Origin of the sequence: Microseira wollei NIES-4236 (assembly GCF_020521235.1) — a bacterium.
Taxonomy (GTDB): domain Bacteria; phylum Cyanobacteriota; class Cyanobacteriia; order Cyanobacteriales; family Aerosakkonemataceae; genus Microseira; species Microseira wollei.
This window is the reverse complement of sequence record NZ_BLAY01000006.1, coordinates 1-92,146: the sequence shown is the minus strand read 5'-3', so window position 1 is coordinate 92,146 and position 92,146 is coordinate 1. Positions and strand designations below refer to the sequence as shown.

At 46.1% G+C, this 92,146-nt stretch carries 79 protein-coding genes and 4 pseudogenes; 45 read left to right on the top strand and 38 right to left on the bottom strand.

Going from position 1 to position 92,146, the window contains the following annotated elements; translation table 11 throughout:
• The coding region (locus MiSe_RS03625; protein ID WP_226574901.1) for a hypothetical protein at positions 1–351 on the bottom strand (351 nt) is incomplete at its 3' end.
• A 28-nt stretch (positions 352–379) separates the two neighbouring features.
• Here MiSe_RS03625 and MiSe_RS03620 point away from each other — a divergent pair.
• From MiSe_RS03620 to MiSe_RS03575, 10 genes are all read left to right on the top strand, one after another.
• Positions 380–1,543, top strand: coding sequence for a hypothetical protein (locus tag MiSe_RS03620; RefSeq protein ID WP_226574899.1), 1,164 nt, complete (start codon positions 380–382; stop codon positions 1,541–1,543).
• A gap of 36 nt (positions 1,544–1,579) precedes the next feature.
• Complete coding sequence (locus MiSe_RS03615; protein ID WP_226574898.1) at positions 1,580–2,167, top strand: CIS tube protein; 588 nt, start codon at positions 1,580–1,582, stop codon at positions 2,165–2,167.
• Between the two features lie 27 nt (positions 2,168–2,194).
• On the top strand, positions 2,195–3,922 hold the full coding sequence (locus tag MiSe_RS03610) for a VgrG-related protein (protein WP_226574896.1): 1,728 nt from the start codon (positions 2,195–2,197) through the stop codon (positions 3,920–3,922).
• Positions 3,923–4,044: 122 nt separating this feature from the next.
• Complete coding sequence (locus MiSe_RS03605) at positions 4,045–4,542, top strand: PAAR domain-containing protein (protein ID WP_226574894.1); 498 nt, start codon at positions 4,045–4,047, stop codon at positions 4,540–4,542.
• A 184-nt stretch (positions 4,543–4,726) separates the two neighbouring features.
• Positions 4,727–10,420, top strand: a complete 5,694-nt coding sequence (locus tag MiSe_RS03600; protein ID WP_226574892.1) for an eCIS core domain-containing protein — start codon at positions 4,727–4,729, stop codon at positions 10,418–10,420.
• Between the two features lie 18 nt (positions 10,421–10,438).
• A complete protein-coding gene (locus tag MiSe_RS03595; RefSeq protein ID WP_226574885.1) occupies positions 10,439–10,822 on the top strand; it encodes a hypothetical protein in 384 nt (127 codons plus the stop codon).
• A 184-nt stretch (positions 10,823–11,006) separates the two neighbouring features.
• A complete protein-coding gene (locus MiSe_RS03590) occupies positions 11,007–12,170 on the top strand; it encodes a type III secretion system chaperone family protein (RefSeq protein ID WP_226574878.1) in 1,164 nt (387 codons plus the stop codon).
• Positions 12,171–12,323: 153 nt separating this feature from the next.
• On the top strand, positions 12,324–12,932 hold the full coding sequence (locus MiSe_RS03585; protein WP_226574876.1) for a hypothetical protein: 609 nt from the start codon (positions 12,324–12,326) through the stop codon (positions 12,930–12,932).
• A gap of 12 nt (positions 12,933–12,944) precedes the next feature.
• Positions 12,945–13,391 carry a hypothetical protein gene (locus tag MiSe_RS03580; protein WP_226574875.1) on the top strand — a complete coding sequence of 149 codons (447 nt, stop codon included), beginning with the start codon at positions 12,945–12,947 and terminating at the stop codon, positions 13,389–13,391.
• A gap of 198 nt (positions 13,392–13,589) precedes the next feature.
• The gene (locus MiSe_RS03575) at positions 13,590–14,045 is read left to right on the top strand and encodes a hypothetical protein (protein ID WP_226574873.1); all 456 of its coding nucleotides are present in this window, start codon (positions 13,590–13,592) and stop codon (positions 14,043–14,045) included.
• Between the two features lie 320 nt (positions 14,046–14,365).
• Here MiSe_RS03575 and MiSe_RS03570 read toward each other — a convergent pair whose 3' ends face one another.
• Positions 14,366–14,971 carry a Maf family protein gene (locus tag MiSe_RS03570; RefSeq protein ID WP_226574871.1) on the bottom strand — a complete coding sequence of 202 codons (606 nt, stop codon included), beginning with the start codon at positions 14,969–14,971 and terminating at the stop codon, positions 14,366–14,368.
• A 234-nt stretch (positions 14,972–15,205) separates the two neighbouring features.
• Positions 15,206–15,754: a photosystem II reaction center PsbP gene (psbP, locus tag MiSe_RS03565; RefSeq protein ID WP_226574869.1), complete on the bottom strand. Its 549-nt coding sequence runs from the start codon at positions 15,752–15,754 to the stop codon at positions 15,206–15,208.
• Positions 15,755–15,877: 123 nt separating this feature from the next.
• On the opposite strand from psbP, the gene MiSe_RS03560 reads away from it, so the two are divergent.
• Together MiSe_RS03560 and MiSe_RS03555 are read left to right on the top strand one after the other, a co-directional pair.
• Positions 15,878–16,444 carry a hypothetical protein gene (locus MiSe_RS03560; RefSeq protein WP_226574867.1) on the top strand — a complete coding sequence of 189 codons (567 nt, stop codon included), beginning with the start codon at positions 15,878–15,880 and terminating at the stop codon, positions 16,442–16,444.
• A gap of 436 nt (positions 16,445–16,880) precedes the next feature.
• Positions 16,881–17,717 (top strand): alpha/beta fold hydrolase, encoded by an 837-nt coding sequence (locus MiSe_RS03555; protein ID WP_373872741.1) that lies wholly within the window; start codon positions 16,881–16,883, stop codon positions 17,715–17,717.
• A 198-nt stretch (positions 17,718–17,915) separates the two neighbouring features.
• On the opposite strand, the gene MiSe_RS03550 is transcribed toward MiSe_RS03555, so the two are convergent.
• Entirely contained in the window at positions 17,916–20,150 is a 2,235-nt protein-coding gene (locus tag MiSe_RS03550; protein WP_226574866.1) for a cation:proton antiporter domain-containing protein, read from the bottom strand.
• Positions 20,151–20,256: 106 nt separating this feature from the next.
• Here MiSe_RS03550 and MiSe_RS03545 point away from each other — a divergent pair, with 106 nt between their 5' ends.
• A complete protein-coding gene (locus MiSe_RS03545; RefSeq protein WP_226574864.1) occupies positions 20,257–20,967 on the top strand; it encodes a response regulator in 711 nt (236 codons plus the stop codon).
• A gap of 16 nt (positions 20,968–20,983) precedes the next feature.
• Positions 20,984–22,075: a sensor histidine kinase gene (locus MiSe_RS03540; protein ID WP_226574862.1), complete on the top strand. Its 1,092-nt coding sequence runs from the start codon at positions 20,984–20,986 to the stop codon at positions 22,073–22,075.
• Between the two features lie 169 nt (positions 22,076–22,244).
• On the opposite strand, the gene MiSe_RS03535 is transcribed toward MiSe_RS03540, so the two are convergent.
• Complete coding sequence (locus MiSe_RS03535) at positions 22,245–22,802, bottom strand: hypothetical protein (protein ID WP_226574860.1); 558 nt, start codon at positions 22,800–22,802, stop codon at positions 22,245–22,247.
• Between the two features lie 447 nt (positions 22,803–23,249).
• Between MiSe_RS03535 and MiSe_RS03530 the strand changes: the two genes are divergently transcribed.
• Positions 23,250–23,783, top strand: coding sequence for an REP-associated tyrosine transposase (locus MiSe_RS03530; RefSeq protein WP_226574854.1), 534 nt, complete (start codon positions 23,250–23,252; stop codon positions 23,781–23,783).
• Between the two features lie 658 nt (positions 23,784–24,441).
• Here MiSe_RS03530 and glcD read toward each other — a convergent pair.
• The 7 genes from glcD to miaA all read right to left on the bottom strand — a co-directional run bounded on the left by glcD (position 24,442) and on the right by miaA (position 30,806).
• On the bottom strand, positions 24,442–25,917 hold the full coding sequence (gene glcD / locus MiSe_RS03525; protein WP_226574852.1) for a glycolate oxidase subunit GlcD: 1,476 nt from the start codon (positions 25,915–25,917) through the stop codon (positions 24,442–24,444).
• Between the two features lie 67 nt (positions 25,918–25,984).
• A complete protein-coding gene (locus MiSe_RS03520) occupies positions 25,985–27,988 on the bottom strand; it encodes a serine/threonine-protein kinase (protein ID WP_226574851.1) in 2,004 nt (667 codons plus the stop codon).
• 166 nt (positions 27,989–28,154) lie between these two features.
• The gene (locus MiSe_RS03515) at positions 28,155–28,412 is read right to left on the bottom strand and encodes an O-linked N-acetylglucosamine transferase family protein (RefSeq protein ID WP_226574849.1); all 258 of its coding nucleotides are present in this window, start codon (positions 28,410–28,412) and stop codon (positions 28,155–28,157) included.
• A gap of 117 nt (positions 28,413–28,529) precedes the next feature.
• Positions 28,530–28,751 (bottom strand): hypothetical protein, encoded by a 222-nt coding sequence (locus tag MiSe_RS03510; RefSeq protein ID WP_226574847.1) that lies wholly within the window; start codon positions 28,749–28,751, stop codon positions 28,530–28,532.
• A gap of 15 nt (positions 28,752–28,766) precedes the next feature.
• Positions 28,767–28,910: a hypothetical protein gene (locus tag MiSe_RS03505; protein ID WP_226574846.1), complete on the bottom strand. Its 144-nt coding sequence runs from the start codon at positions 28,908–28,910 to the stop codon at positions 28,767–28,769.
• 540 nt (positions 28,911–29,450) lie between these two features.
• Positions 29,451–29,630 carry a tetratricopeptide repeat protein gene (locus MiSe_RS03500; RefSeq protein ID WP_226574844.1) on the bottom strand — a complete coding sequence of 60 codons (180 nt, stop codon included), beginning with the start codon at positions 29,628–29,630 and terminating at the stop codon, positions 29,451–29,453.
• Positions 29,631–29,891: 261 nt separating this feature from the next.
• Complete coding sequence (miaA, locus tag MiSe_RS03495) at positions 29,892–30,806, bottom strand: tRNA (adenosine(37)-N6)-dimethylallyltransferase MiaA (RefSeq protein WP_226574842.1); 915 nt, start codon at positions 30,804–30,806, stop codon at positions 29,892–29,894.
• A 278-nt stretch (positions 30,807–31,084) separates the two neighbouring features.
• Here miaA and MiSe_RS53625 point away from each other — a divergent pair.
• The 4 genes and pseudogenes from MiSe_RS53625 to MiSe_RS03480 form a co-directional block, all read left to right on the top strand.
• Positions 31,085–32,266 (top strand): annotated as a pseudogene (locus tag MiSe_RS53625) (ATP-binding protein); the annotation flags it as partial.
• 99 nt (positions 32,267–32,365) lie between these two features.
• Positions 32,366–35,980: an LAGLIDADG family homing endonuclease gene (locus MiSe_RS03490; protein WP_444980455.1), complete on the top strand. Its 3,615-nt coding sequence runs from the start codon at positions 32,366–32,368 to the stop codon at positions 35,978–35,980.
• Between the two features lie 262 nt (positions 35,981–36,242).
• Positions 36,243–36,977, top strand: a complete 735-nt coding sequence (locus MiSe_RS03485; protein WP_226574838.1) for a biliverdin-producing heme oxygenase — start codon at positions 36,243–36,245, stop codon at positions 36,975–36,977.
• Between the two features lie 1,013 nt (positions 36,978–37,990).
• Positions 37,991–39,118 carry a DUF7453 family protein gene (locus MiSe_RS03480; RefSeq protein WP_226574836.1) on the top strand — a complete coding sequence of 376 codons (1,128 nt, stop codon included), beginning with the start codon at positions 37,991–37,993 and terminating at the stop codon, positions 39,116–39,118.
• A gap of 38 nt (positions 39,119–39,156) precedes the next feature.
• Here MiSe_RS03480 and MiSe_RS03475 read toward each other — a convergent pair whose 3' ends face one another.
• The 6 genes and pseudogenes from MiSe_RS03475 to MiSe_RS03450 all read right to left on the bottom strand — a co-directional run bounded on the left by MiSe_RS03475 (position 39,157) and on the right by MiSe_RS03450 (position 45,306).
• Positions 39,157–39,447 carry a cupin domain-containing protein gene (locus tag MiSe_RS03475; protein ID WP_226574833.1) on the bottom strand — a complete coding sequence of 97 codons (291 nt, stop codon included), beginning with the start codon at positions 39,445–39,447 and terminating at the stop codon, positions 39,157–39,159.
• A 95-nt stretch (positions 39,448–39,542) separates the two neighbouring features.
• Complete coding sequence (locus MiSe_RS52545) at positions 39,543–40,229, bottom strand: Mo-dependent nitrogenase C-terminal domain-containing protein (RefSeq protein WP_226574924.1); 687 nt, start codon at positions 40,227–40,229, stop codon at positions 39,543–39,545.
• Between the two features lie 39 nt (positions 40,230–40,268).
• Positions 40,269–40,607, bottom strand: a pseudogene (locus MiSe_RS52540) (cyclic nucleotide-binding domain-containing protein); the annotation flags it as partial.
• Between the two features lie 86 nt (positions 40,608–40,693).
• A complete protein-coding gene (locus MiSe_RS03460) occupies positions 40,694–41,197 on the bottom strand; it encodes a cyclic nucleotide-binding domain-containing protein (RefSeq protein WP_226574831.1) in 504 nt (167 codons plus the stop codon).
• A 133-nt stretch (positions 41,198–41,330) separates the two neighbouring features.
• Positions 41,331–44,834: a transcription-repair coupling factor gene (gene mfd, locus MiSe_RS03455; RefSeq protein ID WP_226574923.1), complete on the bottom strand. Its 3,504-nt coding sequence runs from the start codon at positions 44,832–44,834 to the stop codon at positions 41,331–41,333.
• A gap of 199 nt (positions 44,835–45,033) precedes the next feature.
• Entirely contained in the window at positions 45,034–45,306 is a 273-nt protein-coding gene (locus MiSe_RS03450; protein ID WP_226574829.1) for a hypothetical protein, read from the bottom strand.
• Here MiSe_RS03450 and MiSe_RS03445 point away from each other — a divergent pair.
• Positions 45,293–46,621, top strand: a complete 1,329-nt coding sequence (locus tag MiSe_RS03445; protein ID WP_226574827.1) for a hemolysin family protein — start codon at positions 45,293–45,295, stop codon at positions 46,619–46,621. The two genes, MiSe_RS03450 and MiSe_RS03445, sit on opposite strands and share 14 nt — an antisense overlap.
• Positions 46,622–47,918: 1,297 nt before the next feature.
• On the opposite strand, the gene MiSe_RS03435 is transcribed toward MiSe_RS03445, so the two are convergent.
• Positions 47,919–49,361, bottom strand: a complete 1,443-nt coding sequence (locus tag MiSe_RS03435) for a serine/threonine protein kinase (protein ID WP_226574826.1) — start codon at positions 49,359–49,361, stop codon at positions 47,919–47,921.
• 171 nt (positions 49,362–49,532) lie between these two features.
• On the opposite strand from MiSe_RS03435, the pseudogene MiSe_RS03430 reads away from it, so the two are divergent.
• Both MiSe_RS03430 and MiSe_RS03425 read left to right on the top strand, forming a co-directional pair.
• Positions 49,533–49,799: pseudogene (locus MiSe_RS03430) on the top strand (BrnT family toxin).
• Positions 49,800–49,802: 3 nt separating this feature from the next.
• On the top strand, positions 49,803–50,060 hold the full coding sequence (locus MiSe_RS03425) for a BrnA antitoxin family protein (protein ID WP_226574824.1): 258 nt from the start codon (positions 49,803–49,805) through the stop codon (positions 50,058–50,060).
• 36 nt (positions 50,061–50,096) lie between these two features.
• Here the strand turns inward: MiSe_RS03425 and kdpC are convergent, their stop codons facing one another.
• From kdpC to kdpB, 3 genes are all read right to left on the bottom strand, one after another.
• Entirely contained in the window at positions 50,097–50,708 is a 612-nt protein-coding gene (gene kdpC, locus MiSe_RS03420; protein WP_226574815.1) for a K(+)-transporting ATPase subunit C, read from the bottom strand.
• Between the two features lie 165 nt (positions 50,709–50,873).
• Complete coding sequence (gene kdpF, locus MiSe_RS53620) at positions 50,874–51,104, bottom strand: K(+)-transporting ATPase subunit F (protein ID WP_444980454.1); 231 nt, start codon at positions 51,102–51,104, stop codon at positions 50,874–50,876.
• 192 nt (positions 51,105–51,296) lie between these two features.
• Complete coding sequence (gene kdpB, locus MiSe_RS03410) at positions 51,297–53,300, bottom strand: potassium-transporting ATPase subunit KdpB (protein ID WP_226574921.1); 2,004 nt, start codon at positions 53,298–53,300, stop codon at positions 51,297–51,299.
• Between the two features lie 196 nt (positions 53,301–53,496).
• Between kdpB and MiSe_RS03405 the strand changes: the two genes are divergently transcribed.
• Positions 53,497–53,856 (top strand): four helix bundle protein, encoded by a 360-nt coding sequence (locus tag MiSe_RS03405; RefSeq protein ID WP_226574810.1) that lies wholly within the window; start codon positions 53,497–53,499, stop codon positions 53,854–53,856.
• 362 nt (positions 53,857–54,218) lie between these two features.
• On the opposite strand, the gene kdpA is transcribed toward MiSe_RS03405, so the two are convergent.
• Complete coding sequence (gene kdpA / locus MiSe_RS03400; RefSeq protein WP_226574808.1) at positions 54,219–55,925, bottom strand: potassium-transporting ATPase subunit KdpA; 1,707 nt, start codon at positions 55,923–55,925, stop codon at positions 54,219–54,221.
• 350 nt (positions 55,926–56,275) lie between these two features.
• Between kdpA and MiSe_RS03395 the strand changes: the two genes are divergently transcribed.
• From MiSe_RS03395 to MiSe_RS03380, 4 genes are all read left to right on the top strand, one after another.
• Positions 56,276–57,403, top strand: a complete 1,128-nt coding sequence (locus tag MiSe_RS03395; RefSeq protein WP_226574806.1) for a sensor histidine kinase — start codon at positions 56,276–56,278, stop codon at positions 57,401–57,403.
• A 1-nt stretch (position 57,404) separates the two neighbouring features.
• Positions 57,405–58,088: a response regulator gene (locus MiSe_RS03390; protein WP_226574804.1), complete on the top strand. Its 684-nt coding sequence runs from the start codon at positions 57,405–57,407 to the stop codon at positions 58,086–58,088.
• 57 nt (positions 58,089–58,145) lie between these two features.
• Complete coding sequence (locus tag MiSe_RS03385) at positions 58,146–59,288, top strand: universal stress protein (RefSeq protein WP_226574802.1); 1,143 nt, start codon at positions 58,146–58,148, stop codon at positions 59,286–59,288.
• Between the two features lie 346 nt (positions 59,289–59,634).
• Positions 59,635–60,633: a hypothetical protein gene (locus MiSe_RS03380; RefSeq protein ID WP_226574800.1), complete on the top strand. Its 999-nt coding sequence runs from the start codon at positions 59,635–59,637 to the stop codon at positions 60,631–60,633.
• Between the two features lie 14 nt (positions 60,634–60,647).
• Here the strand turns inward: MiSe_RS03380 and MiSe_RS03375 are convergent, their stop codons facing one another.
• The 4 genes from MiSe_RS03375 to MiSe_RS03360 form a co-directional block, all read right to left on the bottom strand.
• Complete coding sequence (locus tag MiSe_RS03375) at positions 60,648–61,400, bottom strand: DevA family ABC transporter ATP-binding protein (RefSeq protein ID WP_226574798.1); 753 nt, start codon at positions 61,398–61,400, stop codon at positions 60,648–60,650.
• A gap of 103 nt (positions 61,401–61,503) precedes the next feature.
• The gene (gene devC / locus MiSe_RS03370) at positions 61,504–62,664 is read right to left on the bottom strand and encodes an ABC transporter permease DevC (RefSeq protein ID WP_226574796.1); all 1,161 of its coding nucleotides are present in this window, start codon (positions 62,662–62,664) and stop codon (positions 61,504–61,506) included.
• A gap of 158 nt (positions 62,665–62,822) precedes the next feature.
• Complete coding sequence (locus tag MiSe_RS03365; RefSeq protein WP_226574779.1) at positions 62,823–64,463, bottom strand: HlyD family efflux transporter periplasmic adaptor subunit; 1,641 nt, start codon at positions 64,461–64,463, stop codon at positions 62,823–62,825.
• A gap of 199 nt (positions 64,464–64,662) precedes the next feature.
• Positions 64,663–65,295: a TetR/AcrR family transcriptional regulator gene (locus tag MiSe_RS03360; RefSeq protein ID WP_226574777.1), complete on the bottom strand. Its 633-nt coding sequence runs from the start codon at positions 65,293–65,295 to the stop codon at positions 64,663–64,665.
• A gap of 131 nt (positions 65,296–65,426) precedes the next feature.
• Here MiSe_RS03360 and MiSe_RS03355 point away from each other — a divergent pair, with 131 nt between their 5' ends.
• Positions 65,427–66,206, top strand: a complete 780-nt coding sequence (locus MiSe_RS03355) for an FkbM family methyltransferase (protein WP_226574774.1) — start codon at positions 65,427–65,429, stop codon at positions 66,204–66,206.
• 3 nt (positions 66,207–66,209) lie between these two features.
• Here the strand turns inward: MiSe_RS03355 and MiSe_RS03350 are convergent, their stop codons facing one another.
• A complete protein-coding gene (locus MiSe_RS03350; protein ID WP_226574772.1) occupies positions 66,210–66,944 on the bottom strand; it encodes a phycocyanobilin:ferredoxin oxidoreductase in 735 nt (244 codons plus the stop codon).
• Positions 66,945–67,080: 136 nt separating this feature from the next.
• On the opposite strand from MiSe_RS03350, the gene MiSe_RS03345 reads away from it, so the two are divergent.
• From MiSe_RS03345 to MiSe_RS03335, 3 genes are all read left to right on the top strand, one after another.
• Positions 67,081–67,536: a GIY-YIG nuclease family protein gene (locus MiSe_RS03345; RefSeq protein WP_226574770.1), complete on the top strand. Its 456-nt coding sequence runs from the start codon at positions 67,081–67,083 to the stop codon at positions 67,534–67,536.
• 173 nt (positions 67,537–67,709) lie between these two features.
• Entirely contained in the window at positions 67,710–69,050 is a 1,341-nt protein-coding gene (locus tag MiSe_RS03340; protein ID WP_226574768.1) for a serine/threonine protein kinase, read from the top strand.
• A 25-nt stretch (positions 69,051–69,075) separates the two neighbouring features.
• On the top strand, positions 69,076–69,270 hold the full coding sequence (locus MiSe_RS03335; RefSeq protein WP_226574766.1) for a TatA/E family twin arginine-targeting protein translocase: 195 nt from the start codon (positions 69,076–69,078) through the stop codon (positions 69,268–69,270).
• A gap of 712 nt (positions 69,271–69,982) precedes the next feature.
• On the opposite strand, the gene ltrA is transcribed toward MiSe_RS03335, so the two are convergent.
• On the bottom strand, positions 69,983–71,761 hold the full coding sequence (ltrA, locus tag MiSe_RS03330) for a group II intron reverse transcriptase/maturase (RefSeq protein ID WP_226574764.1): 1,779 nt from the start codon (positions 71,759–71,761) through the stop codon (positions 69,983–69,985).
• Positions 71,762–72,534: 773 nt separating this feature from the next.
• On the opposite strand from ltrA, the gene MiSe_RS03325 reads away from it, so the two are divergent.
• From MiSe_RS03325 to MiSe_RS52535, 3 genes and pseudogenes are all read left to right on the top strand, one after another.
• Positions 72,535–72,933 (top strand): DUF4347 domain-containing protein, encoded by a 399-nt coding sequence (locus tag MiSe_RS03325; protein ID WP_226574755.1) that lies wholly within the window; start codon positions 72,535–72,537, stop codon positions 72,931–72,933.
• A 5-nt stretch (positions 72,934–72,938) separates the two neighbouring features.
• Positions 72,939–74,099 (top strand): RNA-guided endonuclease TnpB family protein, encoded by a 1,161-nt coding sequence (locus MiSe_RS03320; RefSeq protein WP_226574753.1) that lies wholly within the window; start codon positions 72,939–72,941, stop codon positions 74,097–74,099.
• Positions 74,100–74,141: 42 nt separating this feature from the next.
• Positions 74,142–74,225, top strand: a pseudogene (locus MiSe_RS52535) (hypothetical protein); the annotation flags it as partial.
• A 26-nt stretch (positions 74,226–74,251) separates the two neighbouring features.
• Here MiSe_RS52535 and MiSe_RS03310 read toward each other — a convergent pair.
• Complete coding sequence (locus MiSe_RS03310) at positions 74,252–74,479, bottom strand: hypothetical protein (protein WP_226574751.1); 228 nt, start codon at positions 74,477–74,479, stop codon at positions 74,252–74,254.
• Between MiSe_RS03310 and MiSe_RS03305 the strand changes: the two genes are divergently transcribed.
• The 3 genes from MiSe_RS03305 to MiSe_RS03295 all read left to right on the top strand — a co-directional run bounded on the left by MiSe_RS03305 (position 74,469) and on the right by MiSe_RS03295 (position 76,912).
• Positions 74,469–75,383, top strand: a complete 915-nt coding sequence (locus MiSe_RS03305; RefSeq protein ID WP_226574749.1) for a calcium-binding protein — start codon at positions 74,469–74,471, stop codon at positions 75,381–75,383. The two genes, MiSe_RS03310 and MiSe_RS03305, sit on opposite strands and share 11 nt — an antisense overlap.
• Positions 75,384–75,506: 123 nt before the next feature.
• A complete protein-coding gene (locus MiSe_RS03300; RefSeq protein ID WP_226574747.1) occupies positions 75,507–75,692 on the top strand; it encodes a twin-arginine translocase TatA/TatE family subunit in 186 nt (61 codons plus the stop codon).
• Between the two features lie 551 nt (positions 75,693–76,243).
• Positions 76,244–76,912, top strand: coding sequence for a sulfotransferase family protein (locus MiSe_RS03295; protein WP_226574746.1), 669 nt, complete (start codon positions 76,244–76,246; stop codon positions 76,910–76,912).
• A 180-nt stretch (positions 76,913–77,092) separates the two neighbouring features.
• On the opposite strand, the gene cphA is transcribed toward MiSe_RS03295, so the two are convergent.
• Positions 77,093–79,777 carry a cyanophycin synthetase gene (cphA, locus tag MiSe_RS03290; protein WP_226574743.1) on the bottom strand — a complete coding sequence of 895 codons (2,685 nt, stop codon included), beginning with the start codon at positions 79,775–79,777 and terminating at the stop codon, positions 77,093–77,095.
• 250 nt (positions 79,778–80,027) lie between these two features.
• Positions 80,028–80,876, bottom strand: a complete 849-nt coding sequence (locus MiSe_RS03285) for a cyanophycinase (RefSeq protein WP_226574741.1) — start codon at positions 80,874–80,876, stop codon at positions 80,028–80,030.
• A gap of 463 nt (positions 80,877–81,339) precedes the next feature.
• Between MiSe_RS03285 and trmD the strand changes: the two genes are divergently transcribed.
• The 7 genes from trmD to MiSe_RS03250 all read left to right on the top strand — a co-directional run bounded on the left by trmD (position 81,340) and on the right by MiSe_RS03250 (position 87,809).
• The gene (gene trmD, locus MiSe_RS03280) at positions 81,340–82,038 is read left to right on the top strand and encodes a tRNA (guanosine(37)-N1)-methyltransferase TrmD (RefSeq protein ID WP_226574739.1); all 699 of its coding nucleotides are present in this window, start codon (positions 81,340–81,342) and stop codon (positions 82,036–82,038) included.
• 435 nt (positions 82,039–82,473) lie between these two features.
• On the top strand, positions 82,474–83,487 hold the full coding sequence (locus MiSe_RS03275; protein WP_226574737.1) for a DUF1517 domain-containing protein: 1,014 nt from the start codon (positions 82,474–82,476) through the stop codon (positions 83,485–83,487).
• 308 nt (positions 83,488–83,795) lie between these two features.
• Positions 83,796–84,278: a 2-C-methyl-D-erythritol 2,4-cyclodiphosphate synthase gene (gene ispF / locus MiSe_RS03270; RefSeq protein WP_226574735.1), complete on the top strand. Its 483-nt coding sequence runs from the start codon at positions 83,796–83,798 to the stop codon at positions 84,276–84,278.
• Positions 84,279–84,306: 28 nt separating this feature from the next.
• Positions 84,307–84,888, top strand: a complete 582-nt coding sequence (locus tag MiSe_RS03265; protein WP_226574733.1) for a hypothetical protein — start codon at positions 84,307–84,309, stop codon at positions 84,886–84,888.
• Positions 84,872–85,468: a PIN domain-containing protein gene (locus MiSe_RS03260; RefSeq protein WP_226574732.1), complete on the top strand. Its 597-nt coding sequence runs from the start codon at positions 84,872–84,874 to the stop codon at positions 85,466–85,468. Before MiSe_RS03265 ends, MiSe_RS03260 begins: the two co-directional genes overlap by 17 nt.
• A gap of 20 nt (positions 85,469–85,488) precedes the next feature.
• Positions 85,489–87,279, top strand: a complete 1,791-nt coding sequence (locus MiSe_RS03255; RefSeq protein WP_226574730.1) for an ABC transporter substrate-binding protein — start codon at positions 85,489–85,491, stop codon at positions 87,277–87,279.
• Positions 87,280–87,350: 71 nt separating this feature from the next.
• Entirely contained in the window at positions 87,351–87,809 is a 459-nt protein-coding gene (locus MiSe_RS03250) for a DUF29 domain-containing protein (RefSeq protein ID WP_226574729.1), read from the top strand.
• 205 nt (positions 87,810–88,014) lie between these two features.
• Here the strand turns inward: MiSe_RS03250 and MiSe_RS03245 are convergent, their stop codons facing one another.
• On the bottom strand, positions 88,015–88,359 hold the full coding sequence (locus tag MiSe_RS03245) for a DUF5615 family PIN-like protein (protein ID WP_226574727.1): 345 nt from the start codon (positions 88,357–88,359) through the stop codon (positions 88,015–88,017).
• Positions 88,356–88,649, bottom strand: a complete 294-nt coding sequence (locus MiSe_RS03240; RefSeq protein WP_226574725.1) for a DUF433 domain-containing protein — start codon at positions 88,647–88,649, stop codon at positions 88,356–88,358. The genes MiSe_RS03245 and MiSe_RS03240 overlap by 4 nt, the downstream gene beginning before the upstream one ends.
• Before the next feature lie 104 nt (positions 88,650–88,753).
• Here MiSe_RS03240 and larB point away from each other — a divergent pair, with 104 nt between their 5' ends.
• Positions 88,754–89,536 carry a nickel pincer cofactor biosynthesis protein LarB gene (larB, locus tag MiSe_RS03235; protein WP_226574723.1) on the top strand — a complete coding sequence of 261 codons (783 nt, stop codon included), beginning with the start codon at positions 88,754–88,756 and terminating at the stop codon, positions 89,534–89,536.
• On the opposite strand, the gene MiSe_RS03230 is transcribed toward larB, so the two are convergent.
• The 4 genes from MiSe_RS03230 to MiSe_RS03215 all read right to left on the bottom strand — a co-directional run bounded on the left by MiSe_RS03230 (position 89,533) and on the right by MiSe_RS03215 (position 92,028).
• Positions 89,533–90,276 carry a sensor domain-containing diguanylate cyclase gene (locus MiSe_RS03230; RefSeq protein WP_226574910.1) on the bottom strand — a complete coding sequence of 248 codons (744 nt, stop codon included), beginning with the start codon at positions 90,274–90,276 and terminating at the stop codon, positions 89,533–89,535. The two genes, larB and MiSe_RS03230, sit on opposite strands and share 4 nt — an antisense overlap.
• On the bottom strand, positions 90,277–90,441 hold the full coding sequence (locus MiSe_RS03225; RefSeq protein ID WP_226574722.1) for a hypothetical protein: 165 nt from the start codon (positions 90,439–90,441) through the stop codon (positions 90,277–90,279).
• Positions 90,442–90,903: 462 nt separating this feature from the next.
• Positions 90,904–91,554 carry a PAS domain-containing protein gene (locus tag MiSe_RS03220; protein WP_226574720.1) on the bottom strand — a complete coding sequence of 217 codons (651 nt, stop codon included), beginning with the start codon at positions 91,552–91,554 and terminating at the stop codon, positions 90,904–90,906.
• Between the two features lie 18 nt (positions 91,555–91,572).
• Positions 91,573–92,028 (bottom strand): PAS domain-containing protein, encoded by a 456-nt coding sequence (locus MiSe_RS03215; RefSeq protein ID WP_226574718.1) that lies wholly within the window; start codon positions 92,026–92,028, stop codon positions 91,573–91,575.
• Positions 92,029–92,146: the final 118 nt, after the last annotated feature.

The window sequence follows — 92,146 nt, the reverse complement described above, 5'->3', positions numbered from 1 at the left end:
ATCTATGGGAGAAACACCAGAGATATCCGCAACAGCAACATCCCCCACAGCAATTGATTCCAAAGCATCGCCAACTGCCGATCTCGCATCTATGGGAGAAACACCAGAGATATCCGCAACAGCAACATCCTCTTCGTCAGCGGTCGCACCAACATCCGCCACAACAATCGGGTCAAAACAATCGCCAACTGCCGATCTGGAATCTATGGGAGAAACACCAGAGATATCCGCAACAGCAACATCCCCCACAGCAATTGATTCCAAAGCATCGCCAACTGCCGATCTCGCATCTATGGGAGAAACACCAGAGATATCCGCAACAGCAACATCCCCCACAGCAATTGATTCCAAAGAATCGCCAACAGCTGATGTCCCATCTATGGGAGAAACACCAGAGATATCTGCAACAGCGACATCCTCTTCGTCAGCGAAAGCAGCAGCATTCTCCAAAGCAATCGGGTCAAAACAAGACTCTCCAAGTTCTATTACAGAAGAGATTCAGGAACCAGGGCAAAATATTATCCAACCTCCCTTGGAAAATCCCAGTTTAAATATTCTCAAACCTTTAGTAACTTCAAAACCTTTAGCTCAACAATCAGATTTTATACCTTCCGAACTTGTATCTGATTTTATAGAAAAATCCCCCTCCACTTATCCAGAAACACCAACATCATCTATTACCGAGCGAGATAACTTACCAAACATTTCCCGCTCTACCGATACCGAACCAAAATCAACTGCTATAAGTATACCCTATTCTTGGTCAAATATCTCCGAATTACTGGGTGAAACAAACAACAATTATACAGAAAATATAGCTGATATCAAACCATTAGGTTTATCCAAACCTCTCAATAACGCAAACAATTTGCTCTCCCCCTCATTTTCTGATTCCAACGGGAAACAAAGTTTTTCATCTGCGGTGACTGAAGACGAATCCACGCCGTCTCAAGATATACCGAATTCATGGTCAAGCAGATCCGAATTATTAGGTGAAAATTCCACAACAACACCAGATAACATTCCATCTGAAAAACCAGAAGATGAATTTGCACCTTTATCCTTACTTGAACCGGAGACTTATTCACTTTCCTCCCCCATTAGCACCAAATCGTCCGCTGCTGACATTTCCGATACTTCCACTCCAGATGCTAGGGAAGAAATTTCCCAACAACCCACAGCAAATACGGCTCGCAAAGACTCTAAAATAGAAGATGAGCAATTAGAAATGCTTGCCCAAAAAGTTTACACCTTATTGCGGCAGCGGTTAGAAATCGATCTAGAACGTCAAGGTAAAGGCAGCGTAGGTTCTCCAATTTGGTTAAGTAATATTACATCCGTTTACGGAACTTCTACCAAAGTTAAATCAGCGCCAAAAAAGTCAACCCCAGGACAGAAAACGGCAGATAACCCAGGGGAAGTTTCCCCAGCTGACGATAAATTGCAGAAACTCACCAGGGAAGTCTATCACCAACTTCGACAGCGATTAGAAATAGATCGAGAACGTCAGGGAGGGTACTACTCAGGTCGTGTAAATTGGTAAAATAAATCACCCAATACAGGAGAATATATGCCACCGATGAGAACTTCAGCACCACTATCAGATAAATCCGGCAATTTAGTCAAAGCGGTATTGATATCCGATGATGGCGTCCCCCCCATCGAATTTATGTTCAATCCCACCGAATTGGTGTTTGAGGGAGTTGTTGAAACATCGGAAAGTCCAGGCGCGCGCACCCAGGATAAAGGACAGCCAAAAGTCAGCTTTTCCCATACAAAAGCTTACAAAATTACCATAAACAAAATATTGTTTGATACCTACGAAGACGGAGATGATGTCGTAAAGAAATACATTAATAGCTTCAGAAAAGCCGTTGAATTTGTTTCGGGAAAAGAACGTCCACCTATCTATCAATTCATGTGGGGAAAACAAGTTTACTTGCGGCGTTGTTTTATCGAAAAACTCAATTACAAACTCACCATGTTTTTACCAGATGGGACGCCAGTACGCGCTATCATAGACAGTCTGACGCTCAAAGAAGCTGATGAACCTAAAGAAAACGGCCCTTTAGGCGCTCCGAAGTCTAACCAAACAAACCGTCAAAAAGATAGTTTGACTAACCGCAGTGCTGCTAGCAAAAAGGCTAATCAACGTCGAAGTACTTAAACAAAAATTGGTGATTTAGAGGTAGATATGACTTCAGTCCATTACCGCGCCCTCCCGACATTAGAAATAGACGGTAAACCAGCGCCTCCCAACTTGATGGAAGATATTGTGCAAGTAATGGTAGAAGAAAGCTTGCACATGCCAGCAATGTTTACCTTGGTGATTCAAAACGATTACTTTCCTGGTAGAAGTCAAGATGAAAAGTGGCGGTACCAAGACTTATTGCAAATTGGTAAATCCGTCAAAATTGGTTTTACTTCCAGCACAACCGAAGCTCAAGATTATAATCAAAGCAACAAAAATAACGTTATAGAAGGCGAAATAACAGGCATTGAAACATTCTTTAGCGAGAGGTCCCAAGCTCCAGTAATCCTGCGGGGATATGATGCCGGTCATCGCTTGCATCGCGGACGTTATAACCGTTCTTTTCAAAACATGACCGATAGCGATATTGTCAAAAAAGTTGTGCAGGAAGTCGGGATAGAAATTGGCAAAATCGATGCAAGTGGAGTCGCCCACGACTACGTTTTTCAAGAAAATCAGACCAACATGGAATTCCTGCGGCAAAGAGCAGATAGGATTGGTTTTGAACTGTTTATTCAAGATGGAAAGCTCAACTTCCGCAAACCTAAAGCAGACAACAAAAAAATAACTCTAAAATGGTTGAAAGACCTCCACAGCTTCCGCGTGCGAGTTACCAGTTCAGAACAAGTTAAAGAAGTGGAAGTGCGCGCTTGGGATTACAAGGAAAAAAAAGCCGTTGTCTCGACCAAAAACCAAGAAAAAGTTATTACTAAAACTAATAACGGCAAAGGTAGCGATACCAGCAGTAAATTTAAAGGTCAGCCGCCAAAACCTAAAATGATTGTGGTAGATAAACCCATCTTCAATCCCAAAGAAGTCGATACAATGGCACAAGCTTTGTGCGACGAATTAGGGGGACAATTTATCTACGCCGATGCCAAAGCTGAAGGAAATACCGAAATTAGACCGGGACGCATCGTCAAATTAGAAGACATGGGACAGCACAGCGGCGAATACTACGTTACCGAAACTCGTCATACCTATCACGAGCGAGTATACGTTACAGAATTCAGCGTGCGGGGATTGCGGGGAGGCGACCTTTTAACCGCACTTTCCCCAGCAAATCACTTGCAACCAGGGCAAACTTTAATGGTAGGAATTGTTACCGATAATCAAGACCCAGAAGGTTGGGGTCGAGTTAAAGTTAAGTTTCCTACCCTAACAGAAGAACACGCCAGCAATTGGGCTAGAGTAGTAGCCATCGGCGCTGGAAATCAGCGAGGATTTGATTGTTTGCCAGAAATCAATGACGAAGTGCTGGTAGCATTTGAACACGGGGATATTCATCGTCCTTACGTCATTGGTGGAGTTTGGAACGGCAAAGATGCAACGCCCAATCCGGTAAAAGATGACGTTGCTGATGGCAAGGTGCGCCTGCGGACATTTAAAACCCGCGTCGGGCATAAAATTCAGTTTGTGGAGGAGGATAAAGGTAGTAGTAAGAAAGGCGCTTATATTGAGACAGCAGAGGGTCATAAATTACGCATTAATGACAGTCAAAAGTTTGTAGAAATTGAAACTAAGGGCGGTCATAAATTACGTTTGGATGACAGCAATGCCACTATCACTTTGAGTTCTAAGGGCAATTTGAAAATAGAAGCAAAGGGCAATATTGATATCAATGCCAATGGCATCATTACCATCAAAGGTAGCATGATTAAACTGAACTAAAAGTTAAGGAATTTTGGCGAGCCAAAGAAACCCGGTTTCTCCAAAAATCTTCGGTTTAGCAATTAGATATATACGAAGAAACCGGGTTTCTGGAATGTGACTAAAAGTTAAGGAAGTTTTGTATGGGAAAACCAGCAGCTAGAATTACCGATCCCGTAGCCCATCCTCTCCCACCTGTATTAACCGGAGGGCCTGGTAGCCCTAATGTATTGATAGGCAATTTACCAGCTTGGCGGGGAATTCCTTTAGCGTCAGCAGCTGCAATACAATCGGCGAAACGAATTAGCGACACAGCGATTAAAGCAGCCGAAGCAGCCACCCTAGCAGCCGCAGGAACCCCTGGATTGCCAGCAGCTAAAACGGCGGAAGAAACAACTAAAGCAACGGCTGCTGCAAGCATGAGCAGTACAATTACTAGCAGTGCGGGTGGGGCAGATATCCATAATTGCGCTACACCTTTGCCCGTTCCCCCACATGGCCCCGGCGTTGTAATTGATGGTAGTGCTACAGTTTTGATTAACGGGCTTCCCGCTTGTCGCGTAGGAGATACAATTGTGGAAGCACTTGGACCACCAAATAAAATTACAGCTGGCTGTTTTAGTGTAATGATTGGCGGTTAAGGTTAATTTTAGTACTAAAATTGCAACAGGACTTACGCTTGGGCGACCTAGAAATCGGGTTTCTGCGTAGATATCTGGTTTCAAAGCGACGATTTTTCATAGAAACCCGGTTTCTTTGCGTAGTCTCGCTCAAATCTGCAATCTGCAATCTGCAATTACTGGCAGTGCCTGGAGGAATTAGGCAATGAGTGAAAGAGTACCAGCCCAAAATAAAAACTCAGCGACGCCATCCCAGACTACTCAACAAAGTTCGCCCCTGTTTCAACAACGGCCTTTTACTGATGAGCGATATGAATCTTTTGGCAGCAATTCAAACATATCGAAGGAATTAGAAGGGATTCAACCAAAAACTATTCGTCGTAGCTTGAATTGGCAAAATATTGCTATAGAAGCGCCTTCTCGTAGCGATGGGATGTCTTTGCCTGGTGGCATTCAACGCCAACAGGAACAACCAGCGCCAGCAATTGGGCATCAGGTTGCAGCAGATTCAGCACAAAAAAGCGCTCTTGAATTAAGCAATTCAACGATATCAACCGACGAGCAAGCTCAACAGCCCAAAATCGCTCGTGCTAGGTTTGACTGGCGCAATATTTCTGTAGAAGCGCCTTCTCGTACTGGTGGTGACGCTTCCCCTCAACCGATTCAACGCCAACAGGAAACAGATCCAAAAGAAGAAAAAAGCGCAGAGGAATCTGGCAATTCCACAATATCCACCGACGCGGAAGCACAAAAACCAAAAATCGCTCGTGCAGGCTTCAATTGGCGCAATATTTCTATAGAAGCGCCTTCTCGTAGTGGTGGTGAGGCTTTCGCCGGTGCAATTCAACGCGCCTCGGAGGAAGAAAAAAAAGACATCGATTTGAAACCAGAAGCGCCAGCCATCGGGCGTCAGGTTTCAGGCTCAACAGAAGAAAAAAGCGCAGAGGAATCTGGCAATTCAACGATATCGACCGACGGGCAAGCACAACAGCCAAAAATCGCCCGTGCAAGCTTTAATTGGCGAAATATTTCTATAGAAGCGCCATCTAGAGGGGGAGCTTCCAGCACTTACCCAGGAGGAATTCAGCGTCAAGAAACCTCTGATGAGAAGGAAGGGGAAGAATCAAATGAATCTCTCCAAATGCAGTCAGAGGGGGCAATTCAGGCTAAGTGTAGTGAATGCGAACAAGAAGAAAAAGAAGAGCAAAACAACGAATCAATTCAAACCAAACTAACCGTTGGCGCACCGGGAGATAAATACGAACAAGAAGCTGACAGCATGGCGGCGAAAGTCATGACCATGCCAGACTCAGCCATAAAGCAACCAATTCAACGTCAAACCGAGGAAGAAACAGAAGCAGTCCAGATGCAGCCTCTGGTAAATTCCATTACTCCACTGGTACAACGCTCGTCAGGGGACGAAGAAGAAGTCCAGATGAAGTCAGGGTTGCAACGAGCATCTGATGGGAGTTCTCAGGCTTCTCCCAGCGTAGAAAACCGGCTCGCGGGTTCTAAGGGTGGAGGTAGTGCTTTACCCGATGATGTACGTAGTTTCATGGAGCCGCGCTTTGGTGCTGATTTTAGCTCAGTGCGGGTGCATACCGACTCCACTGCTGTCCAAATGAACAAGGATTTGGGGGCGCAGGCATTTGCTCATGGTAGCGATATTTACTTTGGTGCGGGCAAGTCTCCGGGGAAGAATGAATTGACGGCGCATGAATTGACGCATACAATTCAGCAGGGTGCGGCGGTGCGGCGAAAACCCAAGCCAGAAGAAGAGGAGAAACAACCACTTCAGGCGAAGAAACTCTCCAGTAAGACTCCCGAAATTCAAAATAAGTTAGCGACGGGGGTAGGCGCCCAAATTCAAGCTAAAGCCGACCCTGGTCAGATTCTAGAACAGCTAAAAAATACACCGCCAACCAGTGCGCCTGCGGCATACGGGCAAGCGCAAGCAGCTTCGGCTGGGGCGTTGGAGGCACAAAAACAACAACTCCAACAAAGTTTACCTAAAATTCCCGCACCGACAGGGTTGCCCGCTCAGAAATCCGGGTCTAAAGAAGCTAAAGGCAAAGGAACAGCAGCTGCTGGAAATAAGGAAACGCCTGCTACGGGAGCAAAACAGAAATCCGGTCAAGCCGCAAAGGGGTCTAAAATCCAGGTCAAAGAAGCACCTCCGCCTCGACCCATCAAAGCTACGCAGCTAGCTGGTGGGAATGTTGGAAAACCTCCTGCGGCTGGGAATGGCGGCGCAAAAAGCGAGCAAGCAGGTCAATCCGACCCTCAGTTGGCTCGCAGCGCTCAAAATGAACTGGCAAGTGTGCGACTCGACAGCAGTCAAGTTAGCACTAAGCTAGGGAAGGCTCCCACGGTTGATATGACGGGTGACGCTGACCCTGCACAAATGGATTTAGAACAACGTCAATCCAAGGAGCAAGTAAGCAAGAAAAAGGCAGAAGCTGCGAAAGAAATTAACCAAGACTTTGGTGAGAATAATATCTTCCCCGAAGACAGCAAGGAAACACTTCAGGCGAGTAAAGCACTCTCAGCGGCAAAGGCTCCTGGGGGCAACAAAGGCAAAGTACCCGTGGTTCCTGGTGAGGTGGCGGGTCAACTTAATCAATCCCTTGCTCCTGCACTGAAAGAACGTATCGGTGCAGAACAGCAAAAATATACTGTTGGCAAGCAGAAGTTTGATAAAGACACAGCCAAAGCTAAGACAGATTCGGATAAGGAAATTGCCAAGCTGAATCAAGAAACTAAGCAAAAACAACTGAAAGAACAGCAGTTGGCGAAGTCTGAGGTGCAAGCCTCGAAACAGGAGTGGCAAACAGAACTCACCAAGGCTGAAAAGGATTATCAAGATAAAGCAGGAAAGGCAACACAAGACCAAAAGAAAAAAATTGACCAGGAGAAACAGAAAGGAGAGCAAGAAGCTTCCAAACACATAGCAGAGGCGGAAAAGAAAGCCGAACAGGAAAAACAGAAAGCCGAAAAAGAAGCCGACCAGAAAAAGGGAGAATCCGAAAAAGAGTCAGGCGGTTTCTTGGGTTGGGTCAAATCGGCGGCTACTGCTGTCATTGACGGTCTTAAAAAAGCGGTCAACTTTATCTACGATAATCTCCGCAAGGCGGTCAAATTTATCTTCGAGCAAGCGATAAAATTGGCAACGGCTGTTATCGACCTGGCACGTAAAGCGATCGTTGGGTTAATTCAGGGTTTGGGAACGATTCTCAAAGGATTGGTTAACGTCGTATTTGCTGCTTTCCCAGAGATAGCTAAGAAAATCAACAGCAAAATTGATAAAGCTATTAAAGCAGCTGTAAAAGCGGTTAACGCTGCGGCAGATTTGTTGAAGAAAGGTGTTAAAGCTGCTCTAGATTTCCTGGCAAAAGCTTTGGATACTTTGCTAGCAGGTATCCAAGCACTTTACAATGCTGCTTTCGACGCCATTGGCAAAGTTATTGAGGCTCTCAGGAAACTCTTGGAGGGGTTGGGTAACTTGGTGGCTGCGGCGAAGCAGATGCCCGGTCACTTTATGGGGCAGCTATCCGAGGAAGTCCTGGGGATGAATCTTACGGAGCCATTGCCTTTTGAGCGTTCTAAGGAAGATTGTGCCAAGTGCGACGCGCCAGCAACGGCGAAGGGCGGCGAGGCTACAGCAAAGGGTGGCGACGATAAAGCAGCGCTGTTGAACAAGACTCAGTTTGCAGAAGATGACTTTGCTTTAGACTCTGTTGCGCCGTTTGATGTTGACCCAGAGTTCATCGCTTCGCTGAATCTTCAGCAGGGTGGGGACGTTGAGTTTGGTGAGTCGAATGACCCTGCAAACTCGATGGAGGCAATTAAGGCAGAATTGGCTGGAGGAGAGACAGAGGGCAATGCACCCGCGGGTGCTGCCGCAGGGGGTGAAAAGGCTGTCGGTGGGTGTTGCGATGACGAGCAAACTGCTGAGGCGAAACTCCAAGAGATGATGGCGCAAAAGCCGGAAGGTGCGGAGGGAACCCAGAAACAAGGTAAGCCAGCCCAGCAGGGCGATATTCCCGCGAATATGAAGACGATTGGGCCGCTTTCGGTGGGGCAGCGAGCCAAGTATATGTCTCACCAGATGATACAAGGTGTCAAGCAGTGGTTCTCTGCTAACTGGCCCAAATTGCTGGCGGGTGCGATCGCAGCCCTAGCGGCGTTTGTCGGTCTTAACATCCTGACGGGTGGTGCAATTATGGCAGCACTACCAGCGCTCATGCAGGTGGTAGCTGTCGTGATGGGTGGTGTAGCGCTGGCAAATATTGCGGGGCATATCGGCAATTACTTGAGCCAGGGCTGGGCGGGTAACATTGGTGGCGCTGCCAAGAGTTTAGCTCGTGGTTTGGCTGCTGGTGCCGTTGAGTTAGTCTTTGCCCTGCTGTTCAATGCTGGTGCGGTTATCAAGGCAATCAAGGGTGGTCTTAAGGGAACTGCGAAGGCGGCGACAGGAGCGGCTAAGAACACAGTCAAGGCAACTGTCAAGAGTGTCAAAGAGTTGGGTCAGATTGGTGCCAAGGGAGCGAAAACGGCTCTCAAGAATGGCAAGATTATGCTCTCTGGGGTCAAAGGTGGATTTGCCAAAGGCGCGAAGTCGCTGGATGACCTGGCAAGTCGGCTTGTGGGCAAGTTGCGTTTCAACAAGTTCAAGATTCGGCGGCAGGGATTCCGAATCCAGCTTCTAGGACACATCAATCCGTGGGTGTTGCTGGCGGATGGCTCTGTTGAGTTTGTCGAGTCCACAAAGCTGCCAAAAGGAAGCCGCCGTCCGAAAGTTGGCGAAGTTGTCAAAGTCAACGAACAGGATGCAATTGTTGTTGGCATTAGGAATGTAGCCAGTAAAGACGTTGAAGGTCTACAAGAAGTGCTACCTCGCCTTCAGCAAGTAGTAGAAGGCAAGGCAGGTTCTCAGAAGTTTCTTTACTTACATGAATTGCTTGGCTCAAAAGGGTTGAGAAACCTTGCCACAAAAACAGATGATGAGATTCTGGCAGCCTTCAAGACGGCTGAGGTAGCGGCACAGAATCCAAGATTGAGACGGTTATTAATAGAACGTCCAGCGCTGTTTGAAAAGCTAGCAAAGAATCCGGAGGCAGTTAATACATTACAGCAAGCCTTGGATGATGTGAGTAAAGAAGGTGCTGAAAACTTGGCAAGTGTCGGAACTAGAACTCCAAAAGACACTCCACTCACTCCCAATCAACGACAGATTAGTGAAGAGATCCAAACCACACTCCCGCGTGAAAAACCAACACAACCAGGTTACGACCCACAACTAAGTAGAGATGAATACCTGGATGAACTGTACAGGCAAGCCAAGGAGGCAGACCAAGAACTGCGACCGCTAACAGAAAGGCTAGCTGAAATTACGGGTGGCAAGCCAGGTTTCCGGAAGGGGCTTAAAGGGCGAGAGCGATCTCTGGATAAGGTGCTGGAATACGAGAAGGAAGGTGCGAATGCTTCCAGACTAGTAGATATCGCAGGTAGTAAGATCGTGTTCAATTCACTTGACGATCTGTACGCCGCACTCGATCAGATTAGGCGCGAGATCGAAAGTCTCCCTACGATTGACATTGCTCAAATTAAGGATCGTTTTATTAAACCTCAAGGCAGCGGTTATCGTGACATCCTGATGAATCTTAAGATGACTAACAAGCACATAGCTGAATTTCGGCTACACCTTCAGCAATTTGATGAAGTTGCTGCAATAGAACACGATCTATATGATGTGATTCGCACTATGGAAACTCTTGCTGAACAAGCGAGTAGAGCACTTACAACACAGGAGACAGCCATAGAAGCTGCCATAAAAAGACAAACACAGCAAATGTACGACGATGCCTTGAAGCGTGCACTGGGGGAAAATCCCAGATAACTTGAAGAGAAACAAACTATGGAAGCGGATTTACCAGAGTACTACATTGTGGTTGAACGCCCCATCAAGGTAGTCTCTACTAAAGATGGTGGGATGACTGTCCTCAAATACAATTTTGAGACAGGTGGATTCGACTATGGGATGGAGTACCTAAGCAGAGTCATGTTTGGAAAAGATGATGTAGAAAAGGTATCCGAAGAGGAGTTTGTGCAACATGTCGAAAAGCTAAGAGGGAGTAGCCTCAAGGGAGAGGGAACAGTCTATGACCTTTATCAGTTAATCAATGATATGGAAGATGACGCTAAAGAGAAAGGAGAAGACCTGACAGTGGAGGATAAAGCGCTAATCGTTAGTCTGAGAAGAAGAACGTATCAACTTTTCGAGGAAAGTCAGAAAAGCTGACAAAATGACCATACCTAATCTTTCAATAAAGAACTTCTTTTGTACTGATTTGACCTGAAGCTGATACTTCATCATTCTCAAAGACTAAGAACTAGCTGGTGGAGATTGAGCCATCTCCACGCTCATCGGCCAAACTCACCATGTATGGAGAATTCAAAGGTCTATCAGGTCAAGGATAACCAGCATGACCACAAAGACTGAAAGTTATCAACTCGATAGCGATTTAACCCTACGCGATCGCTCCCAATCCCCCCTAACCCTTCGCGCAGTATCTCTATCTCTGATCAAGCAAGATGACGAAGTAATCGAGTGTCGTTTCACCTTCAAAGTAAACCCACAACTCTACCAGCGCATCGACACCGAGGCATTATTCAACCTCAAGCCAGAAGTGCGCCGCCCCCTCTCGGCTGGCAACTTCCTGCCCTCATCCGACATCGAAATCGAAATCGGTCTACAGCCAAATTTGCTGCCACAGCCGATAGAACAGGCTACAAACGCTAACGAGGCTGCAACCTATATCCTAAATCTGAGTCAAGAACAACCCGAAAACCCATTGCTATCTACCGAGAGTTGGTTAGCACTATCCGTCAAGCAACAACAGGAGTCCAGTGAGACGGGCTACCGCACTCTCTGGGCTGATATGACTGCATCGGTTTTTGTCCAAGCAGCCACAGAGGGTGAGGGCGACCAAATTAATGATGCTATAGCCAATTTCTTCAAAGAATCGATACAAGCCAATCTGCCTGCGGTGACACAGGAAGCTACTTCCCAGATGGTTGAGGAAATGACCAATTATTTCAAACAATTGGCTAATGTCAGTTTGGATGGGTTAGCCCAGCGCGTGTCCAGCACATTTGCTCAGGAAGTAGAAGCCAGTTTCAACTCCACTCCCACAAACGAACAATTTTTTGCAGAAATTGTCAATTTCTTCACAGAAGATGAATGGCCTTTCGTCCAGATTGAAGGAGAGCCACTCTTGCAGATGGTTTTCCAGGGCGAAAATGGAAAATGGACTTGCTACGCCAAAGCAAGAGTTGAACAGAAGCAATTGGTCTTTTACTCAGTTTGCCCCGTCAACACACCAGAAAACAAGCGAATGGCGATCGCAGAGTTTCTGACTAGAGCCAACTGTGGGATGATTATCGGCAACTTTGAAATGGACTTTGAAGATGGGGAAATTCGCTACAAAACCAGTATTGATGTTGAAGGCGACAGTCTCAGTTCGGCGCTGATAAAACAGTTGGTTTATGCCAACGTGATGATGATGGATCAATACTTACCAGGAATTATGTCTGTTATCTATGGGGAGGTGGAAGCAGTGGATGCGATCGCTCAAATAGAATCATAACCAATCGCGCGATCGCGCCCCTAATAACTGTTAACTTTATCTTCACTCAGGTTGGATCTATAATTGATGGAAATGTGGAAGCAGATAATGCAAAGTCTCAAATAGAAAGCTAGCTAGGTAATAGGGAATAGAAAATGGGAAAGTACAACACCAATGGTTCAAGCCCAAAGCGAAGCTGAAACAGCACTAAAGGAAGTGCAAAACTTGCTTGAAACCCAACGTCAGCTTATCAAATCCGGCAAGCTAGCAGCCGACTTTACCTATAGACTAGATGGATATGAAAATGAATTAAATAAACTTAAAACTAAATGGCAAAATACTAAAAATATAGCAGAAAATTCAGAGTATTATGAAATTGCCCAGGAGGAGTTCAACCAGGTAACCAGAGACGCGGGAGAACTTAAATCGCGGATTCAAGAACAAATCCCATCCCCAGAAGAAAATAAAATAGAAACTCTACCCACCACCTGGGCAAACATTCAGCCTGATACCGTTTATCAAACCAAGGCTTGTATGCTAGTATCTTTTAGCAACAAACAAATTATTTTTGCTACAACTAAGGATAGAGATGGAAACCATCTTAGAGCGATCGACAAAGGTGAAGTTCCTCCCCAAGGACATCAAGGTCTGGTTCGCTCTGAAGAGCCAGGATTTGACTTCAAATCAAAAGTGCTAAGTAAAAAAGTATCGCATTACCGTTTTCATGGAAAGATGATTGATGGCGTTTTACACTTTCCAGGTAAAGTAACCAACAAGAAATAAGGGATAAACAATATGATGACTGTCAATTTAAACAATCACCCGATTTGGCATCAGTTAGCTGAAATATTAGCGCAAATCGATGTAAATTCCCTGGCAATGCACCATCTCAAAAATTGTAACTATAAAGTGATGGGATACCAGGATGAAGATGAATTTTACGAAGAAATTGAGTTCACTAGCCCAATCGAGGCAGAGTTGGTTAGTAGTTCGTTAGGCATGACAAGCTCTTTGCCTGAACGTTCTCGCTGGATTACGCTGAATTTTTTGCTCAAAGCTGCAACATCTGCTCAGGAAAGTCAGCCAATTAGTGAGAATGAAATTGAGGAAATTGGTGAGCTGAGTCTTGTTTTTGATCCCAATATGGAATGTATCGATGAGAGTTGGGTCATCTATACACAATCTCCCTTTGTAGTAACTAAACGGGAGAAAGACTTGACCCAGGAATTAAATCCAGCTTGAAATCTACCAAGCATCAGCAAATAGTCAAAAAATACCTGTAATCAACCAAAAAAGAGGTTTGAAGCAATGAAGCCATTGCTAGAACGTGACTTTAGTGTCTCAGTTAGGCATCAAATTTGGGAATAATTACCAGAAAAAGCTGAATTTTATCGGGCAATTTACTCGGTTAACCTAAATTTTTGAGTGAATATAATGTTTGTGCCAGAGTTTGAAATAACCCCAGATAAATGGCCTCCTGTATTGCCAGAAAATGTTGATGATGTTAGTACAGAAATTGAAGCAAGACTTTTTACCGTAGCACTTTCTGATTACACGGTAACACCCAACGCACTCTTAGCAGGAAAACAGGAAATAATTCATCTTCCGTCGGTTAATGAAGATGTGAAAAACTCAGATATTGATGCAAAAAGGGGAGTAGTATTTTACGTTAGTCATCAAGAATTTGAGATTTTTAGTAAAGAACTGTCTGTGCTGGCTAACCAGACTCCGGGAGTACAGGATTGTGTGAAAATATCCCAAATAAAAGAGATGGAATTAGCAAAATTTATTCTATCTAACATCATAGGTTCACAGCACTTTTCGACAGGCGATTTGAAAATATTAGGTATGGAAAATAAATCCGCCACCAAAAAATATACAGCGGATTGCAAATGATATCATGTCCGGTTGAATACCCATAGTTAGGATTGACGCACCGGACGCGGAGATAGGGAGACGCGGAGAGTTTTAATTAAGAGTGATTTGACGGACATGATATGAGTTAGGTACAGCCTTAAGGCTGAGTTTGTGTAGCGGCACCCTTAAGGGTGCCGCTACACAAACTCAGGTGTACCTCATACGGCTGCAATCCGCTGTAAATCAGCAAGAAGAAAACGACGAAAAATAGCGGAGATAAATGCTTCCTAGTCAAGTCTTAGTGATGTACAGCCAGATGATGCGAAGTCTCAAATAGAATCATAACCAATCGCGCTATGTTAACTTTCCGGTAACTGCCAGAAATCGGTAACATCGTATCCCAATTCCCCCAGCATTCGACGCAGCAAAGGTAAGCTGAGTCCAATCACATTTGAGTGACAACCTTCGAGTTTTTCTACAAATAAACCCCCCCTACCTTCCAGGGCAAAACATCCGGCACATTTGAGGGGTTCGCCCGTAGCAACGTAGGCGGCAATTTGGCTCGAGCTGACATCGGCAAAATAAACCCGCGTTACCTGTAGCTGCACCAAAGTTTTGCCTTGTTTGGTATCAATTAAGGCATGTCCCGTATAAAGATCGCCCACATTGCCGCGCATTATTTGCCAGCGCGCGATCGCTTCTGATACATCGGCGGGTTTTCCGTGAATTTCTCCATTTACCGACAAAACCGAATCGCAACCCAATACTAAAGCATCAGGAAATTGAGATGCTACAGTTTCCGCCTTACGTTGAGCTAAAATTTGCACCAGTTCGGCAGGGTCGCTTAACTGAACTTGAGACTCATCAAAATCGCTTTGGCAGACAATCGGTTCTATCCCGGCATTTTGCAGCAATTTTCGCCGCGCCGGAGAAGCGGAAGCAAGTACAAATTGAGGAACGCGCATAGGTAGATTAAAAGCAGGTGGGCAGGTGGGCAGATAGGCAGGTGGGCGGGTGAGTTACAGCGGATAAATTCCTCGTCTTGGTACAGCCTTAAGGCGCCTTTTGTGTAGCGGCAGCATTAATGCTGCCGCTATACAAACAAAGGTGTACCTCATACGGCTGCGATCCGCTGTAATTTTCATCTGTTAATCTTCCCAATTACCCATTACCCATTACCCATTACCCATTACCAATAACTAATAAACCGAGAAAGATTTAACCACGGTTTCCAACTGTTGTTTGGCTTTTTCCCAACGCTGTTCGGTGGTAGAAGCGTTGAAGGTAAACAGTTTACCGCGACTGACGACGACGCTGGCTAAGTTGTGACGTTCTTGCTGGTTCGGGAGTTTGACGGCGTATTCTAAAAGGTAATAAGTTTTATCGCGAAATTCCAGCGTTTCGGCATTCACGAGTTCGGCGGTGCGACCCGAGTCGGGAGGTGCGATCGCATTCTTCGACAATTTATATCCTACTTCCCCTGGCGTTCCCAACTCAGCCAAAGATTTAGCTTCAGGTACTGGACTAACTACCAAACTTATGTTCTCGGTACTCTCGATCAAATCGTGGAATACCACCTCCGGACCATTTGACACTTTAACTTGCAACCAACCGTTAGGATAGAGGAACTGGTAACCTTTGGTAGTATCGACATAGCTTTTCAAACCGCTGGTGGGTGAAATGCTGCAACTAACCAAACTCACAGCTACTAATACCACTAGCAGAACCGCCGCAATCCGTTTCAACATTTATACTGTCCCCTTAAGCACCATGCTGGAATCGAGTAGCACCGTTATCCGGGTTACCTCAATCAACCCAGCCGTTCTATTGTCCCATCTCTTGTGTCTATTTTGGATTCATGGAAATCCCCCATGTTAACAAGCATAGAGTTACGCTGGTTTTATCGCGGCACGCTACCGCCTGAAATTCAAGATTGGTTTAATTCACAGGCGCTTGGCGAACCCCCCGAAGCGCCTGAAGAACGGGAAGATTTTTATTTGCTACTGCCGGAGTGCGAGACTTTAGGGATTAAACTACGGCAAGAACGATTGGAAATTAAATGGCGCAAAGCTGAATTAGGCGTGCTGCGATTTGGAGATAATGTAGCGGGGAAGGCCGAGAAATGGGTAAAGTGGATCTGCGAAGATAATACGGTAGAAAGTTTAGTAAAAGTAGATGTAGATTCGAAAGCTTATTGGGTGGGTGTTGTGAAGGTGCGATCGCTCCGCAAATACCCAAACTGTAACGTTGAAATTACCCGGTTAACTATTGAGGGCAATGCTTGGTGGAGTTTCGCTTTTGAAGCTTATGGTGAAGAAGCCAATTTAATCGATAATCTTCAATCTGCCGCTAACTTAGTATTTCAAACCTATTCTGGTTCCTACTTCCAACTTCAAGACTCCTACGCCTATCCCAAATGGTTTGCTATAGCTATCTAACGCAAGTTGCTAGTTATAAACTTTGGCGTTGCTAATTGCAAGCTTGCTAATTGCTAATCTTGGATTTTTACCAATCGATCCATCAGCCATTAGCCATTAGCCGCTCTTCGTGAGATAACTAGCAACTTGAGTTATCTAAAATTTTTTTACTGTAACAGGACTGACGCAGGTCGAGGTGAGAAACCCGGTTTATACTTTGATATTTGGTTCGCTTTCCCAAGGATTTTGCAGAGAAACCGGGAACTTGCGCGTAAGTCCTATTTAAGCCGAAGCTCCATACTCCCATCACTTTTATTATGATTATGATCTAGCTCTGGACGATCGCTACGATCGCACCTCAAGGACACTCCAAGCATTACCCTGTCTGGATGCGCGCGCTTTAGTTGCGTAAATCCTGTTGATGTCGCGTCCCTACGCCTGAATGGAAAATTAAATTATGCCTGTTCGCGAAACCTTATTTTTACCGCAGATCCAACTTTCTTACTTGGAATGGAACCAAGGTCAAGAACCCTTGCTGCTGTTACATGGCTTAGCTGATAATGCCCTGGTTTGGTCGAGTTTGGGCGATTTTTTGACACCTGACTATCACATCATCGCGCCAGATTTGCGCGGACACGGTGATAGTAGCAAGCCTGAGCAGGATTATAGCTTCCAGAGCGCGATCGCCGATCTAGAAGCATTGATGGATGCCAAAGGATGGTCAAGCGCTCATGTAGTTGCTCATTCATGGTCGGGTAAACTAGCTGCTATCTGGGCAAGACAAAATCCAGCGCGCCTGCGGAGTATGGTTCTAGTAGATCCAATCTTTATTTGGAAAATGCCTAGTTTCCTGAAAATAACCTTTCCATTTTTGTATCGCGTTTTGCCATTTCTGAAAGCAATGGGGCCATTTAATACTTACGAACAAGCTTTAACTTTGGCACCGCAATTAAAACAATATCAAGGTTGGAGTCCCCTGCAACAGAAAGTTTTCCAAGCTGGAATCGAACAAAAACCCGATGGTCGTTGGGGGAGCAAATTTACCATTGCCGCTCGCGACGGTATTTTTGCAGAAGTAATGCAAGTCGCTGGACTAACAATACCGATTGAAATTCCCACCCTATTCGTGCAGCCAGAAACAGGCGTAAATCGGTTTGATTGGCAACTCCAACCTTACAAAACCTATCTGAAAAACTTACAAATCTGCCAAGTACCGGGGAATCATTGGCCTTTTTTAACCGCTCCGGAAGCATTTAACCAAACTGTAGCAGCTTTTTTACTCCCTTACGGGTAAAAGATTATCTACTTCTTCCTTCTTCTTCCTTCGTGTCCTTCGCGTCTTTGCGGTTCAATAATAATAATTTTTCCGGCACTGAAAGGAGTAAACAAGTCGGCATAAGTGCTTTGAAATAAATTAAATAAACCGCGAAGACGCGAAGGACACAAAGAAGAGGAAGAAGAGAAGAAAGGTTAGGGGGGCTCGGATTTGGTATTAATTATCTGTTGCAGCAAGTTTGACAACTTCCTGGGTACTCGCCGGTTCTCCTTGCAACAGAATGCAATCTCCTAGCTCTAATTTCATCGCACCATCTACCTTATAATCCAACTTGCCGTGTCTGCGGATTGCTTGCACCCGCAGGTTGTATTGACGCTGCAAATCAGCTATTTGCATTGCCAAAAGCTGGGAGTTTTCTGACAGCGTCACCCACTGATGGTAGCCTTCCCCAAGGAGGCAGCCACCCCGCACCAAATCTTTAAATGCTGCCAATTCTTTTCGCTCTCCAACTGCGAGCAAGCGGTCTTTTGCACTTAAAACTGTCTTGGCGGGTGGGTAATACTGGGTTTCGTCGCTCTGGTTTATAGCCATGATCGTGACCCCTGTCAAGTTGCGAATATCCGCTGCCGCCAGCGTCATTCCAACTAAAGGGGAAGTGGTATCCAAAGTTACCCATTCTTGGTTGAGTTCTGGTGCTGCGGCGCTCAAATCTAGTTGTTGTTTGCGAATTGTGCGTTCGCGGCGAATACTTTGATAGCGATCGCTCCGCATCCGATCAATTACCGAGTAGATAATCGATCTGTTAGTTCCCAGAGTTGCTAATAAATGCGCCGTAATTTCCAAAGCTGCTTCAAATTCCGGTTGTACGACTTCTTTTGCACCTAACTGAGTCAGCAGGTCAATTTCGTCATTTTGATGGGAACGAGCGACGATATCTAATTCGGGTGCTAATTCTAGGGCGCGTTTGAGTAACAAACGGGTACTCGCCGGATCGGGGAGAGCGATCGCTAATGCTTTAGCTTTATCCAAATGTGCCTTTTCTAACACCAACTCGGAATCTGCATCGCCAAAAATATAGGGAATTTGCTCGCTTCTTAACCGTTTAATCCCCGCTTCGCTATTTTCAATCACCAAAACTTTGTGACCCTGCTCTTGCAAGATATTGACGATAGTTTGTCCAACTCGCCCATATCCGGCGACGACTACATAATCTTTGAAACCTTCTGGAAGTGACAAATCTTTAGGATCGCGAAACTGACGCAGGTAATCGGATAAAAACGGCAATTCGCCGATTTTATCGGCTAAAACTGGAGAAAAGCGCACCCAAGCTGGAGTTAGTAATAAAGTAATTGCTGTCGTTCCTACTAATAGGAAATACTTGTTTTGGTCGATAAACCCTTGTTGCAAACCCACCAAAGCTAAGACAAAGGAAAATTCCCCAATTTGATTCAGTCCGAAGCTGGCGAGCGCTGCGGTTTTAAACGAGTAGCCAAAATTCATCACAATTGGCAGAATAATCGCTGCTTTCCCCAGCATCACGATCGCCACCAACCCCAAAATTTGACCAAAATTATCCATCAAGACATGGGGGTCGATCAGCATTCCAATCGAAGCAAAAAATAAGCTGGCAAACGTATCTCTCAATGGCAGAACTTTCGCTAATGCTTGGTCGGCATAATCAATTTCGCTAATCATTAAACCAGAAACAAACGCCCCCATTTCAATCGAAAGACCAAGTTTAGCAGTAATTAAAGCTACACCCAAACATAGGGCAATTACGGTGATAAGAAATAACTCGCCGCTTTCAGTTTCGGCGATGCGTTTAATTAATCGGGGGACTAACCACCGACCTGCGGCGATCGCTGCTGCCAAAAATACCAGTACTTTCAGTAAAGCTGCTCCTAATGCTGGGCCAAGATTAGCCGGGTTATTCAGTGCTGGTAAAATTGCTAACATCAACCCTAAAGCCAAGTCTTGGGCAATTAAAATCGCCAACATCACTTGACCGTGGAGGGTGTTAGTTTCCCCGCGTTCGGTGAGGGTTTTGAGAACGACAGCAGTAGAAGAAAGCGAAAGCACCGCACCCAGAAATATTCCCTGGGTCGGCGTATTCACCCAACCGCTGACACTGGTCAATAAAGTTACCAGGGCAATAGTAAGACCAATTTGCAATAAACTGCCTTGAATCGCAATATCTTTTACTCGTTTAAGTTCGGCAAGGGAGAACTCAACGCCGAGGGCGAATAACAGAAACGCGACGCCAATTTCTGCCAAAGGTTTAATTTGATCCACTTCGCTCAAAAATTTGAGACCAAATGGGCCGATAATTAAACCGCTGACTAAATAGCCGATCAGTACGGGTTGGCGCAGTCGGTTAGCAATATAACCTCCCACCGCCGCAGATCCCAGCACCGATGTCAGATCCAGAATAAAGTTTTGTCCTGCTGCCATATTTCGCTGGGAAAGTTATGGGTTATATTCTATAACTTTATTAACTTTATAGTCAATCAGCGCTATATTTAAAATAAAATTCAATCTCAAGTTTGAAATTCCAGAGATGAAAATCTTAATTGTTGAAGACGAACCGGAAATCGCCAAACTGATCCAAAGGGCCCTGGAAGCCGAAAGCTTTTCCTGTCAGCGATGCGGCGACGGACAAAGGGCGTTGCAATTGTTTCAGGAGATGCAACCCGATCTGATTGTCCTCGATTTAATGCTACCTGGTTTGGATGGTTTGGAAGTATGTGCCCGCATCCGGCAAAAACCAGGGCCGAAAGACCCTTATATTTTAATGTTAACTGCAAAAGGAGAAGAAATTGACCGGGTAATTGGCTTATCTACAGGCGCGGATGATTATTTAGTTAAACCGTTTAGTCCGAGAGAATTGGTTGCGAGGGTACGAGCATTATTGCGACGCAGTCTCCGTCACGGCGCACAAAGTTTGGTTTATCGCACCCAACATTTTACCGTTGATCTAGACCAGCGCACGGCTTCCCGTCATCTGAATTCCAATCAATCGGAAACTTTAGACTTAACGGCGTTGGAATTTAATCTTTTAAGCACGTTTGTCAGTCAACCCAATCGAGTTTGGAACCGCACCCAGCTAATCGATAAACTTTGGGGCGATGACTTTTTTGGCGATGAACGGGTGGTAGATACTCACGTAGCCAGACTGCGGAAAAAAGTCGAGCCAGATCCGGGAAATCCCACTTTTATTAAAACGGTAATCGGCGTCGGTTATAAATTTGAAGACCCAAATCACTCCTAAAGTCTAACCTAAAATTATGGCTAAGTTTGGTTTGCGCGATCGCTTATTTTTTTCCCACCTCCTCGTGATGCTAGTCGGAGTAGGCAGCCTCGTAATCATTGGTAAAGTATATTCCCCCCGCTTTTTTATCGTGCAATTGGAACAAATCGAAGATACTAATTCGGGGTTCTTGTATGACCGCGCTCGTTTAGTACAAGGCTTTGAAATTGCCTGGAGTCGGACAACTTTTTGGTCGGTGATTGCAGGCGCTACTGCTGCTGGTGGATTGAGTTATTGGGTATCTAAGCGAATTATGCAACCTTTGAACCAAATGGAAAATATTACCCAAAAGTTTGCTTCTGGAAAAATGAAGGAGCGAATGCCTGCAATTGAAATTCCAGAACTGAATCAATTAGGCGTTAGTTTCAACCGCATGGCATCGAGTTTAGAAGGGGTGGAAAAAAGACGGCGAGAACTAATTGGAGATTTAACCCACGAGTTGCGAACCCCCCTAACGGTGATTCGCGGTTACTTAGAAGAATTGGCAGATGGTAGCATCGCTCCAACGCCAGAAATTTATCAGCAATTAGCGAAAGAAACAAAGCGGTTAGAGCGGTTAGTCAACGATTTGCAAGAACTTTCAAAAGCCGAAGCGGGGTATTTACCAATTAAGCTGAAACCCGTTAATTTACTGAATTTATTCAAGTCATTGGTGCAAAAATTTACCGACCAACTGCTGGAAGATGGCCCGGTTTTGCAATTAGATTGTCCGCCACAGTTGCCCTTGGTATTAGCAGATATTGACCGAGTCGAACAGGTGTTGGTTAACTTATTGGGTAACGCTCTGCGCTATACTGAAGCAGGTTCGATTACGCTGCGGGCTTGGATTGAACCCGGTAAGCTTTGGATAGCAGTAATTGATACGGGATCTGGCATTTCACCTGAAGATTTGCCCCATATTTTTGAACGCTTTTTTAGGGCAGATCGTTCCCGTGCTAGGCATTCTGGAGGAACCGGCATCGGTTTGGCGATTACCCGCCGGTTAGTTGAACTACAAGGGGGACAAATTAAGGTAGAAAGTAAGTTAGGAAAAGGCAGTGTTTTTCGATTTTTCCTGCCTTTAGCTTAATGGGTTGATCGATTAAGAATATCAGGACTTACCCAAACGTTCTAAATCTAGGGTGCGTTATCAGCGGTGTACGGCACCGCCACCACCATATATGGCGTTGCTGCGTAATTCCTGAATATTTTAGTCAATTGTCAGTAGTTTTTTGCCGCTGACAACTGACAACCGACAACTAACTATTGACTCTCCCTTTCCCTCTGAAAACTGAACCCAGACCAACTGCGCCCAAAGCCAACAGACTCGATACAGGTGTCGTTTCGGGAACGGTTGGATTGTCAAAGATTAGCTCTGCATCAAACCGAATGCGGCTACCAGGCGGATTGGTAATTCTAAATGGGTAAACGATTCCACCTGGGGGAATAATTCCGCCACTTTGAACTAACTTTTTGCCATCAGGAGAGATAACTAGACTGCTGAAAATATTAGAAATTGCTCCCCCCCAGATCGCATCTTGATCGTCGGGAATAATATCGATCGCACCTATGATGTTAAACGGCGTGTTATTGATTGCAGTTCGAGGAGGAGAATCTGTAAACAGAGTGAATACAACCCCATTGCCACACCAAGGGGGACAAATTCCCACTTCAGGTGTTTCCTTACCTGGAGGAGGTGTAATCACATTATTTGTGACTAGCACCACAGACTGAGCAACAGCAGGAGTTAAAAGCGCGATCAAAGCTGCACTGGCTGTAGCCATCGACAGCTTGTTGATTAAAGTTGCAAAAGCCATCAGCGATTTACGTACCGTAATATTATAAAGATAAATAATATCATTTAACGACGGCTGCTACGGCTTCCAAATTGGATATTTAGCAAAATTGATCGTACCAAGATCGCCCTGGTGTGGGGTTATATCATGTCCGGTTGCTTCGCGAGCGCGAATTTTTCTCGTTACCAGGCTCCGGCTTGGTAACGCCATTTTCTCGTTACTAGGCTCCGGCCTGGTAGCGCCATTTTAGAGGCTCTGCCTCACTCACTTTCCACCTAGATCTCTAGTTGACAAATCAACGATTTTTCATAGAAACCCGGATGGGTGCGCGTAAGTCCTGAGATTATTCGCCTGGGAAGACCTTCTAGAAGCTCAGCCTCGCTTCAATACTTTACTTTGCTTCTCTCAAGTTATTTTCAGCCTCCACCTGGGAACAATACAAACGAAACAACTAGACAAAGTAACATAATGGGACGCAGCCGCTATCACGTATTAGGAAACCAACCGCACTTCGTCACCTCCACAGTTGTCAACTGGATGCCTCTGTTCGGTCAAGTTGAACTAGCGCAGATTATTCTAGACTCGCTTGCATTTCTGCAACGCCGACAACGCCTAGTATTATATGGCTATGTCGTGATGGAAAATCATCTCCACCTGATTGCTTCCGCTGCGAGTTTATCCAAGGAAATCGGGGATTTTAAATCATTTACAGCGCGGTCTATTATTGACTTACTTAAAGCCAAGCAGTCAGACCGTATCCTCAATCAACTAAAGTTTTACAAACTACGTCATAAAACAGATCAGGAGTATCAACTTTGGCAAGAAGGATTTCATCCCCAGGCTATCTTGAATCAGGAGATGTTTAGACAAAAGTTGGATTATATTCACTATAATCCAGTCAAGCGTGGTTATGTAGACGATCCGGCTCATTGGCGGTATTCTAGTTACCGCAATTACATCGGTCAGCCTGGGTTGTTAGAGGTGGAATTGATTGATTTTTGAGGGGGAGGCAGCAGCTTCCAGAATGCATTCCCAGGTGAAACCTGGGAACTAGCTGGTGTGTCTTCTCGTTTCTCGTTACCAGGCTCCGGACTGGTAACGCGATTCTAGAGGCTCTGCCTCGGTTCAAGCGGTTGGTTGCTTTTATCCGTATATTTACTTATCTTTTCAAGATTTTATGTATTGAATTAACTCAGAAAGTCAGTAGAAACAAAGCACTATGAAATATTGTTGAAGGAATTTTATCAAATGGCACAGATCTTCATCGCTATCATTCCTGCCTGCAGTTTTTGAGAAGACGCTTGAGTGGGGACATGATTGGTTTGTCAACCACGCGCAGCAGGCTTGTGCAGCTAAATGTGCAGCTGCATTGAAGACTGGGTTTGCAGCTCGAGTTAAGATTGGATTGCTTTATGGAGCAGGAGGCGCACTTCTACTGGTTGTGGTAATAGGTCCAGTGATTTTTGTCCTCAAGCAGATGCAGCAATCTCCTAAATTGGCCTACGGAATTTAGATTTTATACCCATAAAACCGGGTTTTTCTCGTTACCAGGCTCCGGCCTGGTAACGCCATTTTAGAGGCTCTGCCTCGCTTTCGCCTCCGGAGGCAGAGCCTCCCAGAATGCGTTCCCAGGTGGAACCTGGGAACGAGAGGCGAGAAACTAAAACACCTCTAATTGCTCAAATTTCTTCTCACTTTGAACGGCGCGCGCCGCCTCCCCACAGGTGCGAGGTGTGGGGAATATTTTACCTGGATTGGCTAAACCTTGGGGATTAAAAACTTCTCTTACCCATTGCATTGTTTCTAAGTCAATCCCGTTAAACATATCGGTCATGTAGCAGCGTTTATCTGCACCAATTCCATGTTCTCCCGACAGACTACCGCCAACTTGTACGCAAAGTTTCAGAATATCTCCGCCTAATTCTTCGACTTTTTCCAATGCTCCCGGTACGGAGTTATCGTAAAGAATCAGCGGGTGTAAATTCCCATCTCCGGCGTGGAATACGTTCGCAATTTTATAGCCGTATTTCTTACTTAATTCCTCAATCTCTCGCAGTACAAAAGATAACTGGGTGCGCGGAATTACCCCATCTTGCACGTAATAATCGGGACTGACGTGACCGGCGGCGGCAAAGGCGGCTTTCCGTCCTTTCCATAATTTTAATCGGGTTTCTGGGTCGTTTGCCGTTGTAATGTTGCGCGCGCCGTTCTTTTTACAAATTTCGGCAATGCGCTGTTTATTCGTCGCAACTTCTACTTCCAATCCGTCTATTTCTACTAGCAAGATTGCCCCGGCATCGCGGGGATAACAGCCAGTGGCAACGACATCTTCTACGGCGTTGATGCTGAGGTTATCCATAATTTCCATACCGGCGGGTATTATCCCGGAACCGATAATATCTGACACGGCTGCTCCGGATTCTTCAATTGTGGTAAAATCAGCTAATAAAACGCAAATTGATTCGGCTGTTTTGAGGATTCTTAAAGTAATTTCTGTGGCAATTCCTAGGGTGCCTTCGGAACCAACAAATAAACCCGTCAGGTCATATCCTGGCATTTCTTGAACCGCGCCACCCACATCGACAATTGAACCATCGGGGAGGACTAATTTTAATCCCATGACGTGGTTGGTGGTGACGCCGTATTTGAGACAATGAACGCCGCCGGAATTTTCGGCAACGTTGCCACCAATTGAGCAGATAATTTGACTGGAAGGGTCGGGTGCGTAGTAGAAACCAGCGCCGCTGACGGCTTGCGTTACCCAGTTATTAATGACTCCAGGTTGAACTACAACGCGCTGATTTTCTAAGTCGATGCTAAGGATTTTCTTCATCAAGGCGGTGACGATGAGGACGCAATCTTCGACTGGTAATGCACCGCCAGATAAACCCGTTCCCGCACCTCTCGCTACCCAAGGTATTTGATTTTGGTGGCAAATTTTGACAATTTCTGCTACTTGTTCCGTCGTTTTCGGTAGCACTACTGCTGCTGGTCTTTGTCGGTAGCTGGTGAGTCCGTCGCATTCGTAGGTTAGTAACTCTTCGCGACGTTGAACGACGCTGTTTTTACCGACTACGGCTGCAAATTGTTTGAGGATGGGTTGCCAGTTTCGCTGTTGTTTTTCTTGTAGGATCATGGGTGGTTTGTTGCAGGTTGAGTCTAAAGAATATTGTGACAAAAATTAATTTAAAATAGATTGGTTGTTAGCGTTTTAATTTTCCCAGCAGTCGCTTGCGGTTCTCGATGGCTTCAGTATTGGCGGGCCAAATTTGAATGGCTTTGTCGTAGGCGGCGATCGCTTCCTCATATTTTCTCATTTTCTCTAACACTGCACCCCGGCGATACCAAGCTTGAGAGTAGTCTGGCTTAATCTGCGCCGCTCTGTCAAATGCGCCTATTGCTTCCTCATATCGCCGCATCTGTTCTAGAATCGTTCCTCGGTTATACCAAGCATCGGCGTAGTCTTGTTTAATCCCAACGGCTTTGTCTAACGCGGCTAGTGCTTCATCGTACCGTTTTAAGTGTCCCAGAACTTGACCCCGTTCTTCCCAAGCATAAGGCGAGTTGGGATCGAGTTGTAGCGCTTTATCTAAGGATGATACTGCTGCCTCATATCTCTGCAATTGTCGCAGCACTTCGCCCTTTTGCCTCCAAGCTTCTGCATATGCTGGTTTATGTTGCACTGCTTCCCCAAGCGATATCAAGGCATCATCGTAGCGCTGTAGTTTATTTAACACCGCGCCTCTCTGATACCACGCAAGGGCGTCATCTGGTTTAATTTGAACGGCTTGATTTAAAGCTGCTAGAGCTTCTTCATGGCGTTGCAGTTTATCCAGTAACTCGCCCTGAAAGTACCACGCCGTGGCGTCATCGGGTTGAATTTGCACTGCTTTAGTTACAGCTGCTAATGCTTCTTCATTACGTTGCAATTTATCTAGCACCTTGCTGCGACCATACCAAGCGGGTGCATAATCTGACTTGAGTTTAAGCGCTTCTTCAAAAGCTTTGAGTGCTTCGTCATTTTTTTGCAATTCCAACAGCGCCTCGCCGCGTTTTACCCAAGCTTGGGGGTAGTTTGGCTGAAGTTGCAAGACTTTGTCTATGAGGGCGATCGCTTCATCATACCGCCGCAATTCAACTAAGGTACTGCCTTGATTAAATAATTCAACGGCTTCGGGTACGGCAGGTGTTGGCGTGGGAGTATTGACTGGGGCGGGGAAACTCGGTTCCTCTTTTGGTGTAGAGTGTAAAAGCTGGGATAATCCCAAGGTCACCATAACGGTTACCAGAATAATCAACAACTGCGGTGACTTAACAAATTGCTGTTGTCGCAATTTTGACAGGACAAAGTATTGCGTCTCAGCCGCCGTAAAATTTTGTAAGGAACGCAAATCGTTGAGTACTTCGCTCGCTGATTGGTAGCGATCTCGAAAGTGCGATCGCACCATTCGGTCTAAAATTGCTGCAAAGACTTCGCTAACTTGGGCATATTGGCGCCAGATAATTTCCCCTGTTTGGGTATCTTCCTGGAATTGCTCTGGTACGATTCCTGTTAATCCCTGGATTGTCGTTATTCCCAAACCGTAGATATCGCTGTTAAAACGCGGTTTTCCTCCCTGTTGTTCGTTTGGCATATAACCAGGGGAGCCTACCAAAATCGTACAACTTGTTTCCCCCTGGGGATTCGCTACCAGGGTATTAATTTCTTTTACCGCGCCAAAGTCAATTAAGATTAACTTGCCATCAACGCGGCGTCGGATTAAATTTGATGGCTTAATATCGCGGTGAATCACATTTTGTTGGTGGACAAAAACCAGGGTTTCTAGGACATCCTGTAATAGTGCAATCGCTTCTGGTTCTGTCATACACCCCTCGCCGCTGGTAAAATTGGCGAATTCGACGCCGAGATCGTCACCATCAATGAATTCTTGTACCAAATAAAATTCCTGGTTTTCCTCAAAGTGAGCAAACAGTTGGGGAATGCGATCGTGCGAGCCCAAACGGTACAATACTTGGGCCTCCCTGTCAAATAAACGTCTCGCTGTCTGCAATACCGAAGGATCTGCATCTTTCGGTTTGAGTTGCTTAACGACACAGAGGGGATTACCGGGGAGATCTCTATCTTCAGCTAGATACGTCTCGCCAAACCCCCCACTTTTGAGCTGCCCAATGATATGGTAGCGATCGCGCAGTGTTTGTCCGAGCATGAACTTCGTGCAATGTAGCAAAGCATCTTGCTCAACGCATGATAACTGATTACTCGAAACTATGCATAGATCTCTAGTTGCCAAAACTACCTTCTAATTTTGCTTGGGATGCGCTTGCACAACTTGTTGATAAAAAGCTTCAAGTGCTTCCACGCAAGCTTTGTCGTCATAAAGATAGATAATCGTGACCTGCTTTGATTCGTTCTGCAATCTGGCGTAGCCAAGTTGGATCTAAACCCAATTTGACGGCAATGTCTGTATATTCAGCTTCGTTTTGAGCAATTGTATCGGTGACGCCCAACATTTTTAGAAAGGCGTAGGCGTGACGCCCTTCCATGAATTCTCCGGGACAAGTAACAATGGGTAAATTACAAGCGATCGCTTCTAGTGATGTATTTCCCCCCGACCAACTTAATGCATCCAAAAACCCATCTGAAAGTCAATTAATTTTCAGCTATTCAATTCGTTTCGTCATGCTGAGAACTAGGCAGTAATCTTGGCTTTTCAGCCCTACCTGATCCCCTGCTTGATCCAGTCGTTTTTACAGCAAATTTTTCCGCAAAAATAGAAACCTGGCTTGAGGAAAGCGACGGACAATTTCAGCAAAAATATAATCTGGCTGAGGCAGATATTTAAACGGTGCTTGGCAACACAAATAAATAACTACATCATCGGGTAACCCAAAATCTGCCCTACTCTTTTTACTCGTGGGAATATCTTCTGGTTTGGGATAGGCTACGCCAATATTCGGTAAGCGAATCAATCTTTCATAATAATGTTATTGAGCATTTTTCGGGTCGAGCAACTCGCTGGATAAAAAATAGTCAATTGTTGCTATGCCCGAAGTTACTGGATGTCCCCAAGCCTTGCATTGAACGGGGGCTAAACGCAACCCAGCCATTTTTACCGTTCGAGCTTCCATGCCGATTTCTGGAAATACTAGGATGTGTAATTCCTCGGCAATTATCTTTTGACAGACGGCTGACAGATTGCCAGTAATTTGATGAAATACATCGCTGTAGTTTCGGCACTGTTGCGTGAAAGTATCTGTAAGTCCTGGATGCCCTAAATAATATCATGTCAGGTAGCAACGGTTGTGTAACTGGTAATAGCTAATCCCTGGCTGCTCTGGAGGCAATTGACAAGCTCGCAATTAGCAAGCTTGCAATTAGCAATTAGCCATCCATACAGCGATCTCTCGCGGACATGATCTGAAATGTTGTAGCACAAACTATCCCTGTCAAAGCATTGTTTTTACTTTCAGGGGTTGTGAGCGAGGTTTGCTGAATTAAATTTTGCATTCCTGCTCAATTGCTTGTTCAACTTGCGCCTGTTATAGTAACAAATTGCCCAAATTAACCAAGCTACCCCAGTGACTGGGATTGATATGATGTCAGGCTTTTCACCCATAATTAAAACTCAGAGCGTCAGAGTGTCCTTAGCGTCAGAGCGTCAGTCCTAACTATGGGTAATCAAACGGACATGATCTGACTGATATTCCCTGACGATAAACAGTTTCAGCTTCAGTTATTTCGCCATTCTTTGCTAAAATTAATCCCAAATTATTATCAGCATCGACCAAGTTTGAATCGAGAGCGATCGCATCTTGATAAGCTGCTATCGCCTCAGCCTCGTTATCCAATCTTTCTCAACAAGTCCTAGTACATAATACCCGGTTGCATTGGCATCCAAATCTAAAGATTTTAAAATTGCTGAATCAGCATTTTGAGCCTAGCTAGTTCGAGCCTAAAAAATGCCTAAATTGATCCATGATTCAGCGATAACGCTCCGCCAACGTAAATATTATTGATATTTTGGCTCGGCGGCATCAAATTGCTGTTGCTGGTGCAAGGCTAAGGCTTATTGGTAAATTATATCCACGGCATTTTCTGGTTGCATAAAACTATCGAATACTCCCAATAAATTTTTGGATTCTGTTCCACACTTTTTCTAACAAATCTGGTTGGTCGGCGTCAAACCATTCAATTTCAGCATCAGCTTTAAACCAGGTGCGCTGTCGCTTGGCAAATTGTCTTGTGTGCAAAACAGTTAAATCTTTCGCTTCAGATAGGGAAACCTCTCCCGCTAGATATTGTTTGATTTCTCGATAGCCTAGAGTATCGAGTAAAGGTAAATCCATACCATATTTTTGGCACAGCAATTCTACCTCAGCTACTAAACCATCTTTTAGCATTTTTGCGGTTCGTTGTTCAATGCGTTTTAAAAGATGAGACGAATCGCAATCTAAGCCAAGTTGTAAAATAGGATAAGTGGGGGGATTTTCACCTTGCTGTTGGGAAATGGGAATTCCTGTGACATAATACACCTCTAAAGCGCGTAATGTCCTTACGGGATCGTTGGGATGAATTTTTTGAGCGGCGGCGGAATCGACTTGTTGCAGCAAGGCGTAAACTTGATTTTGACCGAGGGATTCGAGTTGCGAGCGCAATTCTTTCTGGGGCGCCACCCTGGGAATTTTCATCCCCCGCACGACTGATTTAATATATAAACCAGTCCCTCCCACCAATAAAGGAATGCATCCCCTTTCGTGAAACTGGGCAATTAATTTTTGAGCTTGCTGCTGGTAATCTGCAACCGTTAAAGTTTCTGTGGGATTGCAGATATCAATCAAATAGTGCGATACTCTCTGTTGTTCGGCAGGTGTGGGTTTAGCCGTGCCAATATCAAACTCCCGATAAACCTGCCGCGAGTCAGCACTAATAATAACAGAATTGAGTCTTTGAGCGATATCCAAAGCCAGCCCCGACTTCCCCGTAGCCGTAGCACCGCAGATAACTATAAGTGGGTCATGGGTCATAGGTGATGAAATTGAGCAAGTGAGCAGGTAAGCAGGTGAGCACAGGAGATGGCGAGATGGTGAGATGGCGAGAATATAGATTCAAATTCTCCTGTACCCACCTGCCCCTCTGCCCACCTGCACCACTGCCACCCTTGAAAAGGGTATATCCCCCAGATAAATAATCATCTATAATGGCCTAGAGCCGCCTATAAGCCTTTTGTGTTACAATTTTGGAGTGTTTTTTCCTTTATGACGCCTCTGGGCGGAGAAAAGGCTCTATTGGAGAAGTCCTTATTATGACGAGTAGTTACAGCGCCGATGACATTCAAGTTCTGGAAAATCTTGAACACGTTCGGAAACGTCCGGGAATGTACATTGGTTCTACCGGGCCAAGAGGACTCCACCATCTAGTTTACGAGGTAGTGGACAATTCGATCGATGAGGCGCTGGCTGGCTACTGCACCCACATCGAAGTTGACCTCAACGCCGATGGTTCGGTAACGGTAACCGATGACGGGCGGGGAATCCCTACAGATATTCATCCCCGCACTGGCAAATCGGCACTGGAAACGGTGTTGACGATTCTGGGTGCAGGCGGTAAGTTTGGGGGCGGCGGCTATAAGGTTTCTGGAGGGCTGCACGGTGTAGGCGTTTCGGTGGTAAACGCCCTCTCCGAATGGGTAGAAGTTACCGTTTGGCGGGATAAGAAGGTTCACAAGCAGCGCTACGAAAGGGGCATCCCAATTACGGAATTACAAGCTAACCCGATTAAAGAAGCCCGCACGGGGACATCGGTAACCTTCGTTCCCGATGGGGAAATCTTTACCACAGGTAGAGAATTCGATTATATGATTCTGGCAGGACGCCTGCGGGAGTTGGCTTTCCTCAATGCTGGGGTCAAAATTACATTTACCGATAACCGCATCGAATTACTCAAAAGCAATACCCCCAAAGTCGAAATCTACGAATACAAAGGCGGGATTCGGGAATACGTTGCTTACATGAACCGGGATAAGCAACAGCTGCATGAGGAAATTATCTACGTGCAGGGAGAACGCAACAACGTCCAAGTGGAAGTGGCGTTGCAGTGGTCTTCTGATGCTTATACGGATAATTTATTGGGTTTTGCCAATAACATCCGCACTGTGGATGGCGGGACGCACCTGGAAGGGTTGAAGGCGGTGCTGACGCGGACGTTGAATGCGATCGCTCGCAAGCGCAATAAAATTAAAGAATCCGAAGCCAACCTCGCTGGCGAAAACGTCCGCGAAGGCTTAACCGGCGTCATTTCCGTCAAAGTCCCCAACCCAGAATTTGAAGGTCAAACCAAAACCAAACTCGGTAACACCGAAGTTCGAGGAATTGTTGACTCTCTAGTAGGCGAAATTCTCACCGAATACTTGGACTTTCACCCAGCAGTAGCAGACGCCATTATCGAAAAAGCAGTTCAGGCATTTAAAGCCGCCGAAGCTGCCCGTCGCGCCAGGGATTTAGTCCGCCGCAAATCGGTTTTAGAATCCTCTCCTTTACCCGGTAAATTAGCCGATTGCAGCACCCGAGATCCCTCTGAATCCGAGATATTTCTAGTTGAAGGCGATTCGGCCGGCGGATGTTTTATAAGTTCGACTTATATTTTGCTATCTGATGGTTCAGAAAAAACTATCAAAGAGATAGTTGACGAACAAGCAGAAGGGAAAGAACACTTTTGCTACACCATCCGCGAGAGTGGAAACATTGGTATCGAGCGGATTACTAACGCTCGGATGACCAAGGCAAATGCTGAAGTAATCAAGCTGACATTAGATAACGGGGAAACCCTGTTCTGCACCCCCGATCACCCGTTCATGTTGCGAGATGGCAGCTATAAAGCAGCAGCATTGCTGACGCCAGAAGATTCGTTGATGCCAATTCACCGCCAGATTTCCAAAAAAGATAAAAATGGCTGGGGACTTGACGGTTACGAAATGGTTTTGAATCCCCTGAATGATAAGTGGATTTACACTCATCTTTTGGCGGATTTTTATAACCTAAAACATGGAATTTATCAAGCATCGGATGGCAATCATCGCCATCACGTTGACTTCAATAAACGCAACAACAATCCGACCAATATTCAGCGACTTCCGGCGGAGGAACATTTAGCACTGCATCGGGCGCATCTAGAGAAAACCTTGCACCGACATGATGTAAAAGAAAAGAGTCGCCAAGTTCACATGAGCGAAGAATTTCGCGCCATGATGAGCGAAAGAATGCAACAGCCGGAAACGCGACAAATGCTCTCAGAACAGGCTCTAGCTCAATGGCAAGATGAAGAGTACGCCTACATGACTCAAAAGTGGCGTGAGTTTTATGAGAGTAACGAAGCTTATCGCCAGCAAAATCAGGAACTATTGGACAAAGCGCAGCAAGAGTATTGGAGTGATGAAGCGAATCGTTTAGCACAAGCTGAACGGGTGCGGAATTACTTTGCCAATAATCCGGAAATGCGAGAGGCTTATTCAATTGCGGCTAAGCAACAATGGGAAGATGAGGATTTGTTGGAATGGCGGCGCCAAAAGACAAAGGAACAATGGACGTATGAATACCGTGTCAAACGGAAGGAAGCGTTAGACAAAACCTACTATCGCAAGACGATTGAGGCGTTGAAAAAAGTTGAAATTTGTTGCCACGGCTATCTGGATTTGGAACTTTATCAATGCTACCGTCGCCGCTTGCGGGATAAGTCTTTGTTGACATTTGAAACCTTTTGCGATCGCTACTTCTACGGCGACATCACCGCAGCGAAGCGCGCTGTCAAGAATTACAATCACCGCGTGGTTAAAATCGAACCCGTAGAAGAGCGCTACGACGTTTACGACATCGAAGTTCCCAACAGCCACAACTTTGCCCTAGCAAGTGGTGTATTCGTCCACAATAGCGCCAAACAAGGACGCGATCGCCGCTTCCAAGCCATCCTCCCCCTGCGCGGTAAAATCCTGAACATCGAGAAAACCGACGACGCCAAAATCTACAAAAATAACGAAATCCAATCGTTGATTACAGCACTTGGTTTAGGCGTCAAAGGCGAAGAATTCGATGCCTCCCAACTGCGCTATCACCGCATCGTAATTATGAGCGTTGCTGGTGATGAACCAACCTTGGTAGCGGACGATACCGGCAAAACCGAATTTGTCACCATCGGTCAATTCATTGATGATTGCGTTGAAGGTCGTCGGACTACAGAAAAATACCGCGTCATCTCCTTTGACCCCGTAACCCACGCCACCCGCTTCAAACCCCTCAAAGCTGTGATTCGTCACACCCACGAGGAGCCGATGTATAAAATTACAACGCGCTACAACCGCTCGCTCAAAGTGACATCATCTCACAGCGTGTTTGTCTACGAAAATGGGGAAGTGCGTCTCAAAAAAGGTAACGAAGTTCGACCAGGCGATTTGTTGGTAGCTAGTCGGCGTCTTCCGCGTCCAGAAGTGAGTCCAACTCAAATTGATTTGCTGGCAACATTATACCGGGCTGGCTTAACCGAGGGACTTTACCTGCAAGGTGAAGAAGTGCGGCAAGTTGCCAGTAAACGGGTTTTGGCAAAGGTAACGCGCCCAGAATTGTGGAGCGAACCGCGAGTGAAATTAGAGTTAGAAGATTGGCAACAACTGATAGATCAACGTCAGGCGTTGGGAGTATCTCAGAAAAAGGTTGCCAATGCTTGTGGCGTCAAGCAACCAATTACAATTAGTCACTGGGAGCGTGGCATTAACCAACCAACCTTGCCTGACTTTCTCAGCTATCTGGAAGCCATTGGTGGCAATGACAATATCCTCTATGAAACATTGCCCGACAAAATTGACGAACGACTGGCACAAGATGATACGAGCAAAAATGCCCGTTGGCGGGAAGTAAGCTGTTACAAACCGTTGGATTTCTTCACCCCCAGCGAACTCGCGCAAATGGGTGCAGATGTAAAAATTGTGCCGCAAGCGCATACCGATAAAGCTTTTGATCGCTACCTACCCATTACTCGCGAATTAATCTGGTTTTTGGGCTGGTACGTCGCCGAGGGAAGTTTGAGCCAGCATCAAGTTAGCCTTAGCTTGGGCAAAAAAGATGAGCCGTTCATCCCCGAACTCTGCACTGCTATTGAGAAGGTGTTTGGTGAAATACCTCGTTGCTACAACGATCCAGAAAGTGACGGCATCAAACTATACTTCCATAGCGTTGCAGCAGCACGCTTAATCCGAGCTTGGGGACTGGGCAAACTTGCTCATGAAAAGCAATTGCCAGATATTGTTTTCAGCCTGAGTGAAGAATTACAGCTAGCTTTCCTAGAAGGCTATTTCCTGGGTGATGGCACGACTGGTGGTAACAATTTGTCGTTTACAACCAATTCTGGAACCCTTAAAGATGGGTTGCTCTATCTGTTTGGGCAACTAGGTTTGATGGCATCAAACAGTCACCATCAGCCTTCTACTGCTGCTGATGCACTCATTCAAACCCGACATCCCTATTACAGTATCGCGATCTGTGGCAAAGAGCAGATCGAACGCTGTCGCCCCATATGGCAACAACACGGGAATGCCCACAAGCTGGAGGCGCACCTAGCCAGTCCCACTCGGAAATCATTGGACTGCGTGCCAATTAGCGATGATTTGATGGGGTTGAAAGTTGTTTCTGCTGAGGAAATCGATCTAGTCGGTGACTATGTTTACGATTTCTCAGTTGAGGGTGATGAAAACTTCATTTGTGGCATAGGTGGAGTCGGAGCAAAAAATACCGACGCTGATGTTGATGGCGCGCACATCCGTACCCTGTTGTTAACTTTCTTCTATCGGTATCAACGGGCGCTCATCGACCAAGGCTACATTTACATCGCCTGTCCTCCGCTGTATAAAGTAGAACGGGGTCGCTCTCACTACTACTGCTATAGCGATCGCGAACTGCAAAACCAGCTGCGCGAATTTCCCCCCAATGCCAACTACACCATCCAAAGGTTCAAAGGATTGGGGGAAATGATGCCAGCACAGTTGTGGGAAACCACGATGAACCCGGAAACGCGCACGCTCAAGCAAGTCGAGATCGAAGATGCTGCCGAAGCGGATCGAATCTTTACGATATTGATGGGCGACAGAGTGCAACCCCGCCGCGAGTTCATCGAAACCTACGGCCCCAAACTCAACCTCACCGATCTGGATATCTAATCGGGGGATAGGGCTCTGGAGCAGGTGTGCAGGTGGGCTCCAGGGGCTCCAGCTGTTCCAGGGGCTCCAGGGGAATTTGAATCTACATTCTCCCCCGCTCCCCTGCTCCCCTGCTCCCCTGCTCCCCTGCTCGCTCCCCCCTTTCGTAAAAAATCTTAATGAAAATTCTCATCAAATCAGTCTAATGTAACGATTTAGGGGTTTTATAAACCTTAGGCGCATAAACAGAATCCTCACTAAACTTTAGGGACTGTAATTTAGCATGAGCACTAATTTAGCGACCAAATTACGCGAAGGCACCAAAAAAGCCCATACAGCGGCAGAAAACGTCGGTTTTGTCAAGTGCTTTTTACGAGGCGTTGTCGAAAAAAACTCATACCGGAAACTGGTAGCCAACCTCTACTTCGTCTATTCCGCGATTGAAGAAGAGATGGAACGGCACAAAAACCATCCGATTCTGTCCCATATTTACTTCAAAGAACTGAACCGGAAAAAGAGCTTAGAGCAAGATCTGAGCTACTACTACGGGTCAAACTGGCGGGAACAAGTGGCCCCCTCCCCAGCTGCTGAAGCTTACGTACAGCGAATTCAGGAAGTATCCCAAAGCGAACCGGAACTGTTGATTGCCCAATCCTACACGCGTTACCTGGGTGACCTATCCGGCGGTCAAATCCTCAAAGGCATTGCTCAACGGGGGATGAACCTGAATGGGCAAGGCATCGCGTTCTACGAATTCCAAGATATTCCTGACGAAAAGGCGTTTAAGAATAAATATCGCCAAGCGCTCAACGACCTACCCATTGATGAAACGAAGGCAAATCGCATAGTCGATGAAGCCAATGCTGCGTTTGGCATGAACATGAAGATGTTCAAAGAACTCGAAGGCAATCTGATCAAGGCGATTGGTTTGCTACTTTACAACACCCTGACTCGCAAACGCAGCCAGGGTAGCACCGAAGAACCCGATACCGAAGCTGGATTGGCAACGGCAGAGTAAAATCCCAGTCGAATCAGGTAGATTCGCAATTGCTAAATAACTAAAAATTGCACTTTTACAATCCTGAAAGCTGGGTGAAATGGACACCGATTCTCTTTCATCAAGCTTTCAGGATTGTTAGCTTCTGTGGCAGTAGAGAGCGCCAGCTACAGATTCCAGGCTGACTCAACCAGAAGAATCGAGTAATATCGTGTCCGGTTGCATCGGTTGCGTTTGGAGAGCTGGGGGAGCAAAGGGGATGGGGGAGCTGGGGGAGAAAAAACGCTTTTTCGCACAATCAACTATACACAACTGATACCACCGGACATGATATAAAATATAGCCTTAAAGCTTTTGCCCTACACGCAAGAAAAATGCTGGCTTTGTCTCGCTTTAGTGGTAATTACTCGGTTGTATTTTTAGGGAATCGGTGCTACTGTTGCGCTCGCCTCCGTAGGCACGATTGAATTACTGAAAATATACTGAAACTTTACGCAATCTTAAATAATCAATTAAATATTAGTACTGTTAAATTTTTACGGCGATGAGAGTAAACTTAGATTATTAGTAACAACACCTTTCGCAGCACTTACGCAGAACTTCTATCAGCAGGGTTAGCGTCCATCTACCAAACCATAGAAGCTGCCCATAAAGTGTAATTTTGCGTAACGGTAACGGCAAGCTTCAAACCATCGCAAAATCGCAGCATGGTAATCTCACGCTTGTTTGACACTATCTACCTATTTTTATAGCTGACTGCGTCACAACACCCTGCTTGCCAATTGCTTGAGGTGAGGTGACGTTTGTCTAGCGTTAAAATTTCAACTAACTTATCGGGGTTTTTGTCAGACTTTACTCGGTTGCCGTTGAGATTCTTTTGGCACTGAGTAAAACAGAAGAGTGTTTCTACTGTAAACACTCCAAAATTATTATAGGTGCTTCTATCTGGAACTGATATCATGCCTTGCTGAACTAGGGAAGGCTTTTGAAAGGTTCCGACAACCAACCCACCAAACACAATCTTGTAGAAGCACATGAAACTAGATTTAAACAGTCAAACAAGAGGAAAAAGTACTTTAAATCCCTTGACAAGCAGCAGGAAATTTAAAGCATATACCTTTACAAAAATTGCTGAAACCAACGGCTTTTTTATTCAGTTTAGTTATATCGCTTCTATTAACAACAGAGGCGTTGTAGCTTTTCAAGCAGCTGCTCTGCTAAAAGGGGGACGCGACGCTATATTTACCGGCGATGGTCGGGCGATCGCTAAAATTGCCGATACGGGGAATTTTTTTAAGGGGTTTACCTCCCCCTCGATTAACGATGCTGGAGTTGTAGCTTTTCTGGCTAGCTTGAAAACAGGTGGCAAAGGTATTTTTACGGGAGATAGTCGCGATCTGACCCAGATTGCCGATACCAAAAGCCGCTTTTGCTGGTTCTCGGGTACTCCCTCGATTAACAATGCCTCAAATGTCGCATTTTGGGCTGCCTTGGAAGATGGAGGCGAAGCTATTTTTACCGGGAATGGTTCCGATCTGACCAAGATTGCCGATACGAAAGATTATTTTAGCGCTTTAGCTTCCCCCTCAATTAACGACCAAGGAAATGTAGCATTTCGCGCCGCCAGGGAACAAGGCGGCTATGGTATCTTCAAAGGAAATGGAGAGCGGATCTTAAAAATTGCAGATACCAGCAACTCGTTTAGCTGGTTCACCCATCCCTGCATCAACAACCTTGGAAGCGTCACGTTTTTGGCTTATCCAACCCAAGGAGGCTATGGCATCTTCAAACGAAATGGTGGCAAAATTACCAACATTGCCCATACCAGCGGTTGCTTTAGCCAATTCGCCTCCCCCTCGCTGAATGACACAGGTGCGATCGCTTTTCAGGCTAACCTGAATGGCACCGATGAAGGCATCTTTATTGCAACGGGTTCAACTGCTAAGAAAGTTATTGCAGTTGGAGATTACTTATTCGGTTCCAAGGTTACCAGCCTGGTTTTTTCTCCAGGGGGATTCAACAATGCTGGACAGATTGCATTTTATGCCCGCTTGGCTGATGGGACTAGCGGTATTTTCCGCGCCGATCCAGTAGTACCTGCTACAGCAAATACGGCAGAAAGGCAAATTTTTGGACCGCGATCGCTAATCGCTAATTGTTGATTTGTTTTCTCTAACAATTAGCAATTAGCAATTAGCAATTAGCCAAACCGATAATGCTTTCTAACGTCCAGATTTATCTTCCAAGTGCAGGACATGCGCGCGGGGAAGGTTACCAAGTCACCTTTACCCATTTGTACGGGTTCTCCGCCCACTGGGGTTACGATGACATCTCCTTCTAAGAAATAGCAAGTTTCTTCATCATCATAAGTCCAGGGAAATTCCGAAACTTCTTTAGTCCAGATAGGCCATTTGGAGACGCCTAGTTGATTAAGACGTGCTTGACTCGGTTGACGTTCGACTTTAATTGCCGTTGTTTGTTTCGTTTCCATTGACTATTTTCTCCTAGCTAAATTGAACTCTCAAGTTATTAAAACTTACCCAAATCAACATCTACTAAGAAACCGGGAATAAGCGTCGTCGTCGATCACAAGTAAGGCGTCACATCCTCTTTACACTCATCCGCCAGATAAGAAAGGGCGCGGAAGCGCAAACCAACTAATTGCTCGTACAAAGGATTGATTTTACACATGGGGGGAATGTGGACAATTTTTTTGCCAAATAACACAATATCTCGTTCAAACGGACACTGAGATGGAATCATTTTGCACAAGAATCGAGCCATGTAAGGGGTATCGATTTCCATTTCATCTAACCACTTACGCATCGGCTGCAATACATCGACTTGTGCCGATAAAGCCGGTTTTTTGAGGGAAAATGCCTGCTCTTTTTGCTTTGTCCCTTCATCGAAGGCAAGCATTAACCGCAGCATTTCTAGGATTTCTGTTTTTTGACCTAAAGCGGTGCAGAATTCTCGCAATACTTTATCTTCAGATTCGGAATAAGTTCCGTTGGCGAGAGCAACAATTACCGCCGTTCTCAAGAAGTTTTCTGCCGTAGCGGTATTGGGACCGAAAGCATCGGCTAATTCTACCCCGGAAATGGGTTTTAGCGAACCGATATTTATATCAGGACAAAGGTCATCCCGCACCAATCCTTCAATTAAACTTTTCTCTTCCGCATTGTATTCACCATCTGCCCAAGCAATGGTTAATAAACCGCGCAACCAAGCGCTGACATGCAGACTTAATAGGCGAACGCGCTTGGAAAGAATGCGAATAATATTGACACCAATTTCTGGATTTTCGCGAATCGCTTTATAGATTTGCGCCTGAGTTAATACTAAACATTTGCAAGGTTCTAAAGTTGTGACCGAAGCCGAATGTGGTTCCGAGTCAAATAAAGACATCTCGCCGAAATACTTACCAGGTCCTAATTTAGCCAACCGCAAGCCTCCCAGGTGAACTTCTACAGCACCTGAAACTAAAATATACAGCGCTGGCCCTAATTTACCCTGTTTAAAAATAGTATGACCCGCAGGAAACTGGACTTCTTCTAAATTCAGCGCCAGTCGAGTTAGAGCCGTTTCGCGGTCGATGTCTCTGAAAATCGGTACATTTTGAAGCAGTTGGATATTTTCTTGACTGAGCATCATAAGCGATTCAAAATTTGTCCTTTTATTGGTTTAATCAACTCTTGAATTCCCTGACTGCATTTGGTATAATTAAAATATTTTTTTCATGATAGCTTCTCCTTTAACATAAAGTAGAACAAATCTTCAGAAGCACCAAAAAGACGATTTAGCTTGCGAACCCGCGAGACGAGGACGCGAATCATGTTGATAGCGATCGCGGGATTTTCTTTAATCGCTTGATGGATTTGTTGTCGAGTTAAGGTGAGGCACTTACACTCTGACAAAGTCGTGACCGAAGCGGAGCGAACGTTGGAATCAAACAAAGCCATTTCGCCGAAATAAGCGCCCTTTTCTAACTGGACTAGAGGAAAAGTGTCGATGTGAACTTGAACGCGCCCATAAAGCAGTATATAAAGTAAATTGCCAGACTCGCCTTTGTTAAAGATAGTGTGATTGGCTGGAAATATCTCTTCTTCTAAATGGGCGGCGAGTTGGGGTAGAAAATTGCGATTTTCTATTTCTTGAAAAATTGGTATTTGTTGCAGGAAGCGCAGGCGGTCGTCTGCGCTGGTGGATAAAGTGGTAGTTGTCTTTTGTTCGGTATTCATGGGGAATGGGTAATGGGTAATGGGTAATGGTTAATCGCTAATGGCTAATGGCTAATGGCTCAATCAGGAAAAATTATATTACGCTCTTCTCACAATTAGCAATTAGCAATTAGCAATTAGCAATTAGCAATTATCAGATAGCAGCTATCGCAACTTCTGGAATCGCCCCTTGCATTTTAGCCAACCAATCGATTAAGTTTTCTAACTGCTGGTCGGCGGCGAGGACGCCCAAACCGCGAACCGTGACTTTACCGGGAGTATAGACGAAACGCGATCGCAAGTGATCGGGTAAATTAAGAGCCAGCAAATTCCAAGCGGGTTGTTCCATAGGCGTTTCTAGGACAACGTGCTGCTTGTTTTCAGGTTTAATGCGGGAAAAGCCGAGTTTTTTAGCAATCTGCTTTAGTTCTACCACGCGCAGGAGTTGAGTTGCCGCTTTGGGGATATCGCCATAGCGATCGCGTAACTCTGCCGCAATCTGCTTTAATTCTTCACTAGAATTAGCAGCCGCAACCGCGCGATAAGCGCTCATCTTCTGATCCATATCGGCGATATAATCCGCAGGGATAAACGCCGTCAGCTTCAAATCAATCTGAGTATCGTCAACCTTGGGTATTTCTTGACCTCGTATTTCCTGAATCGCTTCTTGCAGCATTTCAGTATAAAGGTCAAACCCAATCGCATCCATTTGTCCCGATTGTTCCGCACCTAGAAGGTTTCCGACGCCGCGAATTTCCATATCCCGCGTTGCCAGTTGATAGCCAGAACCCAATTGAGTAAACTCTTGGATAGCTCTTAACCTCGCCCGCGCCGCTTCGCTCAGCTGACTTTGTTTAGGATAAAACAACCAGGCGTGAGCTTGAATACCCGCACGTCCAACCCTTCCCCGCAACTGATATAACTGCGCCAAACCAAAACGTTGGGCATCTTCAATCAGGATAGTATTAACGCGAGGAATATCCAAACCCGATTCGATGATTGTCGTACAAACCAGAATATCCGCCTCCCCAGCATTGAAAGCCAACATCGTCGCTTCCAATTCTGCCTCATCCATTTGACCGTGAGCGATCGCTAACCGGGATCCCGGTATCATCTCCCGCAGTTTAGCAGATGTTTCTTCAATTCCCTCAATGCGGGGAACCACGTAGAAAATTTGTCCACCCCGGTCTAATTCTTGACGAATTGCCGTGCGAACCGCCTCCGGATCGTAAGGACTTAAATGAGTTTTAATCGGACGCCGAGAAGGAGGCGGAGTCGTAATCAAACTCATTTCTCGTATGCCCGAAAGCGACATATAAAGCGTGCGGGGAATAGGAGTTGCCGTCAAAGTAAGCACATCAACTTGCGTTTTCAGACTTTTAATTTTCTCCTTTTGATTCACTCCAAACCGCTGTTCTTCATCTACAACCAACATTCCCAAATCGCGGTAGACAATCCCTTTGCCTAACAACGCTTGCGTCCCGACAACTACATCTAATTCCCCAGTTGCAAGACGACGTTGAATATCCTTACGTTCTTCCGCAGTGCGGAAACGATTCAACAAACCAACATTAATAGGATAAGGCGCAAACCGTTCCTTAAGCGTGTGGTAATGCTGCTGAGTCAAAATCGTCGTCGGTGCGAGAAAAGCGACTTGTTTCCCAGCAGTAACCGCCTTAAAAATCGCCCGAATCGCCACCTCAGTTTTACCAAAACCCACATCCCCGCAAACCAACCGATCCATCGGACGAAGCGACTCCATATCCCGCTTCACATCTTGGGTAGCCTTTAACTGATCCGGCGTAGCTTGATAGGGAAAAGACTCTTCCAACTCAACTTGCCAAGGACTATCCCCTGGAAAAGCAAACCCTTCCTGCTTAGCTCTTTGAGCATAAAGTTGCAGCAAATCCACCGCCAACTTCTTAATCGCCTTGCGGACTTTATTCTTAGTTTTTTCCCATGCCTTCCCAGACATCGAATTCAGTTCCGGAGGTTTATCAGCCGTACTGCGAAAACGAGAAAGAGAACCCACCTGATCCGCCGCCACCCGCAACAAACCATCCGAATATTGAATCACCAAATATTCGCGATTTTCCAACCTATCCAACTTCAAAAACTTACCAATCCCGTGGTTTCTATGAACCACAAAATCACCCGGACGCAACTTATTAGGATCGACCTGCTTCGATGCTGCACGCCTGCGCTTGCGGACATAACTAGGCGTAGCCAAAGAATGCTGACCAAAAAACTCTCGGTCAGTCACTACCACAAACCGAAAAGTAGGCAGAATAAACCCTTCCAATTCCGCCATCCCCGAATACTTCAGCGCAATTGGTACGTGCTGAACCTGCAACTTATCAATCGCCGGAAAATCATTAGGATTTGGCACAAACTGAGCCGGACAATCATGTTCTTGCAACAGCGACACCGACCGCGAAGGCTGCGCCGATACAATCCAAATAGAAAAATTGCGATCGCGCTCCCCTCGCAACACCTCCGCCATCTTCGCAAACTGATGCGGCGTCGCCGGAACCGGACGACTAGCCAAATTTAACCCATTATTCTCCTCAGCCAACTCCGACAACTCAACCCAATTAAACCCTTCCACCGCAGCCAAAGATCCATCAAAAGATCGATGAATCTTGGGGAATTTCAGATTGGAGATTTCAGATTGCAGATTTAACTCTTCCCACTTTTCCTGGGCATGTTCAACCCAAACCGAACAATGGGCGCGACATTGCTCCAATTCATCAATCGCGACCAAAGTATTATCCGGCAAATAATCCAACAAAGACGCCGGTTCCTCAAAAGCCAACCCAAGTAACCGCCGAACACCCTCCTTCTCTTCCTCCTCTTCCTTCGCGCCCTTCGCGCCTAATTCGCTAGCGCGAATCGCTTCGCTAACGCGGTTCATTTCCTTCAACCCCTCTCGGATAATAGGAGCAAAATCAGTCGGAGTCAGAACCAAACGGTCAATTTGATCGAGCGATCGCTGCGTCGCGGGGTCAAACTCCCGAATTTGCTCCAACTCATCCCCAAACCACTCCAACCTTACCGGCACTTCCGCCGACACCGGAAAAACATCAACAATATCCCCCCGCCGACTCCATTGACCTTCAGTTTCCACCAACGGTACTCGCTCGTAACCCATTTGAGCCAAGCGCGTGCTAAAAACGTCCAAATTCCAACTTTGACCCCGGTGCAGAGCCACACAATAGGGTTCAAAAGCATCTTTTGGTGGGAGATGGGGTTGAAGACTGCGCTCCGTCGCCACGATGGCGATTTTGGGTAATCCATTACCAATTACCGATGACCGATTACCCATAACCAAATCGGCTAACACCTGCATCTGACCCCAAGTCATTTCTGATTCCGGGTCAAAAGGCTCGTAGGGCGAAGCTTCCGAAGTGGGGTAAAAATGTACCGTATCCCAACCCATCGCCTCTAACTGAGCCCCCCAGCGTCCGGCTTCTTCCAGAGTTGGGGTGACGACGAACAGATTTCGCTCCTCAGTTTGTGCCAAAGTAGAAGCAACCAATCCTTTAGGCAAGCGTCCAACGCCAGATAGCCGCAAGTGTTTGGTGCGATTGAGTTTAGAGAGGAGTTCTGATGTGAGCGGCGATCGCTTTAGGCTGCGAATAATAGAAGAGAAAACCATGTGTTGGAGAAATTGCTTCTGTGCGGGTTTTTCTGCCATAAGTTAGGTAGGTATCGTGGCTAGACCCGCTCTATATTTTGACAAAACAGCGCGAGACTGCGCTCCTACTTTAATAATTTTAGAGGGCGAATCAGACTCGAACCGCTCTCCAGGCAGATTTATCGATCGGACAAGATGCTAATTTCAATACCAGATACCCCTATCCTTGTACTATTTTCGCGTCAGCGAAGAAGACGCGGGGACGGGGAGACACGGAGACGCCCAGCGAAACAAGTGTCTCCAGACCCCCGTCCGGAACGTCAGTTCCAATGGTTTGAGGCCATTCTTGAATCTTCTGATTCATTCGCTCAAGTTCAGACGGGGTTTCAATCCGCGTCTTTCCGTTGTCCCCGCGTCCCCGCTTCCCCGCGTCTCTCCGTCCTTGAACATTCGCCAAGGCTAGCAGCCGAATTGCAGTAATGTCTTCAAACAACGATCTTCTGATTGTTTTCCTACTGATCCTCGCCAACGCTGGGTTTGTGATGTCAGAACTGGCGATTGTTTCGTCGCGGAAGGTGAGGCTGCAACAAATGGCTGAACGGGGGGATGCCAAGGCGCGGGTTGCTTTGGATCTGTCGAATTCCCCCAATCAGTTTCTGGCGATCGTGCAGGTGGGGATCACCCTGTTGGCGATCGTCTCAGGTGCTTTCGGCGAAGAAACGATCGCCAAAAGACTGAGAGTGGTGTTGGAGCTTATACCGGGAATCAAACCGTATAGCAATGCGATCGCTTCAATTATCGCGGTTTTGATCATCACCTACCTAACGCTAATTATCGGCGAACTGGTACCAAAGCGTTTGGCACTCAACAACCCAGAACCAATCGCCGCCGCCGTTGCCATCCCCATGCGGATGCTAGCTAAAATTGCCGCCCCCGTAGTACATCTACTCAGCGCTTCTACCGATGTGGTGGTGCGCCTGTTGGGAATGAAACCCTCTGGAGATCCCGAAGTCACCGAAGAAGAAATCCGCGTTTTAATCGAGCAAGGAACCGAGGAAGGTACGTTTGAAGCCGCCGAACAAGACATCGTAGAACGGGTATTCGACCTCAACGATCGCCCCGTCAGTGCCTTAATGACACCCCGACCAGAAATTGTCTGGCTTGACCTAGATGACTCGATCGAGGTGAATCGCAAAAAACTGATCGACAGCGACCATTCCCGCGTGTTAGTCTGCCAAGGCGAACTGGACAGCGTTTTGGGCGTCCTGGAAGTAACCGATTTACTCTCCCGCAGTCTCGCCGGGGAACCCTTAGATCTAACCCTCTCCCTGCATCGACCGCTATACGTGCCAGAAAGCACCCGTGGGTTAAAAGTGCTGGAGATGTTCAAGCAATCTGGCACTCACATCGTGCTAGTGGTAGACGAATACGGCGTCATCCAGGGATTGGTTACGCTTAACGATATCTTAATCGAACTCGTGGGCGATATTCCCTCGGTCTACCAACCCGAAGAACCCCAAGCAGTACAGCGGGAAGATGGTTCCTGGTTATTAGATGGGATGTTGTCCGTCGATGATTTCTTTAAATTGTTCAATATGGAAGATTTACCCGGACGGCAAAAAGGCAACTATCACACAATGGGTGGCTTCGTCATGACTCATCTGGGGCGCATCCCCATCGCCAGCGACCATTTTGAATTGGGAGGCTTTCGCTTTGAAGTGATGGATATGGATGGCAATCGCGTTGATAAAATATTGGTGATGCCGTTGCCACAAGAGTCGTCTGATTCGAACGCTCTTGACGCCTGATTGAGAAACTGGGCAAGTTTATCAACTCAGATCTTGCTCCTAACCGCTTACCCACCTCTTAATCAATGATGCTGTTGGCGAATCAATCCCCTTGTCCAAACCCGCCGGGGAGTCAAGTGCAGGGCTAATAGCGAAAGTCCATTGAAATGGACTGGAAGATTAGGAACAGAAGCTGCGATCAATTTACCAACAGTATCATAGATTTCCCAGTATAGAAGAAATAGCAGCCGGGGAACGTCTTCGCGCCGAACAAGAACGTCTTCGCGCCGAACAAGAACGTCAACGTGCTGAACAGGAACGTCTTCGCGCTGAGCTTTTGGCTCTTGCAGTTAAGAGCCATTGGGATTAATCCAGAGGAATTTGAATGATATTTTATTATGGGCTGTGAGCGAGCGCGAGGTTTTTATTTAGATTTTCGCCTTGGCGTAATTTCAGAAATATAAATTTTCATATTTTCGCCTTTTTGCCATTTCACCCATGCGCTAAGTAGCAAATTTACCTGTGCGGATTCATCGAGAAAAAAGGTGAATTACCAAAAATATAAAAATCCTAATTTTCACCACATATCTATTGGTAAATTGCTGAAAAATTGCTACGATGCAACGAAACGAACCAACTCTTATGGTATGATTGAACGATCTTGACCCTCACTGCCGTAAGCGAAAACCAGAGCTTCATAGGTACAGGGCGTTCGGCGAAGACTTCGGCGTGAGCGCTCAGTCGAACGCTCAGCCGAGCCGTTGCAAGAAAAAGCTATGGGTCTTGGGAACCAGGACTCCTGCCCTTGGAGGGAATGTAAGACCAAAGGAATTATGGAGTTCTGGCGGCGATTCCCGATGAATTGGGAAGCCCATACTGTACCGTAGGTCAGTGTGTGGTAGTTCACCAAGCGCATCCCGCTCAATCGCATCACCTAATCGGTAGCCAAGCCAAACGTTGGTAACAACTTTGTAGCAATGCTGGCGATAGTTTTAGCTGCATCGGAAGCGATATTGCCTTGCGGCTAGCTACGCGATCGCCAGTTTCTTCCGTAAATTAGTCTGTTCACATCTTGCACCAGTCCATTCACCCGCCGTGGAATCAATTCCCATAGCGAGTAGCGCGCATTCCATTGAAATGGACTGAATCTATATATAGCAAGCATTTAGTCCTCTTGAGAGGACTTTCGCTGAAAGCCTTTGGAATTGATTCCCTGGCGGGTGATTAGGCAGGTGCAAGATCTGAGTCTGCGAAGATCGCGTAGGTTGGGTTGAGGTACGAAACCCAACCTACAAAAAGACTGGTGCAAGATGTCAGCCTATTCTCTTGTAATTGGTAACTTTAACCAATCACTTAATTCTTGTGCCAACCAATCGATTTCTGGCGTTGTCAGATAGCCAAAAAACGCAATTTTACTGTCCGCACTCCGAGATTTACCAATGGTGTAAGAGCTAGTTTCAGTACCCTGTTTTGCCCAAATCTTTAACTCTGGCGGTACTTCTACAATTCCACTTTCAGAATCTCGACGATAAAGGCGCTTCACATAGGTCAATTTGTACAGGCTTTTGCGACTTGCCTGAAAAACCCGTCGCTCGTTTCCAAACCTGATGAGAGTTGCACTCATAGACGTTCGATCAATGTGGATATACTGGTTTACGTTCCATACAAAAAAATATTCCCACAGCCAGCTAGTCCCCCACAAAAAGAGACACAAGTTGATCAACAAGAATGACGAGTGACCCGATAAAAAGAAAGCCAACGTGAACAAAAAAAGGAGAAATAAACAACCTATTGATTCCCACTCATTACGTCCAGGTAAATATCGAGGTAAATATATCTCAAGAGTTTCTGTATCCTTGCGAAGAGCAATTTTGCTACCATCGGGTTTTTGCAGGGTTAGAGGAGTTGATGTAGTCGATTCAACAAGTTGGGGTTGAAAATTAGGATGCTCCAGCGCTTGCAGAGCAAGTTGAGCAGAAGTAAACCGCTGCAAGCGATTTGGATGTGTTATTTGCTTGAGCCATTGGACAAAGCTGGCAGAAAGATGCGTCAAAGGTTCAAACTGAATTTGCATATCTTCTTGCAACAAATCGGCGGGATGTGTCCCCGTCACCAAGTAAATTAACGTTGCTCCCAAACTATAAAGATCGGAAGCTGGAAAGGCACGTCCGCTGAATTGTTCGGGTGGCATGTAACCATAAGTTCCGACAATCGTTATCGTACCTGTTTTCCTTACATTGGTTTGAACAGAACCAAAATCAATTAAGTATAAGTTTCCCACTTGATGGGCAGTGCGATCGCTTGTTAATAAAATATTGCTGGGCTTGATATCGCGATGAATCAGCGGCGGATTGCGATCGTGCAAGTACATCAATACATTCAGTAACTCTTTAGCGATTTGTTTCACCTCTGATTCGCTAAATGTTCGCCCCCGTTTAATCCAATCTTGCAGCGAGGTGGCATCAATATAAGTTTGCACGAGTACAAACCCTCGGCAATTGGGCAAGTTTAATTCAAAGTAATCTTGATAGCGGGGAATTGCGGCATGAGATAGAGATTTGAGGGTTTCGGCTTCTCGTTCAAACAGTTTGAGATCGTCCCAACGGAAGTCGCTGTTAAACATCAGAATTTTCAGTACAACCAGTTGCTGGGTATGTAAATCTTGAGCTAGTAAGGTACGCCTTCCAGCATTGCGTCCCAACTGACGTTGAATCTGATAGCGATCGCGTAATATCTGTGGTTCAAAGTTAGTATTTGTCATTAATCCCCCTTTCCTGACACAAGGATTGTCCCGTATCTAATCTGGGATTGGGATGGAATGAGAGAAATATGCAATAGACCTCTCCAATAATTCTTGTGGGGTAGGCGTCTCGCCTGTGGGGAGATTCTTTGTTGGAGAGGTACAATGTACAAATGTACATACAATAAATACATGGCGTATCAGTAGGATAGCGACAAGGCAGCGTCAAATCTTCGCAAACATGGCATTGATTTTGCAGATGCGGTGTCTGTTTTTTCAGATGATTTGGCAATTACTATCCCAGATGAACGTTTTGATGAGGAGCGGTTTGTCACGATCGGGATGGATGCTTTTGATCGCGTTCTGGTTGTTGTCTACACATGGCGTGGTAATGAGATTCGATTAATTTCTGCTCGCCAAGCTACACGTCGTGAGCGAAATCAGTATGAAGAGGGATAGTCAATGGAAGCAGAATATGATTTTAGTCAAGGTAAACGGGGAGCAATCGAACCAAATCCACCGGGGAAAACTCGCATCACCATCCGACTCGATGATGATGTGTTGGCATGGTTTCGCGAACAAATACACCTAGCAGGGGGTGGTAATTATCAAACATTAATTAATGATGCTCTGCGCCAATATATGCAACAGCGTCGCGAACCATTGGAAGAAACTCTGCGGCGAGTCTTACGCGAGGAACTGGATCGACTCAGCAAATAAAACAGTCTATTCCAGTTCCTACCATTAACTAATTTTCTAGTTTGTAGGATTTAACGCATCCAAAGCCAAATTTAATTTCAGAACGTTCACTCCAGGTTCGCCAAAAATACCCAAAAATCTGCCATCGGTATTTTGCCTGATTAATCTTTCCAGTTGATTTGGTTCTAAACCTCTTGCTTGCGCCACTCTGGTTATCTGCGCGATCGCTGCTTCTTTTGTAATATGAGGATCGAGGCTAGATCCAGATGTATAAACTAAATCTGCCGTCGGTTGAATCCCTGCTTTTTGCAATCTGGTTAAATCTTGACCTTTAATTCTCTCTAACAATGCTGGGTTACTCGGTGCTAAATTACTCGTACCCGAAACCCCCGTTCTCAGCACTCCCGCTGCATCATTTTTCGGATTTGCTGTACTGTAGTTGGTCGTGCTGGGACGGCTGTTAAAATAGCGATCGGAGGTAAAAGGTTGACCGATTAAAGCCGAACCTACAACTTGTCCCTGGGCGTTTTTAATCAAACTTCCATTGGCTTGGTAGGGAAAAATTAACTGTCCAATCGCGACCATTGTCAAGGGATAAATAATCGCCACCAATACCCATAGAACCAGGGTAACTCGAATTGCTTTGACTAACTCGCGAATAAAAATCATAGTTGATTGGTAATTGGTAATTGCTAATTGCTAATTGCTAATTGCTAATTGCTTGTTAATTGCTAATTGCTAATTGCTGATTGGTCAGGAGAGATAATAACTTTATTCTTAGCTATTAGCTATTAGCCATTAGCCATTAGCCATTAGCCATTAGCCATTAGCAGTTTAAAATCGCTCTGGTTGAAACATGACGACGAATAAATAAATCGAAAGCGCCACTGTCACAATTCCCAAAAGTCCCAGCGCATATGACTGGGTGCGCGAAAGTGTCTCCCCTCCCGCTGCAAAAACCGCAGGTGCAACGACGAGGTTAAAACACAGTAACAGGAATAAATACAAGGGTAGCTTTTGACGCCGCCATTCGCCCCAAATGTCAGAAATTGTTTCAGGTACAATCCCAAATCCGGATTGATTACCTTCTTTATTCTTAAAGACCGCGCAGGCGGTCTTTGTTTGTGTAGCCCCACCCTTCAGGGTGAGGGATTTTAGGGTTGATAAAAGCGGATTTGATGTGAGATGCGATTGCATGTGAATTTGGCTCATAATTGCTAATTGCTAATTGCTAATTGCTAATTGGGTAGTAGGGCATTACCAAGGAATGACAACATCAATCAATTTGATGGCAATAAACGGAACGATTACACCGCCGACGCCATAGAGTAAAATGTTTCTTCGCAGCAATTGATCCGCAGTCAGGGGACGGAATTTCACCCCTGTCAGTGCTAAGGGAATCAGCGCCGGAATAATCAAAGCGTTGTAAATCAAAGCCGAAAGAATCGCAGATTGCGGACTTTTTAATCCCATAATATTCAGCGCACCAATCCCAGCAGCGGAGAAAATTGTTGGGATAATCGCGAAATATTTGGCGATATCGTTGGCGATGGAAAAAGTAGTTAAAGCACCCCGCGTAATTAACAATTGCTTGCCAATTGTCACCAAATCGATTAATTTAGTCGGGTCGGAATCCAAGTCCACCATATTCGCCGCTTCTTTCGCTGCTTGCGTCCCCGAGTTCATCGCCAGTCCCACATTCGCTTGCGCTAGCGCTGGGGCGTCGTTTGTCCCGTCCCCCGTCATGGCGACTAGCTTCCCCTGAGATTGTTCGCTACGAATGACTTCTATTTTGTCTTCCGGCGTCGCTTCGGCGATGAAGTCGTCCACCCCTGCTTCTTTGGCTATCACCGAAGCGGTGATGCGGTTGTCTCCCGTCAGCATAATGGTTTTGACCCCCATGCGGCGCAGTTGGTCGAACCGCTCGCGCAAACCGGGTTTGACGATATCTTTTAGGTAAATGACGCCGTAGATTTCCCTATCTTGACAAACGGCTAAAGGTGTGCCTCCTAACTTAGAAACTCGTTCGTAGGCGGCATCGAGGTCCTTGGGGACTTGACCGCTGCGGGAACGCACAAAGCCCTTAATCGCATCCACCGCGCCTTTCCGCACTTCCCTACCATCGGGTAAATTTGTGCCGCTCATGCGGGTTTTAGCCGAAAATTCCACCCCTTCGGCGCGGTTGCGGTCAAAATCGACGCTGGCGCGCAGCCGCTCGGCTAATGCCACGATAGACCGTCCTTCCGGCGTTTCGTCAAACACGCTGGCAGCTAAGGCTACTTTCGCGACTTCTTCTACCGTATGACCCTTGACAGGAATGAATTCATCTGCTAAGCGATTGCCCAAAGTAATCGTGCCGGTTTTATCCAAAACCAGGGTATTGATATCGCCGCAAGCTTCCACCGCGCGCCCGGAGGTGGCAATGACGTTGAATTGCGCCACTCTGTCCATCCCGGCGATGCCGATGGCGCTGAGCAAACCGCCGATGGTGGTGGGAATGAGGGCGACGAGGAGGGATATGAGGATAGCGATCGTTGTTGGTGTATTGACGTAATTTGCTAGGGGCGGCGTAGTGGCGACGACGATTAAAAAGACTTGGGTCAAAACTGCCAGCAAGACGGTGAGGGCGATTTCGTTGGGAGTTTTGCTGCGCGCTGCCCCTTCTACGAGGGATATCATGCGGTCAATGAAGCCTTGACCTGGATCGGCGGTAATTTTAATTACCAACTCGTCGGATACAATCCGAGTACCCCCGGTGACGGAACTGGCGATATCGGTTCCGGGTTGCTTCAAAACGGGGGCAGATTCCCCGGTAATGGCAGATTCATCGACGGAGGCGACTCCGGAAATTACTTCCCCATCGGCGGGAATCATATCGCCTGCGATGACTTTGACTTGATCGCCGCGACGCAGGGTGGTGGAACTGACTTGTTGAATTGAGCCATCGGGGAGCATTTTACGCGCGAGGGTATCGGAACGAGTTGACCGCAGGGTGTCAGCTTGCGCTTTCCCTCGTCCTTCGGCGACGGCTTCGGCAAAGTTGGCGAATAGGACGGTAAAGAAGAGGATGAGGGTGATTAGTCCGTTGAGGAGTCGTTGGTTTTCGCCTTGTACGGTGCCGAATAAGTTGGGGTCGATGGTGACTAAGGCGGTGATGATTGTTCCTACCCAGACGATGAACATGACTGGGTTTCTGACGGCGATGCGGGGGTCGAGTTTGCGGAAGGCGTCCCGGATGGCTCTTTGGTAGAGTCCTGCCATGTTGGCTTTGGGTGTGTGTTTGCGGGTGTCGCGACGACCGCTGGGTATTTTGATGGGTTTGGACATAGATTGCTAATTGCTAATTGCTAATTGCTCATTGCTAATTGCTCATTGCTCATTGCTAATTGCTCTTGGCTGATGGTTAAGGTGAGGCTGGCTGGGGGAAGACTAGGTGATAGGAAGAAGTGGGAGACTTATGGGAAAACCTAGCTTTGAGAAACTGGACGTTTACAAACTGTCTGAAAAACTAGCTGATGAGATTTGGCACGTTGTTAAGGAATGGGACTATTTCACCAAAGAGACTATTGGGAAGCAAATTGTTAGGGCTGCCGATAGTGTCTGTGCCAATATTGCAGAAGGAGAAGGTCGATATAACTTCCAAGACAATCGTCGTTTCATCAAAATAGCAAGGGGTTCTTTATACGAAACCATCAACTGGTTAAGACGTGCCTACAGAAGAAATCTATTAACCCAAGAACAGAGCAAGCGGATTACCCTAATCGTTGATGAACTATCCCCTAAACTCAACGCCTACCTTAATTCCATCGGTCATTAGCTAATTGCTAATTGCTAATTGCTAATTGCTAATTGCTAATTGCTGATTGCTGATTGCTGATTGCTAATGGCTAATTGCTAATTGCTGATTGCTGATTGCTGATTGCTAATTGCTAATTGCTAATTGCTAATTGCTAATTGCTGATTGCTGATTGCTAGAAGCTCGTAATATAGCATTTTCCCTGACATTAGCCATTAGCCATTAGCCATTAGCCATTAACCATTAGCCATTAGCCATTAGCCATTAGCCATTAGCCATTAGCCATTAGCCATTAGCCATTAGCCATTAGCCATTAGCCATTAACCATTAGCCATTAGCCATTAACCATTAACCATTAGCCATTAGCCATTAACCATTAGCCATTAGCCATTAGCAATTTGGAAGGCTTCGGCTATTGGTCCTAGTGCGAGGATGGGGAAGAAGGTGAGGGCACCGAGGATTAATATGATGCCTGCGGTGACGCCGATGAAGAGTTTGGTGTCGGTTCGCAATGTGCCGACTGTCATGGGGACTGGTTGTTTGCGGGACATGCTATCTGCTAGTAATAACAGAGAAGTGACGGGGATGTAGCGTCCGGCTAGTAGGCTGAAGCTGGTACTGAGGTTCCACCACAAGGCACCTGGTGCGGGTTGGCTGTCTGCTAGTCCTTCAAAGCCCGAACCGTTGTTGGCTGCGGCAGAGGCGTATTCGTAAATGACTTGGGCGAGTCCGTGATACCCGGGGTTGGTGATGCCGTTGAAATCGGTGGGGAAGGTCATGGCGATCGCTCCAGGAATTAATATGGCGATGGGATGAACTAGCAGGATTAAGAAGCTGGCGAGGACTACTTCTCTTTTTTCGATTTTTCGTCCTAAGAATTCTGGGGTTCTACCTACCATTAATCCGGTGATGAAGACTGCCAATATTAGGTAGGCAAAAAGATAAGCGGTTCCGGTTCCTTGTCCGCCCCAAACTATTTGTAAGAACATGTTGGCGAGGGTGACGAAGCCGCCTGGGGGCATGAAGGAATCGTGCATACTGTTAACTGCGCCGGTCATTGTGCCTGTGGTAGTTACGGCATATAAGGCGGATTCTGCCCAGCCAAATCTGACTTCTTTTCCTTCTAAGTTGGGTGCGGTCGTTCCTAGTAGGGTGTTGATGGCTGGGTTTCCTTGGTATTCGCCTGTGGCGGCGATGATAATAAATAGGATAAAAATTGCCATCACCATGCCGTAAATTAACCAGGCTTGTTTGCGGTTGTTGGCTATGATGCCGAAGGTGTAAATCAACGATGAGGGAATCGCAATCATGCTGACAATTTCGATTAAATTGGTCGCGGCGTTGGGGTTTTCAAAGGGGTGGGCGGAGTTAATCGCGAAAAAGCCGCCGCCGTTTTCTCCTAATTCTTTGATGATTTCAAAATGGGCAACGGGACCGCGCGCGATCGCCTGCTGTACCCCCCCATTTTCCAATGTCGGCACTACCACCGGCCCCGCTAATGTTTCCGGCACTCCCAAGGCGATTAAAACAATCGCGCCAACTATACTAATCGGCAGTAAAATTCGCGTAATCGATTTGATTAAATCCACATAAAAGTTCCCCAACGGTCTACCCGTCAATCCGCGAATAAATGCGATTCCCACCGCCAATCCCGTTGCCGCTGATGTAAACATCATGAATCCTAATGCAGCAAACTGGCTCAAATAACTGTAGGTAGTTTCCCCAGAATAATGCTGCTGATTCGTATTAGTAACGAACGAAATCGCCGCATGTAAATTTGTATCCCAAGTCGGGGAACTTAACCTTGTTGGGTTAAATGGCAGTACTCCCTGCAAGCTAAAAATCAGGAAAATAAACCCTGCCATGACTAAATTGCTGTAAATAACGGCTCTGGCGTACTGCCAACCCGTCATATCTTCTTTTCTAGCAATCCCGCTTAATCTAAATATTGCCCGTTCTAAAAAATTGGCAATCGGGTCAATCAAGGTTTTTTCACCTAAATACACCCGCGCCATATACCCGCCAAACACAGGCGTTATTGCCACAACAATCAGCAAAGTTATTGCTATTTGAATCCATCCTTCTAACATAGATTACAACAACTCCAAAACTCATCTATTTCTAAGCGATCTTTCCTAAAAAATCTTCTTCACTCTTACCTCTGCGTTCTCTGCGCCTGGAGCGGTTCAATAAATCTGTATCTTACAGCCGTAGTTTGGTTTTGTTCATACAAACTAATATTGACGCATTTTTGGGAAGATTACAGGTATAAATCGCAGTTTAGCAAGCTTTTATATAACGTGATATACCTCTTAAGTAACAAAAGCGTTTAGAGCGTTTAGAAAGTGTTTAGTTGCCAAATATACCAGTGAATATATTTTGAATTAAACGGGCAAAAATAGATATAATAGAAACCCTAACTACTCTGGTAAATTCCCAGATGTCGCTTCAGTTATTGCCTAAAGCTTTACCTCGCAGGTGGACTCGGAAGCTAAAAGATCCGCAGTGGCGTGTATTCTGGACGATCGTGGGACTGTTTGTGGCGATCGCTATCTTAGAATTCTCCACGCCCCCCAGCTACGTATTCGGCTATCTTTACATCGGGCCAATTTTACTCGCTTCCTCGGGGTTGAATCGGTCAGCAACGGTACAATTTACCCTCGTAGCGGTGGTTTTAACCATGGTAGCGCTGTGGGGTTCGGGCGGAAATGGTCTGGAAGCACCAACGATCGCATCCAGGCTAATCGCGGTGTTAGCATTGGCAGTAACGGGATTTTTAAGCGATCGCAATCGTCGCTATCAAGAAGCGATCGCTCAACAGCAAGCCAAACTAGAAGCTGGGGAAAAATTATCCCGTCTGCGAGAAGATTTTGCTTCTACCCTCACCCACGATTTGAAAACACCCCTATTAGGTGCAATAGAAACTCTCAAAGCGTTCGAGCAAGAACACTTTGGTGCAATTCTCCCGGCACAGCGAAAAGTTTTGGCAACGATTATCCGCAGTCACCAAACAAGTCTGCAACTGGTAGAAACTTTATTAGATGTTTACCGCAACGATACGGAAGGATTGCAACTCCAACTCGCTCCGGTAGATTTAGTCACGATAGCAGAGGAAGTCGCAGCAACGCTATTTGACCTCGCTAAAAGCCGTCGCGTTCACCTCTCATTTAACTACGGCGATTCGGAGTTTCGCAAGTATTTATGGGTAAATGGAGATGGATTTCAACTAGGGCGAGTATTTGCCAATCTGCTAACCAATGCCATTAACCATACCCCACGGGGCGGTAAAGTGGAAATTGTGCTGGAGCCTGGAGTTGCTTATCAAGTTGCCAAAATTATCGATACGGGTGCGGGGATAACAGCGGATCAACTACCCCACCTGTTTGAGAGATTTTATCAAGGAGAAAGCGATCGCGCAGCCATTGGATCGGGTTTGGGTTTGTATCTAACTCGTCAAATTATCGCAGCACATGGCGGTACAATTTGGGCGGAGAGTCGTTCTCCCAATGGAGCAATCTTTTGTTTCCGATTACCTGCTTTTCCCATCCAGCCGCATTCATCTAAATAAAATGCCCGCTGCCTCAATTAAAATCCTCCTTGTGGAAGATGACGAACTATTCCGTTTGGGTTTAAAAACCAGACTCGAACGAGAACCAGGAATGGAAATTGTTGCCGAAGCCGAAGATGGCGAAACTGCTGTAGAATTGGCAAAACAGTATCCTTTAAATCTCGTAGTTCTTGACATCGGTTTGCCAGGAATTGGCGGCATCGAAGCTTGTCGTCAACTCAAACAAGCACAACCCAACCTACCGATTTTAGTCCTGACTTCCCGCACGCAAAAATCTCTGATTGTCAGGTTAATTGAAGCCGGAGTCCAAGGTTATTCTCAAAAAGGCGTCCCATCGGAAACGCTCATTTTAGCCATTCGTTCGGTGGCGGCGGGTGCTTCTTGGTGGGACTCAACCGCAACGGCAGAAATTAGAGCCAATTGTAGCAATCATTCTACTACTTCCGATCTAGAAGATGAAACTAACCATCTCACCAGGCGAGAACAAGAAATCCTCGCCTTAATTGCAGCGGGTAAAACCAATCAAGAAATAGCCAACCTGCTTTATATTGCCCCCGGTACGGTGCGGGTACACGTGCATACAATATTGCACAAATTAGGCGTTAACGACCGCACCAGAGCAGCCGTAATTGCGATTAAAAAGCAATTAATCCCTCAAGAATTACTCAGCGATCGCGAATACTGAATACCGAAACTAGAAACCCAATTTCTCTAACCAATTAGCAATTAGCAATTAGCAATTATGCTTTATTCCAGCGAAATGAGTGGCGATCGCAAAAGGCGTCGCGGCAAGCATAAAATATTTATCGGCATGTCTCCCGGCGTTGGTAAAACTTACCGCATGTTACAAGAAGGCAAGCAACTAAAAGAAGAAGGCATTGATGTCGTCATTGGATTGTTGGAAACCCACGGCAGAGAAGAAACCGCAGAACAAGCAATTGGTTTAGAAATAGTGCCGCGCCAACAAATAACAGTGTCTGGCATCACCCTAACCGAAATGGACACCGATGCTGTCGTGGCGCGCCAGCCTCAATTCGCTTTAATTGATGAATTGGCGCATACTAACGTACCGGGTTCTCAGCGAGAAAAGCGTTACCAAGATGTGGAATATATTTTATCAAAAGGCATAGATGTTTATTCAACTGTCAATATTCAGCATCTAGAAAGTTTGAACGATATCGTCGCTAGAATTACGGGAATTGTAGTACGCGAACGCATTCCGGATCGCGTTTTAGAAGCAGCGGATGAAGTTGTTGTCGTGGACGTGACACCAGAAACTTTAGAAGAACGTCTAACCGAAGGAAAAATCTACGCCCCCCATAAAATAGACCAAGCTTTACAACACTTTTTCCAGCGTCGCAATTTGATTGCACTTAGAGAGTTAGCCTTGCGGGAAGTCGCAGACAATATTGAAGAGGAGGCAATCGAACAAGAAGCGATCGGTGCAAATTCTAAAGGGGAGTATTGCAACATCCTCGAACGGGTTTTAGTCTGTATCTCCACTAATCCCAATTCAGTCCAGTTGATTCGGCGAGGGGCAAGAATTGCCAGTTATATGAATGGTCGTCTTTATGTTTTATTTGTGGATAACCCGGAGCGATTTCTCACCAGGGAAGAAAGCTTGCACATTCACAATTGCGAAAAGCTGTGTCAGGAATTTAGCGGCGAATTTTTGCGCGTCACCAGCTATGATATCGCCAACGCGATCGCTAACGTAGCAACAGAATACCGCATTACTCAGATTGTAGTTGGGAAAAGCCCGCGCTCGCGCTGGAAGTTGCTGCTAAGAGGCTCTTTAACGCAACAGCTAGTGCGACTGCTCAAAAATATCGATTTACATATTATCGCCAGCGATAAAAAACCTGCCCGCTGCCTCGATTCCTAGCTTTCTATGACAAGGATCTTTCCCAGTCTCCCTGGTGATTGGGCCTTTCACCCATCAAGGCGAGTCATAGGCATTGAGGCTATCGGTTATAATTTAGCCACCCATGCGATCTTGACCTATGGGCGATCGCCCAGGCAAAATAGGTAACATTATTTAGAAAAATGGTATAAATTTCCAGTAGCTTCAGTTGTCGGGAATGACATTCAGGAGTGCAACTACCGTATTCAGTGGAAACACTGAGTACCCCTAAAATCATTAGTATTTGGTGACTTTACTGATGATGACAACACCTTCCTAATGGGCATTCTATAAACAGACCTATTTTTTTCAGATCACCCGCCCGACCATGTCAAAACCAATTATTCTCATACAACCGCAATTAGGATCTGCCCCCCCCAAGGATCAAACTAATAATCTCCCGCCAAATGCAATCTGGATGGGAGCGTCCGGGGTATTGGCTTTATTGACCGTTGGTTTAGGAGTATATTCTTTTATCCAGGTTAAAAAGCTGGCAAAAGAACTGCGAATGGAAAAGTTTAAAAGCGAAGATGTCAAGAAAAAGTTAAAACTGGCTCTGGAAACGATTCGGAAAATGGAAACCAATCCCGATTTGGTTCACTCGCGAGAATTCAACCTCGACTATCTGCGGATGCGGATGTCTGAGGAAGTATTTCACTTTGCGATTGTCAATCAAATTAAGGTCAAGGTAAAAGAAAAAATTTCCATCGCGTTGCGTCCCACTCAGGCGCAACAAGCTGCCATTGGAATTGCCACGACCGCAGGCAGGCAAGTCGATGAAACATTTGATGTAGAGTATCAGACGGCAGATAGCCCGAAGTCTAAAAAGGCCGTGTTGTTCCGGATTCAAATTCGCTTAATGAAGTTACCCACCCAGGCGACTTCGGTGACAATTAATCAAATTATCGACTGCATTGAAACTTACTTGAGTCCTTCTGAGGAAAATGATAATTGGCAACCGACGATTCAAGGTCGGATTGTGCAAATCCAATGGGATCAAAAAGCCAAGCCTACACCTTTGCTGGTGCTAGAACAATCGAATGAAGGGGTAAACGTCAGCTTCGCCACTAAAAGGCAAGTGTCCGCACCCGCAGCAGATATGCTACCACCGACTCCGGCGCCATCCAAACAGCAAGCGCCTGCTGGCGGTCAAAAGCCTGCTGCTGCCAAACGTCCGACGCCTGGTGGGGATCACAAGCCTCCTGCACCCAAAACCGCGCCCCAGTCTAACCCTAAAATGCCCCTACCCGCCAATGGTAGGACGCCCCAAGCCAAGCCAAACCAAACGCGCCCACCAGTCAATCCGGCTAAAAAAACCGCAAAATAGTTTGAGCAGTTTAACTAATGAGATACCACCCCCAGGGGTGCATCTTTTGCCAAACGACCATCTTCCATATGCACGATGCGGTCGGCAATATCCAAAATCCGGTTATCGTGAGTCACCATTAATATGGTACAGCCTTGTTCTTTGGCTAAAAGCTGCATTAATTCGACGACATCGCGACCCGATTTGCTGTCTAATGCGGCGGTAGGTTCGTCGGCTAAAACAATTTTAGGATGGCTGACCAAGGCGCGCGCGATCGCCACTCTTTGTTTTTGTCCCCCTGATAAATTCTCCGGGTAATAATCGATACGCTGACCTAACCCGACTGCCTCTAGCATGGCTTTGGCTTTAGCATTCGCTTCTTTGTTAGAAATCCCAGGGTGTAACTCTAGCGACATTAACACGTTTTGTCTGGCTGTCAAACTTTTGAGCAAGTTGTGCGCCTGGAAAATATAGCCAATATTGCGCCTCGCCTCTACTAACCTATTTTTACTCGCTCCTACTAATTCTTTACCTAAAATTTTTAGACTGCCTTCTATCGGCGATCGCAAACCCCCAATCATCGTCAGCAAGGTGGTTTTCCCCGACCCAGAAGGCCCCGTCATCAGTACAATTTCCCCCGGATATATTTCCAGACTGACATCAAATAATACCTGTTTCTTGAGCGAACCTTTACCAAAATAGTGATTCACATTTTTAATGTCAATCACTGGTTCGCTAACCCAGCGGTTTCCACTTATAGCCTGTGTTTCAGTCAGCGTCACTTCCATTTTGTTGCCCTTTGATTGTTAATTCTTCACCAATTACCAATTCCCCGCCTGGGACCGCAATTACCAATTCCCAATTAGCAATTAGCCATTAGCAATTAGCCATTTAAAAAATATCTGCCGGATCGGCTGCTTGCAGTTTCCGCACCGCAATCGCACCCGATATCGTACACATAATTACCGTTAAAACCAGCACTGTTACCGCTCTAGCTATTGTCATTACCATCGGCAAACTGGTAGCATTTCGCGTCAATGTATACAAAACAGTTGCCACCCCATATCCCGGTATAAACCCTAAAATTGATAAAATAATCGCTTCTTGAAATACCACCCCCAGTAAATACAAATCCTTATACCCCATTGCTTTGAGCGTGGCATATTCAGCCAAGTGATCCGCCACATCGGTATAAAGAATTTGATACACGATTACCGTCCCGACAATAAATCCCATTGTCGTACCTAAAAAGAACACAAATCCAATCGATGTCCCGGTTTCCCAATATTTCTTTTCAAACTGGATAAATTCTTCGTGGGATAGCACTAAAACATCGGGATATGCATTTTTATAATAATTCTTCATATTGGTGATAATTTGTGCTTTATTGACATCGGGTTTTAAATTAATCACGCCAATATCAATCGAACCTCTGTCCCGTCGAGAAAAGATCCGCAGAAAGTTTAAATCGCTGGTGACGACGTTGCCATCTGCACCGAAAGATGCTCCTAACTTAAACAATCCACCAACTCTGACGCGACGGCTATCTATTTCTGTTTCTACCGTTTGTCCGGAATTAAATAACTTTTCAACTGGTCCGAATTCCTCTCTAGATGCCGAATCGAATAGAACCACATCCGGAATTTTGACTTTCTCCAGATTTTCGGCAATTCCTGGGAGATTAAAGAATTGAGCGGCGGGATTAAATGCAATCACCATTAATTGTCTGGTTTTGCGATTTTCGGGATTTTTCCAAATGCCGAAACCGAGATAAACGGGTGTAATCGATTCGACGCCCTCAAACGCCTTTGCTTGATATAATCGGCGCTGGGAGAAGCTTTTCATCGCAATCAAAGCGGTGGATTGACTGCTGATTAAAAAAATATCACCCCGGACATTTTTATGAAAAGTAATCGCACTTTCAAACAGCGCATCGCGAAATCCTAACTGCATAAACATTAAAATATCCGCAAAGCCAATCCCCGCTAAAGCAACGAGCAAGCGGACTTTTTCTTTTGTCAGTTGGAGCCAAGCGAGAGGTATTTTTGCCATCGTAGTAATGAGTGTTAGGTCCCAATTATTTCTCTGTCTTCTCTTCTCTTCCTCTGCGTCCTGGAGCGTCTTTTGCGGTTCAATAATTCAGAAACAACCGGAGGCGCGGGTTTAGATAAATTGTCGCCTTAAGTATAGATGGTTGGTGAAACCCGCTCCTACTGACCAATGATGATTCTGGCGATCACTTTTGAGTAGGTTAAACCAGAAACTTTGCTACTAGATTCTGGAGCGAGTTGGATTTTGACTTCTACAACTCTGGCGTCTACGTCGGCGGCGGGATCGGTGTTGAGAATGTCTTTTTTACCGATTTGCAAGCCAATTTCAGCGACGGTTCCTTTAAGTTCGCCTTCAAAGGCATTTGTTTCGCTGTTAATTGTGGCGGCTTGACCGAGTTTTACTTTAGCTATATCGCTTTCGTAAACTTCTGCGATCGCATACATTTGCCCAGTTTGTCCAATATCAGCTATTCCATTGGTACTGCTAACAGATTCTCCCGCTTTTGTGTGAATTTTCAACACTTGTCCGTCAATCGGGGATCGCACGAAGGCTTGCTCCAAATCCGCTTGCGCTTTCTTCACTGTTGCTTTGGCGCGGTCAATCTCTGCTTGCGCTGCATTTACGTCGGTAGGACGCACTTCGGCAAGTTGGGTTAAAGTCGCTCGCGCTTGTTTGATTTGCTCGTTTAATGTATCTATTGTTTTGTTACGATTGGCTTGTGCCTCCTTAATTTGTTGGGTTAAAGTTGCTTCGGTTCGACTCAAGTTCGCTCTGGCTTCATTTATTTGCTGCGCCACCGTACCTGCTGTTTTACTACGATTGGCTTGCGCTTCATTTATTTGCTGAATTAACGTGGCTTCGGTTCTGATTAAATTCGCTTTCGCTTCGTTAATTTGTTGCGTCAGCGTGGCTTCGGTGCGGCTTAAATTGGCTTTGGCTTCATTCAGCTGCTGAAAAGCCGTTTCTAATTCCAAGCGCTTGGTGTCAATTCTAGAGGCCGCAATTGCTCCTTGTTGGGATAGCATGTCATAGCGGCGAAATTCGGTTTGAGCATTTTGCTGCTGTGCGGAGAGGCGGGCGATCGCTGCTTGTTGCGTTCTCTTTTCTCCTAATAACTGGGCTTGCAGGCGGGCAATTGTGGCTTGTTGCGTTTTCCTTTCCCCTTCTAACTGTGCTTGCCAGCGGGCTATTTCTGCTCTTTGTCCCGCTGCGTCTCCCGTTTGTTGCGCTTGTAGGCGGGCAATTGTGGCTTGTTGCGCTTTCCTTTCTCCCTCTAATTGCTCTTGCCAACGGCTAATTTCTGCTCTTTGGGTATTGATTTCCCCCTCCAGCTGGGCTTGCAGGCGGGCTATTTCGGCGCGTTGGGCGGCTAGTTCTCCCGCTTTCGCCCCTGCTTGAACTTTGGCTAAATTGGCTTCGGCGACTCGCACGTCTTGTTTGGCTTGTTCTAACCCGGCTTGCAAGCGATCGCGGCTGTCTAATATTGCCACTAGCTGCCCTGTTTTCACCTGCTCTCCCTGTTTTACCAGCAGTTGCGCCACCCGCGACCCTTCTATCGAACTCGACGCAGATACTTTGATTACCTCCCCTTGGGGTTCCAGACGTCCCAATGCCGTTACCGATGCGATCGCTGGCGCCACCGCGACGGGTACTTCGACTTGCGGTTGCACCCTCGTCTGTTGATAAACCTGATATAGCCCTACCCCACTCACACTAGCCGCCATAATTGCTAGCGGGAGCGTCCAGCGGACTGGAGATTTTAGCCATTGCCTATCTTTAACAGGTAATTCTAGCCGCATAACTTTTCTTTACAACCCCTTTACTAAGCTTAATATTTTGTTTTCCAGAGGAAGAGCCAGGAGGTGCGATCTATCTACCTATCTTTAAGCTTCTCTCCGGAAAGACTCGCCCCGCTTCCTCCAGTTGAGCTATCCGAATCAATGAGTTTAAACTTTTGTCAAGTTGATTGATTAATTAATCAACTTGACAAGCAAAAAATTAGGACGGGGAGGATGTCACAAGCATTCCTTGCAAGAAAACCTCAACCGTAGTCTTAACCATCGTCTCGGCGTCGAGTTGCTGGCTATCTGGTTGGGGAAAGATTTCCCGCGTGAAAATATACGCCAGCAAAGAGCCAATAAAACAATAGGCTGCTGCTGCTGGGTCTATCGGTTTCAGCACGCCAACAGACATTTGTTTTGCCAGATAGCGACTTAAAAACGCCATCTCGCGACTTGGGCCAGCGTTGTTCATCACTTCGGCAACTTGCGGTTGTCGGAATGCTTCGCTCATCACCAGCTTAAACATGGCGACGGCGGTCGGGTTTTCCAAGGTTTTCAGGAAGGCACTGGCGAAGGTGGTTAGCACCTCTTGCGGTGGTTTGGTTAAAATCTCGTCACCGCTGTGAGCCAGCAGTTGCAGCAGGGGAACGCGCTGTTCTAATACCTGCTGGAATAGGTCGCTTTTGTCTTTAAAGTAGTGGTAGATCAGTCCAGGCGAGCCAATATTGGCAGCTTGGGCGATGTCTTTATTAGTTGCCTTTTCAAAGCCTTTACTTGCAAAGACTTCCAATGCACCGTCTATAATTTGCTGCCGCCGCCGCTCGAACTCTACCTGGTCGTGGGCTGGCATGGTTTAATCTTGTTATTTGATTGATTGGTTAATCAATATAGTAGCACGAGACAAATTGTTGTCAATGGCTTGTTTGAGAAGATAATTTGTCAAAATAAAGCTGACCAGGCTAGGGAGTACTATAAACAATCGTGCTAAAGGAATACATAGCTCACCAACTGATTGGTACGCCATTCGAGTCCCCAGCTCGTCGCTTGCGCGAGTTGACCAAAATAGTGAACAAATTGAAGCATCCAGAGCTAAAGGAAATTTACGCAGAGTCGTCGCGAATCGATCTGCTGATGGAGCGAATCATCCAGGACTCGATGAATTGCATCGATATTGGATGTCACCTGGGGTCTGTGGTGCAACAGATGAAACGGCTATCGCCGCGAGGTCGCCACATAGCCATCGAGCCGGTTCCTTACAAAGCCAATTGGCTCAAGCGCAAGTTTCCTGACGTAGAGGTGATGCAATTAGCTCTGAGCGACAAGGAAGGCGAAGCAGAGTTTTTCCTACAGCCCGATCGGTCTGGCTTTAGCGGACTGCGGTTCCATGACTCCGGTACGGAGAAAGTGGAGCGCATCGTGGTTAAGTGCGAGCGGCTTGACGACCTAGTGCCACTTGACCGCCCGATTGGTTTGATCAAGGTTGATGTGGAAGGGGGCGAACTGCCTGTACTTCAGGGGGGTGAAGAACTGTTAAAACGTTCTCGTCCAGCGATACTGTTCGAGTGTAGCAAAACTGGATTGCAGGCATTTCAAATCGACCCCAAAGACATCTATGACTTTTTGGTAGATAGGCATGGGTACGCAGTGTTCCTGCTCAAGGACTGGCTTTTAGATGGAGAGCGGCTCATTTACGAAAAGTTTGTGCAAGCGATGCAGTACCCGTTTCAAGCGTTCAATTTCCTAGCCATGCCAAAAACCTAATGACTACACATAATCGAATAGAACCGTAGTCATGTAGCGTTCTGCCCAGTCAGTGCCAAAAGCTTTTTCCAGGACGCGGCGGGTTTTGTCGTTTTGCTGCTGTTTGGTGCAATAGTTGCGCTGTCCGGCAAGAATTTGCACCCGCTGTTCCCTGGGTACGGGTTGGGATGCGATCGCACAGAGACAGTGAATTTCCAAAAAACACTTGACACGAGCCAGAAACTGTGCTTCTTCCTCTGGACTACCCGGTCGTATAAAGATGCAAAATTCGGAAAAGATATCGCCCCAAGGGGGAAGATCGCGGGGTTGGGAGAATTGTGGGGCGCTTGTGGCGGCGAGGGCGTGGCGGTAACGATCGGGTAAAGTGAGATCTGGGTTAGTGGGAGAGAGATCGGCGATCGCAGCGCTAATTTGTCCTCTAGCGCCGACTAAATCGCAGCCAAACATCGGTAACGGGTATTCGGGGCGGGGAAACATGACGCAGTGCAAAATATCGAGCATTGAGCCGACTTTTGCCAATTCCAGGTGCATTTTGCGAAACTGGGGCGTTTGATAGCAGCGATTTTCGATCGTCAGTTTTTCCCCTTCCAGGCGTCCTTCCACATATCCCAAATCTTCTGGCAAGTGGTAAGGTGAAAGGTCAAGGTATTGTGACCAAGTGGACTCGATGCAGTCAGCCAGTTGACGAATCAGGGGGTGTTGTTGTTCGCGCAAAGAAGCGTTGGGGCTTTGTAACATTTTCTTAATAAATTTGACCGCTGTTTGGTTTATCAATAGACCTTGCTTCAGAATAAACCAAAACAGATATTGTAATTTAATTGGGACACAAATTTAATCCCCCCTTGGTAAGGGGGGTAGGGGGGATCGCCAAATCTTGTCGCGCAACAGAAAAATATCCCAAACAAAATCGCCAAATAGTTACGTTTACCTGATCCACGAGGTTGGAACAAACTATTACAAAATTGGGATAACAGTAAACCTGAACAAACGCATCTCGCAACTGCAAACAGGCTCGGCAAACCAGTTAAAATATTTGCACTATATTCAAATCAGCAATAGAAAGGAGGTAGAAAAGGCGCTGCATACAAAGTATAAAACCAGGCGAGTCAGAAGAAACGGCGAATGGTTTGAATTTTCTAATCAAGAAGTAAAATCAGTGATCGGGACGATGAACGCTTATAAACCGAAACTCACCAAAACCGAAACAGAATTACCCCAGTGGGTAGCGATCGCAGCGGCATTGATTATATCGCTGTTTTTGGTTGCAGTTTTTAACCACCATCAACAATGGCAACCTCAACAACCGAATCCCGTAGTGCCATCATGGTAAAAATTTGGCGCTGCTAAGAGCAACAGGACTGACGCAAACAAACCGGGTTTTTCGGAAAAATCGTCGCTTTATAACTAAAGATATATGCAGAAACCCGGTTTCTAAGATATTCGTGAGTAAGTCCCGATCGAGGATTTTCAAAAGATTGTTTTAAGATATATAAAAGCAAAAAAATGGAAATTAAAATATTAGGCGATCGCTACGATATAATCAAACAGCTAGGCAAAAAATCCGGACGCCGGACGCTGCTGGCGCGCGATCGCCGCACGCAAGAATTAGTTGTAATTAAGCTACTGTTTTTTGGCAGCGACTTTGAATGGGACGACCTCAAGTTATTTGAACGGGAAGCATCGATCTTACAAGCGCTATCTCATCCGGCGATTCCTCAATATCTAAATCATTTTGAAATCGATCTACCCCAAGGTAAAGGATTTGCCCTAGTCCAGAGTTACATCCAAGCCAAATCGTTAGAAGAACATCTCAAAAACGGACGGACTTTCAGGGAAGTAGAACTTAAGGAAGTTGCCAAAGCTTTACTAGAAATCTTAATTGATTTACACGGGCGTCAACCACCTGTAATTCACCGCGATATTAAACCCAGCAATATTTTACTAACCAACCGTTCTGCCCATAGCATCGGGCAAGTTTATTTAGTCGATTTTGGTTCCGTGCAAACCCTGGCAGCCAGGGAAGGTGGGACAATGACAGTAGTAGGAACCTATGGATATATGCCACCCGAACAATTTGGCGGACGTGGGGTTCCTGCTTCCGATCTTTATAGTTTAGGGGCGACATTAATTTATTTAGTCACGGGGACGCATCCAGCGGATTTACCCCAGCAAGAATTGCGAATTCAATTTGAGAAACTGTCTAATCTCAGTCCTAGCTTGAACCGCTGGTTAAAGCGGATGACGCACCCAAGTTTAGAACGGCGTTTCAGTTCCGCATTTGAGGCGCTGGAAGATTTACAACGCGAGTCTGCAACAGATATTGATGCTTTAGCAGTTACACAACCAGTAAAACGCAAATTTTTGGTAAAAAAAGATGAATATTCTATCGAAACGATCGCCCCGCCGACGGGATTTACCTTGCCAGTCGCCGCCATGTCTTTTGGATCGGTGAGTTTAATTTTTTGGCTGCTTTTAAATTTTAGCAATCCGGCTAATCCCATGACAGCTTTGCTATTTTTACCCTACTTAGTTCCTTTGGGTATCATGGGAGAGCGGATTTTATTTGCTTTTTTTGGACGATATCGATTGCGGATAGACTGGAGATCGATTGCTAAAACTTACGAATTGTTTGGCTTCAAGCGCAATTTATTTCGACCAGCGCGACGACGGGATATTACTAAAATTGAGTATATTCATTCTGCTTCCAGTCATCCTAAAATTGTCATATGGGCAGGAGGACAAAAGTACGAATTTGGGAGCGCGATCGCCAATGAAGCAGAACTAGAATGGCTAGCAAATGAACTCAGCGATTGGTTAGAATTACCTCTGACGCGAAACGAGTAGTTTAATAGATAACAGGAGACTGGATATGTTTGGCTTAGGATTACCGGAAATGGGTATTATTGTTGTAGTAGCACTACTAATATTTGGCCCGAAAAAGATTCCAGAAATGGGACGCGCCTTGGCTAAAACTTTGCGGGGTTTTAAAGAAGAGATGAGTAACCCGGAAAATGACAAAGATGCCAAAGTGGAAGAAACCACAGAAGACAAAACAAAAACATAGCATAGCTCACATCTTCCACCTTGAGGCACAGCCTCGGTTTTTCGGCAGCTACAAGTATAATGGATTCGTTGGCGGGCGCCAGATTTTTCCAGATATTTATGGCTGAAAAACTTTGGCATGTAAAGCTTTTGGGCATAGTTTTGACATCCTCCCCGCCGTGAAATGGAAGGGGATTTCTACTAGACCTCTCCAAAAAAGAATCTCAAAGACAGGCGGGACGCCTATCCCACAAGAGTTTTTGGAGAAATCTACTAACCCAAGTTGCTAGTTACATCCCTAGACAAAGAAACCCGGTTTCTCTGAAAAATCGTCTACTCATCACCTTTGTTTCTGACTGGGGTAAATCGGTAATTGTCAATAGTGCATCCCATTTTAATCCAATTACCAATTAGCTATTAGCCATTAGCACTGGCACAATTTATGACTAGCAACTTGAGTTACTAGAACAAACTTAATTGCTTGTGATTATGGTCGGTTGACGCTTCAGAGGGTGCTGCTACCTTAAGAGTAGTTTGGTAGGGTCGAGAGAATGTGTTACCACACTCTCCCTCCCATCCGAAACCGTGCTTGCGACTTTCACCGCACACGGCTACTCAATGTGTTTCCCGTTGTCAGAGGGACTTCCTTCTGACCGCTTGCTATTTCGACGTAATATTACCGGAACATCGTTGACCCACTCCCATTCATATTTATCCCATTGCTGGGCTAGTAATTAAAAATTTTTAGAGTGTTGTTTCTTCCGAATTTCTATTAGATCAATAGCGGTCTTTTCCTCGTGACAATGCCGATGTAATAGTTGTAGATTTTTATATTCATCCTTTCCGCCTAGAGCTTTAGGAATTTTGTGGTCTACTTCCCATACATCCCAATCTTGAAAGCTTAATCCGCACCAAGCACATTTACCCTTTTGTTGCTTTAACAACTTAGTCGTTCGACTCGACAATTCGGGGTGTGTCCCTAGTCTTGAACTCCAGTACACTAGGTCGCCGTCGAAAGGGCTTTTTTCGCCTTTAACCACGTATTCAGTGCTACTGCTGCCGAGTTCTGAATGCGTAAGTAACCTCAGGGGGTTCGCTGTTCCCTCCCTGGTTGCGAATACCCAGTTATTACTGCCTATGGTTGTCCAATAACGTTTATGTCCGTCATTGATGTTCCCACAACGGTATTTTGCCCATCTTCGAAGTTTCAAGTATGTGAGGTAGTCTTGTCTTGATAATTCTCCAGTGCTGGAAGCGTCGGAGTTTGAGTAGTAAGAAGTCCATCCCCTTATTACAGGGTTAAGGTCTTTGATTAAAGCCGATTGAGGCGATGACCTATGCTTTTTGATGATTCTTCCGATTTCCTCTTGATGTACCTTACTCGCCTTCTTCGTAGGGGTGATGAGAGTTTTGAAACCTAATATCCTACCTTGAGAATTCCTATTACTCCGGTATTTACCAGTAGGGTATTGCTGTATATGATGACCAAGAAAGTCAAAACCAGCATCCCCATCCTCGCTCCACTCAGGGTTGAGTGTGTGAGTTAGCCTCGTCTTCTCAGGTTTCAATTCTAAGCCAATGCCAGTCAACCATTCCGAGATTAAATCCCGACATCTTTGGACAACGGTTTTATCTTCATGTAATACAACAAAGTCATCTGCATATCTCACTATTGAGAGTGAGAATTTTTTATCCCTGGTGCATTGATTTCGCCCGTTTGGATACTTGATATCAAGTGACTCTGCCATCTCTTTGAGTTTTTCTTCTAAACCGTGAAGGGCTATATTAGCCAGTAGTGGAGAAATCACCCCGCCCTGTGGCGTACCAAGAGATGTAGCAGTAAAAGCCCCTTGGTCTATGACCCCAGATTTCAGCCAAGCTTTTATTTGTTGCCTGACTTTACCTCTGATGTTGAGTTTCTGGAGTAGGGCTAAATGGTCGATGCGGTCAAAACATTTGGCTATGTCTGCATCTAATACAAACTTCGCCTTCTGTTGTATGCAGCTTTTAATCTGTTTTATTGCATCTTGGCACGACCTCCCTGGTCTAAAACCATAGCTGTTAGGCTCAAAGTAAGCCTCCCATTCCGGCTCTAGGACAGCCTTGAATACAGCTTGTAAAGCTCTATCGTACATAGTGGGAATACCAAGCGGACGTTTTTCATTACTTCCTGGTTTCGGTATCCATACCCTTCTTGTGGGTTTGGATTTGCCAGTTAACCTTAAATCCTTCGCAAGTTTGATTCGTGCTTCTGGGGATAGGGATTTTACCCCATCCACTCCTGCCGTTTTCTTGCCTTGATTTTCCTGCGCGACCCGTCGTACTGATAGAACTCTATTAGACCAAGACCTCATCAGTGTTCTTTGGAGTTTGCGAACGAGTTTGACATTGCCACAACGGGAAGCAGCGTAGATGCGTTTTTGCAACTTGAAGACGTATCGTTCGACTTTGCGCCAATTGATTTCCTTCCATCCCTCAGTATTCAGTTGTGAATCTGATTTAGGCTTATACATTGCTACTTGTACCTCCAGCTTTATCACATTGCGATTCACGTCAGCATATCCAGGTAATTACACCATCCCTTTTTAGGCATTGCCTGTTTATTCAGGCTTGGCTTTTGCTTCTTGAACCATCCCGACCCAATGTGGCTTGTGGTTTGACTGCCTACCCTACTTATCGACCAAGTAGGGAGCATACATTGGGGTTACTTCGTTCCTACAACCTATTGTTTGAGCCTTTAGGATGTGTCTATCCATCGGGGTTATAAGTAGTGCGCTATCTCAGTACGTAGAACTTGATAGACCTTACCCTTGTTGGCTATTTCCAACCCAGGAGTTCCATTTCTGGATAAGCTTATTTCCCCTGGTGGAGGATTACGATGGCTCAGATGACACTTCGTTTGTTCTATCCATAGACTCTTGCTTGCAGTAGGTGTTTTCAGCTATTTCCACCTATTTCTGCTTTCACCCCCGCTTTACAGAGAAGGTTGTCAGTCTCCTTTGTAGGGGCAACCTATTTCTAGGTTGTTTGTGTGCTTTCAACCCCGCACTAGGGCAGTAGGGTTTGGTGTTTTCTGGATTGGGTTATGATGTCAGAATAGTCTTTTCATCTTTCCCTTTCTCCCCTAACTGTCTTAGCTTTGTTGCTTGGTTAGGTTTCCTCACCTACATAGGTTGTAAGTTGTCATCAGTAGAGGATTAAAGTGCGAACTCTATCCTGATGGATTACTCTACTGAAGCCTCCATCCTTGGATATTTCTACCCATTTCAGAAGAACGAATCGCACTATGCCTTCCTCCACGTCCGTTGTCAGAAAAACTATGCCATTCCAAAACCCTACTCTCGAAGCTCAAGCGAACCAAGAAAATGCGATCGCCTTCATCGACAGTTCCATACCAGATTGGCAAACCCTAGCAGCAGGAATCGCAGCGGGAACTCAAGTCTTCATCCTGGATGCAGCGCGAGATGGCGTCGAGCAAATTACCCAACTGCTTCAGACTCGCCAAAATATAGCAGCCCTACATATTATCTCCCACGGCACACCGGGTAGCCTGCAACTGGGCAATACTTGGCTGAATTTGGGGAATATAGAAACTTATCAAAAATTTGGGTTTAAAACCCCGTCGTTACACGACGGCTTGACAACCTTAACAGATAAACTTACCATAGTATTGTTAGTTTGGTAAGCAAAATGTTAAAAGCCTACAAGTACAGAATCTATCCGACTGGTGAGCAAGCAATATTGCTCACCAAGTCGTTTGGGTGTGTAGGCTGGTTTTACAATTATGCACTTAACCTCACTAGCGAAACTTACCAGTCTTCTGGTAAAGGATTGAGTCGTAATGACATCATCAACTTACTGCCATCTTTGAAAAGAGAGCGTGAGTGGTTAACTGAACCGCCGTCCCAGTGTTTGCAGCAAGTAGCATTAGACTTATCGAGTGCTTTCTTAAACTTCTTTGAAAAGCGGGCTAAGTACCCTTGTTTCAAGAAAAAGGGTCAAAAGCAGTCGCTCCGTTTCCCTCAAGGGATCAAACTAGATGGGGATTACTTAATTCTTCCCAAGTTAGGAAAGGTTTATTGCAAGGTATCTCGTTTGCCAGAGGGGCAACTCAAAGCGGTCACGGTATCATGTACCCCCGCAGGCGAATACTATGCGGCTTGCCTTTATGATGATGGCAAAAGTAAACCTGTTGGCTCGTCACAAGGCAAAGCTATTGGTATAGACATGGGAATCGAGCGCTATGCGATTACCTCTGATGGTACTAAGCATGGTAATCCCAAATATTACCGTAAATATGAAGTGAGGTTAACCAAGAGACAGAGAGCGCTCAGTCGCAAACAAAAAGGGTCTAACAACCGTAACAAGGCACGAATTAAAGTTGCCAAAGTTCATGGCAAAATCGCTAGATGTCGGGAAGATTTTCTCCACAAACTAAGTCGTAAATTAGTAGACGAAAACCAAGTCATAGTGGTAGAGAATCTAGCAGTTCGGAATCTGGTCAAAAATCACAAGCTAGCCAAATCAATTAGTGATGCAGGATGGGGGCAATTTTGCACCATGTTAAAGTACAAATCTGAATGGTCGGGAAAAACATATATTGAAGTAGATCGGTTCTTTCCCAGTTCCAAGACTTGTAACCACTGCTTGCATCAAGTGGAAAGTTTGAGTTTAGATATTCGTAGCTGGCAATGTCCTAAATGTCACACTCTCCACGATCGGGACATTAACGCTGCAAAATCTATCCGGGATGAAGGTTTACGGATCTTGGCGGGAGGGCATCTCGCTACTGCTTCCAGACAACGTGTAAGACCATCTAAAGGCACTGCTTTTAGAGGCAATGTTGGATGAAGGAAGAATCCTCGTCGTTCAACGGCGAGGAGTTGTCAAGACATCTTCATCACCAAATTAGACTCGGGGGGCAATTACGTCTGGGCTAAAAAACTGGGCGGCAATGGTGATGACCGTGGTAATAGGATCGCCATCGATAGTAGCGGCAACACCTACACCACAGGAAGTTTCCAAGTTACGGCAGACTTCGACCCCGGTGAGGGAGAAGCTAACCTGACTGCTGTTGGGTTTTTTGGGACTTCTGACATCTTCATTGTCAAACTGGGCGATGCCATCCCTACCGTCAGTCCTAAGTTACCGCCAGATCCAGATGGTTTCGGCGACAGCTTTGTGCGTCCTGATATTAACAATCTTCCGCTGTTAAATCCTGTGGATAACACCCAATTTGGCAGCGACAGTAACGATATCCTCATCGGTACTTCCGTTAACGATGCACTTGACGGTAAAGCTGGGGATGATTGGTTATTCGGTAAAGCAGCTAACGATAATTTATTCGGCGGTTTGGGTAGCGATACTCTGCGGGGCGGTCAAGGTAACGATTTTGTGCGGGGCGGTCAAGATAATGACTGGATTTTTGGCGATCGCGGCAACGATACTTTGCTTGGAGACAAGGGTAACGATACCATTTTTGGCGATAGCGATTTCGGTGGTAGCGATTTAATCTTTGGCGGTGGCGGTGATGACTTGCTTAACGGTAACGCTGGCAATGATACTATCTTCGCCGAAGACGGTAATGATACGCTACGCGGTGGTCAAAATGATGACATCGTATTTGGCGATGCTGGTAACGACCTACTCTTCGGCGATGTAGGTAATGACAGTCTGTGCGGTGGTGATGGAAATGACGCTATTTACGGAGGTAGAGATCGCGATGAACTATGCGGCGGTGCTGGCAATGACTTACTCTTTGGTAATGAACGAGAAGATAAGCTGAATGGGGAAGAAGGCGATGATACTCTCTACGGGGGTAAAGCTAATGACACTTTGATTGGTGGTGCAGGAAACGATGTTCTCAGCGGCGATGTAGGTAATGACCTGCTGTCAGGCGGTAGCGGCAACGACATTTTTGTCTTGACCAGTGGAAAAGGTAGCGATGTAGTTACTGATTTCCAAATTGGTCAAGATTTGATTGGTTTGGGTGGTGGTTTGAGTTTTGCACAGTTAGCGATCGCCCAAACCAACAACAATACTCTAATTAGCGCCAAAGATACTGGCGAACTGTTGGCTACTTTGAATGGGATACAGGCTAATCTGATTACGCAGCAGCTTTTTATATCGGTTTAACTACCAAAACAAAATAGGGGAGGCTATTACCTCCCCTATCTTGCAAGCTTCTAAAACGTTTTCTCATAGAAAACGGGTTTATTTGTTGAAAGTTGCCCTAAAAATAGATAAAAGGAGACTGATATGTTTGGATTAGGATTGCCTGAAATGGGAATTATTGCCGGAGTAGCACTTCTAATATTTTGCCCTCAGAAAATTCCAGAAATGGGACGCGCCTTGGCTAAAACTTTACGGGGTTTTAAAGAAGAGATGAATAACCCGGAAACAGAGAAAGATGCACCAGCGGAAGAAGTAAAAACTAAAGATTAGACCTGTCTTGAAAATAGCAGGTGAGATGGATTTTCATCCTTGGTTGCGAACGTAGTTCATGCAGCTCGATTCGTGACAGGTTAAGAAAGTGGAATGAATGTCAATGAGCGAATATACTCAAATTAATCGGGAATGATAATCAGAATCTCACCGGGTCGGGGAGAGGGGAAAGGCAATCGTTGATTGCCTTTCCCCTATGTCACGAATGGCCTCAACCTTATAACTAACGCAAGTTGCTAGTTATAAACTTTGGCGTTGCTAATTGCGAGCTTGCTAATATAGGATTTGTACTGACATTAGCCATTAGCCATTAGCCATTAGCTTCTATTCATGAGTTAACTAGCAACTTGAGTTATTTATCTATACTTAAGCTAGTGGGCTTTGGGAGCATGTCAACTTTGTAGGTTGGGCCCAGTGTACGAAACCCAAATTTAGCTTGGCTTGTTGGGTTTCACTTACGTTCAACCCAACCTACACAGAAGAGCTAATGGCTTTCCTGACATGCTGCCGTGGACTTTGGCCTTTAATGGAAGCAAAATATGGGGGAATTTATGGCAATTAAGGTTATTGGTGCAGGTTTCGCACGAACGGGAACGCTATCTCTCAAAACCGCTTTAGAAGAACTGGGCTTTTGTAAGTGCTACCACATGGTAGAATTCATGAGACACCCCTCTGATGTAACGTTTTGGGAGGATGCCAGTAATGGAAAACCTGTCAACTGGGATGCTTTGTTTGATGGCTACCAAGCAATAGTAGATTACCCAGGTTATCGTTACTATCGTCAACTGATGCAGCACTATCCTGATGCTAAAGTTGTGTTGAATATTCGAGATGTGGATAGTTGGCATGAGAGTACCTTGAACACCATCTATCAAGCAGCGCCAAAAGGTTGGCAGAAGTTAAAGATGACCTTATCGCTCCCGTTTTCTCCAAGGACGCGGAGTCTAGTTCGCATCTTCCGCATGGTGGATCAAGATGTTTGGCTGAAGGATTTTCAAGGGAAATTTGAGGATAAGCAATACGCTAAAGGGATTTTCAATCAACACATTGAAGAGGTAAAGCGTTTTGTTCCACCAGAGCGGCTGTTAGTTTACCAAGTGAAAGAGGGTTGGGAACCATTGTGTCGCTTCCTGGGTGTATCTGTTCCTAACAAGCCTTTTCCACATCTCAACGAACGCGCCAGCTTTCAACATCTGTCAAAACAGCTTTACTCACATTGAGGCTACTTTGCAGTTTAATACTTTGCATCCTTGTTATCATCGATTAGTTGTAGGATGGGCATTGTCTACCTTCATTATCGTTGCTGTCGTCGCTCGCGCACAATTCAACTACAAAGAATTTACCCCCAAACAAAATAGGGGAGGCTAATACCTCCCCTATCCTGCCAGCTTCTAAATCGCTTAAATCTGATTAGCCAGCGAAGATTTTACACTGTTGGTAACTTCCACCCCATTGACTTGCTGTACTTGTTCGGGGATGGGGCGACGCGCTTCGATTAATTCAATGGCGCGAGATACGGTTTCGGGTAAAATTACCACCAAACTATTGGGAGTGGCGCTATCTAAAGCTGTATTAATCGCCGTTGTTTCATCTAGAATCGATTCGTAGCGACAATCTGGCTTCGCTTGCCCAATTCCTTGGATAATTAACCCCGCTGCTGCACCGCGATCGCGTCCCCTGGTATCGTCATCTTCCTTGACAATAATTCGGTCAAAGATATTTGCCGAAAGTTTACCCAACGTCACAAAGTCTTCATCGCGGCGATCGCCCGGTCCACCTACCACGCCAATCCTTTCCCCAGGCCAATTCCGGATAAAATTGCCCAAAGCCTCGTAACTCGCCGGATTGTGGGCATAATCCACCAAAGCGTGATAGTTGCCTAAATTAAACAAATTCATCCTTCCCGGCGTTTGGCTAGCAGAAGCGCGGAATGTTGTCAAGCCCTTGCGGATATAATCTATTCCCACGCCTTGGACAAACGCCGCCAAGGAAGCCGCCAAGGCATTGGCAATCATAAACGGCGCTTTGCCTCCCATTGTCAGGGGTACGTTGATTGCTTGTTCGATTCGCAGCGTCCAATCCCCCTTTAATATCGATAAATACCCGTTTTCGTACATTGCCGCGACGCCGCTTTGCTGGGTGTGGGCTTTAACGATTTCATTTTCTGGGTTGAGGGAAAAGTAAGCGATTTGCGCCTTTGTCCGCTTCGCCATTTCCACGACTAAGGGGTCATCGGCGTTGAGGACGGCGTAGCCTTTGGGTAGAACTGCTTCCGCTACCACACTCTTGAGGTTGGCTAATTGATCTACGGTATCGATATCCCCAATTCCCAGGTGATCCGCCGCGACGTTCAACACCACCCCCACGTCCGAGGCGTCAAATCCCAACCCCGACCGCAGGATACCGCCCCGCGCCGCTTCCAGGACTGCCACTTCTACCGTGGGGTCGTAAAGCAGCATTTGGGCGCTTTGGGGGCCTGTATTATCGCCTTTTTCGACTAAATAATCGCCGATATAAGTGCCGTCGGTGGTGGTGTAGCCAACGGTCAACCCGGTTTGCTTGTAGATATGCGCCAGCAGTCGGGTTGTGGTGGTTTTGCCGTTAGTCCCGGTTACCGCCAAAATCGGAATGCGACTGGGGGTTCCGGGGGGGAATAACATATCCAGAACTGGGGCGGCGACGTTGCGGGGTAGCCCTTCGCTGGGAGAAACGTGCATCCGGAATCCTGGGGCGGCGTTGACTTCAACGATTACGCCTCCGGTTTCGCGCAATGGTTTGCTGATATCCGCCGTTACCACATCAATGCCTGCAATGTCAAGTCCGATGATTTTGGCCACCCGTTGGGCGATCCAGATATTTTCCGGATGGATATCGTCGGTGCGGTCTACGGCTATGCCTCCGGTACTGAGGTTTGCGGTGGCCCTCAAGTAACAAATTTGACCCGATTCCAGCACTGTATCGAGGGTATATCCTTGTTCTTTTAATAGATCCCAGGAAGTGCGGTCGAGTTCGATTTTTGTCAGGACGTTTTCGTGTCCCGTGCCGCGTCGGGGGTCGCGATTGGTTGCTTCGATTAATTCTGATACGGTTAATTTGCCATTGCCGACGACGTGGGCGGGGACTCGTTCCGCGACGGCGACGACCTTGCCGTTGACGACTAGGACTCGGTGGTCGCGTCCGGTGTAGTAGCGTTCTACAATCACTCCTTTAGATTCGCCTTTAGCGGCGTCGTAGGCGACTTCTGCTTGTTCCCAAGAATTGATGTTGAGGGTGATGCCCTTGCCGTGGTGACCGTCGAGGGGTTTGATCACGATGGGGTAGCCGCCGATATCTGCGATCGCATCCGCCAAATCATCCAGGTAATATACAACCGTGCCGCGCGGTACTGGCACTCCCCCATCGCGCAAAACTTGTTTCGTGCTTTCTTTATCGCAAGCCAACTCGACGCCCAAAATCCCGGTATACTCGCTCAAAGTAGCCTGGATGCGCTTGCTGTAAATTCCATAGCCGAATTGCACCAAGGCGCGGGCATTTAAATAGCGCCAGGGAATTCCCCGCGCTTCTGCTTCTTTAACAATAGTTTCTGTTGAAGGCCCCAAGGCTGAATCCGAACACATTTCCTTGAGGTCTTGCAAATCTTGGGCTAATTCTGCTTCAGGATAGCTGCCGGTATCGACGATACTCTGGCACAACCGCACCGCCGCCCTGGCTGCATAGCGCCCTGCTTGTTCGTCCAGGTACTCGATTACCACTTGGTAAATGCCTGGGGTAGCGGTTTCCCGCGTGCGTCCGAAGCCTACATTCATACCTGCGAGGGTTTGCAGTTCCAGGGCGACATGTTCCACAATGTGCCCCATATAAGTTCCCTCCCGCACTCGCTGAAGGAAACCGCCCCGACACCCAGGGGCGCAGAAATGCTCTTCCAAAGAGGGTAGCACCCGCAGCAAGCCTTCGTAAAAGCCGGAGATGCGATCTGATGGCTTGTCTGCCAAATCCTCCAAATCAAGACGCATGACCACCAGTTTGTGGCGTCGAATACTCCAATAGTTAGGACCGCGTAACGTCTGGATTTTCAGAATTTTCATAGTAATAGTCCGGGGATCTGTTGGCGACAAGCAAGGATTGAGGAGAACCCTATATATTTACACCTGGCCTCCTCATAAAACTGTTCATTACGAACATTTTTCCGGTGAAATTGGGGTTTAAAAACGCAAGACTCGTGGCAACGCATGGCAAAAATACTCTATCGAGAAAACCATAGAAGGCGAACATCTAGCGCTCTCAAACCTCCTATGCTATCTCACTATGGATTTGTGTCGGGGATCGCCATCTGCTTCAGCCTGTAGGAATAATTGCACGCTGGTGCAGGTCGTAGCGCTGACCATAGCTGAGAATATGTACTCGTAAATTGTGAATGCTAATCGGGTCGGTGGCGCCGATCAAAGGCTGGTTGGTGTAGGACACTTCCCCTGGATCGACGATGGTTACCGTCCCTTTGCCCACCACTTGCAGGATACCATCTTGCTCGAACAAGGCACAGGTATCTTCATCGATGCCGATACCCAGACGGTCCGGATGGGCTGCGATCGCGCTCATCAATCTCGCCATGCGGTTGCGGTTGTGAAAGTGCTGATCTACCACAACTTCTGGTATAATACCAAGCCCCGTTGCCATATCGACTAAAGAACGGTTGGGACATTCGCCGCTACCGCCCCCTGCTATCATATGGTGACCCATGACGGCTGCTCCGGCGCTGGTTCCCGCCAGGGTAATTTGACCCATCTGGACGCGCAGGCGCAATTTTTCCATCAACACCGTATCCGCAAGCAGTCCGCACAGGCGCAGTTGATCGCCGCCGGTGAGGAATACCCCCGTACACACCTCTAGGTATTCGTGGACTGCCGCATCTTCGCACTGATCGCGATCGCGTATATCCAGCACTTCAATTCGCTTAGCACCCATCTCATTAAAGATGCCGCGATACCGTTCGCCAATAATCGCGGGTTCTCGACTCGCCGATGGTACAATCGCGATTTGAGCATCAGCCGATCCGGCACGGTAAAAAAAAGTGTGCAAGATCTCCCGTCCGTGAACTTTATCTTCAGCGCCGCCAATCACCATGATGGCGGTTTTGGTTGATTGGGGTTTTCTGGTTTCCAAGGCTTGCAATTCTAACTGTTGCATTGTGTTGCTTCTCTCTCCTGGCGATCCCCCCTGGACCCCCCTGACAAGCGGGGCTGGGTTTTGGCTTATGAGCGTGACGGTTAACACATAATTTTAGCTTATTAGATATCTCATGAAGCAATTATTAATCGCGTTTCCATCTCTCTTTGGGCATAATCTCTATCCAGCGACGGGCACAAAATTTGGTGCAAGGTTAATTATAGAGTTTACCGCGAAAACCCCGTGTCAAAAGAGTAGGAGCGAGCGTGGGAGACGAAAGCACTCACTAAAGAATATTTTACGCTCTAGGAGATTACCCTTTTGGGCGATTGGTCTAAACCTGTGGTGTAACCGTGAGTCATTGCACCAAGAATCACCGTCTCTCTAGAGTCGTGAGTGTCAAACGATTTGACCCATCCCTGTTAACATCAGGAATGTTTTAGTTTTTCTCAAGATTTGCCAACTCAATTTCAACTCAAAACCCGTGCGATTTGATGTTATAACTCTATTTCCAGATTTTTTCGCATCTCCCCTGAGTTCGGGATTGCTGGGAAAAGCTCTCGAAAAACAGATAGCTCAAGTTAATCTAGTCAATCCTAGAGATTTCGCTACAGATAAGCATCGCCGGGTAGATGACGAACCCTACGGCGGCGGCGTCGGGATGCTGATGAAACCAGAACCCATTTTTGCCGCCATCGAGTCGCTACCCGTCTTACCCAAACGCGACGTTATCCTGATGACGCCGCAAGGTCAAACCCTGAATCAAGGTCTACTCAAAGAATTAGCCACCCATTACGACCAACTGGTGGTGATTTGCGGACATTACGAAGGCGTAGATGAGCGAGTGCTGGATTTAGTGACTCGCGAGGTATCTTTAGGCGATTTTGTCCTAACTTGCGGCGAAATTCCCGCACTAGCACTGATTAACGGGGTTGTGAGATTGCGTCCCGGTACAGTAGGCAAGCAAGAATCCCTCAAAGCAGAGAGTTTCGAGGCGACACTGCTGGACTATCCCCAGTACACCCGTCCCCCAGAGTTTCGCGGGTTACGAGTTCCCGATGTCTTGCTGTCGGGGAACCACGGCGAGATTGGGCGGTGGCGATTTCAGCAGCAAATCGAACGAACAAAAGCAAGGCGTCCCGATTTGTATGAAAAATGGTTGAGAGAGACAGGTGGCGAGTAAAAGAATCCCGGTTTGTTCGACAATACCTTCGCCAATTTTGTTAAACGCCCGCACCCTGAAGGGTGCGGCTACACAGACAAAGCCCGCCTGCGCGGGCTGAAATCAAATGCAGGCTGCGAAGGCAGCCTTTGTTTGTGTAGCGGCACCCTTAAGGGTGCCGGATGCAAGGCGAAGGTATTATTCAAGAAACCGGGTTTGTGAGATTGTTGTTAACTTTCTTGCGAGATTTGGGAAATTGGATGATTCCAGCGGTAAGAATAAAGAAGCAAATCATATCATGTCCCTGGGCAACGGTTGTGTAACTGCTAATAGCTAATCGCTAATGGCGACTCTCTGGCAATTGACAATTAGCAATTAGCAAGCTGGCAATTAGCCATCCATACACTACCGATACCTAAGGACATGAAGTCATAGCAGAGTTGCCAAATCATCCCCATGAAACCCAAGTCAAAGTTACAGCTATTATGTGCTGCCGCTGTTTCGTTTCTCTTGGTCAACGCGGTAGATATACAATTAACGCCGACTACCAATCAACTAACGCTAAACATCGGTACAGAAGCACAAGCAAGAAGGGGAGGAGGACGCAGCGGCGGCGGTTCGTTTAGATCTGCACCTTCCCGCTCAAATTCTCCCAGTCGCAGTAGTGGTTCGGATTCCAATTATGGTGGTGGGGGTTACTCATCCGGAGGCACAACTATCTATGTTGGGCCAAGATATAGCTATGGCGGCTACTATTATTCCCCGATTTCTCTGATTGTTTTGGTCATCATTTTAGCAATTCTCGTGGCTGCGATCGCTTACGCCATTGCCATATCTAAGAAGAAAGCTATCAGTGCCGGTACAACTGAGACTTATACCAATACTGGCAATCGCGAACTTGATAACAATATCGTCACCATCAGTAAAATCCAAGTCGGATTGCTGGCGCAAGCGCATTCGATTCAAACTCAGCTTTCACAATTGAGTTTAAATATCGCTACTGACACTCCAGAAGGCTTATCCGAATTATTGCAAGAATCGGCTTTGGCACTGTTGAGAACACCAGAAAACTGGACTCACGTATCGGCAACTTCCAAAACCGTCCGCAGTCGCGACGAAGCTGAGGCAATTTTTAACAAGTTTTCGATTGAAGAACGGGGTAAGTTTAGCGGCGAAACTCTCACAAATGTCAATGGTAAAGTTAGTCAAAATCAGCCTAATTCAAATTCGGATAGCGAACCAGGTTCTTATATTGTGGTGACGCTGCTAATTGGAACCGAAGACGATCGCCCTCTGTTTGGTAATGTCTATTCTACTAATGATTTAAAGCAAGCGCTGGAGCGAATTGCTGCCACTCCTCCGGAATATTTGTCTAAGTTTGAATTGCTTTGGACTCCTCAAGTTGAAACCGAAAGTTTAACTTATGATGAAATGTTGACCGAGTACGCGAGTTTGATGCAAATTGCATAATGGGTAATTGGTAATTGGTAATTGGTTTGAACCCTAACCTTTGCGATTAAGTAGCAGATGGTGCGTTACACTTCGTTAACGCACCATCTGCGACTTGTTAGCTTACGCGCAAGTTCCCGGTTTCTACGAAAAATCCTTGGGAGAGGAAACGAGAAATCAACTAAGAAACCTGGTTGCTTTTCTCGTCCTGCGTAAGTCCTGGAAGTGTAACGCACCATCTGCGACTTGTTAGAGGAAAAAGACCGATCCCATGCAGAGCGATCGCTCGTAAAATACGGAAGGGCAAGATTCAGGATTTTACAACCACTATGTCTCTCAGAATTGGCAACGGCTACGATATTCACAGATTGGTTACGGGTCGTCCTTTAATTTTAGGCGGGGTGAACATTCCCCACGAAATGGGACTGTTGGGACATAGCGACGCCGATGTCTTAACTCACGCCATCATGGATGCGATGCTGGGTGCGTTGAGTTTGGGGGATATCGGACATTATTTTCCGCCAACCGATGCAAAATGGGCGGGGGCAGATAGCCTGGAGTTGTTAAAGCAGGTATATGGGTTAGTGCAGGAGAAAGGTTGGCGAGTGAGTAATATTGATTCCGTCGTGGTGGCGGAACGTCCGAAACTGAAACCGCATATAGGGGAGATGCGATCGCGCCTCGCCAGCGTTTTAAACTTAGAAGCAGACCAAATCGGCGTTAAAGCAACTACCAACGAGAAATTAGACGCCGTTGGACAAGAAGCAGGAATAGCCGCCTACGCCGTAGTCTTGCTAGAAAAAAAGGAATAAAGTTTAATCCTTAATCCGGGCATTCAAAATGACTGAATCCTTAATTGAAAGATACCAAAGAACGATATTTCGTATCGTTCTACATTCCCCATCACCAGAAAATGGGGAAACTAAGTCGATAAAAACCAGAAAATGGGAAGAAGCACTGCGAATTTATGCTCATGGCGTCGCCCTCGACGCAGAAGAAAGAATTGTTGTGTTAATTCAAGCCCACGGACAGAAGTTAAGACCGCTGTTTATCACCGAATATGTTGGTTACTTCAAAGCAGCCAGAGGTGTAATTCCTTTTATGATCCTGCTGGATAAAGAAGACATCCTGATTTTTGCTTGGTACAGCGATAATGTAGCAGAACCAATTTGTACGCTTAAAGTAATTGATGTGCTAAGTCGCTATGCCCCGGATATTGAGAGCAAGCAGAAGTCACGTTCTTCTTTGAGTGCTTCTTATCTAGTAGGAATGACTAAATCTTGGATAGATGATTTGGTATATCATTGGAAGTCGGAAACACCCCCAGCTTTAGAGCTAATCGAAGCAATTGGTTTATTGCCGTTGCTCAAAGATGGTTCAACACAATCTGATGTGGAGATACGGCTTGATATTCTACATTGAAACAAACTTTCTGATGAGTATTGCCACAGGACGCGACCCTCAAGCCGATACTTTGCTACAAAATCCGCCGCCATCAGTTCAGATAGCAATACCCAGTATTTGCTGTCTGGAGGCTTTAGCGGCTTTAGAACAAGATAAAAAAGCTCGCAAACGTTTTAACCAAGAACTGGACATTCAAATTAATCAGTCAAAACGAAACCTTGTTTCACCTCATGCTCAAGCTCTTAACTTACTCTTAAGCCAAGCTCGTGATGAAAATGAAAGTTTAATGGATGATACTGAGTTGCGGCTAACTCAAGCACTTAAGCAAATAGCAAGTAAGGCAGATTTGATTGCGTTAACGACTGATATACTTCAGCAAAGTTTGGATAGAGATATGATTGAAGACCCGACAGATAACTTGATTTTACATTGCATTCTCGGTCACGCAGGGTTGCACCCAACTCAAGTTAAAGTATTTATGAGTAGCAATACCAAAGACTTTGGCACGTTGGAAGTGCGAGAAGCTTTGCGGAATGCTGGTGTAGAAAATTATTTCAGCCGCACCGGGGATTTCCTGGGTTGGCTACAATCGCAGTAAATGTCGGTACAGTAAAAATTATGAAACTCTTAACTATGATTTACAAAACTTGGCGGCGTTGGATGGCGGTGATGGTGGCGGGTGTGGTAGCTGTTGCTCTCACATCGTGTAACCCATCCCAGTTTAAAGCAGAAGCGGCTAGAGTTCCCCAAATCGTTGTTGCCGTTCTTGGCGAACCTTCTACTTTTAACTACGCACTCAACGAATCTGCCTACAGCGTTTTTGGCTTTATCTACGATGGTTTAATTAGCGAAAATCCCTTCACCTCCCAACTCGAACCAAATTTAGCCGAATCTTGGGAAGTTTCCGAAGATAAAAAGCGCATAGTCATTACCCTGCGTGAAGGACTCAAATGGTCGGATGGTCAGCCAATGACTGCTGATGATGTTGTCTTTACTTACAACGAAATTTACTTTAACACCAAAATTCCCACTTCGGTCAGAGATATTTTAGAAATTGGCGAAAGCCGCGCTTTACCAAGTGTAAAAAAACTCGACTCACGCCGAGTTGAATTCACCGTACCCGAACCTTTTGCGCCTTTTTTAAGATATGTAGGCGGCATTCCCATTATGCCAGCCCATGCGCTAAAAGACGCCGTTCGTACAATCGATTCTAATGGTAATCCCAAGTTTCTGACAACTTGGGGAACTGGAAGCGACCCGAAAGAAATTATCGGGAATGGCTACTATGTGATGGAAAGTTACACTCCCAGTCAGCGAGTCATATTCCGGCGCAATCCATATTATTGGCGCAAGGATAGTCAAGGCAATCCCCAACCTTATATCGAGCGGATTGTTTGGCAAATTATTGAATCGACGGATAACCAATTAGTTAGTTTTCGTTCGGGACAGTTGGATACTTTAGAAGTGGCTCCAGAAGCTTTTCAGTTATTGAAGCGCGAGGAAAAGCGAGCGGGTTTTAAAATATATAACGGGGGGCCAAATACGGGAACAACTTTTATTGCTTTCAATTTGAATAAAGCCAAGAATGCTAAGGGACAGCCTTTAGTAGATCCAATCAAGTCTCGCTGGTTCAATACCAAGGAATTCAGACAAGCAGTTGCTTATGCACTTGACCGCGAAACGATGAAAGTCAATGTGTTTCGGGGACTGGGAGAACTGCAAAATTCGTTTGTTTATGTCAAAAGTCCCTTTTTCTTGCCGCCGGAAAAAGGGTTAAAAGTTTACAATTACGCTCCGGAGAAATCCAAGGAATTGCTGTTACAAGCTGGATTCAAATATAATTCAGACAATCAGCTTGTAGATAAGGATGGTAAACCAGTACGATTCACGCTGTTAACGAATTCCGAAAGGAAAACAAGGATCGATATGGCGGCGCAGATTAAACGGGATTTGGCGAAGATTGGGATTCAAGTCGATTTGCAAATTATCAGCTTCAATGCTTATCTACAAAAACTGAAAGAAACCCAGGATTGGGATTGTTATCTGGGCGGATTTGCTGGAAGCGGGATCGAGCCGCACAGTGCTAGCAATATTTGGAAAACTACCGGGTCGTCCCATGCATTTAATCAAGGACCACAGCCGGGTTCTCAACCTTTAATTGGCTGGGAAGTTTCTGAATGGGAAAAGGAAATTGACCGCCTTTATAAGCAAGGCGCGCAAGAATTAGATGAGAAAAAACGCATAGAAATTTATCACCAATATCAGCGCATTGCTTCCGAACAGTTGCCGTTTATACACCTGGTAGAACGGTTGGACTTGCAGGCGGTGAGCGATCGCATCCAAGGTGTGAGATACTCAGCCCTCGGTGGCCCATTCTGGAACTTGTATGAATTGCAAGTAACGAAATAGATTGGGTAATGGGTAATGGGTAATGGGAAAGAACTATTACCCATTAGCGTACAATAATTGGTGAAAAAGTCATGGTATCCAATACTACTCAAGCAACCCTATACGAACGGGATTTTGCATTATGGATAGAAGATACAGTAGCGCGGTTAAAAGCGCGGGAGGTTGATAATTTGGATTGGGACAATTTGGTGGAGGAGATTGAGGCTTTGGGTATTTCGCAAAAGCATGAGGTAGAAAGCCGTCTCAAAACAATTCTGGCTCACATTCTTAAACGGTGCTACGTGCTTCTGCCCGATTGTTTTCGAGGTTGGCAAGTTACCATTCGTACACAGCGCAACGATTTAAAGCGCCTGCTGAAAAAGTCTCCCAGCTTACGCAATCATTTGCTGGTAGAATTTGACGAGGTTTATCAAGAAGCGCTTGAGGAAGTGCGCGAAGAATATCCCGAAACCGAGTTTCCTGAAACATGGAATTTTAGCCACGATTTGGATGCGATACTAACAGAAATATTCTGGGAAAGCGAAGTATAATATCATGTCCTTAGGTATCGGTAGTGTATCGATGGCTAATAGCTAATTGCTAATTGGTAATTGCTCGCAATTCAATTGCCTCCAGAGCAGTCAGCGATTAGCTATTAGCATTTACACAACCGTTGCTATTGGACATGATATAACAAATCCCTGCAAGAAACGATTGTTTGAGTTTTTGCTGTGAGGTGATATGTTATCTGCCGCGCTACACATACAATAACTGGTTAGCAATTTCGTCAGCTGTTAGCGCGTCTAACAAAATCCCAAGGAGTTGGGCAATTTCGTGAGGCGTCTTTTGAGGCACTATAATAATCCCTGAATGCTGCTGCCCATCTGCGATATACTTCAAGTGCAGTCGCTCGAAATCCACTCTATTATGGGTAAGCAGACATCGCTCGACCGATGCAGCATAAGCTAATTGTTCCCTGTCCGACGCACCCAGCATTCCTTCGGAATGCACTGTCGTTACATTGAAGCCTTTACCTCGCAACAAAGTGGCTACAAGCATCGAAACATCTTCATCAGAATAAAGGGTTGCAAATAATTTCACGGTTGTTTCATGGCAGCTTTTACTGCGGGATGCACCAATTCTTCAGGAATCCGATTGCGTTCAATATAGGTATTAATTTCTTCCTGATTGTCTAAATAAAAGCTCAGTGCATCGAAAACTTGAGCCAATGTCAGATGGGGTAAGTGCGTCGGGATTTCTTCAGCAGATACAGCTAAACGCCACAACCCTACGATGGCACGAACTGAGGTTCTCGTCCCTGCAATAATCGGTTCGCCTTGTAAAATTTCTGGGTTCCCCGTGACGTAACGCGAGATCGCTTGTACAGTCATGGGAATTAAGATGCCATTTTTTCCCAGTGTAATCCAAGCTCAAGCCAGTGAAAAAATCTAGCAGGAAAAACAGCGATTGCACTCCAAAGTGACACAATAAAAGAATGTCCCATCCTCAAGCCCTCCAATCTCTCCTAGAAGCTGTTGCCGCTGGTAAAGTTACCCCAGATGTGGCATTAGAAAAGCTCAAGCATTTCGCCATTGAACCTGTCGGCGATTTTGCCAAAATTGACAATCACCGCGCCTTGCGTACCGGATTCCCAGAAGCAATTTGGGGTCCCGGTAAAACACCCGATCAAATTGTGCAAATTTTCCAAACGATGCGCCAGCGTCATCCGGTGGTAATGGCAACCCGAATTGAACCGGATGTCTACCTCCAAGTTCAGGAAAAATTACCCCAACTTTACTACTACCCCACTGCCCGCATTTGCGCTACCGTCCCCGCTGCCTTAGAACCCCAGTACCCAGGCAATATCGGTATCCTCTCGGCGGGGACTGCGGATTTGCCCGTCGCCGAAGAAGCGGCGGTGACGGCAGAGTTATCCGGTTTTCGGGTACAGCGTCTCTGGGATGTGGGGGTTGCCGGAATTCACCGCTTGCTGGCAAACCGCCACGTGATTGCCTCTGCCAACGTGTTAATCGTCGTTGCCGGGATGGAAGGCGCTTTACCCAGCGTCGTTGCCGGTTTGGCAGATTGTCCGGTAATTGCCGTTCCCACCAGTATCGGTTACGGTGCCAGTTTCGGCGGCCTCGCCCCCCTCTTGACAATGCTCAACTCTTGTGCTGCTGGGGTGGGGGTGGTAAATATTGATAATGGTTTTGGTGCGGCTATTTTAGCAGGGCAGATTTTACGGACGGCGCAGAAGATATCGGTGCGATCGGTTTAAAAGTTGCACTCCCCAGTAACTGGAAATAGACAATAGCGATCGCGTCCTTGTTGTTTGGCAGTATAAAGCGCTCGCTCGGCGGCGTTAAGTAAATCTTGGGACGATAATGTTTTTGTCGGCACAACGCTAGCAACCCCCAGACTGACTGTAACGCGATCGCTCACACTAGACTTACTATGAGGAATTGCCAACTGCCGCACTGCTTGCCGAATTGTACTGGCAATGTGCATCGCACCCGTGGAGTCGGTATTGGGTAGAACAACGGCAAATTCTTCCCCGCCGTAGCGAGCGACTAAATCTGCCGGACGCCTTCCAACAGCTGCGATCGCCACTGCCATTTGCCGCAAGCAATCATCTCCTGCCAAATGACCGTAGGTATCGTTGTAAAGTTTAAAATAATCCGCATCAAACAAAATCAAAGATAGCGGTAGTTGCTCGCGTTTGTGCCGCAGCCACTCAATATTAAGATATTCGTCAAACCTGCGACGGTTGGCTAGTTGGGTTAACCCATCCAGACTCGCCTGTCGTTGCAGTTCCAAGTTGGCAGTTTGCAGTTGCTGATAAAGTTCCGACTGCTGAATCGCAATTCCTACACTCATCGCCAGTTGTTGAAGTAAATCGATTTCTAGCACTTGCCACTGACGCGGGTTAGCACAATGCTGCGCCACCAGCAAACCCCACAAACTTTCCCCTTGCAGGATCGGTACAACCAAGTTTGCTTTGACTGGGAAACTTGCCAGTCAATTGACATAACAGCGATCGATCCCCGCCGAGTATATATCTGTGAGCGCGCGAATGCGACGCTTTGTGTAAGGTTCGATACATTGATCCGCACTCAGACAGGTATCTTCTATTTTCCTGCCCAATATGCTGACCCAAACCGGGTCTACAGATTCTACAACCACAGTACCGCTCCAGTCTGGTTCAAAGCGATAAATAATTACCCGGTCGGTTTGGAGAAATTGTGCTATACAGAACTTGGCTAAACTTATCTAAGCTTCACCATTCAACTAGAACTAATTTCTCTTGGGTCTGCTTCCTGCTTCCACCAAGGGATTCGGCTCCAACTTGTCCACTAGGAAATTCGGTTGAGCTTACCCTATTTTTCATGGCGATATAACAATTGTTTTTGAAGCTAAGAGCCATTGTTCAACCATTATTTTCAGCCAATTTAACGAATCGTGGTATCCCGTTCCACCTTTTTACAGGCTGGCTAGTTTTGCAGCGCAGCTGCTGGTTTGCTTTCCCAGAAGATTTTAAGCCTTGGTTTTCGGCATTATGTTAAATATGACATAAAATTACAACAAAGTCAATATTATCGCCATAAATAACTATGAGTAACTTTAGCCAAGTATTTGGCTATTTAGTCAAGCTCTCAATTCTGCCACGGTGGTATTGAGAATTTCATCCAAATTTAAAGACTGGCGGATGCGCTGGGCGATCGTTCCTACAAGGCGTTGGAGATCTGCTTGCTGGCGCAAATACTCGATTAATTGCCGCTCTACTGCTTCCCCATGCTTGCGCTCTGTAATATCTTCGGCTATGCCAGCCACACGATACACCTTTCCTTGGTCATTGTAAATCGGAAACGCCCGCGCTCTGATCTGGCGAATCGTGCCATCAGGACGTTGAATGCGGTATTCTGCTTCGATTTGGCTGGTGTTCCACTCATCAATTAAAAACACTTTTTTGACGCGATCGCGATCCTCACTGACAACGCTGTCGATCCAGACATTCAGGTTGGCATAAAGTTCGGCACCAGGTCGTCCCCAGACTTGTTCGTAAGCAGGACTGATATAGAGCATCCGACCCTCGATGACATCTTGCAAGTAAAAAATTTCTCGGATATGCTCTGCTAACTGGCGGAACCGTTCTTCGCTGTCCCGCAACGCTGCAAGGGCAAGTTTGCGATCGCTGATATCTTGTACCGTGCCAAACAAGCTTTTAACCCGTCCTTCCCCATCTAAAACCGCTTCTACTCTCGCTTCAATGTATCGGACTGAGTTATCCGGTAGCACAATTTTGAGTTCGCTTTCCTAGGGTTTTCCCGTTGCGATCGCCCTTTTCACCAAACGCCGGAATTTTTCTCGTTCGTCGCGATGATACAGATCGATCAGTTCTTCATAGCTGGGTTCGCCTTGTTTGGGGTCAAGACCGTAAATGCGAAATAGCTCTTGCGACCAAGTAATTTTTTGATTGGCAATATCAAACTCCCAATTCCCAATATGGGCAATCCTTTGCGCGGCGGCGAGAAAATTTTCGCTTTTTCGCAGTTTTTCTTCCGTCTGTTTGCGCGCTGTAATATCGATCATCGACCCCACCATGCGAATCGGGTGTCCGGTGTTGGCGCGCACGGCTTTACCTTGGGAGAGAAACCAACCGTAACTGCCATCACCTCGTTGGATTCGCACCTCGATGGCGTAGGGGGTGTTAAACGCTAGATGATTTTGTACGCACTCAGCAAATCGCTGTTGGTCTTCTGGTTGAGCCACTCCCCGCGATAAATCGACGGGGATTCAGGCTAAGAATTGGAGTTAACTTTTCGCTCGAAAAATAGCTATCTGGTTAACTGTTCTTAGCTTAATGCAGAACTGCTCAGAGGGTGAATGA

Coding starts and splice junctions, on each gene's coding strand:
- MiSe_RS03620 (WP_226574899.1), top strand. CDS start 380: ATGGGAGAAACACCAGAGATATCTGCAACAGCGACATCCTCTTCGTCA.
- MiSe_RS03615 (WP_226574898.1), top strand. CDS start 1,580: ATGAGAACTTCAGCACCACTATCAGATAAATCCGGCAATTTAGTCAAA.
- MiSe_RS03610 (WP_226574896.1), top strand. CDS start 2,195: ATGACTTCAGTCCATTACCGCGCCCTCCCGACATTAGAAATAGACGGT.
- MiSe_RS03605 (WP_226574894.1), top strand. CDS start 4,045: ATGGGAAAACCAGCAGCTAGAATTACCGATCCCGTAGCCCATCCTCTC.
- MiSe_RS03600 (WP_226574892.1), top strand. CDS start 4,727: ATGAGTGAAAGAGTACCAGCCCAAAATAAAAACTCAGCGACGCCATCC.
- MiSe_RS03595 (WP_226574885.1), top strand. CDS start 10,439: ATGGAAGCGGATTTACCAGAGTACTACATTGTGGTTGAACGCCCCATC.
- MiSe_RS03590 (WP_226574878.1), top strand. CDS start 11,007: ATGACCACAAAGACTGAAAGTTATCAACTCGATAGCGATTTAACCCTA.
- MiSe_RS03585 (WP_226574876.1), top strand. CDS start 12,324: ATGGTTCAAGCCCAAAGCGAAGCTGAAACAGCACTAAAGGAAGTGCAA.
- MiSe_RS03580 (WP_226574875.1), top strand. CDS start 12,945: ATGATGACTGTCAATTTAAACAATCACCCGATTTGGCATCAGTTAGCT.
- MiSe_RS03570 (WP_226574871.1), bottom strand. CDS start 14,971: ATGCGCGTTCCTCAATTTGTACTTGCTTCCGCTTCTCCGGCGCGGCGA.
- psbP (WP_226574869.1), bottom strand. CDS start 15,754: ATGTTGAAACGGATTGCGGCGGTTCTGCTAGTGGTATTAGTAGCTGTG.
- MiSe_RS03560 (WP_226574867.1), top strand. CDS start 15,878: ATGTTAACAAGCATAGAGTTACGCTGGTTTTATCGCGGCACGCTACCG.
- MiSe_RS03555 (WP_373872741.1), top strand. CDS start 16,881: ATGCCTGTTCGCGAAACCTTATTTTTACCGCAGATCCAACTTTCTTAC.
- MiSe_RS03550 (WP_226574866.1), bottom strand. CDS start 20,150: ATGGCAGCAGGACAAAACTTTATTCTGGATCTGACATCGGTGCTGGGA.
- MiSe_RS03545 (WP_226574864.1), top strand. CDS start 20,257: ATGAAAATCTTAATTGTTGAAGACGAACCGGAAATCGCCAAACTGATC.
- MiSe_RS03540 (WP_226574862.1), top strand. CDS start 20,984: ATGGCTAAGTTTGGTTTGCGCGATCGCTTATTTTTTTCCCACCTCCTC.
- MiSe_RS03535 (WP_226574860.1), bottom strand. CDS start 22,802: ATGGCTTTTGCAACTTTAATCAACAAGCTGTCGATGGCTACAGCCAGT.
- MiSe_RS03530 (WP_226574854.1), top strand. CDS start 23,250: ATGGGACGCAGCCGCTATCACGTATTAGGAAACCAACCGCACTTCGTC.
- glcD (WP_226574852.1), bottom strand. CDS start 25,917: ATGATCCTACAAGAAAAACAACAGCGAAACTGGCAACCCATCCTCAAA.
- MiSe_RS03520 (WP_226574851.1), bottom strand. CDS start 27,988: ATGCTCGGACAAACACTGCGCGATCGCTACCATATCATTGGGCAGCTC.
- MiSe_RS03505 (WP_226574846.1), bottom strand. CDS start 28,910: ATGGAAGCTCGAACGGTAAAAATGGCTGGGTTGCGTTTAGCCCCCGTT.
- miaA (WP_226574842.1), bottom strand. CDS start 30,806: ATGACCCATGACCCACTTATAGTTATCTGCGGTGCTACGGCTACGGGG.
- MiSe_RS03485 (WP_226574838.1), top strand. CDS start 36,243: ATGAGCACTAATTTAGCGACCAAATTACGCGAAGGCACCAAAAAAGCC.
- MiSe_RS03480 (WP_226574836.1), top strand. CDS start 37,991: ATGAAACTAGATTTAAACAGTCAAACAAGAGGAAAAAGTACTTTAAAT.
- MiSe_RS03475 (WP_226574833.1), bottom strand. CDS start 39,447: ATGGAAACGAAACAAACAACGGCAATTAAAGTCGAACGTCAACCGAGT.
- MiSe_RS03460 (WP_226574831.1), bottom strand. CDS start 41,197: ATGAATACCGAACAAAAGACAACTACCACTTTATCCACCAGCGCAGAC.
- mfd (WP_226574923.1), bottom strand. CDS start 44,834: ATGGTTTTCTCTTCTATTATTCGCAGCCTAAAGCGATCGCCGCTCACA.
- MiSe_RS03445 (WP_226574827.1), top strand. CDS start 45,293: ATGTCTTCAAACAACGATCTTCTGATTGTTTTCCTACTGATCCTCGCC.
- MiSe_RS03435 (WP_226574826.1), bottom strand. CDS start 49,361: ATGACAAATACTAACTTTGAACCACAGATATTACGCGATCGCTATCAG.
- MiSe_RS03425 (WP_226574824.1), top strand. CDS start 49,803: ATGGAAGCAGAATATGATTTTAGTCAAGGTAAACGGGGAGCAATCGAA.
- kdpC (WP_226574815.1), bottom strand. CDS start 50,708: ATGATTTTTATTCGCGAGTTAGTCAAAGCAATTCGAGTTACCCTGGTT.
- kdpB (WP_226574921.1), bottom strand. CDS start 53,300: ATGGCAGGACTCTACCAAAGAGCCATCCGGGACGCCTTCCGCAAACTC.
- MiSe_RS03405 (WP_226574810.1), top strand. CDS start 53,497: ATGGGAAAACCTAGCTTTGAGAAACTGGACGTTTACAAACTGTCTGAA.
- kdpA (WP_226574808.1), bottom strand. CDS start 55,925: ATGTTAGAAGGATGGATTCAAATAGCAATAACTTTGCTGATTGTTGTG.
- MiSe_RS03395 (WP_226574806.1), top strand. CDS start 56,276: ATGTCGCTTCAGTTATTGCCTAAAGCTTTACCTCGCAGGTGGACTCGG.
- MiSe_RS03390 (WP_226574804.1), top strand. CDS start 57,405: ATGCCCGCTGCCTCAATTAAAATCCTCCTTGTGGAAGATGACGAACTA.
- MiSe_RS03385 (WP_226574802.1), top strand. CDS start 58,146: ATGCTTTATTCCAGCGAAATGAGTGGCGATCGCAAAAGGCGTCGCGGC.
- MiSe_RS03380 (WP_226574800.1), top strand. CDS start 59,635: ATGTCAAAACCAATTATTCTCATACAACCGCAATTAGGATCTGCCCCC.
- MiSe_RS03375 (WP_226574798.1), bottom strand. CDS start 61,400: ATGGAAGTGACGCTGACTGAAACACAGGCTATAAGTGGAAACCGCTGG.
- devC (WP_226574796.1), bottom strand. CDS start 62,664: ATGGCAAAAATACCTCTCGCTTGGCTCCAACTGACAAAAGAAAAAGTC.
- MiSe_RS03365 (WP_226574779.1), bottom strand. CDS start 64,463: ATGCGGCTAGAATTACCTGTTAAAGATAGGCAATGGCTAAAATCTCCA.
- MiSe_RS03360 (WP_226574777.1), bottom strand. CDS start 65,295: ATGCCAGCCCACGACCAGGTAGAGTTCGAGCGGCGGCGGCAGCAAATT.
- MiSe_RS03350 (WP_226574772.1), bottom strand. CDS start 66,944: ATGTTACAAAGCCCCAACGCTTCTTTGCGCGAACAACAACACCCCCTG.
- MiSe_RS03340 (WP_226574768.1), top strand. CDS start 67,710: ATGGAAATTAAAATATTAGGCGATCGCTACGATATAATCAAACAGCTA.
- MiSe_RS03335 (WP_226574766.1), top strand. CDS start 69,076: ATGTTTGGCTTAGGATTACCGGAAATGGGTATTATTGTTGTAGTAGCA.
- ltrA (WP_226574764.1), bottom strand. CDS start 71,761: ATGTATAAGCCTAAATCAGATTCACAACTGAATACTGAGGGATGGAAG.
- MiSe_RS03325 (WP_226574755.1), top strand. CDS start 72,535: ATGCCTTCCTCCACGTCCGTTGTCAGAAAAACTATGCCATTCCAAAAC.
- MiSe_RS03320 (WP_226574753.1), top strand. CDS start 72,939: ATGTTAAAAGCCTACAAGTACAGAATCTATCCGACTGGTGAGCAAGCA.
- MiSe_RS03300 (WP_226574747.1), top strand. CDS start 75,507: ATGTTTGGATTAGGATTGCCTGAAATGGGAATTATTGCCGGAGTAGCA.
- MiSe_RS03295 (WP_226574746.1), top strand. CDS start 76,244: ATGGCAATTAAGGTTATTGGTGCAGGTTTCGCACGAACGGGAACGCTA.
- cphA (WP_226574743.1), bottom strand. CDS start 79,777: ATGAAAATTCTGAAAATCCAGACGTTACGCGGTCCTAACTATTGGAGT.
- MiSe_RS03285 (WP_226574741.1), bottom strand. CDS start 80,876: ATGCAACAGTTAGAATTGCAAGCCTTGGAAACCAGAAAACCCCAATCA.
- MiSe_RS03275 (WP_226574737.1), top strand. CDS start 82,474: ATGAAACCCAAGTCAAAGTTACAGCTATTATGTGCTGCCGCTGTTTCG.
- ispF (WP_226574735.1), top strand. CDS start 83,796: ATGTCTCTCAGAATTGGCAACGGCTACGATATTCACAGATTGGTTACG.
- MiSe_RS03265 (WP_226574733.1), top strand. CDS start 84,307: ATGACTGAATCCTTAATTGAAAGATACCAAAGAACGATATTTCGTATC.
- MiSe_RS03255 (WP_226574730.1), top strand. CDS start 85,489: ATGAAACTCTTAACTATGATTTACAAAACTTGGCGGCGTTGGATGGCG.
- MiSe_RS03250 (WP_226574729.1), top strand. CDS start 87,351: ATGGTATCCAATACTACTCAAGCAACCCTATACGAACGGGATTTTGCA.
- MiSe_RS03240 (WP_226574725.1), bottom strand. CDS start 88,649: ATGACTGTACAAGCGATCTCGCGTTACGTCACGGGGAACCCAGAAATT.
- larB (WP_226574723.1), top strand. CDS start 88,754: ATGTCCCATCCTCAAGCCCTCCAATCTCTCCTAGAAGCTGTTGCCGCT.